Genomic DNA, 101,539 nt, shown 5'->3' with positions numbered 1-101,539 from the left:
CCCCTTGTGTCTTAAGTCAGGAATAAACTGAGGGTGAGAGCGGTGAGTAGCAAGCTGAATGCCCCGAGTGCTCAAAGCACGTGTGGGAGCCCATGCTGCTACTCACCTCTCCGCTCTGGACATGAGCCCGAACAGTTGAACGAGCCCACCTCGAACAGTTACAAGCGTGGGCCAAGCCAGAGCGCTCTCACCCTGAGTGTAAGAGGATTTGGCCATGTTTTCCTATTCAGCAGGCATTGATGTTTCCAAAGACAGCCTCGAGGCTCGGATTCATTTACTTGAGGCTGGGGTAAGTTGTTCAAATACTGAGAAAGATTTGCCGGCGCTGATTGGATGGCTGCGGCTTTACCAGGTCAGCCGCGTGTTGGTGGAAGCGACGGGCGGTTACGAGCGAAACGTTGTTAAAGCGGCGCAAGCGGCTGGCCTTCAGGTCATTTGCGTTAACCCTCGTCGCGCCAAAGCGTTTTCCAGAGCGATGGGCCAAAAAGCCAAAACCGACCCGATAGACGCAAAGTCTCTTGCACAATTTGCAGCCGTCATAGACTCGCCAAGCGCCCGAATCACAAGCCCTGAGCATGAAAGACTGCGCGCATTGGTCCAGCAGCGAGAGCATTTTGTTCAGCAAAGAGATGACGACAGGCGGCGCCTGAAAACGGCGTCCTGCGATGCGGTGAAGCCTGCATTGCAGAGCCATATCGAGTATTTGAGCGCAGCAGTGGAAGCGATAAATCAGCTGATTCGTCAAAGTGCGAACGAGCTAGATCGCGAAAAGGTGGCTCGACTGTGCTCGGTCAAGGGAATTGGGCTGATTACGGCCAGCAGCCTTATGGCTTACCTTCCCGAGTTGGGCGAAATCGGGGGACGCCCGATCGCGGCACTTGCAGGCCTCGCGCCCTACAACAACGACAGCGGAAAGCACAAAGGTGCACGCCACATTAGTGGCGGAAGATTTGCAGCCCGCCGCTCACTGTATATGGCCTGCTGGGTGATCATTCGGGACCAGCCGGAATTCCAAGCTCGATACCAGTTGTTACGTGATAAAGGTAAATGCGCCAAGGTTGCACTGATCGCCTGTATGCGCGTTTTATTGGTACGCCTGAACGCGATGCTGCGTGACGGCACTGAATGGAAAGAGCACACCGCTTAGCACGGCAGCAGCTCTTTCGTTCAGCATTGCATGGCCTAGAGCTGTGGGAGTCTTGCTGCCTATGAATATGACTTCTGAATTGAATCCATTTAGACAGTTGCTCCCACATTGGAGTTGCGGTGTTGTCAGGCCTTGAGGGTCTGGACGCCTTCGGCAGTGCCCAGCAGCAGCACGTCCGCCGGGCGCGCAGCGAACAGGCCGTTGGTGACTACGCCGACGATGGCGTTGATCTGAGTCTCAAGCTCCACCGGGTTGGTGATCTGCAGGTTGAACACGTCGAGGATGATATTGCCGTTGTCGGTCAACACACCTTCACGGTATACCGGGTCGCCGCCCAGCTTCACCAGTTCGCGAGCCACGTGGCTGCGCGCCATCGGAATCACTTCAACCGGCAGCGGGAACGCGCCGAGTACCGGCACCAGCTTGCTGGCGTCGGCGATGCAGATAAAGGTCTTGGCCACGGCCGCTACGATCTTCTCGCGGGTCAGGGCTGCGCCGCCGCCCTTGATCAGGTTCAGGTGTGCGTCGCTTTCATCGGCGCCGTCGACATAAAACTCCAGGTCGCTCACGGTGTTGAGCTCGTATACCGGAATGCCATGGCCCTTGAGGCGTGCGGCGGTGGCTTCGGAGCTGGCGACGGCGCCGTCGAACGCGCCCTTGTGCAGGGCCAGCGCGTCGATGAAGCAGTTGGCAGTGGAGCCGGTGCCGACACCGACGATGCTTTTATCGTCGAGTTTAGGAAGGATTAAATCGACGGCGGCCTGGGCCACTGCCTGTTTGAGTTGATCCTGGGTCATGCGGGCTCCGGAACGGGCGGGGAGTTATCGAGGGGCGCGAGTATAACCCAACAAAACCTCGGTATTCGTGTGGTCGCCCGGCCAAACGCTGGGTTAGACTCCTTGACCCTGCCCAATTCGCGAAGTAGATACCCGCCGATGCTTGAACACTACGTCAAAAAAATTCTCACCTCGCGCGTTTACGACGTTGCCGTAGAAACCCCCTTGCAGACCGCCCGCCAGCTCTCCGAGCGGTTGGGCAACAAGGTCTGGCTCAAGCGTGAAGACTTGCAGCCGGTGTTCTCGTTCAAGATTCGCGGCGCCTACAACAAGCTGACCCAGCTATCGGCCGAGGAACGTGCGCGTGGCGTAGTCACCGCGTCTGCCGGCAACCACGCCCAGGGCCTGGCGCTGGCGGCCAAGGTATTGGGGGTCAAGGCCACCATCGTGATGCCCAAGACCACCCCGGAGATCAAGGTCGAAGGCGTGCGCTCCCGTGGCGGCAAGGTGGTGCTGCATGGTGACTCCTTCCCGGAAGCCCTGGCTTATTCGCTCAAGCTGGTCGACGAAAAAGGCTACGTCTACATTCACCCCTATGATGATCCCCACACCATTGCCGGGCAGGGCACCGTGGCGATGGAGATCCTGCGCCAGCACCCGGGGCCGCTGGATGCGATTTTCGTCCCGGTGGGCGGCGGCGGGTTGATCGCGGGTATCGCGGCGTACGTGAAATACCTGCGCCCCGAAATCAAGATCATCGGCGTCGAGCCGGACGATTCCAACTGCCTGCAGGCGGCCATGGCCGCAGGGGAGCGTGTGGTGCTGCCAACCGTCGGCATCTTTGCCGATGGTGTGGCGGTGGCGCAGATCGGCCAGCACACCTTCGATATCTGCAAAGACTATGTGGATGAAGTGATCACCGTCAGCACCGATGAGATCTGCGCGGCGATCAAGGATATCTACGACGACACCCGCTCCATTACCGAGCCGGCGGGTGCATTGGGTGTGGCGGGTATCAAGAAATATGTGGAAACCCGAGGTGTCAGCGGGCAGACCCTGGTGGCCATCGACTCCGGCGCCAACGTCAACTTCGACCGCCTGCGCCATGTGGCCGAGCGCGCCGAACTGGGTGAAGGCCGCGAAGCCATCATCGCCGTGACCATTCCCGAGCAACCGGGCAGCTTCAAGGCGTTCTGCGAAGCCGTGGGCAAGCGCCAGATCACCGAATTCAACTACCGCTACCATTCCGGCAGCGAGGCGCACATCTTCGTCGGTGTGCAGACCCACCCGGACAACGACCCGCGCAGCGCGTTGATCGCCAGCCTCACCGAGCAGGGTTTCCCGGTGCTGGACCTGACTGAAAACGAACTCGCCAAGTTGCACATACGCCACATGGTCGGCGGGCACGCCGCCAAAGTCAGCGATGAGCTGGTGTTTCGCTTCGAGTTCCCGGAGCGTCCGGGAGCGTTGTTCAACTTTCTCAACAAGCTGGGCGGGCGCTGGAATATCTCGATGTTCCACTACCGCAACCACGGCGCGGCCGACGGCCGCGTGGTCGCCGGCCTGCAAGTGCCGGCGGATGAGCGCCACCTGGTGCCTGCGGCGTTGGCTGAGATCGGTTATCCGTACTGGGATGAAAGCGAAAACCCGGCCTACCAACTGTTCCTCGGTTGAGCGACTACGCTGACAGAGCGGCCTTTAAGGAATCGAGACCATGGAAACGCTGACCACCCTCAAGGTTATCCACATCACCGCTACCGTGTTGCTGCTGCTCAGCGGCCTCGGGTTGGCGGTATTGGCCTGGCGCAAGCGCAGCGCCGGCCCGGCGGTGACCGTGCAACGCCCGTGGGCGTTTGTCTGGCTGTTGATGGGGATTTGCCTGGTGAGCATGCCGTTCAGCGGCTGGTGGCTGGTGCACCTGATCGGCTGGCCGTTGGGGCAGACCTGGATTCTGGGCTCCAGCATCCTCTATACCGTGGCGGCGCTGGCCTGGTTCTGGCTGGTGGCACGGCTTAATCGCCTGCGCAAAGGCGAGGGCGGCAGCCTGAATTTCACCTTGGTGCTGGCGGTGATCAGCCTGGTGGGGTTTGTGGCGATTGCCGGGCTGATGGGCGCCAAACCCATTTAGGGCTTTTAGACCGAGCTGCCTGCATCGGGAGCAAGCCCCCTCCCACCCTTGATTTGTGAACACGGTCCAAATGTGGGAGGGGGCTTGCCCCCGATAGCATTCTCAGCTGCGGAGTGTGATTACTGGCCAGCCGCGCTTCTCGGCCTCGGCACGAAGATTCGGGTCCGGGTCCACCGCCACCGGATGGGTTACTTGCTCCAGCAGCGGCAAATCATTCATCGAGTCGCTGTAGAAGTAGCTGTCTTGCAGGCTATATCCGGTTTCTTCCAGCCAACGGTTCAAGCGCGTCACCTTGCCTTCACGAAAGCACGGCACGTCGGTGCTGCGCCCGGTGTAGCGGCCATTGTCCATCTCGCACTCGGTGGCGATCAGGGTTTCAACGCCCAGGCGTGCGGCAATCGGCGCGGTGACGAAACGGTTGGTGGCGGTGATGATCACCAGCTTGTCGCCGGCGGCGCGGTGTTTGGCCAGCAGTTCCTCGGCCAGCGGCAGCATCAGCGGGTCGATGCAGTCGCGCATAAAATCTTGGTGCCACTGCTCCAACTGGGCCATTTCGGTACGGCCGAGGATTTCCAGGCTGAAGTTCAGGTAGGCGGCATTGTCCAGCTTGCCGGCCAGGTAGTCCTGGTAGAACGCGTCGTTGCGGGCCTTGTAGGCCACCGGGTCGAGAATCCCACGGGCGCACAGGTAATCGCCCCACGCGTGATCGCTGTCACCGCCGAGAAGGGTGTTGTCCAAGTCGAATAAAGCCAGGCGCATTGCAGTTACTCGCTGAAAAGTCTGTAAAAAGGCGTCCAGAATACGGTCTTTTCACAAGAGTGCACATAAGGTAAGAAGCCTCGTTGCCGCTTCATCAACCTTTGTGGAACAATGCGGCGACATGCGTTTGCGAGGTTGTTGCCGTGATCGACCCCGATGGTTTCCGTCCTAATGTCGGGATTATTCTTACGAATGATGCCGGACAGGTGCTATGGGCTCGCCGAATCAACCAAGATGCCTGGCAGTTTCCTCAAGGTGGGATCAACCCCGACGAAACCCCTGAAGACGCCTTGTACCGTGAGTTGAATGAAGAAGTCGGCCTTGAGCGCGAAGATGTGCAAATTCTGGCCTGCACCCGTGGCTGGTTGCGCTATCGTTTGCCGCAACGCCTGGTGCGTACTCACAGCCAACCGCTGTGCATCGGCCAGAAACAGAAATGGTTTCTTTTGCGCCTGATCTCCAATGAGCAGCGGGTGCGGATGGATTTGACCGGTAAACCGGAGTTCGATGGCTGGCGTTGGGTCAGCTATTGGTACCCGTTGGGCCAGGTGGTGACATTCAAGCGCGAGGTTTATCGTCGCGCTCTTAAAGAGCTTGCCCCGCGCCTTTTAGCGCGCGACTGACGACGGAGTTCGACCCCGAGCCATGCTCAATACGCTGCGCAAGATCGTCCAGGAAGTTAACTCCGCCAAGGATCTCAAGGCGGCGTTGGGGATTATTGTGTTGCGCGTCAAGGAAGCCATGGGCAGCCAGGTCTGCTCGGTTTACCTGCTGGACCCAGAGACCAACCGTTTTGTGCTGATGGCCACCGAGGGCTTGAACAAGCGCTCCATTGGCAAGGTCAGCATGGCGCCCAATGAAGGTCTGGTTGGCCTGGTGGGGACGCGTGAAGAACCCCTGAACCTTGAAAACGCGGCCGATCACCCGCGTTATCGCTACTTTGCCGAAACCGGCGAAGAGCGCTACGCCTCGTTCCTCGGCGCCCCGATCATTCACCACCGCCGCGTCGTCGGCGTGTTGGTCATCCAGCAGAAAGAGCGCCGCCAGTTCGACGAGGGTGAAGAAGCCTTCCTCGTGACCATGAGCGCACAGCTTGCCGGGGTTATTGCTCACGCCGAGGCGACGGGTTCGATTCGCGGCCTGGGCCGCCAGGGCAAGGGCATCCAGGAAGCCAAGTTCGTCGGTGTTCCGGGCTCGCCGGGGGCGGCGGTGGGGACGGCGGTGGTCATGCTGCCGCCGGCCGACCTCGACGTGGTGCCGGACAAGATCGTCGATGACATCGACGCAGAAATCAAACTGTTCAAGACCGCACTGGAAGGCGTGCGCGCCGACATGCGCAACCTGTCGACCAAGCTGGCCACCCAGCTACGCCCCGAAGAACGGGCGTTGTTCGATGTGTACCAGATGATGCTTGACGACGCGTCCCTGGGCAGCGAAGTCAAGAACGTGATCAAGACCGGCCAGTGGGCCCAGGGCGCGTTGCGCCAGGTGGTCACTGATCACGTCAACCGTTTTGAACTGATGGACGACGCCTATCTGCGCGAGCGCGCCTCGGATGTGCGCGACCTGGGTCGTCGCCTGCTGGCTTACCTGCAGGAAGATCGCACTAATAACCTGGTTTATCCCGACAACACCATCCTCATCAGTGAAGAACTGACCGCCACCATGCTAGGCGAAGTGCCTGAGGGCAAACTGGTGGGCCTGGTCTCGGTACTCGGCTCGGGCAACTCCCACGTCGCAATCCTGGCCCGGGCCATGGGCATCCCGACGGTGATGGGCCTGGTGGACCTGCCGTATTCCAAGGTCGATGGCATCGACATGATCGTCGATGGTCATCGCGGCGAGGTCTACACCAACCCCAGCGAAGTGCTGCGCAAGCAGTACACCGAAGTGGTGCAGGAAGAGAAACAACTGGCGCTGGGCCTGGACTCATTGCGCGAACTGCCGTGTGTCACCCTGGATGGGCGCCGTATGCCGTTGCTGGTCAACACCGGCCTGCTGGCTGATGTAGCTCGCGCGCAACAGCGTGGCGCCGAAGGGGTCGGCCTGTACCGCACCGAAGTGCCGTTCATGATCAACCAGCGGTTCCCGAGCGAGAAGGAGCAACTGGCGATCTACCGCGAGCAACTGCAAGCCTTCCATCCGCTGCCGGTGACCATGCGCAGCCTGGATATCGGCGGCGACAAGTCACTGTCGTATTTCCCGATCAAGGAAGACAACCCATTCCTCGGCTGGCGCGGCATTCGCGTGACGCTCGACCACCCTGAGATTTTCCTCGTGCAGACCCGCGCCATGCTCAAGGCCAGCGAGGGCTTGAACAACCTGCGCATCCTGCTGCCGATGATTTCCGGCACCCATGAGCTGGAAGAGGCGCTGCACCTGATCCATCGCGCCTGGGGCGAAGTCCGCGACGAAGGTGCCGACGTGCCGATGCCGCCGATTGGCGTGATGATCGAAATTCCGGCTGCGGTGTACCAGGCCAAGGAGTTGGCGCGGCAGGTGGACTTCCTGTCGGTGGGTTCCAACGACCTCACCCAATACCTGCTGGCCGTCGACCGCAACAACCCACGGGTGGCCGATCTTTACGACTACCTGCACCCGGCCGTGCTGCAAGCCCTGCAACATGTGGTGCGTGAAGCCCATGCCGAAGGCAAGCCGGTGAGCATCTGTGGTGAAATGGCCGGCGACCCGGCGGCGGCGGTGCTGTTGATGGCGATGGGCTTTGACAGCTTGTCGATGAACGCCACCAACTTGCCGAAGGTGAAGTGGATGCTGCGCCAGGTCGAACTGAGCATGGCCAAGGACCTGCTGGCCGAGTTGATGACCATCGACAACCCGCAAGTTATCCACAGCTCGCTGCAGCTGGCGCTGAAGAACCTGGGGCTGACGCGGATGATCAACCCGGCCTCCGCCAAAACTCTCTAAAGCTTGGTACACATCAAAAATGTGGGAGGGGGCTTGCTCCCGATAGCGGAGGGTCAGTCAAGTAGATGTCGACTGACCCCCCCCCGCTATCGGGAGCAAGTCGAATCGTCGCATCGCCCCTCCCACAGTAGTTTTGTGGTGTTGCTCAGAGGCTGATTTCTACTTCCCCCAACCTGCCTCCCAGGGGGCCGAAACTGCGTTCCACCATCCGCCGCGTCCCGTCGGCATTCACGATCAGCGCCGTACTCGCCCGCGTCCCATAGCTGGGGCTGGCAATGAACACGCTCGACAATAAACTCTCTGTGGCCAATCCCACGCCGGTATCCGGCAAGTCGGCAAACGGTGCGGTTTGTGGGTCACTCAATATGTCCAGCAAGGCTTGCGGCTGCGGATCTTCCAGTACTTTGCGCAACGCCGCCTTGGCCTTGAGCAATTTGGGCCATGGCGTATCAAGCCCGGCATTGGAGAGCCCATAAACCCCAGGCTCCAGCCGTGTAGGCGCGGTGTGATTGGCGTTGTAGTGCCACAGCTCATCGGGCGTGCCCACCAGCAGGTTAAAGCCGGCATATTCAATCGATCGTCCGTTAACGTCGGCCAAATAGTCGTCAATCGCTAATGTTCCGCTGAGAAAGCGCGCCACCAGCTCTCCCCGGGACTTGCGTGCCGGCGGCTGGTGCGGGTCACGGATGTTGGTCAGGGCGGCAAAACGCCCGTCGGCGCTCACGCCCAACCAGGTGCCGCCCGCTTCTTGATCGCGACCGGCATACACCTGGGGCGCATCCGGCCACTGGGCCAGCGGCAGGCTGGGGCGGGCGTAGAACTCATCACGGTTGGCCGCGACGATCAGCGGTTGGGCGTGGCCCGGCCGCCAGGCGAAAACTATCAGGCACATCAGGCAAATCCCTTTTGTGTTTTTTGCCACTCTACTCACACCGCGGCGGGTGTTCCATCGCATCGAAGTTGGGTCGCACGCCTTCCATCCGTTAACATGCCTGGCGGTTCGGTACGTGTGAACTTCTTAATTTGAAATAGCGGCTGTAACGCAGGCTTAATCGCACACCGGCATGGTCCGGTGCGCCATGACTAATGATTTAACGAGGAGTCGCAATGCTGCCTTACCCGCAGATCAACCCGGTGGCCGTGGCCATCGGTCCGCTGCAAATCCACTGGTACGGGTTGATGTACCTGATCGGCATCGGCGGTGCCTGGCTGCTGGCTTCCCGGCGCCTGAACCGTTTCGACCCGACCTGGACCAAGGAGAAGCTCTCCGACATGGTGTTCTGGATGTCGATGGGGGTGATCGTCGGCGGGCGCCTGGGGTATGTGTTGTTCTACGATCTGCCGGCCTATATCGCCCATCCGACGCTGATCTTCGAAGTGTGGAAGGGCGGCATGGCGTTTCACGGCGGGTTTGTCGGCGTGATGATCGCCGCGTGGTGGTTCGGCCGGCGCAATGGCAAGTCGTTCTTCCAACTGATGGACTTCGTCGCACCGTTCGTGCCCATTGGCCTGGGCGCCGGGCGCATCGGTAACTTCATCAACGCCGAATTGTGGGGCAAGCCGACTGACGTGCCGTGGGCCATGGTGTTCCCGCCGTTCAGCGACCCGGCGCAATTGCCGCGCCACCCGTCGCAGCTCTACCAATTCGCCCTGGAAGGTGTGGCACTGTTCCTGATTCTGTACATCTTCTCGCGCAAGCCGCGTCCGACCATGGCGGTTTCCGGCATGTTCGCGCTGTTCTACGGGATCTTCCGTTTCATCGTCGAGTTCGTGCGGGTGCCGGATGCACAGCTGGGCTACCTGGCGTGGGGCTGGTTGACCATGGGGCAGATTCTCAGCATGCCGATGATCATCGCGGGTCTGGGCCTGTTGTGGTGGGCTTACAATCGCCCGCAAGGCATCAAGAACACAGCGCTTTAAATTCGACGCCGAGGCTTTTGCCGGCCTCGGCTTCAACGATACGGGTACTCACATGAAGCAATATCTCGAACTACTGAACGACGTCGTGACCAATGGATTGACCAAGGGCGATCGCACCGGCACCGGCACCAAAGCCGTGTTTGCCCGTCAGTATCGGCATAACTTGGCCGACGGCTTCCCGCTGCTGACCACCAAGAAGCTTCATTTCAAAAGCATCGCCAACGAATTGATCTGGATGTTGAGCGGCAACACCAACATCAAGTGGCTGAACGAAAACGGCGTACGCATCTGGGATGAATGGGCCACTGAAGACGGCGACCTGGGCCCGGTATACGGCGAGCAGTGGACCGCCTGGCCGACCAAGGATGGCGGCACGATCAACCAGATCGACTACATGGTCCACACGCTCAAGACCAACCCGAACAGCCGCCGCATCCTGTTCCACGGTTGGAACGTCGAGTACCTGCCGGACGAAACCAAGAGCCCCCAGGAAAACGCGCGCAACGGCAAGCAGGCTTTGCCGCCGTGCCACCTGTTGTACCAGGCGTTCGTGCATGACGGTCATCTGTCGATGCAGTTGTATATCCGCAGCTCCGATGTATTCCTGGGCCTGCCGTACAACACCGCCGCGCTGGCGTTGCTCACCCATATGCTGGCCCAGCAGTGCGACCTGATCCCGCACGAGATCATCGTCACCACCGGCGACACCCATGCCTACAGCAACCACATGGAACAGATCCGCACCCAGCTGGCGCGTACGCCGAAAAAGCTGCCGGAGCTGGTGATCAAGCGCAAACCTGCGTCGATCTATGACTACAAGTTCGAAGACTTCGAAATTGTCGGCTACGACGCCGATCCAAGCATCAAGGCCGATGTAGCGATCTAAAGCCTGCCCCGGTCAGCAAGCCCTAATGCCAGTCAGTTAAAGGGTGGGATGTAGAACACATCATCCGTAGTGAGCGGGCTTGCCCCGCGCTGGGTGGCGCAGCCGCCCCAACAAAGACGCCGCGGTATTTCAGAAGGACCGAGGCGCCTGGGTTTGGGGCGGCTGCGCCACCCAGCGCGGGGCAAGCCCGCTCACTACAGAGTTTGGTGGCGGCAGGTTCTTTTAACTGACTGGCATTAGGGCAAGCCCGCTTCCATATTTTGATTCGATTGCACTGCGGGGTCAGTGCCCATGGCTTCTGCCCACATGCGAAGGCTCAGCCTCGCTGGCCGCCACACTGCCGCTGACTTCCAGCCGCTGCAAAATCCCGCATTGATCCAGGCCCGCCCCACCGCCGCAGCGTTGGCGCAGGTCCAGCAGCTGTTCCTGTAGCACCAACAGCCCATCGATCCGCGCTTTCACGTGTTGGATATGCTCGTCGATCAAGGCATTCACGCTTTCGCATTGGTCCTGAGGGCTGTCGCGTAGCCCGAGCAGGCTGCGGATTTCTTCCAGAGTCATGTCCAGGCTGCGGCAATTGCGGATGAAGATCAGCCGTTCGGTATGGGCCTGGGTGTATACGCGGTAGTTGGCGTCGGTGCGCGCCGGGGGCGGCAGCAGGCCTTCTTTCTCGTAGTAACGGATAGTTTCCACCTGGCAGTCAGTCAGTTTGGCCAGTTCGCCGATCTTCATTGCTGCAATCTCCAAATGGGTGCTTGACCCTATAGTGGCTACAGGGTCTTTACTTGGCAACAGGCACCTTTACGGACGCGACAGAATGAGCGATTCCATCCACACCCCGAATAAGCATGATCACAAACATGATCATGGCCACGATCATGCACATAGCCACGACCACGGCGCCAAACTGACGCCGGTCAAGCCGCATGATCATGCCAGCCATGCGGGCTCTTGCTGTTCGAGCAAGGCTGCGCCTGCCGTGGTGACGCTCAGCCAAGCGCCGACGGCGGGCTCGCGCTTGAGCACTTTTCGCATCGAAGCCATGGACTGCCCAACCGAGCAGACGCTGATCCAGAACAAACTGGGCAAGCTCGCCGGCGTGCAGCAGCTGGAATTCAACCTGATCAACCGCATCCTCGGCGTGACCCATGACCTGCCGAGCACCGCGCCGATCATCGATGCCATCAAATCCTTGGGCATGCAGGCCGACCCGATTGAAGAGGGTGCCCCCGCCGCGCAGCCTCCCGCCAAGAAACACTGGTGGCCTTTGGCTGTGTCTGGCGTAGGAGCGTTGGGCGCCGAAGTGCTGCACTTCACTGGCGTCGCGCCGACCTGGATGATCGCCTTGGTGGCGTTGGTGTCGATCCTCAGCGGCGGGCTGACCACCTATAAGAAGGGCTGGATCGCGCTCAAGAACCTGAACCTGAACATCAATGCGCTGATGAGCATCGCTGTTACCGGTGCCGTGCTGATTGGCCAGTGGCCTGAAGCGGCGATGGTGATGTTCCTGTTCACCGTGGCCGAGTTGATCGAAGCCAAATCCCTGGATCGTGCCCGTAACGCCATAAGCGGCTTGATGCAAATGACGCCGGAACAGGCCACGGTGCGGCAGGCCGACGGTTCATGGGCGGAACAGGAGGTCAAAAGCATTGAACTGGGCGCGATCGTTCGGGTAAAACCCGGCGAGCGCATCGGCCTGGACGGTGAAGTCACTGCGGGCCAGTCCACTATCGACCAGGCGCCGATCACCGGTGAAAGCCTGCCGATTGAAAAGACCGTGGGCGATAAAGTCTTCGCCGGCACCATCAACCAGGCCGGCTCCCTGGAGTACAAGGTCACCGCCGCGGCGAACAACTCTACGCTGGCGCGCATCATTCATGCGGTGGAACAAGCCCAAGGCGCGCGGGCACCGACCCAGCGTTTTGTGGACAGCTTCTCGAAGGTCTATACCCCGGCGGTGTTCTTGTTCGCGCTGGGTGTGGCGATCATCCCGCCGTTGTTCATGGCTGGCGCCTGGTTCGACTGGATCTACCGTGCCCTGGTATTGCTGGTGGTGGCTTGCCCTTGCGCATTGGTGATCTCGACGCCCGTGACCATCGTCAGCGGCCTGGCGGCGGCGGCGCGCAAAGGCATCCTGATCAAGGGCGGCGTGTACCTGGAGGGTGGCTACAAACTCGATTACCTGGCGCTCGACAAGACCGGCACCATTACCCACGGCAAGCCGGTGCAAACCGACTACCTGGCGTTGTTCCCCAACGTCGCGGACACCTCGCCCGCCCTGGCTGCCAGCCTGGCCGGGCGCTCCGACCACCCGGTGTCGCTGGCGATTGCCAATGCTGCTGTGGATAAACAGCTGCCCCTACACGCTGTGGATAACTTCGCGGCCCTGGCCGGTCGTGGCGTGCGCGGTGATATCAACGGCGAAACCTATCACTTGGGCAACCACCGGCTGGTGGAAGACCTGGGCCTGTGCTCGCCGGCACTGGAAGAAAAGCTGTTCGCCTTGGAGAAACAAGGCAAGTCCGTGGTGTTGTTGCTCGACAAGTCCGGCCCCCTGGCGTTGTTCGCCGTCGCTGACACCGTCAAAGACAGCAGCCGTGAAGCCATCCAGCAACTGCACGACCTGGGCATCAAGACGCTGATGCTCACCGGCGACAATACTCACACCGCCCAAGTTATTGGCGCCCAGGTCGGTATCGATCAAGCCCAAGGCGACCTGCTGCCCACCGACAAGCTGCAAGCTATCGAAACCCTCTATGGCCAAGGCCACCGTGTCGGCATGGTCGGCGACGGCATCAACGACGCGCCGGCCCTGGCCCGCGCCGAGATCGGGTTTGCCATGGCCGCCGCCGGCACCGACACGGCGATCGAGACCGCCGACGTGGCCTTGATGGACGATGATTTGCGCAAGATCCCGGCATTCATTCGTTTATCGCGGCAAACGTCGAGTATCCTCAAGCAGAACATCGTCCTGGCGCTGGTGATCAAGGCGATCTTTCTTGCCGTGACTTTCCTGGGCATGGCCACCATGTGGATGGCGGTGTTCGCCGATATGGGCGTAAGCCTGCTGGTAGTGTTCAATGGCCTGCGCCTGTTGCGCAAATAGAGGATGAGAGGGTGGTGTGCTGAGTGCCGAGTTGAAGGCGTTTTTCATGGTCGCCCGCCTGGGCAGCATTACCCAGGCGGCGAAGAAGCTCGGCCTGAGCCAGCCCACCGTCACCACCCAGATCCGCAACCTGGAAAGCCAGTACGGGGTCGAGCTGTTTTACCGTGGCGGGCGCCGCCTCACCGTCAGTGACGAAGGCGCGCGCCTGCTGCCGATGGTCAAGGCGCTGTTGCAGCAGGAAGCGGACATCGAGTTCTTCCTGCGCAACAACGGTCAGGTCCAGGGCGCTCTGCGCATCGCCGCGACGGCGCCGTATTACATCCTCGACCTGGTCAAAGCCTTTCGTGAGCGCCTGCCCCAGGTGGAGGTGTCGGTAGAAATCGGCAACTCCCAACAGGTGCTTGAAGCGCTGGATGATTACCGCGTTGACGTCGCAGCATCCTCGCAATTGCTCGAAGACCCGCGGCTGATCCGCCGTGTGCTCGGCACCGACCCGTTGGTGTTGGCGGTCCATCGCAATCACCCGCTGGCAGCGCTGGAGCATGTGCCGCTGACGGCGCTGGCCGGGCATACCTTGTTGATGCGCGAAGCGGGGTCGACCACGCGGCGCCTGACGGAAGATCTGTTGCAAGGCGCGGGCGTGAGCCATGGCCCGTTGCTGGAAATCGGCAGCCGCGAATCGATCCGCGAGGCGGTGCTGCGCAACATCGGCATCAGCATCATTGCCCGCCAGGAAGTACCCCACGACCCGCAATTACGCGTGTTGACCATCGAAAATGCGCCGCAGATTGCCGAGTATCTGTACTGCCTCAAGGAGCGCAAGGGCGCACGGTTGCCGGCGGCGTTTCTGGGATTGGCGCAGGAAATGTCGCCTCTCTGAGTAAGTAGGCGGCTTTGAGGGCCTCATCGGGAGCAAGCCACCTCCCACATTCTGAATGTATTCACAGATCAAACTGTGGGAGGGGGCTTGCTCCCGATAGCGGCAGTCCAGCCACCGCACCTCCATGAGCCACACCCAAATCCACCAATACCACTATCACCGCGTTTTGCCTTCCTGCCACATGAGCGACGCATTGCCCACCTAGCATGGCCTTCATCCGTTCGATGAGGTGCCTTGCATGAACACAGCCCTGACCCACCCCGGTGCGCCCATGACGGTGCGGGGCATCCAGAAACGCTTTGGTGCGTTTACCGCGCTGGACAACGTGTCCCTGGACGTCGCCGCCGGCGAGCTGGTGTGCCTGCTGGGCCCGTCCGGTTGCGGCAAGACCACCTTGTTGCGCTGCATCGCCGGCTTGGAACGCCAGGACAGCGGTGAACTGCGCCTGGGCCATCGCGACGTTTCCCTGCTCCCGCCTCAGGCGCGGGACTACGGGATTTTGTTCCAGTCCTACGCGCTGTTTCCCAACCTGACCGTCGAAGCCAATATCGGCTACGGCCTCACCGGCAGTGGCCGCGATGAAGTGCGCAAGCGCGTCGCGCAGATGCTGGAACTGGTAGGCCTGGTGGGCAGCGAAAAAAAGTACCCCGGCCAGTTGTCCGGCGGCCAGCAGCAACGTGTCGCCCTGGCGCGAGCGCTGGCACCGGCCCCTTCGCTGCTGTTGCTGGATGAACCGATGTCGGCCCTCGACGCCCGTGTCCGCGAGCACCTGTGCACCGAGTTGCGCCAGCTGCAACGACGCCTGGGCATCACCACCTTGATGGTCACCCACAATCAGGACGAGGCCATGTTGATGGCCGACCGCATTGCCGTGATGAACAACGGCAAGGTCGAGCAATACGCGACGCCCCAGGCGATCTACGACCGTCCGGCCACGCCGTTTGTGGCGGAGTTTGTCGGCCAGGGCAACTGGTTGCCGTTCAGCCGCAACAGTGTCAGCCACGCTCAGGTTGGCGGTATGAACCTGCGCTTGGCCGATGATGCCGGCGTGGCCCAGTCCGGGCGTTTGTTCTGCCGCCCGGAAGCCATCAGCGTCAACCCGCCGGTGCATGAAGAAAACCTGTTCCCGGCCAAGGTCCGCGAGATCACCTTTCTCGGCAACCGCTGCCGCATGAGCTTTGAGCTGGCGCAATTGCCCGGTCATCCGCTGCTCGCCGAGCTGGCGCCGGAAGCCATGCCGCGCCTGGGTGCCCAGGATATCTGGGTGGCGCTGCCGCCGCGCAGCCTGCAGGTGTTTGCCTGAGATGGCTGCGGTGATGGCGCTGCCGATAGCCCGCCAGGTGTCCCGTGCCCAAATGGGCGATCGTATTTTTGTGCTCGGCGGCAAACTGCTGTGGCTGTTTTTGCTGCTTATCGCGGTGCTGCTGCCACTGCTGGCGATCTTCTGGCGAGGTTTCAGTAGCGAAGCCGGGCAGGGCGGCGGGTGGATCGCGGCGCGAGCGCTGGTGACCAGCGACAATTTTCACTGGCTGCTGGGCAATAGCTTGAAAGTGTCCGTCAGTGTGGCTGCCATTGTCGTACCGCTGGCTTACCTGTTTGCCTACGCCCTGCAACGCACATTGATTCCCGGCAAGGCCGTTTGGCGCGGCCTGTCATTGCTGCCATTAATGGCACCGTCGATGTTGCCGGGGATTGCGCTGGTGTACCTGTTCGGTAACCAGGGCCTGTTGCGCGGTTTGCTCTCGCAGAACATTTACGGCTTCTGGGGCATCGTGTTGGGTGAGGTGATCTACACCTTCCCACACGCCTTGATGATTCTGCTGTCAGCGCTGTCCCTGGCGGATGCGCGCTTGTTCGATGCCGCTTCCAGCATGGGCGCCAGCCCGGCCCGGGCGTTTCGCAGCATCACCTGGCCGGCCACGCGCCAGGCCGTATTTGCTGCGTCCTGCCTGGTGTTTACCCTGACCATCACCGACTTCGGGGTGCCCGTGGTGGTGGGAGGGGATTATCAGGTGCTGGCGCTGGAAGCCTACAAGGCGGTGGTCGGCCAGCAACAGTTTGGTCGTGGCGCATTGATCGGGATGGTGTTGCTGCTTCCGGCGCTGTTCAGTTTTGGCGTGGATACCTGGTTGCGCCGCCGGCATGGCGACGCCATGAGCGGTCGCGCGCAAGTGTTTCGACCCGCGCCATCGCGCGCAAGAGACGGCTGTTACCTGGCCATCGTGATGCTGATCTGCACGGCATTGCTGCTGGTGTTCGGCATGGCGGTGTATTCCTCGCTGGTGAAGTTCTGGCCCTACAACCTGTCGTTGTCGCTTAACCACTACCAGTTCGAAGACACGGCGGGCGGTGGCTGGCTGGCCTATCGCAACAGCTTGACCATGGCCCTGTGCACGGCGTTGCTCGGCAGCGTGCTGATCTTCACCGGTGCCTACCTGATGGAAAAAACCCAAAGCCAGAAAGGCCTGAACCTGGCCCTGCGCATGCTCAGCTTCGTACCGATGGCGGTGCCGGGCCTGGTGCTGGGCCTGGGCTACGTGTTCTTTTTCAACCTCAACGGCAACCCGCTGCATGTGTTCTACGGGAGCATGACGTTGTTGGTGGTGTGCACCATTGCCCACTATCTGACCACCGCACAAATGACCGCGACCACCGCCCTGCGCCAGTTGGATGCCGAGTTCGAAGCCGCCGCGCTGTCGCTCAAGGCGCCGCTGTACCGCCACTACCTGCGCGTCACGGTGCCGATCTGCCTGCCGGCGCTGCTGGACATCGTGCGCTACCTGTTTGTATCGGCGATGACCACCGTGTCCGCCGCGATTTTTCTCTACAGCCCCGACACTATCCTCGCCGCCGTCGCCGTGTTGAACATGGACGACGCCGGCAACGTGGGCGGTGCGGCGGCCATGTCGAGCCTGATCCTGTTCACTTCGGCCGGCGTTTCGCTGCTGCTGGCGTGGGCTTCACGTGGCGCGCTGCGTCGCTCTCAAGCCTGGCGCCAGTCCGCTCCCGGCCAATGATAACCCTGAAGGAGGTGCTCCATGTTCAAGCCCCTGGCGCTGGTCGCTGCGGTACTCACGGCATTCAGCCTGAATGCCTTCGCCAAGACCGAACTGACGGTGTACACGGCGCTCGAAGCCGAGCAGTTGAAGACCTACAAGCAGGCTTTCGAAAAGGCCAACCCTGACGTCGAGATCAAGTGGGTGCGTGACTCCACCGGCATCATCACGGCCAAGCTGCTGGCCGAGAAAGATCGCCCGCAAGCCGATGCAGTGTGGGGTCTGGCAGCTTCGAGCCTGGCGATCCTCGACCAGCAGGGCATGCTGGAGAACTACGCGCCCAAGGACCTGGGCAAGATCGGCAAAAATTACCGCGACCCCGCCAACCCACCGGCCTGGGTCGGCATGGACGTATGGGCGGCGACCCTCTGCTTCAACACCGTCGAGGCCGAGAAACAGGGCCTGACCAAGCCGGTGAGCTGGCAGGACCTGACCAAGTCTGAGTACAAGGGCAAGATCGTGATGCCCAACCCGGCGTCGTCCGGCACTGGCTTCCTCGATGTGAGCGCCTGGTTGCAGACCTTCGGTGAAAAGCAGGGTTGGCAGTACATGGACGAGCTGCATCAGAACATCGGCCAGTACGTTCACTCCGGTTCCAAGCCGTGCAAGCTGGCCGCCTCGGGGGAGTTCCCGATTGGTATTTCGTTCGAGTACCCAGCGGTGCAGCTCAAGCGCCAGGGGGCGCCATTGGACATCATCCTGCCGAAAGAGGGTCTGGGTTGGGACATTGAAGCAACGGCCGTGATGAAGGGTACTGCTCACGCCGATGCGGCGAAAAAACTTGCCGACTTCTCCGCCAGCCCTGCCGCGATGGAGCTTTACAAGGACAACTTCGCTGTCCTGGCCCAGCCGGGCATCGCCAAGCCGCAGACCGAGCTGCCGGCCGACTACGAGCAGCGCCTGATCAAGAACGACTTTGCCTGGGCCTCGAAGAACCGCGACAGCATCCTCACCGAATGGCGCAAGCGCTATGACGGCAAGTCCGAAAAACAATAACCGATGCATTCCCACGCGGAGCGTGGGAACGAGAGGAATGCATGAGTAGTGATCTGTTGATTGTTGGCGCCGGCATCCTCGGCCTGTCCCACGCCTACGCCGCCGCCAAACGCGGGCTCAAGGTAACGGTCTTCGAGCGTAGCGCCACACCGCTCGGCGCCTCGGTCCGCAACTTCGGCCAGGCGCTGGTCACCGGCCAGCCGCCAGGGCCGATGCTCGACCTGGCGCGGCAAAGCCGTGACATCTGGGGCCATTGGGCCCAAGTAGCGGGCCTGCAACTCAAGCGCAACGGCTCATACTTGTTCGCTCGCACCGAAGCCGAAGAGCATCTGCTCGAAGCCTTCTGTGCCGGTCGCGCGCGGGAACACGGCTACAACGTCGAGCTGCTGCAAGGCTCGGCGATGAAGGATCTGTACGGCGGCCAGTTCCGCCATCATCGCGCCGCGCTGCACGGCAAGGACGATCAGCAGTTGTATTCCCGCGAAGCGATTCCGGCACTGATCGCCTATCTGGCCCAAACGCTCAAGGTCGAGTTTCACTTTTCCACCTTGGTACGCGACGTCGAACCGGGCCATGTGCACACCACGGCAGGCAGCTTTCGTGGCGAGCAGGTCATCGTGTGCTCCGGCCATGACTACCAGACGCTGCTGGCCGAGGCGATGGCCGAACTCAACCCGCAGATCTGCCGCTTGCAAATGCTGCGGGCGCGACCGGCGGTCAATCTGAACCTGCAACATGCGTTGCTCACCGGCCTCAGCTGTGTGCACTACGGCGCCTTCGCCGACTTGCCGCAAGCTGCATCGGTGCGGGCGCAGATCCTGCGTGAAGCGCCTCACCTGGCGGCACAGGGTATTCACTTGCTGATCAGCCCGACGCCCCATGGCGAACTGATCATCGGCGATTCCCACGACTACGGCCGCGATGCATCGCCGTTCAACGCCGAACAGGTCGATGACTGGATGATCGAACTGGCTGAGCAGACCTTGGGGTGCAAGATCCAGGTGGTGGAGCGCTGGCAAGGTGTCTACGGCTCACGCGGTCCCGGGCCGTTCTCATTCCTGCGCGTGGCGCCGGGGGTGAGCGCAGCGCTGATGCATACCGGCGTGGGCATGAGCGTGGGGCCGGCGCTGGCCGAACGCAATATCAGTGCGTTGTGGGGCGCGGCGTCATGACCGCGGAGCAGGTGATTGCCGACGTCTTCGGTTTATACGAAAGGCATGGCGCGGCGGATTACATCGGCGAGCCGGTGTCGCAGATCGAGCACATGTCCCAGGCCGCGCAGTGGGCAATGGCTGAGGGTTTTGACGATGAAGTGGTGCTGGCGGCGTTTTTTCACGACATCGGGCATCTGTGCGGCCAGGGTGGTGAAAATATGGGCGGTTATGGTGTGGTCAGCCATGAGCGGCTGGGCGCGGATTATTTGCGCCGGGCCGGGTTCAGCGAACGCATGGCCAGGCTGGTGGAATATCACGTGCAAGCCAAGCGCTACCTGACCTTCAGCCAGCCCGACTATTACACCCGCCTGAGCGAAGCCAGCCGCCGTACCCTGGAGTACCAAGGGGGCGTGATGACGGCAGAAGAAGCGCGGGCTTTCGAGCAAGACCCGCTCTGCCAGGTCAGCCTGCGCCTGCGCTATTGGGACGAGCAGGCCAAGCAGATGCACGTGCCGGTGCTCGACCTCGAGGTGCTCAAGGGCAAGGCCCGGCAGGCATTGGCGACTTAGGTTTCGTCGAGGCGCAGAGCCAGCGCTTCAACTTGCTCCTGGCGCTCAGCCTGGCTGAGCTTGGCGTGGGGGTTGAGGGACGACCATTGCGGATGGGCGCGGGCTTTATGCAGTGCGTCCGGCAACTTGCCTTCGCGCCAGGTTTTGTCCTGCGGCGTATCGACCTTGATGCTGTGCATGGCCGCATGACCGCGCAGGTTGAGGGCTTTGAGCAACTGGCGCTGGCGCAGGGCGAGCAGGCGCAACACGCTGTCGTCCACAGTCAGTTCGCGCTGGCCTTTGATCTTGCCCAGCAGGCGGCTGCCATAACTGCGCGCGGTCTGCAGTGCGCCACCGGCAATCGCACCGGCCAGGGCGGCGGCGCCCAGGGTCAGGCCGCCGACCAGCAGGTCGACTCCGGCACCGGCCGCCGCCCCCGCGGCGATCCCGCCCCCGACGCGCACGCCCAATTGCTTGAGCGTCTCCGGGTTGAACAGGTCGTCGCCCCAGCGGCCGTCGAGCAGTGGCAGGTCACTGGCGGCGGCATCCTGCGCGCGGAAGCCGAACTGCTTGAGCAGGGCTTCCACACATTTCTGTTCGCGCTGGCGCACGGCCTTGCGCAAATCGCTGATGGCTTGCTGCTCATCTTCGGTAACCACGCTGCGACGGCAAGCGGCGCAGTCGATCAACAGCTCGGCGATCAAGCGTGCGGCACTTTGCTGGCGGGCCTGGCGTTGGGCTTGCTGGTCGAGGATCAACCGTTCCAGTTGCGGCCGGGCGTTTTCCAGCAGCAGTGCCAGGCTTTCATACAAGCGCCGCTCGCCGTCTTCCGGTGGCGCTACGCTGTCGAAGCGCACCAGTGCATGCAGGCCCAGACGGGCCAGGGCTTCGCGCCAGTCCGGCTCGCGGTGGTCGCTGCTGCTGACGAAGTTGAGCACCGGCAGCAACGGCTTGCCGCAACTGGCCAGCACTTGCAGCTCATCGCGATACTTGGCCAGCACCGGCTCGCGGGCATCGATCACATACAGGCCGGCGTCCGAGGCCAACAATTGGCGCAGCACCTTGGCCTCCTGTTCGAAACGTTGGCGCGCTTCGCTGCCGTCCAGGAAGCGCGCCAGGCGCGCCGGGCCATCGAGGCGTTCGCCGGGGCGATCCAGGCGCTCCAGGTAGTCGAGCAGGGCGATGGCATCTTCCAGGCCGGGTGTGTCGTACAGCTCCAGCAAGGCTTCGCCGTCCACCGACAACCGCGCACCTTCGACATGCCGTGTGGTGCTGGGGCGATGGGAGACTTCACCGAAGCCCACATCCCGGGTCAGCGTGCGCAGCAGCGAGGTCTTGCCGACATTGGTGTGGCCGACCACGGCGAGTTTCAGCGGTTTAGTCATGACCGGTCTCCAGCCAGTTCAGCGGTGCGCAGTCGGCGAAAGGCAGCTCCAGTTGTTGCAGTGCGGCGTGCCAGTCACCCAGGCGTTCGGCATCCAGGGCTTGGCCGGGAGGCGCTTGCAGCAGCCAGACGCGGGTGGTGGCGGCGCTGCGCGCAAGTTCTGCGATCAATGCCAGGCTGCCACGGTCGGGTGAGCGGCGTGGGTCGCAGGCGATGGCCAGGCGTGCCGGTGGGAAGCGGCTGAGTTGTTCCAGGAGCTTGTTGCGCGACTCGCGGCTGTCGAGGATCCCGGCGTTTTTGACGCCGGCCGGCAATTTGGGGGGCCAGGGGTGCTGATCGTCCAGCTCGATGGCTACCAGCAAGGCGCCGTCGCTTTCCAGTTCGCTGACGCCGCCGGTGACGGCGTGCAGTTGCTCCGGTGCGGCATCGTTGACGCCGAGGCGTTCGCTGCTCGGCATCAGGCGTTCGCGCAATTGGCTGTAGCCGGGCAGGTTGAGGTCCAGGCGCAGGGCGGCGCGCCCGCGTTTCCAGCGCCACAGGCACAGCAGGGCGAGGATCAGCCTGGGCAGTATGCCGTACACCAGCAACACCCCGACCAGCCACGCGGCCCAGGCCTGGCGGGCGCTTTCGATATTCAATGCGGAGTCGCCGCTGGCACGGATCATCTCGACCGTCGGCACATTGAAGCCCAGCCACCCGGGCAGGGCGCCCAGGGCCTGGGTCACGGCGACGAAGGTGTCGGCGCCGAGGATGGTGGTTTCCCACACGAAACCATAGCGTCGGGTAGCGAGCAGCGTCAGCAAAATCACCATGGCACTGAGCAGCGCCAACAGCCAAAGGCTGTTGACCAGCACGCCCACAGCCCAGCGATTGAGTTTCTGCCGTTGCAGCAAGAGCAACAGCGCAGGCGCCAACTGTGCGGCCTTGGCGTCGCGGGCGAGCTTTTCGCTGAGCCACAGCCATAAGCGTCCCAGGCTGGCACCGTGCTCACCGGCAAACAGCAGGCCCAAGGCCCAGCTGACCAGCAGGATCAGGTTCAAGCCGAGCAGGCTGCCCAAGGCCCAGAACACGTTGACCGGGACCAGCCCGTTGCCCAGCGCGGCAAAGGCCAGGCCGGCGCCGCTGACGATCGCGACAATCGCCAGCAACACCAGGGCTAGGCGCGCGCCTTGCAGCCAGCGGGTCAGGGCGGCAGTCAGGCCATCGCGCTCGGCCAGGTGCAGGGCACGCTGTTGAATACGCGTCGGCAGGTCGCCACCGGCCGTGCGGGCCAGGCGGTTGGCTTCCAGGTCTTCCAGGGGGCCGGCGTGTTCTTCACGCAGGCGCACGGTTTCCGTCAACCAGAGTGTGTGCAGTGGGTTCAGTGCCGTCACGCGCCATCCTGTTGTGTCAGTGAGCCTGGAGCATAACCCCTGGCTCGTGGCTCTGGTATTCTCGTCGCCATGAAAAAAACTCTCCCTTTAAGCCTGATCGCAGCCCTCGGTGAAAACCGTGTGATCGGCGTCGACAACAGCATGCCCTGGCATTTGCCGGGGGATTTCAAATATTTCAAGGCCACCACGCTTGGCAAGCCGATCATCATGGGGCGCAAGACCTGGGAATCCCTGGGCCGACCGTTGCCGGGGCGCTTGAACATCGTGGTCAGCCGTCAGACCGATCTTGAGCTTGAAGGTGCGCAAGTTTTTCCATCACTGGACGCGGCGGTCGAGCGCGCCGAGGCTTGGGCGCTGGAGCAAGGTGCGGATGAGCTGATGCTGATCGGCGGCGCGCAGCTGTATGCGCAGGGGCTGGAACAGGCGGACCGCTTGTACCTGACGCGCGTGGCGCTGAGCCCGGAAGGGGATGCGTGGTTTCCGGAGTTTGATTTGAACCGGTGGAAGCTGGTTTCGAATGTCGAGAACCCGGCCGACGGTGATAAGCCGGCGTACACCTTCGAAGTCTGGGAAAAAGCTTAAAGCATCGGGAGCAAGCCCCCTCCCACATTTGAACGCTTTGCAACATGAGAATGCGCTCAAGTGTGGGAGGGGGCTTGCTCCCGATAGCGGTCTATCAGGCCTGCGCTAACTCGGCGTGCTCATCGGCATTCAGCAGCGCTTTATCCGTCTGCCCCATGATCTGGCTGGTAATCGCACCCGCCGTCATCGACCCATTCACGTTCAACGCCGTGCGGCCCATGTCGATCAGCGGTTCCACGGAAATCAGCAGCGCCACCAGTGACACCGGCAAGCCCATGGCCGGCAGCACGATCAGCGCGGCAAAGGTTGCACCGCCGCCTACACCGGCAACGCCAGCCGAACTCAAGGTCACAATCGCCACCAGGGTTGCGATCCATAGCGGGTCCAGCGGGTTGATGCCCACGGTCGGGGCAACCATCACCGCCAGCATGGCGGGATAAAGCCCTGCGCAACCGTTCTGGCCGATGGTCGCGCCGAACGACGCCGCAAACCCGGCGATGGATTGCGGGATGCCCAACCGGCGGGTTTGCGCCTCAATGCTCAGTGGAATCGCCGCCGCGCTGGAGCGGCTGGTAAAGGCAAACGTCAGCACCGGCCACACCTTGCGGAAAAAGCGCAACGGGTTGATCCCGGCCAGCGACAGCAGCAGGCCATGCACCACGAACATCAGGCCCAGGGCCAGGTACGAGACCACCACGAAACTGCCGAGCTTGATGATGTCTTGCAGGTTGGAGCCGGCGACCACTTTGGTCATCAGCGCCAATACACCGTAAGGCGTCAGTTTCATCACCAGGCGCACCAGGCGCATCACCCAGGCTTGCAGGGTGTCGATGGCGTTGAGTACTTTCTGGCCTTTTTCCACGTCGTCCTTGAGCAGCTGCAGCGCGGCAACCCCGAGGAAGGCGGCGAAAATCACCACGCTGATGATCGACGTCGGCTTGGCTCGGGCCAGGTCGGCAAACGGGTTGGCCGGCACGAACGACAGCAGCAACTGCGGGATATTCAGGTCAGCGACCTTGCCGGCGTAATCGCTCTGGATCACTTGCAGGCGGGCCATTTCCTGGGTGCCGGCTACCAGGCCTTCGGCGGTGAGGCCGAACAGATTGGTCAGGCCGATGCCGATCAGCGCCGCAATGGCGGTGGTGAACAGCAGCGTGCCGATGGTCAGGAAACTGATCTTGCCCAGGGAAGAGGCGTTATGCAGGCGCGCCACGGCACTCAGGATCGAAGCGAATACCAGCGGGATCACGATCATTTGCAGCAGTTGCACGTAACCGTTGCCGACCAGGTCGAACCAGCCGATGGACGCCTTGAGGACTGGATTGCCGTCACCGTAGATCGTGTGCAGAACCGTACCGAACACCACGCCCAGGGCGAGGGCGAACAGGACCTTTTTGGCGAGGCTCCATTGGGTCCGACGGGTTTGTGCCAGGCCCAGCAACAGGGCCACGAACACCAGTAAGTTGAGAATCAGGGGCAGATTCATTAAAGCTCCGTTGAGAAGGCAGCCAATCGCACGAGCCTGCGATTGCGAACCGGGAAGCCTAACAGCTTGAAATATATTGATTTAATACCGATATGGAATGGTATCTGTCGTTTTTGGAATAAGCGTCTGACGCTCAGGCACATGCCTTTGGCGTGATCACGATGTAAGCGGTCGTGCTCGGGCGATAACTGTCATACAGATTTGTTAGCGTCGATGTCTTTGACCCAGGGAGAAAACGCTTATGAAGCTCGCGCCAACATTACTTGCCGCCGCCTTCTGCCTCGGCCTCGCCAGCCAGGCATCTGCCGCCACCGAGTTGAAGCATTGGCCGGCGCCTGCCGCCGAGCAACTGAACAAGATGATCGCCGCGAACGCCAACAAAGGTAATTTCGCGGTATTCGACATGGATAACACCAGCTACCGCTACGACCTCGAAGAGTCCCTGTTGCCCTACCTTGAAAACAAGGGCCTGATCACCCGCGACACCATGGACCCTTCCCTCAAGCTGATCCCGTTCAAAGATACCGCCGACCACAAGGAAAGCCTGTTCAGCTACTACTATCGCCTCTGCGAAGTCGACGACATGGTTTGCTACCCGTGGGTTGCGCAGATCTTTGCCGGCTTCACCCTCAAAGAACTCAAGGGCTACGTGGATGAGCTGATGGCCTCCGGCAAGCCCGTGCCGGTCACCTATTACGAAGGTGATGTGGTGAAGACCTCCGAGGTCCAGCCGCCGAAGGTGTTCACCGGCCAGGCCGAGCTGTACAACAAGCTGATGGAGAACGGCATCGAGGTGTACGTGATGACGGCGGCCTCGGAGGAACTGGTACGCATGGTCGCTGCCGATCCGAAGTACGGCTACAACGTCAAGCCTGAGAATGTCATCGGCGTGAGCACCCTGCTCAAGGATCGCAAGACCGGCGAGCTGACCACCGCACGCAAGCAGATCACGGCCGGCAAATATGATGAGAAGGCCAACCTCGGCCTGGAACTCACCCCCTACCTGTGGACCCCGGCGACCTGGATGGCCGGCAAACACGCCGCGATCCTCACCTACATCGACGAATGGAAAAAACCGGTGATCGTCGGGGGGGATACCCCAACCAGCGATGGCTACATGCTGTTTCACGATGTGGACGTGGCCAAGGGCGGCATCCACTTATGGGTCAACCGCAAGGACAAGTACATGACCCAGCTCAACGGCATGATGGCCAAGCACGCGGCGGCGCAGGCCAAGGAAGGGTTGCCGGTGACGGCGGACAAGAACTGGGTGATCGTCAAGCCGGACGAGATTCAGTAACAGGCCTAACTCGGACACGTGTGCAATCCCCTGTGTTTCTGGCCGGCGGCTATAGTCAGCAACTAGACGCCTGGGGGTTGCAACATGTTTACATCGCAATGCCGATCAATCGTGTTGTTTACCGTATTGAGCGGCTGCATTTCTCTTTGCGAGATTCCAGCTTCTGCATCGCAACAGCAGGAGGCCACGGCCGTTAACCTTGCGAAACTGGCCGCCAAGCTCGACGCTGCGCATAGGGCATCAGTCAATATCTTGCAGTTGGGCGATTCCCATACGGCCGCAGATTGGTTGTCCGGCGAGCTGCGTCATCTGTTTCAGATGCAATATGGTGAAGGTGGCATTGGTTTTATTGCAGCGACGCCTATTCCTGGCACTCGTTACGATCAAGTCGTGCTCTCCACTGATACTGATCAATGGCGCCTGGTTTCCAGTCGTAATCAGTTCAGCGATGAATTCCCGTTGGGTGGCTATCTGTCGCTACCCAGGGTGGTCAACGCGCAGGTAAAAATTGATGTCCGTGAGCCGCGTGAGTCGCGTTACTGTGTTTCTGCGCTGTACCGGTCCGACTTCGACAGCAATTTGATAGCCGATGACGGCGCTCATCGCTCTCAAGTGCCATTGCCGTCGACCTCCGGTCAGTGGCGCTTCAGTTCGACGCTCAAGGATCTGAACCTACCGTTGAACCTGACGATAACGGCTAATCGAGGAGTCGCACTGGGCGGCTGGAATATTGAGTCACAGCAACCTACTGGCGTGACTTACTCCGCGTTGGGGGTTAATGGCGCGACCCTGAAAATAGTCGATGCCTGGCAAGCCGGATGGCCGCAGACCTTGCAGGCATTGCATCCAGACCTGCTGGTGTTGGCGTATGGTGGCAACGAAGCTTTCGATGACAATCTGGACTTGGCACTGTATCAAGCCGACCTGAGGGAAAAGCTGACGCTGTTGCAGCGCACGCTTCCCGATACCCTGATCTTGTTGATCGGCCCGGCTGATTCGATAAAACAGCGTTCCGGTTTGACCTGTAAAGAGCGCCAGCCGAAAAACCTGTCGCAAGTCATTGAGATTCAAAAGCAGGTGGCTTTACAGTCGGGAGCTCTATTCTGGGACTGGCGAGCCTATATGGGGGGTGCTTGCTCAATAGAAGCCTGGCGGTCCGATGATTTGGCCCAAAACGATTTGATTCATCTTAATGAGCAAGGTTACCGAAAGAGTGCCGGCGAACTTTATCGTTACCTGCAAACTCGACTGGCCGATAAATAAACCAAGAATGAAAGAAGCCCCGCACGTCCGTGCAGGGCTTCATACATTGGTTAAACCTTACAGTCCATCCAACATCGCTTTGTTACGCACCGCACCTTTGTCGGCACTGGTGGCCAACAGGGCGTAAGCCTTCAGCGCGGTGGTGACTTTGCGTGGACGCTTTTCCACCGGTTTCCAGCCTTTCCTGTCCTGCTCGACCCGGCGCGCAGCCAGTTCTTCATCGCTGATCAACAGGTTGATCGAGCGGTTCGGAATGTCGATCAGGACTTTGTCGCCGTCCTGCACCAGGCCAATCGCGCCGCCGGCGGCGGCTTCCGGAGAGGCGTGGCCGATGGACAGGCCCGAGGTGCCGCCGGAGAAGCGGCCGTCGGTCAGCAGGGCACAGGCCTTGCCCAGGCCCTTGGATTTCAGGTAGGACGTCGGGTAGAGCATCTCCTGCATACCCGGGCCGCCTTTCGGGCCTTCGTAGCGGATGATCACGATATCGCCTGCTTTTACTTCGTCGGCGAGGATGCCGCGTACGGCGCTGTCCTGGCTTTCGAAGATCTTGGCGTTGCCTTCGAACACGTGGATGGACTCATCCACACCGGCAGTTTTCACCACGCAGCCGTCCAGGGCGATGTTGCCGTACAGCACGGCCAGGCCACCTTCCTTGGAGTAGGCGTGCTCGACGCTGCGGATACAGCCGTTTTCGCGGTCGTCGTCCAGCGTTTCCCAGCGGGTCGACTGGCTGAATGCGGTCTGGGTCGGAATGCCCGCCGGGCCGGCCTTGAAGAAGTGATGCACCGCTTCGTCACGGGTCTGGGTGATATCCCACTTGGCGATCGCTTCTTCCATGCTACGGCTGTGTACGGTCGGCAGGTCGGTATGCAGCAGGCCACCACGGGCCAGCGAGCCGAGAATCGAGAAGATCCCGCCGGCACGGTGCACGTCTTCCATGTGGTACTTCTGAATGTTCGGCGCGACCTTGCACAGTTGCGGCACGTTGCGGGACAACCGGTCGATGTCGCGCAGGTCGAAATCGATCTCGGCTTCCTGGGCGGCAGCCAGCAAGTGCAAGATGGTATTGGTGGACCCGCCCATGGCGATGTCCAGGGTCATGGCGTTTTCGAACGCCTTGAAGTTGGCGATGTTGCGCGGCAGCACCGACTCATCGTTCTCGGCGTAGTAGCGCTTGCACAGCTCGACGATGGTGCGGCCGGCCTGCAGGAACAGTTGCTCGCGGTCGCTGTGGGTGGCCAGCGTGGAACCGTTGCCCGGCAAGGCCAGGCCCAGGGCTTCCACCAGGCAGTTCATCGAGTTGGCGGTAAACATGCCGGAGCACGAACCGCAGGTCGGGCAAGCACTGCGCTCGTATTCCGCGACCTTCTCGTCAGAAGCGCTGGAATCGGCGGCGATGACCATGGCGTCGACCAGATCGAGGCCGTGGGAGGCGAGTTTGGTCTTGCCGGCTTCCATCGGGCCACCGGACACGAAGATCACCGGGATGTTCAGGCGCAGGGACGCCATCAGCATGCCGGGGGTGATCTTGTCGCAGTTGGAGATGCACACAATGGCGTCGGCGCAATGGGCGTTGACCATGTACTCCACGGAGTCGGCAATGATCTCGCGGCTCGGCAGGGAATACAGCATGCCGTCATGGCCCATGGCGATGCCGTCATCCACGGCGATGGTGTTGAACTCTTTGGCTACACCGCCGGCGCGTTCGATCTCGCGGGCGACCAACTGGCCCAGGTCCTTGAGATGGACGTGGCCCGGTACGAACTGGGTGAACGAGTTGGCAATCGCGATGATTGGCTTCTTGAAGTCGTCATCCTTCATCCCCGTGGCACGCCACAGTGCGCGTGCACCGGCCATGTTGCGGCCGTGGGTGGATGTTTTCGAGCGGTAATCTGGCATGGAGCACTCCGGGCGGCTAATCAGGTACTAAAGGGAAGTGAGCCTCTATTGACGTCAGGAACACCCGAAAAATGGCCGTGGTGTCCGGAAGTTGCCTCAAACGCTACGGGATCGCCGCGCGCAGTGGCCTTGAGCTCATAAACCCGCCGGGGGATGACTGGCGATGAATAGGGCCGATTCTACACCGCTGGCGGCTGGAGGGAATGGCCGTCTATGGCGAGGCAGCTTGCTCCCGCTCAGTGGCGAAGCAGGCGCCGGCCCTTTTGGGAGAGCTTCGCACCTCAACGCAAGCAAGCTTGCTCGCCACAATATGGGTTTTACTTTCCCACCCTGGCGTTCGTCAGCCAACCCCAGAGGCTGAAAACCATGAAGCTCACGCCGATGGTCATCAATAAATGTGTCCCGGTTTGCGCAAGCACGGCGCTGCTGATGGCTGCCGTCAGGAACATAATGCTGTTGCCTGCTGATGCTGCCGTACCGGCGCTGCTTGAAAACAGCAGCATGCCCGCAGAGATCGCGGCGGGGCGCACCAGTGTGACGGCCAGGGCACTGATCAGCATCGGGATCAGCAAGGTCACGGGGGTGATGGCTTGAAGGCTGATGATCAATGTCAGCAGCACGCCAGCGACGAGTAGCAGGCCGAGGCCAATGTTGATCTGCCGGGACAGCGAGATGCGTTTTTGCAGGTGCGAGGCCGCAACGCCGCCGAGAAGATAGGCTATGCCGTACACCATCAGCACCAGCGCGTATTGGTATTCGGAGAGTTTCAGCGCATCCATGAAAATCAGCGGCGTCACACTGATCAGCGCGAAGTAGCAGGCGAACACCAGCGCGGCGATCCACCAGTAACGCAGGAAGTCGCGATTGCGAGCGACGGCTTTGAGTGTACCGAGGACAGACACTGGGTCGCGGTGCTGCCTGGCGGACTTGGAGGGCAGGATGCAGAACGCATGGATCAACATCCCCAAAGCCATCAACGCAAAGCCGTAGAAGCTGCCTTGCCAATTGAAGTTGGTTTGCAGCCAGGATCCGATCAGCGGTGACAGAGCGACAAAAGAACCGCTCAGGGTCATGTAGTAGAGGCGTATGCGGGCGCGATCCTGCTCCTCGAACAGGTCTTCCACCAGTGCATGGCCCAGTACAAAGAAACCGCAACCCACTGCCTGGACACTTCGAAACAGCAGAAAAGCCAGATAGTCCGGTGCCAGTGCGCAACCTATCGCACCCAGGATCGACAGCGTAATGCAGCCGAGCAGGACTTCCTTGCGTCCCCATTTGTCCGAAAGCGGGCCAGCGACCAGTTGGGAGATGGAAAAGACCAGGGTGAACAGGCTGATGGACAGTGCGATATCTGCGCTGGGCGTATCGAACCGGGCAGACAGGGCGGGAAATGAGGGCAGCAGTATATTGATGGGAAAGAAGCTGATCAGTGAAATGCAGGTGATGAGGATAAAGCGGGAGAGGGCAGGTCCAGACATTGTTTTTGTTTTCCGGAGTGAAACCAGAAACCGATACTAGTCTGGGAAAAGTGGAACTCAATCAAAATCAGATCAGACAATTCCTTTAAGAAAGTAGCCTATTCCTGTAGGAGCAAGCTCGCTCCTACAGGGGGCCTGGTGTTACTTAGCTATTCGGCAACAACCGGCAAGTAATGCTCTTGATATACCGCGTCTCGGCAATCGCCGGGTGCACCGGGTGGTCCGGGCCCTGGCCGCCGCGTTCGAGCATCTGGATATTGCGGTCCAGATGGCGGGCGCTGGTCAGCAGGATGTTTTGCAGGTCGTCTTCCGGCAGGTGCATGGAGCACGAGGCGCTGACCAGGATGCCGTCCTTGCTGAGCAGGCGCATGGCTTGTTCGTTGAGGCGACGGTAGGCGCCTTCGCCGTTTTTCATGTCTTTTTTGCGTTTGATGAAGGCCGGTGGGTCGGCGACGATCACGTCGAAGCGTTCTTCGCTGGCTTTCAGTTCTTTCAGGGCTTCAAAGACGTCGCCTTCGATGCAGGTCATTTTCTCGGCGAAGCCGTTCAGCGCGGCGTTGCGTTCTACGCCATCAAGGGCGAAGGCGGAGGCGTCGACGCAGAACACTTCACTGGCGCCGAAGGCGGCAGCTTGCACGCCCCAGCCGCCGATGTAGCTGTATAGGTCGAGTACGCGCTTGCCTTTGGCATACGGGGCCAGGCGCGCGCGGTTCATGCGGTGGTCGTAGAACCAGCCGGTCTTCTGGCCCTGGATCACCGGGGCTTCGAATTTCACGCCGTTTTCTTCCAGCGCCACCCACTCCGGCACCAGGCCGAACACGGTTTCGACGTAGCGGTTGAGGCCCTCGGCGTCACGTGCGGCGGAGTCGTTCTTGAACAGGATGCCGCTTGGCTTGAGCACTTGGGTCAGCGCAGCGATCACGTCGTCTTTGTGGGCTTCCATGGTCGCCGAAGCAATCTGCACCACCAGGATGTCGCCGAATCGATCGACCACCAGGCCCGGCAGCAGGTCGGAGTCACCGTAGACCAGGCGGTAGAACGGCTTGTCGAACAGGCGCTCACGCAGGGACAGGGCGACGTTCAGGCGGTGTACCAGCAGCGACTTGTCCAGCGGCAACTTGATGTCGCGCGACAGCAGGCGGGCGCAGATCAGGTTGTTCGGGCTCATGGCCACGATGCCGAGGGTCTTGCCGCCGGCCGCTTCCAGGATGGCCTGGTCGCCTGCCTGGAAGCCGTGAAGTGGGGTGGCGGCCACGTCGATTTCGTTGCTGTAGACCCACAGGTGGCCGTTGCGCAAACGACGATCGGCGTTGGCTTTGAGACGCAGGCTTGGCAGGGACATGACGTCGCTCCGGAAAAAAGAGCGGGAGTATACCTGTTGCGGCGCGGTTCATGTGGCAGTGGGCTTGCCCGCGATGCAGGCGGCGCGGTGTATCTGACGTACGGCGCTGATGCAATCGGCAACCAGCCCTCTCGCGCGTTTGACCGGGTTTTTGTTCAGGTTTTTGAGGTGTCGGTCAGGTTCCTATAGAGGTTAGAATCCCCGTCTAGCCCAGAGTGTGTACTTATGTCCCAAGAGCTTTCCGCCGAACAGATCCAACAGGCCCTGCAAGGCATCAGTGTGCCGCCTCAACCGCAAATCATGGTGGATTTGCAGATGGAGCAGTACATGCCCGACCCAGACCTGGAGGTGATTGCACGGCTGATCTCCCAGGACCCGGGCCTGTCCGGCGCGTTGTTGAAAATCGTCAACTCGCCGTATTACGGCCTGAGCAACAAGATCGCCTCGATCCAGCGCGCCGTGAACCTGCTGGGCAGCCGCTCGATCATCAACCTGATCAACGCGCAGTCGATCAGGGGCGAGATGAGCGACGACACCATCGTCACCCTCAACCGCTTCTGGGACACTGCCCAGGATGTGGCCATGACCTGCCTGACCCTGGCCAAGCGCACCGGCTCGCAAGCGGTCGACGAGGCTTATGCCCTGGGCCTGTTCCACGATTGTGGCGTGCCGTTGATGCTCAAGCGTTTTCCCAATTACATGACGGTGCTCGAGGAAGCCTACGCCAACGCCAACCCCGACTGTCGTGTGGTCGACACCGAAAACAACGCGTTCAACACCAACCATGCCGTGGTCGGCTATTACACCGCCAAATCCTGGCGCCTGCCGGAACACGTGACCGACGCGATTGCCAACCATCACAACGCCCTGGCGATTTTCAGCGATGAGTCATCGCGCAATTCGCAGCTGAAAAACCTGCTGGCGATCCTGAAAATGGCCGAGCACATTTGCTCGTCGCACCGCGTGCTGGGCAACCAGGCGGTGGACCATGAGTGGGAAGCCATCGGCCATCTGGTGCTGGACTACGTGGGCCTGTCGGACTACGACTTCGAAAGCATGAAATTGTCGATCCGCGAACTGGGCGCCCACTAAACCTGTCTTCAAGAGGTACACATGCCCGAGTTACCAGAGGTCGAAACCACGAGACGCGGAATTGCCCCACACCTGGAAGGCCAGCGCGTCAGCCGTGTGGTGGTACGTGAGCGACGCCTGCGCTGGCCGATCCCGGAGGACTTGGACGTGCGCCTGTCCGGGCAACGCATCGTGCTGGTGGAGCGGCGGGCCAAATACCTGCTGATCAACGCTGAAGTGGGCACCCTGATCAGCCACCTGGGCATGTCGGGTAATTTGCGCCTGGTGGAAGCCGGCCTGCCGGCGGCCAAGCATGAGCATGTGGACATTGAACTCGAATCCGGCCTGGCGCTGCGCTACACCGACCCTCGGCGCTTCGGCGCCATGCTGTGGAGCCAGGACCCACACAATCACGAACTGCTGATCCGCCTCGGCCCGGAGCCTTTGACCGAGCTGTTCGATGGCGAGCGCCTGTTCCAACTGTCCCGTGGCCGTTCGATGGCGGTGAAGCCATTCATCATGGACAACGCGGTGGTGGTGGGCGTGGGCAACATCTACGCGACGGAAGCGCTGTTTGCGGCGGGCATCGACCCGCGTCGAGAGGCCGGCGGCATTTCACGAGCGCGGTACTTGAAGCTGGCGATCGAGATCAAGCGCGTGCTGGCGGCCGCCATCGAGCGGGGCGGTACCACGCTGCGGGACTTTATCGGTGGTGACGGACAGCCGGGGTATTTCCAGCAGGAACTGTTCGTCTACGGCCGAGGAGGCGAGGCGTGCAAGCTCTGCGGGAGCGAGTTGCGCAATGTGGTGCTGGGGCAGCGGGCGAGTGTGTTTTGCCCCAAGTGCCAGCGCTGATTGCGGTGTGAGGGCGGATATCGCCATCGGGAGCAAGCCCCCTCCCACACTCGACCGCATTCTCATGGTGGAACCTGGTCAACTGTGGGAGGGGGCTTGCTCCCGATGAGGCCCGAATGGGCGCCGATAAGCTTCAGGCCTTACCGGTAATCTTCCGGTACTTCTCCATCAACTGCTCTTCGGTCTCGGGATGCGCTTCGTCGAGTGGAATGCAGTCTACCGGGCACACTTGCTGGCATTGAGGCTCGTCATAGTGGCCGACGCATTGGGTGCACAGGTTCGGGTCGATCACGTAGATCTCTTCGCCCTGGGAAATGGCAGCGTTCGGGCACTCAGGTTCGCAGACGTCGCAATTGATGCAATCGTCGGTGATGATCAGGGACATGGAAACTCCTGCCAGGGCGGTCAGCCAAGGCATCTGAAAACTAATGCGCGCAATTGTGCCGCATTGGCGCCCGCAGTGCGAGCCTGTGGCGAGGGAGCTTGCTCCCGTTGGGGCGCAAAGCGGCCCCGGGTCTTTGCTTGACGAGGCTGGGACTGCTGCGCAGTCCAGCGGGAGCAAGCTCCCTCGCCACAGTCATTCTTACTTCTTGAAGCGTAACGTCAGCGCATCGGCGACGGCCGGGTGCACGAACTTGGTGATATCGCCGCCCAACGCCGCGATCTCACGGACCAGCGTCGAGGAAATGAACGAATAACGTTCCGACGGCGTTAGGAACAGGCTTTCCACGTCCGGCGCCAATTGGCGGTTCATGTTGGCCAGCTGGAATTCGTATTCGAAGTCCGACACCGCACGCAGCCCACGCAGGAATACATTGGCGTTCTGCTCTTTGGCGAAATGGGCCAGCAGGGTGGAGAAACCCACTACTTCCACATTGGGCAGGTGCTTGGTGACCTCACGCGCCAGCTCCACGCGCTGTTCCAGGGGAAACAGCGGGTTTTTCTTGGGGCTGGCCGCGACTGCGATGATCACATGGTCGAACAGGCGAGAGGCGCGTTCGACCAGATCGCCATGGCCTTTGGTAATCGGGTCGAAGGTACCTGGGTACAACACTCGGTTCATCGCGTCGTCCTGGCGGAGTCCGTTGGGGAACCGGATGGTATCGCAGCCATCCCGGTCGGCCAAGTCGACTTATGTAGATAGATACCGTGAATACCCGGTTTTTTCATGCTGTTTTCAGACGTTCGGCCAATGCCGTCGCCAGTTGCGCCGTCAAGCCATACACCGACAATTGCGGGTTGGCACCAATGCTGGTGGGAAATAGCGAGCCGTCGTGGATCGACAGGTTACGCAGTTGGTGATGGCGACCGAGGCTGTCGGCCACTGCGATTTTCGGGTCTTCACCCATGGCGCAACCGCCCATCACATGGGCGCTGCCCAGCGTGGTTCGATGCAATTCCAGGTTCAGGCCGTCAATCAGTTCGCGTGCTTGGGCCAGGGTGTTCACATGACGCGCATCGTGATGCAGTGGCTTGACCGACTTTGCGCCGGCGGCGAACTGGATCTCGGCCATGCTGTGAAAGGCCCGGCGCAGGCCGTCCCAGGCATAAGGTGAAACTTGATAGTCGAGCACGGGCGTACCGTCCCCGCGCAAGTCCACGGTGCCGCCTTGGCTGTCGGGGTGAAAACCGTCGCGCATCAACGCCAGCATGGCGTGGGTGTGGGGCAACTGTCCCATCTCCAGCGCGTTTTGCGTGCCGTAGCCACCGAACAAGGTACTGGCCAGGCCCGGGTGCAAGGGCGGCGCCTCGAGCTTGTAGGACATTTTGCCGGTGGTGCCGTCCTGCCATTGGAAGTGGTCGGAATAGATCGACTGTGGCGCACCGTAGAATGGATTGATCACCTCGTCGAACAGCCCGGCGGAGAAATTCACCAGATGCAGGAACGTGCGCTTGCCCAGGCGCGAGTGCGGATCCGGCGCGTCCGAGCGCATCAGCAGTGCCGGGCTGTTGATGCCGCCGCCGGACAGCACGTAATGCTTGGCCCTGACCGTGATCTTGCGGCCGGTGGGCGCCACGCAGCGCTCGTCCATGGCCACGCACTCCAGGCTGCTGATGGTGTCGCCGCTGTATTTGAGGCGTTCGGCACGGGCCAGGTAGAGCAGCTCACCGCCTTTTTCCAGAGTGGCCGGAATGGTGGTCACCAGCATTGACTGCTTGGCGTTGACCGGGCAACCCATGCCGCAATAACCCAGGTTGAAGCAGCCGCGCACGTTGCGTGGGATCACGTGCCAGCTGTAGCCGAGCTGTTCGCAGCCCTTGCGGATCACATCGTTGTTGGCGTTGGGTGGAATGGCCCAGGGTGCGATGCCCAGGCGTTGTTCCATTTTCTCGAACCACGGCGCCATCTCGGCGCTGCTGTGGCCTTTGACCGCGTATTCACTGGCCCAGTGGGTCAGCGTGGGGTCGGGTGTGCGGAAGCTAGAGGTCCAGTTGATCAGCGTGGTACCGCCCACGGCCCGCCCCTGCAGGATCGTGATCGCGCCGTCCTTGCTCATGCGGCCGATACCTTCCTGGTACAGGCTGGCGTAAGCCTCGTCCTCCAACAGCTTGAAGTCGCTGCTGGTCTTGAGCGGGCCTTCTTCGATCAGCAGCACCTTGTAGCCCGCCGCGCTGAGGATTTCAGCCGTGGTGCCGCCGCCGGCACCGCTGCCGATGATCGCCACGTCGGCTTCCAGGGTCAGGTCGTTGTCGAGGGCGGCGCCATTGTGGGTTTTCCAGCCGCGGGCCAGGCCGTCGCGGAACAGATCGGGTACGGGCATCAGGGTCGTCTCTTGTTTTTATGAGGGAAGATACGCATCAGATCTTCGGCGGGCCGGGGTAGCCGCAGTGGGCCCAGGACTCTGGCCGAAAGTACCAGGCCATGATCACCAGCTTGAGCAACGAGCCCTGGCCCATGCGCAGCAGGTTCAGGTAGCTGTTTTCCCAGCGGTGCAGGAAATTGCGGATTTGCTCCGCGCTGGCGTTTTCCCAACTGCCCCAGATCCCGGTCAGCGGGCCACGGGTGATGCCCATGGCCAATACATCGAACAGTTGCTGGGTGAGCTTGAACATTTCCGGCGACAGGTATTGCAGGCTGTAGTCGAGTTTTTTCAGGGTGTCTTCAACCCCGTCGACCACCGCCTGGACGCTGGCGGCGCCTTCGAGCAGCACCGGAATCACTGCACGCAGGAAGGGCAGGTCACTGCTGCGCAGCATGGCAAAGCCGCTGGCCGGGGTGCTGCTGGAGCAGCCACTGAGGCTGGCGCCCAACCCGGCGGTGGTCAGGAAGGCGCTGGCGCACAGGCCGATTTTCAAGACGCCGCGCCGTGACAGCGCGGGTGATTCAGTCAGGCTGGGGTTCATTGTTTTTATGGTCCCGAAGGTGGAGAGTCCCGAAGGTGTAGATATCAGCGGATAAACAGCTTCTGGATTAACTTCTGGATCGATTTGCCATAGGGCGGGTAGATCAGCTTTGCGGCGTTCAGGCGCTGTTTCACCAATACGCCTTTGGCCTTGCTGAACGTCAGGAAGCCTTCATGACCATGGTAGTGGCCCATGCCTGACGGGCCGATGCCACCAAACGGCATGTCGTCCTGAGCCACATGCAGCAGAGTGTCGTTCAGGCATACGCCACCGGAATGGGTTTCGTGAAGCACACGGTCCTGTTCGCCCTTGTTGTAGCCAAAGTAATAAAGGGCCAGTGGGCGAGGGCGTTGGTTGATGTAGGCAAAGGCTTGGTCGAGGCCGCGATAAGGCACGATAGGCAGCAAAGGCCCGAAGATTTCATCCTGCATCACGATCATGTCATCACTGACGTCAAGCAGCAGGCTGTGGGCCATGCGTCGTGCCTGGCCCTGGTCATACAGCGCAATCAGGGTGGCGCCTTTGTCGGTCGCGTCCTTGACGTAGCTATTGAGCCGGGCCAATTGCCGTTCGTTGATGACGGCGGTGTAGTCCGGGTTGTCGGCCAGGGTCGGATAAAACCCGCGAACGGCCTGGGTGTAGGCCTCGACGAAACCCTCGATGCGATCTTCCGGCACCAACACGTAGTCCGGTGCCACGCAGGTCTGCCCGGCGTTCAAGGCTTTACCGAAGGCGATACGTTCGGCGGCATCCTTGAGCGGCACATCGGCGGAAACGATGGCAGGGGATTTGCCGCCCAGTTCCAGGGTGACCGGCGTGAGGTGTTCGGCGGCAGCACGCATTACATGCTTGCCGATGCTGGTGGCGCCGGTAAACAGCAGGTGATCGAAGGGCAGCCTGGAAAACGCCATGCCCACTTCGGCCTCGCCCAACACCACGCACACCAGGTCCTCGGGGAAGATTTTCGCCAAGAGGGTTTTGAGCAGCTCGCCAGTGGCAGGGGTGGACTCGCTGAGCTTGAGCATCACCCGGTTACCCGCCGCCAAAGCCCCGACCAGCGGGCCTATAGCCAGATACAGCGGGTAATTCCAGGGCACGATCACCCCGACCACGCCCAGCGGTTGGTAGATGACTTTGGCTGAAGCCGGTTGGAAGGCGACGCCTACGGCGCGGCGGGAGGGTTTCATCCAGCCCTTGAGGTGTTTGCTGGCATAGTGAATGCCATGCAGGCTGGGCATCAATTCGGCGAAGAGGGTTTCGTCGGCGCTGCGGTTGCTGAAGTCTTGGCTGATCGCGTTGATCAACGCCTGGCGTTCGTCACTGAGCAGGTCGCGCAATGCCTTGAGCCATTGCTGGCGCTGCTCGGCCGGCGGCATCGGGTTGGCCGCGTAGGCACGCCGTTGTGCGTCGAACAGGGGCTGGAGTTGATCCGGCCCTTGGGAATCTTGCAGATAGGCAACGTTGGCAGACATGGCGCAGTTCCCGACTATTATTGGAATGCATCATTTATTAGAGTCATTACTCTAAATTGTCAAATAACATTGCAGCAACATGCGGATTTATCCTGGCAAGGATAGGCCGTAAGATGCCTCATCACGTGTACAGAAGCTGATCCCCTATGGCACCACGAGTAAAGACCAGCGAGCGCATTGTGCAAACCAGCCTGGAGCTTTTTAACCAGCAGGGCGAGCGTAGCGTCAGCACCAACCACATTGCCGCCCATATGGAAATTTCCCCGGGCAACCTGTACTACCACTTCCCCAACAAGCAGGCGATCATCGCCGTACTGTTTCGTGAATATGAAGCCCTGGTGGACAGTTTCCTGCGGCCGCCCCAAGGCCGCGCCGTCACCGTCGAAGACAAACGCTTCTATCTGCAGGCCGTGCTGGCCGGCATGTGGCGCTATCGTTTCCTGCACCGTGATCTTGAACATTTGCTGGAAAGCGATCCGGAACTGGCCACCGGCTACCGGCGTTTCTCCCAACGTTGCCTGACCCAGGGCGGTGCCATCTACCAAGGGTTCGTCGATGCCGGCATCCTCAATATGGATAAGGTGCAAACCGAAGCCCTGACCCTCAATGCCTGGATCATTCTCACCTCCTGGGTACGTTTCCTGTGCACCACCAATGAAAACTCCGCGCACTTGAGCGCTGAAGCGATCAAACGCGGGGTGTATCAGGTGCTGGTGCTGGAGGCGGGGTTTGTCACACCCCAGGCGAAGGAAGCAGTAGATGCGCTGTTCAAAGAGTTTTACGTGCCGTTGAATCAGGCACTGGAAGAAGTGAAGTAGGACCTTTCCCTAATCTGTTCACAGGAGTCCGTCATGCCGCTTGCGCAACTGATCAGCCCCCAGCAACTGGCCGAGCGCCAACAGCGTGGAGGGCTGGTGATCCTTGATTGCCGTTTTGCCTTGGAAGACCCTGACTATGGGCTTTGCAGCTATGCCGAAGGGCATATCGAAGGCGCGCAATACGCCGACCTGGAGCGTCACCTCAGCGGCCCGGTGACGAAGGGTGTGACCGGTCGTCACCCGCTGCCGGCGGCGGACACTCTGGTACAGCAACTGCGGGCGTGGGGCATCAACGCCGACACCGACATTGTGCTGTATGACGACGGGCCTGGCGCCTATGCCGCCCGCGCCTGGTGGCTGCTGGCCTGGCTGGGCAAGCGCGATGGCGTGTTTATCCTGGACGGCGGCCTCAAGGCTTGGCACGCGGCCGGTTTCCCGTTGAGCCTGGATGCACCGGTGATCGAGCCGGGAGCCTTTACCGGCACGCCGGACAATCATCTGCTGGTAGATGCCGAACAGCTGCAAAAACGTCTGGGCGAACCCGGCATGACGTTGATCGATGCCCGCGCTCAACCGCGTTTTCGCGGCGAAGTGGAGCCTATCGACCCGGTCGCCGGGCATATTCCTGGCGCGCAATGTGAGGCATTCAGTGAAAACCTGGGCAGTGACGGCCGCTTCCTGCCGGCCGAACAGCTCAAGCAGCGGTTTGCCGCGCAGTTGCAGGGCCGCTCGCCGGACAAGCTGGTTGCCTACTGCGGCTCAGGCGTGACGGCGTGCCACAACCTGTTCGCCCTGAGCCTGGCGGGTTACCCCTTGGGCACCTTGTATGCGGGGTCGTGGAGCGAGTGGATTACCGATCCTGCGCGGAAGGTCGCTACTGGCGATTGACGTAATGCCGGTGTAAATCCAATCAAAATGTGGGGGCTTGCTCCCGATAGCAGTAGGTCGGTCAGGACATCTGATACTGATACACCGCCATCGGGAGCAAGCCCCCTCCCACATGTTTAACTGCGTTTTGTCTGTAGCCATTGTGGGATTCGTCGTTCGAGGTAGTAGCCCGGGCGCTTCAGCGAACCGTCCACAAACCCCACGTGCCCACCCTTGGCCAGCAACTCGAACTCGGTGCAATCTGACAGTTCGCTGGCTTCGGGCAGGCTGTGGCTGAACACGAAGGGGTCGTCCGCGGCCTGGATGATCAGGGTGGGGGTGCGGATCCCACCCAGGTAGTAACGGCTCGATGCGCGACGGTAATAGTCTTCGGCACTCAGAAAACCGTGCAGCGGTGCGGTCACTCGTCCGTCGAAATCCCAAAACGTACGCATTTTTTCCAACGAACCGAGTGCTTCCAGGGTTTTCAGCCCTTCAGCACGACCGTCCTGCAGAAAACGGCTCTGTTTGACGCGGATGTACGTCAGCATTTCGCGCATGAAATGCTTTTGGTAAACCCGGGAGAACCCCAGCCCGATACGATCCGCGCACTGATCCAGACGAAACGGCACCGATACCGCCGCCGCGCCTTGCAAGCCCGACCTTTCACCGGTTTCACCCAGGTGCTTGAGCAGCACGTTGCCGCCCAGCGAATAACCCACTGCATACAGCGGTGCCAACGGCCGTTTGGCTCGCAGGTGTGCAATCGCCGCCGCCAGGTCTTCACTGGCGCCCGAGTGATAGCTGCGCGCCAACAGGTTTGGCTCACCCGAACAGCCGCGCCAGTTCAACGCTGCACTGGCCCAGCCCTGCTCGGCGAGGGCTTTTTGCAGGCCGGCCACGTAGGGTGAGTTGGATGAGCCGGTCAGCCCATGCAGCACCAGCACCAACGGTGCTTGCACGTCGTGGGGACCATGCCAGTCGAGGTCAAGGAAGTCGCCGTCGTCCAGCCATAAGCGTTCGCGCTGGCGCTCGAGGTGGGTGGTCGGGCGCCACAACGGCCCCCACAGCGTTTGCAGATGTGGGTTGCCGAGGCCGAAGGCCGGCGTAAAATTTCCAGACGACATCTTCATGAAGGTCTCTGTAGTGAGCGGGCTTGCCCCGCGCTGGGCGGCGCAGCCGTCCCAATCCGTCCAACGCATGCGTCCGGGTAGAGCTCAGGCGTCTGGTTTTAAGGCATGTATCCAGGCAGAAATTAGGCGCCTGGTTTAGGGCGGCTTTGCCACCCAGCGCGGGGCAAGCCCGCTCACTACAAGGTGTTGCGGTGCCACAGGGCGTAATACACGCGGCCGGACTTCTGTTCCCGGTGCAGGCGCCAGCTGCCCGGCAGGCCAAGCGTGGATGGCGCAGTCTCGCTTTCAGTGTAGATCCAGGCATCGGGCGCCAGCCATTGGCGTTCTTCGAGCAACGCACACACGGTCGGCAACAGGTTCTGGTTGAACGGTGGGTCGAGGAACACGACGTCGTATTCGCTGGCCGGCTGGGTGTCCAGGTAGCGCAAGGCGTCGGCGGTCTGGACCTGGCCGGTGGTGCAGCGCAAGGTGCCCAGGTGTTCCTTGAGGCTGGAAACCGCCACATTGCTGGCATCCAGCGCCTGGCCTTGGGCCGCCCCCCGGGACAGCGCCTCCAGGAACAGCGCGCCGCTGCCGGCAAACGGGTCCAGTACCTTGGCCCCGCCGATGTGCGGCGCGAGCCAGTTGAACAGGGTTTCACGCACGCGATCCGGCGTCGGGCGCAGGCCCACGACATCGGGGAAGCTCAGCTTGCGGCTGCCCCATTCACCACCAATGATGCGCAGTTGGCCCACACCGTTATGGACGTTGTGGACAGGTTTTTTCGGGCGAGATGAACTGGCCATTAATGCTCCGGAACCCCGAGCGGTTGCTCGGCGGGTTTGTCAGTGGGGGGCGGTAGTGGCTTTTGCGCAATCGTCGGGCCGGCGGTCACGATGACCATCTTGTCGGCGCTCAAGTGTTTGTTCAAGGCAGCCTTGACCTGCTCTGTAGTCAGGGCCTGGGATTGTTTCATGAAATCTTCCAGATAGCTCAGCGGCAGGTTGTAGAAACCCATCGCGCCCAGTTGCCCGACGATATCGGCGTTGCTTGCCGTCGACAGTGGGAAGCTGCCGGCCAACTCGCGCTTGGCGTCATCCAGTTCCTTTTGCGTCGGGCCGGTCTTGAGGTAGTCGGCCAGCACGTCCTCGACCAGGCGCAGGGTGCCGCCGCTCATTTCGGCGCGAGTCTGCAGGTTGATCATGAACGGGCCGCGTACCTGCATCGGCGAAAAGCCGGAGTACACGCCGTAGGTCAGGCCGCGTTTTTCGCGCACTTCACTCATCAAGCGAGTGCCGAAGCCGCCGCCGCCGAGGATCTGGTTGCCCAGGGAGAGGGCTGCGTAGTCCGGATCGGCGCGGTCGATACCCAGTTGGGCGAACAGCAGGTGAGTCTGCTTGGACGGAAACTCGATGTGGCTCAGGCCGGCCTTGGGTTCGGTTGGTTGAGCGATCTTGGCCAGCGCCGGACCTTTGGGCAGCGATGCGGAAACCTTGGCGGTCATCGCTTCGGCTTCGGCGCGGGTCAGGTCGCCGACCACTGCAATGACTGCATTACCCGCGGCGTAAGCTTTGGCGTGGAACGCCTGCAGCTGTGCGAGGGTGATTTTTGGAACGCTTTCGGCGGTGCCTTCGCTCGGGTGCGCGTACGGGTGGTCACCGTAGAGACGTTTGAACAGCTCCAGGCTCGCCAGTTTGCCGGGGTTCTGCTTCTGGTATTCGAAACCGGCAAGGATCTGGTTCTTGATGCGCGCCAGTGAGTCGGCCGGGAAAGTCGGCTTGCCGATCACCTCATCAAACAGGTTCAACGCGGCATCGCGTTTGTCGCTGTCGCTCAGGCTGCGCAAGGACACCAGCGCCATGTCGCGGTAAGCGCCATTGCCGAAATCGGCGCCCAGGCTTTCAAAACCGCTGGCGATCTGGCTCACATCCTTGCCCGGCACACCCTCGTTGAGCATGGCGTTGGTCATCAGGGCCAGGCCCGGGACGTCACCGTCCTGGCTGCTGCCGGCGGCGAACAGGATACGCATGTCGAACATCGGCAGTTCATGGGCTTCGACGAACAGTACCTTGGCGCCTTCAGCGGTGTTCCAGGTTTGCACGTCGAGTTTGCGGTTGGTCGGCGCCTTGCCGTCCAACTCCGCGAGCGATTGCAGGGTGTTGCTCGATTGCGCCTTGTCCAGCGCCTGGCTGGCGACGGATTCGCTTGGGCGCAGGAAGTACACGGCGCTTGCGGCGACCAGGGTGACGACGACCAGGCCGGGAAAGATCAGGCGGCTGCTTCGATTACTCATGAGCGGTCTCCTCAGGCAGAACATGGGCGACGCTCAGACGATCGCGGGTGAAATAGGTGCGCGCGGCTTTCTGGATATCTTCCGGGGTCACGCTTTGCAGCTCGGCCAGTTCAGTGTCCATCAGCTTCCAGGACAGGCCGACGGTTTCCAGCGAACCGATGGCCGTGGCCTGGCTGGTGATGGAGTCGCGCTGGTAGACCACGCCGGCAATGACCTGGGCGCGGATGCGCTCCAGTTCCTCGGCGGTCGGCGGTTTGGCTTTCAGCTCTTCCAGCAGGCGCCACAGGCCGGCTTCGGCTTGGGCAATGGTCTTTTTCTTCTGTTGGTTCGGCGTGGCCGTCAGGGTGAACAGGCTGTCGCCACGGGTGTAGGCGTCGTAGCTGGTGGAGGCGGCGGAAACCAGTTCTTCACCACGTTCCAGTTGCTCGGAAATACGTGCGCTATAGCCGCCATCCAGCAAGGCGGAGATCAGGCGCAGGGCTTGTACCGAGCGCTTGTCTTCGGCCGTTGCCAGGCTTGGGACGTTGAAGCCGAGGATCACGCTCGGCAACTGGGTCTGTACGCGCATGGTCAGCAGGCGTTCGCCAGGCGTGGCCAGCTCCAGTGGGATCTTGGCCGGTGGCACGTCGCGCTTGGGAATCGGGCCGAAATAACGTTGGGCCAGGTTTTTCACCTCGTCCGGCGTGACGTCGCCGACGACCACCAGGGTGGCATTGTTCGGCACGTACCAGGACTGGTACCAGTGACGCAGCTCCTCGACCTTCATGCGCTCAAGGTCGGCCATCCAGCCGATAGTCGGCGTGTGGTAGCCGCTGGCCGGGTAGGCCATGGCCTTGAAGCGCTCGTAGGCCTTGGACATTGGGTTGTCGTCGGTGCGCAGGCGGCGTTCTTCCTTGATCACTTCGATTTCGCGGCTGAACTCATCGGCCGGCAGGCGCAGGCTTGCCATGCGGTCGGCTTCCAGTTCGAAGGCCACGCCCAGGCGATCACGGGCCAGCACCTGGTAGTAGGCGGTGTAGTCGTCACTGGTGAAGGCGTTTTCTTCGGCGCCCAGGTCGCGCAGGATCAGCGAGGCTTCGCCGGGGCCGACCTTGGCGCTGCCTTTGAACATCATGTGTTCCAGAGCGTGGGACAAACCGGTCTGGCCCGGGGTCTCGTAGCTTGAACCCACCTTGTACCAAACCTGGGAAACTACAACTGGTGCACGATGATCTTCGCGCACGACCACTTTGAGGCCGTTATCCAGGGTGAATTCATGGGTGGGTTGTGGGTCGGCTGCGAAAGCGCAAAGGGGCAGACAAACTGTGCTGAGCAGCAGGCCTGCGGCGCGGCGGGCTAGAGCATTCATTCGTTTTTAAACCTGTTGGGCTGCCCGCTTGGTCTTAGCGTCGGCGGGCGAGGAGGTGCTAGGATACTGATCCGATTTGGACACGGCCACTGCGGCGGTCATCCTGTCCCGGGTTCAGTCGTCGGAATCTTGGAATAGAGCGTGGGTTTCCCCGACGATCTTCCACTTTTCGCCGATGTTATCGCTTCAGTCCTATATTGAATCGATTTGTCAGGGTCTTTATTTATGCCCTGAAAATGTTGCGCATGAACAAGCGAGCTTTAAAGCAGTCTGTTCTGCATTGAATTTATTTACCGAAGCGCCCTGGCGCATCGCTACTTTGAGATAGCCGTCCTCCATGTTTGGTTCCAACGACGACAAGAAGAGCCCAGCTGCGGCTGGCGAGAAAAAAGGCCTGTTCGGATGGCTGCGCAAAAAGCCGCAGGAACCCGTCGTCGAACAGCCGCAGGTTCAACCTGAGCCGATTCCAGAGCCCCCAGTAGTTGCGGCCGAACCGGTTGCCGAAACTCCGGCGCCGGTGGTGTTGCCGATGGCTGAACCGGTGTTGCAGCCGGTGGTCGAGGCCGCGCCTGAGCCGGAGCCCGAGTCCAGCCCGATACATACGCCGTGGCCACAGTTGCCGGTGGCCGAAGAGCCCGTGGCACTGGTTGAGGATGTGCAGGCCGAACATGTCACGCCGCCCATTCCTGCCGTCATTGAGCCCGTAACGGTAGTGGTCGAAGCGCCGCCGGCATTGGAGCCGGTTGCTACGGTCGTGATCGAGCCGGAGCCAGAGCCAGAGCCGGTTGTCGCCGCCGTCACCGAAGCCAGCAAAACCGGCTTCTTCGCTCGCCTCAAGCAGGGCCTGAGCAAGACCAGCGCAAGCATCGGCGAAGGTATGGCCAGCCTGTTCCTGGGCAAGAAGGTCATCGATGACGAACTGCTGGAAGACATCGAAACCCGTTTGCTGACCGCCGACGTGGGCGTCGAAGCCACTGCGGTGATCATCCAGAGCCTGACCCAGAAGGTGGCGCGCAAGCAGTTGACCGACGCCGACGCCCTCTACAAATCCCTGCAGGCCGAACTGGCCGCGATGCTCAAGCCCGTGGAAGCGCCGCTGGTGATCACGCCGAACAAACCATTCGTGATCCTGGTTGTGGGTGTCAACGGTGCGGGCAAGACCACCACCATCGGCAAACTGGCGAAAAAACTCCAGTCGGAAGGCAAGAAAGTCATGCTGGCGGCCGGTGACACCTTCCGCGCCGCTGCTGTTGAACAGCTGCAGGTGTGGGGTGAGCGCAACAGGATCCCGGTGATCGCCCAGCATACCGGTGCCGACTCTGCTTCGGTGATCTTCGACGCCGTGCAGGCCGCCAAGGCGCGCAACATCGATGTGTTGATCGCCGATACCGCCGGTCGCCTGCACACCAAAGACAATCTGATGGAAGAGTTGAAGAAAGTGCGCCGCGTGATCGGCAAGCTCGACGCCGATGCGCCACACGAAGTATTGCTGGTGCTCGACGCGGGTACTGGCCAGAACGCCATCAGCCAGGCCAAGCAATTCAACCAGACGGTGCAACTGACCGGCCTGGCATTGACTAAGCTCGACGGCACGGCCAAAGGTGGCGTGATCTTCGCCTTGGCAAAACAGTTCGGGTTGCCGATTCGCTACATCGGCGTCGGTGAAGGCATCGACGACCTGCGCACCTTTGAAGCCGAACCCTTTGTACAGGCACTGTTTGCCGAACGGGAGCGTTCATGATTCGATTCGAACAGGTCGGTAAACGCTATGCCAACGGGCATGTGGGCTTGCATGAGCTGAGCTTTCGAGTGCGTCGCGGCGAGTTTTTGTTTGTCACCGGCCATTCCGGCGCCGGCAAGAGCACCTTGTTGCGCCTGCTATTGGCCATGGAACGCCCCACCACCGGCAAATTGCTGTTGGCCGGGCAAGACCTGGCAACCATCAGCAATGCGCAGATTCCGTTCCTGCGTCGCCAGATCGGCGTGGTGTTTCAGAACCACCAATTGTTGTTCGATCGTACGGTATTCAATAACGTCGCGCTGCCGTTGCAGATCCTCGGGCTGTCCAAGGCCGAGATCATCAAGCGCGTGGACTCGGCCCTGGAGCGTGTCGCGTTGTCGGACAAGACCGATCTTTATCCTGGCGACCTGTCCACCGGCCAGCAACAACGCGTCGGCATTGCCCGCGCCATCGTCCACCGCCCGGCCTTGCTGCTGGCGGACGAACCTACCGGCAACCTTGACCCGCGCCTTGCCGCCGAGATCATGGGCGTGTTCGAAGACATCAATCGCCTGGGTACCAGCGTGCTGATTGCCAGCCACGACTTGGCACTGATCGCCCGCATGCGTCACCGCATGCTGACCCTGCAACGTGGCCGCCTGATCGGTGACGGGGAGGCGGGTGTATGAGTGCAACACGTAGCCCTAAAGTTTCCGAGCGCGTGGCGCCGAAAGCGGCTGATCCACAACCGCAGAAGAAGAAAAAGCGCGACGATGATGAGGGCCCGGACTTCGGCACCCTGCTGCACGCCTGGATCGAAAGCCATCGTGCCAGCTTGCTCGACAGTCTGCGCCGCCTGGGCAAGCAGCCGATCGGCAGTTTCTTCACCTGCCTGGTGATGGCGGTGGCATTGAGCCTGCCGATGGGGTTGTCGCTGCTGCTCAATAATGTGGAGCGCCTGGGTGGCTCCTGGCAGCGTGCGGCACAGATTTCCCTGTACCTGAACATCGACGCCAGTGCCAAAGATGGCGAGGGCCTGCGCGATGACATCAAGCAATTGCCGGGTGTCGCCGATGCTGAATACATCAGCCGTGACCAGGCCCTTGAGGAATTCCAGCAACAATCCGGGCTGGGCGAGGCGCTCAAGGAGTTGCCACAGAACCCGCTGCCGGGTGTGGTGCTGGTGACGCCCAATGAAGTCGACAAGCCGGCCCTGGAAGCCCTGCGACAAAAACTCGCAGAGATGCCCAAGGTGCAACAGGCTCAACTTGATCTAGTCTGGGTGGAGCGCCTGGCCGCGATCCTCAAGCTGGGTGACCGCTTTGTATTCGGCCTGACGGTGCTGTTGGTGTCTGCATTACTTTTGGTGATAGGTAATACCATTCGTCTTCATATTGAAAACCGTCGCACCGAGATAGAAGTGATTAAACTGGTCGGCGGCACAGACAGCTATGTGCGTCGTCCTTTTCTGTACATGGGCGCGCTTTATGGCTTTGGTGCAGGGATTTTGTCCTGGGGCGTGCTGGCGTTTGGCCTTGACTGGCTGAACGACGCGGTTGTCGGGCTTGCCGGGTTGTACGGCAGCGATTTTGCCTTGGCCGGCGTGCCGGTGGCCGATGGTCTGAGTCTCTTGCTTGGCGCTGTCTTGTTGGGGTATATCGGTGCGTGGATTGCGGTCGCTCGTCATTTACGCGAGCTGGCACCGAAGTAGTTAATGTCAGATTAATGTGGTTTCGTTTGTATTGACCGTATGGGTGGTTTAGGGAACTTGTCCTACGGTTCCCGGTCAATTTTCGCAGTGCTTAATTGCACGAGTTATGTGAGTCGGAGGTTTTTTCGTATGACCACTTCTTTGCAACCTGCTTATGCCTTGGTCCCGGGTGCGAACCTGGAGGCCTATGTGCACACGGTGAACAGCATTCCATTGCTGACGCCCGAGCAGGAGCGTGAACTGGCCGAGAGTCTCTACTATGAGCAGGATCTGGAGGCGGCTCGGCAGATGGTGCTCGCCCACCTGCGGTTTGTCGTACATATCGCCCGTAGCTACAGCGGCTACGGTCTGGCCCAGGCTGACCTGATCCAGGAAGGCAACGTTGGCCTGATGAAGGCTGTAAAGCGCTTCAACCCGGAAATGGGTGTGCGCCTGGTGTCGTTTGCCGTGCACTGGATCAAGGCGGAAATCCACGAGTTCATCCTGCGCAACTGGCGCATCGTGAAAGTCGCGACCACCAAGGCCCAGCGCAAGCTGTTCTTCAACCTGCGTAGCCAGAAGAAACGCCTGGCATGGTTGAACAATGAAGAAGTCCACCGCGTGGCCGAAAGCCTCGGCGTGGAGCCGCGTGAAGTGCGCGAGATGGAAAGCCGCCTGACCGGCCATGACATGGCCTTCGACCCTGCCGCCGAAGCGGACGACGACAGCGCCTTCCAATCGCCGGCCAACTATCTGGAAGACCACCGGTATGACCCGGCCCGTCAACTGGAAGACGCCGACTGGAGCGACAACTCCAACCACAATCTGCACGAAGCGCTGGAAGTGTTGGACGACCGCAGCCGTGACATCCTCTACCAGCGTTGGCTGGCGGAAGAAAAAGCCACGCTGCACGACCTGGCGCAGAAGTACAACGTGTCGGCCGAGCGGATTCGCCAGCTTGAGAAAAGCGCGATGAACAAGCTGAAGTTGTCCATCGCTGCTTAAAGCGCGGCCTGGTCAAAATGTGGGAGGGGGCTTGCTCCCGATAGCTGTGTTTCTGCCAGTTCATCTTTGACTGACGCACAGCAATCGGGAGCAAGCCCCCTCCCACAGTTGTTTCTGAGTGGTATCAGTCGGACCAGGGGGCTTTTCTGGAATTGTTCAGCTCAGCCAGGTAACCATCCCCACCCAGCTGGCTCATTTGCTGGCGAATCCAAGCTGCCCGTCTTGCCACATACGCCGTCGGATGACTTGCACTCCACACTCGTGGGTTGGGCAGTACTGCCGCCAGATAACTGGCCTGCTGGCGAGAAAGCGCCTTGGCACTCACTCCAAAGTGATGCTCTGCTGCCGCTTGCGCCCCAAATACCCCTTCATCCCATTCCACGCTGTTGAGGTACACCTCAAGAATCCGCTGCTTGGGCCACAGCACCTCGATCAGCCCAGTGAACCAGGCTTCCAGGCCCTTGCGCAAATAGCTGCGGCCGGCCCACAGGAACAGGTTCTTGGAGACCTGCTGGCTCAGGGTACTGGCACCGCGAATGGAGCCGCCGCGCTCGTTATGCAGAATCGCCGCCTGGATCGCGCCGAAATCAAAGCCCCAATGTTGCGGGAAGCGCTGGTCTTCACCGGCCATCACCGCCACTTTCAGTTCATCGGATATCTCATCCCACGGCACCCAGGTGCGCTGCAGGTCAATCGGCTCGCCATCAATCCAGGATTCGACCTTGCGCTCCACCATCAGCGCCGTGAACGGTGGCGGCACGACACGCAACAGCAGCACCAGCAATACACTGCCGATGGCAAACCATTTCACGACTGTAAGGAAACGCTTGAAGAGGAAACGCAGCATAGAGATGGCTTGGCCGAACCCGTTGAGCGGGCCATTATACAGACCCGGCCCTTTGAGTCTGACTGGAGTTCCTCATGCTGCGTAGCTTTCTGATGCTGGCTGCCTTTTTCGGCTTTACCGGGGTCGCCCTGGGGGCTTTCGCCGCCCACGGCCTGAAAAACCGCCTGAGCGCCGAGTACCTGGCGATCTTCCATACCGGCGTGACCTATCAGTTGGTGCATGCCCTGGCGCTGTTCGGCGTGGCGTTGCTGGCTGCGCATATCCCGGGCCGATTGGTGACTTGGGCGGGGCTCTCATTTACCGTCGGCATCCTGCTGTTCTCCGGCAGCCTGTATGTACTGACCCTGACCGGGATCAGCAAACTGGGGATCATCACGCCATTTGGCGGGCTGGCGTTTCTGCTCGGATGGTTCTTCCTTGGCTTGGCCGCGTGGCGCTTGCAACTGACCGCTTGACGCTTGGAGCTGACCTTGAGGTCTCAATCGCGCTAGAATGCTGGCCCCTAAAAACGATGACGGCCCGTGGCATGCGCATTCTGTTGAACGGCGAATCCTTTGAACTGCCCGACGGTGAAACCGTTGCGGCCCTGCTGACCCGCCTGGACCTGACCGGGCGTCGCGTCGCAGTGGAGCTCAACCTGGATATCGTCCCGCGTAGCCAGCACGCCGAGACCGCGCTCACCGAAGGTGACCAGGTCGAAGTGGTCCACGCCATCGGCGGCGGCTAGCCGTCAGGCGCTCAATCGCGCCAACCCGCATTCTGCAGAACCTCACCCCATTTCGAGGATTTCCCATGAGCATCGTTCGTAGCGACAAGCCCTTCGTTCTGGCCGGTCGTACTTACCAGTCCCGTCTGCTGGTCGGTACCGGCAAGTACCGCGACATGGAAGAAACCCGTCTGGCCATCGAAGCCTCGGGCGCCGAGATCGTCACGTTTGCCGTGCGCCGCACCAACCTGGGCCAGATCGAAGGCGAGCCGAACCTGCTCGACGTGTTGTCGCCGGATCGCTACACCTTCCTGCCGAACACCGCCGGTTGCTACGACGCCATTGAAGCCGTGCGTACTTGCCGCCTGGCCCGTGAGCTGCTCGACGGCCATAACCTGGTGAAACTGGAAGTACTGGCCGACCAGAAAACCCTGTTCCCCAACGTGATCGAAACCCTCAAGGCCGCTGAAACCCTGGTCAAGGAAGGTTTCGACGTGATGGTCTACACCAGCGATGACCCGATCATCGCGCGCCAACTGGCAGACATCGGCTGCATCGCCGTGATGCCGCTGGCCGGTCTGATCGGTTCCGGCCTGGGTATCTGCAATCCGTACAACCTGCAGATCATCCTTGAAGAAGCCAATATCCCGGTATTGGTGGATGCGGGCGTGGGGACTGCCTCCGACGCCACCATCGCCATGGAACTGGGCTGCGACGCGGTGCTGATGAACTCGGCCATCGCCCATGCCCAGCAACCGGTCATGATGGCTCAAGCCATGCAACATGCCATCGTCGCGGGTCGCCTGGCGTATCTCGCCGGCCGCATGCCGAAAAAACTCTACGCCAGCGCCTCCTCGCCGCTGGATGGTCTGATCAAGTAAGAGCTATTGATGACTGAATCAAACGAAACGCCAAACACCGTGGAAGAAGGTGACGAGTCCAAGCACCGCCGTATCAAGAGTTTTGTGATGCGCGCCGGTCGCATGACCGAAGGCCAGCAAAAGGGCCTGGAGCAGGGCACGCCGCTGTTCGTATTGCCACTGGCTGACGCGCCGGTGGATTACGACCAGGTGTTCGGCCGTTCGGCCCCGCGTTCCCTGGAAATCGGCTTCGGCATGGGTCACTCCTTGCTGGAAATGGCCGCCGCTTCGCCGGAACAGGATTTCATCGGTGTGGAAGTACACCGTCCGGGTGTCGGCGCGCTGCTTAATGGCGTGTTGACCCAGGGCCTGACCAACCTGCGAGTCTATGACTGCGACGCGATTGAAGTGCTCAACCGCTGCATCGCCGACAACAGCCTTGATCGCCTGATGTTGTTCTTCCCTGACCCGTGGCACAAGGCTCGTCACCACAAGCGTCGCATCGTCCAGGCTTCCTTCGCGGAACTGGTACGCAGCAAGCTGAAAGTGGGCGGTATCCTGCACATGGCGACCGACTGGGAGCCGTATGCCGAATACATGCTGGAAGTGATGAATGTCGCGCCCGGCTACCGCAACCTGGCCGAAGACGGCAAGTGCGTGCCGCGCCCGGCCGAGCGTCCGATCACCAAGTTCGAACGCCGCGGCGAGCGATTGGGGCATGGGGTGTGGGATTTGAAGTTCGAGAAACTGGCCTGACCCGGCTGCAGTTTTGAAATGCGGTAAAAAATGTGGGAGCTTGCTCCCACATTTGTTTTTGCAGTGTGCTTGGAATTAGCGGCGGTCTGCGACAACGCCAATCAACACCAGCACGACCACCAGCACCGGTGCCAGGCTGTAGTTATTGAACTGGCTCAACCCCCGCACAATCCACGGCGTGGCATAGATCAGCGCCGCGCCGCTGCCGATCATGCACACCAGCGCCATCAGCGGTACACGCAAAGCGCCAGCAATGCTGCCCAGGCGCGCTTCGACCCAACCCTTGATGTCGGCGCCGAACAGCACCAGCAAACAGCCCACGAGGGCCAGGGAGATTTCCGACAGGTTGCTACGGCTCCAGCGGGACACGGTGGCGAGCAGGTCGAGTACCAAATCCATGTGATTTCCTTAAGAGCGATCAGCTCAAAAACTTCTGCAACAGGTCATTGAGAAAAAGTTGCCCGCGGTCGGTCGCCGCCAGGCGTGACGGTTCGACCTGCATTAAGCCACTTTGTTCTGCCTCGCGGCGGCCTTCGTCGAGGCTTGCCAGGTCGAGGCCGGTGCGTTCGGCATAGAGTCTGGCTTCGACACCTTCGGTGAGGCGCAAGGCGTTCATCAGGAACTCGAACGGCAGTTCCTCGTTCGTCAGCTCTTTGGCTCCAGCCTGGAAGCTTTTGGCCGGGTTGAGGTAGTCCTTCGGCGCTCGCGTCTTCCAGGTGCGCACAATACGCCCGTCCGGGTGGCTGAGCTTGCCGTGGGCGCCGGCGCCGATGCCGATAAAGTCACCAAAGCTCCAGTAGTTCAGGTTATGCCGCGCCGGGCGACCCGCCTGGGCATAGGCCGACACTTCATATTGCCGGTAGCCATGTTCAGCAAGCAGCGCCTGGCCGGCTTCCTGGATGTCCCACAGCGTGTCGTCTTCCGGCAGCGCAGGTGGCTGGTTCCAGAATACGGTGTTGGGCTCCAGGGTCAGTTGGTACCAGGACAGGTGCGTAGGCTTGAGCGCAATGGCCTGGCGCAGGTCGCTCAGGGCGTCGTCCAGGGACTGATCGGGCAGGCCGTGCATCAAGTCCAGGTTGAAGTTATCAAAGCCCGCCTGACGCGCCATATCGGCAGCCCGTACGGCTTCATCGCCATTGTGGATACGCCCCAGGGCTTCGAGCTTCGCCTGCTGGAAGCTCTGGATGCCGATGGACAGCCGGTTGATCCCCAGCTTGCGGTACGCGACAAATTTTTCTTGCTCGAAAGTCCCTGGGTTGGCCTCCAGGGTGATCTCGATGTCGTCGGCAAACCGAATGCGCGCTTGCACGCCTTCGAGCAAGCGCCCCAACGCGGCGGCGCTGAACAGGCTGGGCGTGCCGCCACCAAAGAAGATCGAACTCAGCTCGCGGCCATACACCGCATGCAGGTCCTGATCGAGGTCGGCCAGCAAGGCATCCACATACTCCTCTTCCGGCAGCACGCTGCTGGCGGTGTGGGAGTTGAAGTCACAATAAGGGCATTTGCGCACGCACCACGGAATGTGGATGTACAGCGCCAGGGGCGGCAAGTGGGGCAGGGCCGCCCGTGGTGTTCGCGCGCCGCCGTGAATCAGCGGCTGCGCGGAGGTGTTTTGAGTCATTTCAGGCCCAGGCGTTGGCGCAGCAAATCCATTGCGCGGGCGCGGTGGCTGATCTGGTTCTTGTCGGCCGGGCTCAGTTCGGCGCTGGAGACATTGCGCTCCGGTACCCAGAACAGCGGGTCATAGCCAAAGCCGTGTTCACCGCTGGGCGCGTGCAGGATACGCCCGTGCCACAACCCTTCGCAGAGGATCGGCAGCGGGTCGTCGGCGTGTCGCACCAGGGCCAGTACGCACACAAACTGCGCGCCACGCATGGCGTCCGGCACATCCTTGAGCGCGTCCAGCAGCTTGGCATTATTGGCCGCGTCGCCCTTGCCATCGGCATAACGCGCCGAGTAGATGCCAGGGGCGCCGCCCAGGAAATCCACCGCCAGGCCCGAGTCATCGGCCAGCGCCGGAAGGCCGGAGAGGCGTGCGGCATTGCGCGCCTTGAGGATGGCATTTTCGACGAACGACAGGCCGGTTTCTTCCGGCTCGACCTGGCTGAATTCGCCGATCGAGCGCAGTTGCACGGAGCCACCGAGCATGGCTTGCAGTTCTTTGAGCTTGCCGGCGTTATGGCTGGCCAGTACGAGTTGGGTGAGGTTCATCATTCGGCCGGGAAGAGTTCTTGGACAAAGCTGAAACCGTGGGCCTTGCCGCCGGTTTCAACATTGATGGTGAAGGTCTTGAATTCCTGCTGCGGCACCGAGTAGGGCGCGAGGTAGTTGGTCACGCCTTTTTCGGTGATCTGCTTGAAGGTCAGTACTTCGCTCTTGCCGAGCGAGTCCTTGATGGTGCCGGTCACTTGCGCCGCCACGGGCGTCACGCCCTTGAACACCGACACGTTGATCAAGCCCTTGTTCTTGCTGCGCACTACGCCCACTGCCTGGGCGGTTTCCGGCTGCAGGAAGCTGGAGGTGAAGGTGTTGTAGCGCACGGTGATATCGCCGAATTCCTTCGTGCGATTAGGGTCGATAACGTCGGCGGCCATGGCGTTGACGCCAAGCAGTGCGGTCAATAGAACAACAGCCAAACGGCTCATGTGCGTCCCTCTGGAAAATGATTAGACGGCAATCTTGTGGTCGGTCAGGCCAGGGCTGCTGACCCGGTAAATCCCGATTTCTCCCAACAGGTTCGGCCACAGCTTACTCGCCCAACCGTGGCGGTGCTGTTGATCGACGGCAAGGCGGTTGATCACCTTGGCTTCACGCTCGCCGCACAAGGCTTCGAAGTCTTCGAAGGTGCAGAAGTGGATGTTGGGCGTGTTGTACCACGTGTACGGCAGGAAGTCCGAGACCGGCATGCGGCCCTTGGTCGCCAGGTACCAGCGGCAGCGCCAGTGGCCGAAATTGGGGAAAGTGATGATGCACTGGCGGCCGACGCGCAGCATTTCGTCGAGGATGCGGTCCGGGTAGTGCACCGCCTGCAGGGCTTGGGTCATCACCACGATATCGAAGCTGTTGCTGGCAAAGTTGCCCAGGCCCTTGTCCAGGTCCTGCTCGATCACGTTGATGCCCTTGGCCACGCACTGGGCGATGTTGTCCGGGTCGTTTTCCAGGCCATAGCCGGTGACTTGCTTGTTGTCACGCAGCCAGCTCAGCAGTTCGCCGTCGCCGCAGCCCAGGTCGAGCACGCGGCTGCCGGCGGGTATCCAGTCTTGGATGATTTCCAGGTCAGCTCTCATGGCGTTCTCATACAGTAATACGGTTCATGTAGTTGCCGAACGCCTGCAAGTAACGCGGGATCGGGATCAGGAAGGCGTCGTGGCCTTGCGGAGCGTCAATCTCCAGGTAGCAGACGTCCTTGCGTGCCGCCATCAGCGCGTCCACCAGCTCGCGGGAGCGGGCCGGCGAGAAGCGCCAGTCGGTGGTGAATGACATCACGCAGAACTTGGCCGTGGCATTTTCGAAGGTTTTCGCCAGGTCGTCGTCGTGGTTGGCCGCCGGGTCGAAGTAGTCCAGGGCCTTGGTCATCAGCAAGTAGGTGTTGGCGTCGAAACGCCCCGAGAACTCCTCGCCCTGATAACGCAGGTAGCTTTCCACCTGGAACTCGACGCTGTGGAAGTCGTAGTTGAGCTTCTCGCTCTTGAGGCCGCGACCGAATTTCTCGCCCATGGAGTCATCGGACAGGTAGGTGATATGCCCCACCATCCGCGCCAGCATCAGGCCGCGCTTGGGGATCACACCGGCTTCCTGGAATGAACCGCCGTGGAACTCGGGGTCGGTGAGGATGGCCTGGCGCGCGACTTCGTTGAAGGCGATGTTCTGTGCCGAGAGTTTTGGCGCCGAGGCAATGGCCAGGCAATGGCGCACGCGATCCGGGTAGGTGATGGTCCATTGCAGGGCCTGCATTCCGCCCAGGCTGCCGCCGATCACCGCAGCCCATTGGCCGATGCCCAGCAGGTCGGCAAGGCGAGCCTGGCTGTGTACCCAGTCTTCCACGGTCAATACCGGGAAGTCCGCCCCGAAGGGTTTTCCGGTTTCCGGGTTGATACTGCTCGGGCCGGTAGAACCGTTGCAGCCGCCGAGGTTGTTCAGGCTGACCACGTAAAACTTGTTGGTGTCGATGGGCTTGCCGGGGCCGATGCAACTGTCCCACCAGCCGGGCTTGCGATCATCGGCAGCGTGGAAGCCCGCCGCGTGGTGATGGCCGGACAGGGCGTGACAGATCAGCACGGCATTGCTCGCCGTGGCGTTCAGTTGGCCGTAGGTTTCGTAGATCAGGTCGTAGGCGGGCAGCGAGCGGCCACAGGCCAGGGCCAGCGGCTCGCTGAAGTGCGCCACTTGGGGTACGACCAGTCCAACGGAATCGGGGGGAAAGGCAGCTGGCATCGACCCTGCTCTCGTTTAAATGAGGCGTAAGTCTAAAGAGCGCTGCACCCAGCGGCAAGCAAACCCTTCCCGGCGGATCGTTCCCACGCTCTGCGTGGGAATGCCTTTTGTGATGCTCTGCGTCACGCTTCGGGACGCGGAGCGTCCAGTGCTGCGTTCCCACGCGGAGCGTGGGAACGATCGTTGCGTGTCAGATCAGGCCGAACAGTTCCTTGGGCATGAACGCGTAGTAAGCCAGGCGCGGAATTACCCAGCTTTGCAGGAGCTGGATCGCGATAAACGCGAAGATCGGCGAGATATCCAGGCCGCCCAGGTTAGGGATCAGGCGGCGGAACGGCGCCAGCACCGGCTCGGTGATCTGGTAGACCAATTCGGCGCCCGGGCTGCGGCTGCCAGGTGCGACCCACGACAGGATCACGCTGATGATCATCGACCAGAAGAGGATCTTCAAAAACAGCGAGAAAATGCCGATCAGGCCCCACGGCAACAACAACACCGTGTTGGCCTGGTAGCCGTTGAGCAGCAGGATCACGGCGAACAGCAGGATCTGCAGCAGCAGCGCCAGCACCAACGAAGACATGTCCAGGCCGAACATGCTCGGGATCACCCGGCGCAGTGGCTTGAGCAGCGGTTGGGTGGCCTTCACCACGAACTGGCACAGCGGGTTGTAGAAGTTCGCCCGCACCAGTTGCAGGATAAAACGCATCAGCACGATCAGCAGGTACAGGCTGCCCAGGGTCTGGATGATGAAAATGGCAGCGTCATTGATTCCGAGCATGTTGGTTTCCTAATGAAGGGGACGACTATTTGCCCAGCTGTTCGGCCATTTCAGCCGAACGATGCGCCGCGGCACCCAGTGCTTTTTCCACCAGGGCTTCAAAGCCCCCGGCCTGGAAGGATTCGATGGCGGCCTGCGTGGTTCCGCCTGGGGAGGTTACGCGACGGCGCAGCTCGGCGGCATCCACCTCGCTGCCGACGGCCATGTGCGCGGCCCCCAGCGCGGTTTGCTCGGCCAGTTGTTCAGCTACTTCGTGGGACAGGCCCAGCTTGACGCCGGCGGCGGTCATGGCCTCGATCAGCAGGAAGAAGTACGCCGGGCCGCTGCCGGAGACGGCGGTGACGGCATCCAACTGCTGCTCCTGTTCCAGCCACAGGGCGCTACCCACGGCGGACAGCAGCTCCTGGGCCTGGTCGCGTTGTTCGGCGCTGACGCTGGAAGTTGCATACAGGCCGCTCACGCCCTGGCGCAGCAGCGCCGGGGTGTTGGGCATGCAGCGCACAATCGGCTGGGCGCCGAGCCATTGGCTCATGCTGGCGCACGTGATGCCGGCAGCTATCGACACCACCAGTTGCTGCGGTTGCAGGCTCGGGCGCAGGCTTTCGCACACGGCCTTCATGGCTTGCGGCTTGACCGCTAGCACAATCACGTCGACGCCCTGGATGGCTTCGGCGTTGTCGGCGAACGTTTCGATACCGTGCTCGGCGCTGACGCGGGCACGGGTTTCGGCACCGGGGTCGCTGGCACGGATCTGCTGGGCTTGCAGGCCCTTGGCCCGCAGGCCGCCGATCAGGCTGGCCGCCATGTTGCCGGCGCCGATAAAGGCAATACGCGTGTTGCTCATGACAGGTCCTTATTCAGAGAGAAGTCAGCCATTTCACGGCTGGCCGTAGTCGCGGGCGCCAAACAGGGCGGTACCGATCCGCACCCAGGTGGCGCCTTGGGCGATCGCCGACTCAAGGTCATGGCTCATGCCCATCGAAAGTGTGTCGAGCGGCAGGTTCAAGCTCGCTTGCAGGTCTCTGACCGTTGCGAACGCCGCATCTTGCGCCGCGCGGTCTTCAGTCGGCTCGGGGATCGCCATCAACCCGCGCAGCTTCAGGCGCGGCAGGGCGCTGATGGCATTGGCCAGGGCCGGCAGGTCGGCGGGTGTGCAGCCGGACTTGCTGGCTTCGCCACTGACGTTGACCTGGATGCAAATGTTCAGTGGCGGCAGGTCGGCCGGGCGTTGTTCGGACAGGCGTTGTGCGATTTTCAAGCGGTCCACGGAATGCACCCAGGCGAAGTTCTCGGCGATCGAGCGAGTCTTGTTCGATTGAATGGGGCCGATGAAGTGCCAACTCAAGGGCAGGTCGGTTAATTCGGCCTGTTTGCCCAAGGCTTCCTGCAGGTAGTTTTCGCCAAAGTCGCGCATTCCGGCGGCAAAGGCTTCGCGCACGGCTTGCGCGGGTTTGGTCTTGCTCACGGCCAGCAGATGGACGCTGTGTTCATCACGTTGCACGGCATGGGCCGCGGCACGGATCCGCTCGCTAACCAAGCCAATGTTGTCTGCTATCGTCGACATTCAAGATGCACCCGTGGATATGGAGTCCGCGGCATTCTACTGGAAATGGAAAGCCCTATGGATATCACGCAATTGCTCACGGCCAGCGTGCGCCGTGGCGCCTCAGACCTGCATTTGTCCGCCGGTCTGGCGCCGATGCTGCGCATCGATGGTGAAGTCTGGCCCCTGGAGGGTTCGGTACTTTCGCCACCGCAAGTTGCGGATTTATTGAGCCCTTTGCTCAATCAACACCAACAAAAGGATTTCGAAACATCTCTTGAAACGGATTTTGCCTTTGAATTGCCTGGCGTGGCGCGCTTTCGGGCCAATGTGTTCCGACACGATCGCGGCATGGGGGCGGTGTTTCGTACCATTGCTCAGGTGCGAAGCCTGGAAAGCCTGGGCCTCGGGGAGGTGTTCCAGCGTATTGCCCAATTGCCTCGCGGGCTGGTACTGGTGACCGGGCCGACCGGGTCGGGCAAGTCCACGACACTGGCGGCGATGATTGACCACCTCAACCAGCATCGGCGCCAGCACATCCTCACCCTCGAAGACCCCATCGAATTTATCCACAAACCCAAATCGGCGTTGATCAACCAGCGGCAGGTGCACCGTGATACCCACAGCTTCTCGGCGGCCCTGCGTTCGGCGTTGCGCGAAGACCCGGATGTGATTCTGGTGGGAGAGCTGCGCGACCTGGAAACCATCCGCCTCGCGCTGACGGCGGCCGAGACCGGGCACCTGGTCCTGGGCACCCTGCACACCGCGTCCGCGGCGAAAACCGTGGACAGGCTGGTGGATGTATTCCCGGCGGGGGAAAAGGCCATGGTGCGTTCGATGCTGTCGGAGTCTTTGCAGGCCGTGGTGTCCCAGGCGCTGGTCAAGAAGATCGGCGGCGGGCGGGTAGCGGCTCACGAGATCATGCTGGGCACGCCGGCCATTCGTAACCTGATCCGCGAGGACAAGGGTGCGCAGATGGTTTCAGCGATCCAGACCGGTGGGGCATTGGGGATGAAGACGTTGGATATGAGCTTGAAGGCGCTGGTGAGCGAGGGGCTGGTCAGCCGGGAGGCTGCGCGTGAGCTGGCGAGGGTTCCCGCAGACATATAGCTTCTGGGGGCCAGTGAAAGCCAAAATGTGAGAGGGGGCTTGCTCCCGATAGCAGAGTCAGTCAACACATGTTTGACAGATCTACCGCTTTCGGGAGCAAGCCCCCTCCCACATTTACTGCATTTCAGCTTGAGATCAGCGTTGTACCACGCGCAGGTTGTTCTGCTCTTTAGGCAGGACCCGCTTGGCGATCACGTAGTTCTTGTCCCAGAACGGTTTTTTCAGCGTGTCGATGCTGACCGACTTGCCACGACGCGGTGCGTGGATGAAACGGTCGTTGCCCAGGTAGATGGCGACGTGATTGACCTGGCGGCTCTTGAGTTTGAAGAACAACAGGTCGCCCGGTTTCAGGTCCTTGCGATCTACCTTCAACCCGTGGCCGGCAGCCATGGCGTTGGAGGTGCGCGGTAAATCCACCGCTTTGACGTCATTAAATGCATATTTCACCAAACCACTGCAGTCGAACCCTTTACTTGGGCTGCTTCCGCCCCAACGATAAGGAGTACCCAGCACGTTGACGGCGCGGCTGAGCACGGTGCTGCTTTGCTTGCCGTTCGCGGCCAGTTGGGTATGAAGCGTTTTACCGTGGGCCTTGCTCACTTGAGTCGGGCGGTTGACGGTCAGCTTTACCGACTTGGCAGTGCTGGGTGTGCTGTGGACTTTAGGGGTGAAACCATTAACGTTCGGAAGTCGTTGCTCACGATTGGTGGCGTGGGCGGCCAGTGGCATTAATAGGCAAATGGTTAGCCATGTCTTGAAAAATGGTCGCATTAGGCGTGGCTCTTATGGGTTTGCGCGCAACTTTATAACAGCTTTTTGTGCCGTTCTCAGGCCGTTTGTCGACTGAACCTTGGGGTCAAATACAGGAAAACGCGACGTTTTATCGCAATTGTCCTACACAAGTCAGGCGGTACAAGGCTTTGAGGGGAGGGAAGATACCATTTGCCGTACGTCGGGCGCCCGTAAAAAAGTCACAAAGAAAGTGAAAAAATTTATCTATCGAGGCAAAAGAGGTACTTCATGAACACCTATCGACAGGATGTTTCGCAGCAAGACACCCACAGCAAGGTGATTGGTTACCTGCTCTGGATTTTCGGTTTTACCGGTGCCCATCGCTTCTATTACGGCAAACCGGTCACTGGTACGATCTGGTTTTTCACCTTCGGCCTGCTGGGTATCGGCTGGCTGATCGACTTGTTCCTGATCCCGGCCATGGACCGTGAAGCCGACCTGCGTTTTACCGCTGGGCCCATCGAATACAACGTGGCCTGGGTACTGCTGGCGTTCCTGGGGGTGTTTGGTTTGCACCGCATGTACCAGGGCAAATGGATCACCGGCCTGATCTACCTGCTGACCGGCGGTTTGTTCCTGGTGGGGGTGTTGTATGACTTCTGGACGTTGAATACCCAGATTTCCATCCGCAATGCCGAGCGCATTAGCGGCCGTTGAATCTTCCGAGCCATAGTGGGATTAAATGTGTGGGGCTTGCTCCCGATAGCGGTGGATCAGCCAGTTTTTCTGTAGCTGACCCACTGCAATCGGGAGCAAGCCCCCTCCCACACTTGAGGTGTGAACGATTAAATCGGGTAGGTGATCCGCCCATCCATCAAGGTGTAACGCACCGTCGCCGGCAGGCTATGGCCGATGAACGGGCAGTTTTCGCCCTTGGACAGCCAGTGTTCCCCGGCCACCGTGGAACTGCCCGTGTCAAACAGCACCAGATCCGCCGCAGCCCCCACCGCCAACTTGCCCACCGGCAAGCGCAGCGCCTGGGCCGGGCCTGTGCTCAGGCGTGCCAGCAATGTCGGCAAATCGAGCAAACCTTCATCGACTAACGTCATGGCCAGTGGCAGCAACAGCTCGACGCTGCTGATGCCCGGCTCTGTCGCGCCGAAGGGTGCCAGTTTGGCATCGCGCTCATGGGGTTGGTGATGGCTGGAGATCGCCGACACCACGCCGGACTTCACCGCCGCACGCAAACCTTCACGGTCGGCACGGGTGCGCAGTGGCGGCTGTACGTGATACAGGCTGGAGAAGTCGATCAAAGCCTCATCCGTCAAGATCAGTTGATACAGCGCCACATCCGCCGTCACCGGCAAGCCACGGGCCTGGGCCTGCGCGATCAGGGCGACGCCCCGGGCGCTGGTCAGTTGGCTGAAATGCGCGCGTACGCCGCTTTGTTCCACCAGCAGCAGGTCACGGGCCAGGGCGACGGTTTCGGCGGTCTCCGGGATGCCCGGCAAACCGAGGAAGCTGGCGACGGCGCCTTCATGGGCCAGGCCGCCTTCGGCCAGGTCGTGGTCCTGGGAGTGGAAGACCACCGTCAGGTCGAATGTGGCCGCGTATTCCAGGGCGCGTAACAACGTGCGGGTGCTGCGAAAGCTTTCCAGGCCATTGCCGAAGGCCACGCAACCGGCGTCGCGCAGGGCGATCAGCTCGGCGAGTTGCTCACCGTCCAGACCCTTGCTCAAGGCGCCGACAGGGAACACTTTGCAATTGCCGGCTTCGCGGGCGCGGTCGAGGATCAACTCGGTCACGGCCGAGGTATCCAGCACCGGCTTGGTATTCGGCGGGCAGCACAGGCTGGTCACGCCACCGGCGGCGGCGGCGCGGGTTTCACTGGTGATGTTGCCTTTGCGGCTGTAGCCCGGTTCACGCAGGGCGACGTTCAGGTCCACAAGGCCCGGAGCGGCCACAAGGCCCTTGGCGTCGATGGTCTCGTGGGCGCTGAAACCGCTGGGCGCGGCACCGATGGCGATGATCTTGCCGGCTTCCAGGTGAAGATCGACAACTTGATCCAGGCCACTGGCCGGATCGATGACACGGGCGCCGAGAATGCTGAGCTTCACTGGGCGTTCTCCTGCTCGAATTGACGTTGCGCGGTTTGCCCGCTCATGGCCATGGACAGTACCGCCATGCGGACCGCGATGCCGTAGGTCACCTGGTTCAAGATCACCGACTGCGCACCGTCGGCCACCGCCGACTCAATCTCCACGCCACGGTTGATCGGGCCTGGGTGCATCACTATGGCATCCGGCTTGGCGCCGGCCAGGCGCGCAGTGGTCAGGCCGAACAGGCGGTAGAACTCGCCTTCGCTGGGCAGCAGGCCACCAGCCATGCGCTCGCGTTGCAGGCGCAGCATGATCACCACATCCACATCCTTGAGCCCTTGGGTCATGTCGGTATAGACCTTCACGCCGTATTGCTCGATGCCGATGGGCAGCAGGGTTTTCGGGGCGATCACACGGATGTCCGGGCAGCCCAGGGCTTTCAGGGCGAGCATGTTCGAGCGCGCAACCCGCGAGTGCAGGATGTCGCCGACGATGGCCACCGAGAGGTTTTCAAAGCTGCCCTTGTGCCGACGAATGGTCAGCATGTCGAGCATGCCCTGTGTCGGGTGGGCATGACGGCCGTCGCCGCCATTGATGATCGCCACCTGCGGGCATACGTGCTCGGCGATGAAGTGCGCGGCGCCGGAGTCGCCGTGGCGGACCACGAACATGTCGGCGGCCATGGCTTCCAGGTTACGCAGGGTGTCGAGCAGGGTTTCGCCCTTGCTCGCCGACGAGGTGGACACGTTCAGCGTGATCACGTCGGCCGACAGCCGTTGGGCGGCCAGTTCAAAGGTGGTGCGGGTGCGGGTGGAGTTCTCGAAGAACACATTACAGATCGTCTTGCCGCGCAGCAGCGGGACCTTCTTCACCGCCCGGCCACCGACTTCGAGGAACGAGTCGGCCGTGTCGAGGATTTCGGTGAGCAGTTCGCGGGGCAAACCGTCGAGGGACAAGAAGTGTTGCAACTGACCCTGAGCATTGAGCTGCAGCGGGCGCTTGGCATCTAGAGGCGTCATCGCGGGGACTCTTTACAAGGCGGTTTAAAGGGCGAGGTCTTGCAGTTCGAGTTCGAGCGGCGTGGGACCGGACAATTTTACCCGCTGGTGGGCCTGCAGCGACAGTGTGGCACCGACCACATCCGGGCTGATCGGCAATTCGCCAGCATCCAGGTCCAGCAGGCACACCAGCGTCACGCTGGCTGGGCGACCGTAGTCGAACAATTCGTTCATGGCGGCACGGATGGTGCGTCCGCTCATCAGTACGTCGTCGATCAACACCAGGTGCTGGCCTTCAATCTCGAACGGCAGGGCCGAAGGGCGTACTTGCGGGTGCAGGCCGTTCTGGCTGAAGTCGTCGCGGTAGAAGGATACGTCCAGAGTGCCGAGCGGCGACTCGCTGCCCAGCGCTTCCAGCAAGGCTTGAGCCACCCAGACACCGCCGGTGCGGATGCCGATGAAGCGCGGTTCGCTGATGCCGCGGTGTTGCAGATGGGCCGTAAGGCGCGTCGCCATCTGGCTGATCAGGTCGGCGGGATTGGGCAGGCTCATGGGTGCTCCTTCTAGGTCTCGCGCTGGCAAGATCCGGGCTCAAACGTAAAAAGACGCGGCAAGCCGCGTCAGTCAGGATTCAAATAAAGCGGTGTTTTCGTCCAGCCAACCCTGCAGCAACAGGGCGGCGGCAATAGCGTCCACGGGGTTGTCGCGGTAGCTGCCTTTCTGGCCGCCACGGTCGCGGCGCTCGCCCTTGGCTTCAAAGGTGGTGAGGCGTTCATCATGGGTATAGAAGGGCAGGTTGTAGCGCCCATTGAGGCGGCGGGCGAACTTTTCGGCGCGCAGGCACATGTCGCTGGGGGTACCGTCCATGTTCAAGGGCAGGCCGACCACGACGGCGTCGGGTTTCCACTCCTTGATCAGGGCTTCGACCTGGTTCCAGTCCGGCACGCCGTTCTGGGCTTTCAAGGTACACAGCTCGCGGGCCTGGCCGGTAATCACCTGGCCGACCGCTACGCCGATCTGTTTGGTGCCGTAGTCAAAACCGAGGATCAGACGCAAAGCCATCAGGCGTGCCCCGCCTGGCTGGTCAGCAGGTTGAGGTTGACGCGCAGCTTGGCGGCGGCCGCTTCCAGGCGCAGTTCACTGGCAGTGTTGAACAGAATGTCGGCATCGAAGGGGCAGGTCAGCCAGGCGTTACTGGCCAGTTCCGCCTCCAGTTGCCCGGCCTCCCAGCCGGCGTAACCGAGGGTGATCACGCTTTGCTCAGGGCCAACGCCGTCGGCAATGGCGAACAGCACATCCTGGGACGTGGACAACGACACACCTTCCAGGTCGACCGTGGCCTGGAACTTCGGCCCGGTGGGGTGCAGCACAAAACCGCGATCGGTTTGCACCGGCCCGCCGATATAGATCGGTACGCCCTGGCAGCGGGCCGGTGGGTCAACCTCCGGTCGCAGTTGCTCGAGGATGTCGGCCAGGTTCAGCTCTTGCGGGCGGTTCACCACCAACCCCATGGCACCCTTGGCGGTGTGCTCGACGATATAGGTCAGGGTCTGCGCAAAGTTCGGGTCGGCCATATGGGGCATGGCGATCAGGAATTGGTGCTTGAGGTAGGTCGGGTTGACGTTTTTCATGTCCACTAGTGTGGCGTTGGAGGGGCTAACTGACAAGCTGGGGATGTGCGGCAAATGGCAATTGTCATCAATTGCTGGACAACCGATCACCCCGGGCGAACTTCCAGGTGCGGATGATTTCCAGGCGGTCCACGTCGTTCAAGTCACCGCTGAACGGCGCAAAGGGCGCTGCCAGGCGCACGATGCGCTGGGCGGCCTGGTCGAGCAGGGGCTGGCCGGACGACTCCAGCACTTGCACTTCATAGAGCGTGCCGTCGCGGTTGATCGACACCAGCAAGCGAAGATTGCCGTAGATCTGCTGGCGCCGTGCCTCATCCGGGTAATTGAGGTTGCCGATGCGTTCGACCTTTTTGCGCCACTCGTCCTTATACCAGGCACCCTTGTCGCGCATGGTCGAGGCGGCGTTCAAGCGATAGATGCGTGGGCGCTTGGCATAAAGCTGTTGTTCGTTGGCCAGCTCCGCCTCCAGGCTGGAAATCTGGTCGGAGAGCTGCGAGCTGTCAAAAGTCGGCGCCGGCTTCACCGGCTCGGGTTGCGGCTCGGTCTTGGTTTTCTCGCGCTGGGCCGGGGCTTTTTGCGGTTTGGGTGCGACGGTGGTCACGGCAGGTTTGGGCGTGGCTTGCTTGACCTCGGGCTTGGGCGTCGGCGGTGGGGTGACTTTATTGACCTTGTTGTCCTGGAATGGCGCCACTTCGGTGGTCTTGGGCACCGCTTTCTTGTCCAGGGTGCCGCTGCCTTGCTGGTTTTCCTGTGCCAGAAAGTCTGCTTTTTCGGGCTTTTTCTCGCTCTTGAACGTGGCGAGGGTGATCTCCAGGGTCTTGGTGATCTGCTTGGGTTCGGCGAAGGTGAAACCCAGGCCGAGGAGCAATGCGAGGTGGACCAGTGCCGCGAGGAACAGGGTAAATCCAAGCCGATCAGCCGGGCGCACGCCGCTGTGGGAGAGTTCGGGGGGCAGATTGGACGGGAGGGTCATGGCAAGAAAACCAACATCGCGCGTTTCACAGGTGGCGCATGATAACGCAATGTTGGTTTGTGTCCGGCTGTTCTATGTCACTTGGCTTGTAGCTTGCGCTCAATCGCCGCCATCAGCATTTCGCCGATATTCGTGCCGAAAGCATTGTCGATCTCGCGAATGCAGGTCGGGCTGGTGACGTTGATTTCGGTGAGGTTTTCGCCGATGACGTCCAACCCGACGAACAGCAGGCCCTTTTCACGCAGGGTGGGGCCGACCTGGGCTGCAATCCAGCGATCCTTGTCCGACAGAGGGCGCGCTTCACCGCGACCACCGGCCGCCAGGTTACCGCGCGTCTCGCCCGCCGCCGGGATGCGTGCCAGGCAATAGTCCACCGGTTCGCCGTCGATCATCAGGATGCGTTTGTCGCCGTCCTTGATCGCCGGCAGATAGGCCTGGCCCATGATCTGCTGGGTGCCCAGGGCGGTCAGGGTCTCCAGGATCACCGACAGGTTCGGGTCGCCGGCGCGGTGGCGGAAGATCGACGTGCCGCCCATGCCGTCTAGCGGCTTGAGGATCACGTCACCGTGCTTGGCCGCAAATTCACGCAATACATCGGCGCGACGGCTGACCACGGTCGGCGGCGTGCACTGCGGGAACAGCGTGGCAAACAGCTTTTCATTGCAGTCACGCAGGCTTTGCGGCTTGTTGACGATCAGTACCCCGGCGCGCTCGGCCTGCTCCAGCAGGTAGGTGGAGTAGACGAATTCCATGTCGAACGGCGGGTCCTTGCGCATCAGGATCACATCCAGATCGCTCAGCGGGCTGTCGATTTCGTCCGCAAGTTCGAACCACTTCTCAGGGTTGGCAAACACCTGCAGCGGGCGCATGCGTGCGCGGGCCTCGCCGTCGCCCTGGTACAGGTCGCGCTGCTCCATATAGAACAACGTCCAACCGCGGGCCTGGGCGGCCAGGAGCATGGCCAGCGAGCTGTCCTTTTTATAGGAAATGCTGGCGATAGGGTCCATGACAATGCCGACGCGAACGCTCATGGGGGATTTCCTCTAGCAAATAAGGGCGCATAAAAGTGGCGTCAGAGTGGCGCTGCGGCTGTTGTGGGTCAAGGAAAAACCACTGGGCGGGCCGCTCGATAGATTGCGCCCTGAGACTGTGCTAAAAAGACTGCCACGGCGCAGCAGCCCTCCAATTCCAAGGCTTCTGGCGTTCATCCTGTGCAACATCAGGCAGTACACACCGAAAACCGATTCGCTGTGGCGATGGTAGAGCAGATATGGAACAGCATTCCCACGCCTTGAGAGTGATGGTGATCGACGATTCGAAAACGATCCGCCGCACCGCCGAGACCCTGTTGAAGAACATGGGGTGCGAGGTCATCACGGCCATCGATGGTTTTGATGCCTTGGCGCGGATCGTGGATCATCACCCGCACATTATCTTCGTCGACATCATGATGCCGCGCCTGGATGGCTATCAGACCTGCGCACTGGTGAAGAACAACCCGGCGTTCAAGTCGATCCCGGTGATCATGCTGTCCTCCAAGGATGGCCTGTTCGACAAGGCCAAGGGGCGTATCGTGGGTGTCGATCAGTTTTTGACCAAGCCTTTCAGCAAGGAAGAGCTGCTGAGCGCGATCAAGGCCTACGTGCCTGCCTTCGCCGCAGTAGAACAAGCACACTGATACCGCCTCACAAGGGCCGGCATCCATCAAAGTAATGGGGAAAACCATGGCACGTGTTCTGATCGTCGACGATTCGCCGACCGAAATGTACAAACTGACCGGCATGCTGGAAAAGCATGGCCACCAGGTACTGAAAGCCGAAAACGGCGCGGACGGCGTGGCCCTGGCCCGCCAGGAAAAACCCGACGCCGTGCTGATGGACATCGTGATGCCGGGCCTCAATGGCTTCCAGGCCACCCGTCAGTTGTCCAAGGAGCCGGAAACCAACGGCATCCCGATCATCATCATCACCACCAAAGACCAGGAAACCGACAAGATCTGGGGCGCGCGCCAGGGCGCCAAGGATTACCTGACCAAGCCCGTGGATGAAGACACCCTGATCGCCACCCTGAACAAGGTGTTGGCCGGCTGACGGTTCACCATCATGACCGAGTCGCAAACCGCCTTCGAGTTGCTGCTGGACATCGACCGCCGCTGCCGCCTGCTGGCCGCCGACCTGCCGTCCCAGGAAACCCGCCAGCAGCGCTGGAGCGGGATCGCCTTTCGCGTGGGGCCGAACGGTTATGTGGCGCCCATGGGCGAAGTCGCCGAGGTGCTGCATGAACCGCGTTGCACCTTGATGCCCGGGGTCAAACCCTGGGTCAAGGGCGTGGCCAACCTGCGCGGGCGCCTGCTGCCGGTGATGGATCTGGGTGGGTTCCTCGGCCTTGAGCGGTCACCGGCACCCAAGCAGCGGCGGGTGCTGGTGGTGGAGTTCAACGACCTGTTCGTCGGTCTGCTGGTGGATGAGGTGGTGGGCATGCAGCATTTCGCGCAAGACGCATTGATGGCGAGCGCCAACCCCGGCGCGCCGTATATTCAAGGCCAGTTCGACGGCGACCCGCCGTGGCAGGTCTTCAGCCCCTTCGCTTTGGCCCAGGCCCCAGGTTTCATGGATGTTGCCGCATGACCACCGCTACCACGTCCAAACCCGAGGCTGGGTCGCGCAGCCGTTCGCAGATCATCGTGCTGTTTATCGCGTTGATCGTGTTCATCATGCTGCTGTTTGCCAACTTTGCGTACCTCAACACCCAGTCCACCTACGACAAGCAGTACATCGGCCACGCCGGTGAATTGCGCGTGCTGTCGCAGCGTATTGCCAAGAACGCCACCGAAGCCGCCGCCGGCAAGGCCGCGGCGTTCAAGTTGCTGGGCGATGCGCGCAATGACTTTGCCCAGCGTTGGGGTTACCTGAAAAAAGGCGACCCGCAAACCGGCCTGCCGGCGGCACCCCACGCCGTGCGTGCCGAAATGCGTGCGGTGCAGACCGACTGGGAAGCGCTGCTGAAAAATACTGACGCGATCCTTGCCAGCGAACAGACCGTGCTGTCCCTGCACCAAGTGGCTGCGACCCTGGCCGAGACGGTGCCGCAGTTGCAGATGGAGTCGGAAAAAGTCGTCGACATCCTGCTGCAACGCGGCGCCCCGGCCAGCCAGGTGGTGTTGGCCCAGCGCCAGTCGCTGTTGGCCGAACGTATCCTCGGCGCGGTGAATACCGTGCTGGCCGGCGACGACACCTCGGTACAGGCCGCCGATGCCTTTGGCCGCGATGCCAACCGTTTCGGCGAAGTGCTCAATGGCATGCTCCAGGGCAACCCGGGGTTGCGCATCAGCCAGGTCGAGGACCACGACGCCCGGGCGCGGCTGGCGGAAATTGCCGAGCTGTTCGAGTTCGTCTCCGGCTCCGTGGATGAGATCCTTGAAACCTCGCCGCAACTGTTCCAGGTACGGGCCTCGGCGAGCAATATCTTCAACCTTTCGCAAACCCTGCTCGATGAAGCCTCGCACCTGGCCACCGGCTTTGAAAACCTCGCCGGCGGGCGCAGCCTCGACACCATTGGCGGCTACGTGCTGGGCCTGCTGGCGCTGACCTCGATCATCCTGATCGGCTTGGTGATGGTGCGTGAAACCAACCGGCAGCTGCATGAAACTGCTGAAAAGAACGAGCGCAACCAGAACGCGATCATGCGTCTGCTCGATGAAATCGAAGATTTGGCCGACGGCGACCTGACCGTCACGGCCTCGGTGACTGAAGATTTCACCGGCACCATTGCCGACTCCATCAACTATTCCGTGGACCAATTGCGCGACCTGGTCGCCACCATCAACCTCACGGCCGGGCAAGTGGCCGGTGCGGTGCAGGACACCCAGGCCACCGCCATGCACCTGGCTCAGGCTTCGGAGCATCAGGCTCAGCAGATCGCCGAGGCCTCCACCGCAATCAAGCAAATGGCCCAGTCCATCGATCAGGTGTCGGCCAACGCCGCCGAATCCTCGGCGGTGGCCGAGCGCTCGGTGGAGATTGCCAACAAGGGCAACGAGGTGGTGCACAACACCATCCACGGCATGGACAACATTCGTGAACAGATCCAGGACACCGCCAAGCGCATCAAGCGCCTGGGTGAGTCGTCCCAGGAAATTGGCGATATTGTCAGCCTGATCGACGACATCGCCGACCAGACCAACATCCTCGCCCTCAACGCCGCGATCCAGGCGAGCATGGCCGGGGATGCCGGGCGCGGATTTGCGGTGGTGGCCGATGAAGTACAACGGCTGGCCGAGCGTTCGTCGGCCGCAACGCGGCAAATCGAGACCCTGGTGCGCGCGATCCAGGCCGACACCAACGAAGCCGTGATCTCCATGGAACAGACCACCACCGAAGTGGTACGTGGCGCGCGACTGGCCCAGGACGCCGGCGTCGCGCTGGAAGAGATCGAGGGCGTATCGAAAACCCTGGCGGCGCTGATCCAGAGCATCTCCAACGCGGCGCAACAGCAGACGTCGTCGGCGGGGCAGATTTCCCTGACGATGAACGTGATCCAGCAGATCACCACCCAGACGTCGTCGGGTTCCACCGCCACCGCTGAAAGCATTGGCAACCTGGCGAAAATGGCCAGCCAGTTGCGCAGGTCGGTATCCGGGTTCACCTTGCCGGCGGCCAAGCAAACCGATGATTGAAACGCGATGCAACTGTGGGAGGGGGCTTGCTCCCGATGGCGGTGCATCAGTCACCTGAGCCATTGGCTGAACCACCGTCATCGGGAGCAAGCTCCCTCCCACAGTTGGCCGCCGCAGGCCACAGGTTTCAAGAACACCAGCCACTCATGAATTCTAAGCGGAGCAGTTATGGTTGATCGGCACGACTACGTGGCCCTCGAATGGGTCAAGGGCGACATTGCCGAAACCCTGAAACAGGCTCGTTCGGCGCTGGACACATTTGTCGAAACCGGCGACAGCGAAGCCATCGACGAGTGCCTGGCCGGCATCCACCAAGTGCAGGGTGCGCTGCAAATGGTCGAATTCTATGGTGCCGCCTTGCTCGCCGAAGAACTCGAAGAGCTGGCCCTGGCGTTCCAGGCCGGGCGTGTCGGCCAGCGCGATGAAAGCATCCGCCTGCTGCAACAGGCCCTCGGCCAATTGCCGCTGTATCTGGACCGCGTCCACAGTGCCCGGCGTGACCTGCCGCTGGTGGTACTGCCGCTGCTCAACGACCTGCGCAGCGCGCGCGGTGAAAGCCTGCTGTCGGAAACCAGCCTGTTCAGTCCGCAACTGCTGACGATTGCGCCGTTGAGCGATGAGGTCCTGGCGCAACGTGCGCCGCCTGAACTGCATGAGCAACTGCGCCAGTGGCACCAACTGCTGCAACAAGCCTTGGCCGGCCTGCTGCGTGAAGATCACGGCCCCAGTAACCTGGTGGACATGGCGCGGGTCTTTGCGCGCCTCGAAGCGTTGTGCCAAGGCGCGCCGTTGTTGCCGTTGTGGCAGGTCACCTCGGCGCTGGTCGAAGGCATGCTCACCGGGGTGATCGCCAACAGCCCGGCTTTGCGCAGCCTGCTCAAGGCCAGCGACAAACAACTCAAGCGCCTGCTGGCCCAGGGGATCGGTGGGATCAACCAGCCGGCACCGGATGAATTGCTCAGGAGCCTGCTGTTCTACGTGGCCAAGGTCACTCGGCCGACGCCGCGCATGCAAAGCCTCAAGGAGCGCTACGGCCTGGACGAAGCCTTGCCCGACAGTGCCGTGGTCGATGCCGAGCGTGCGCGCCTGGCCGGGCCGGATCGCGACGGCATGGGTTCGGTACTCGGCGCTTTGTGTGAAGAGCTGGTGCGGGTCAAGGAGCGCCTGGATCTGTTCGTGCGCAGCGACCGGCAACACACCAGCGACCTTGATGCGTTGCTGGCACCGCTGCGCCAGATTGCCGATACCCTGGCGGTACTCGGGTTTGGTCAACCGCGAAAGGTGATCATCGATCAATTGGCCGTGGTCCTAAGCCTTGTCCAGGGGCAGCGTGAACCCAACGATGCGGTGCTGATGGATGTCGCCGGCGCCTTGCTGTACGTCGAGGCCACCCTGGCGGGCATGGTCGGTACCGTGGAACCGCAAAGCCGTGAAGAAAGCCGTCTGCCCACGACCGACCTGACCCAGATTCACCAACTGGTGATCCGCGAATCCTGCCAATGCCTGCGGCAAGCGCAGGAGCTGGTCATCGACTGCATCGAAGCGGACTGGGACCGCCAGCGCCTGGAGTCGCTGCCGCAGCTGTTGAGCCAGGTGCGCGGTGCGCTGGCGATGATTCCCCTGCCACGGGCGGCCAGCCTGATGCGGGGTTGCTCGGATTACGTCGACGAACAGTTGATGCTCAGCGACAGCCCTCCTGCCGAGGTGCAATTGGGGCATTTTGCCGAGGTGGTCAGCAGCCTGGAATACTACCTGGAGCGCATGCTCCAGGACCCTGACGCTTCGGGTGAGCGGGTGCTTGAGCTGGCGACCCAGGGGCTGGCCGCGCTGGGCTACCTGCCTGCCGAAAAGCCCTGGCGTCAGGCGCTGGTCGCGCCCGATGGGGCGCTGTCGGCCGAGATCATCCCCAGCCAGTCCCAGTTCGATGCGTTGGCCAGCCCGGCCTCGCGCTTGAACCCGCCGGCCCTGCACCGCCCCGGCAGCTTGCTGCCGCCACCGGCCGACGAAGAACCGATTGACGATGAGCTGCGCGAGGTCTTCCTCGAAGAAGTCGACGAAGTGCTCGAGGTGTTGCACCGCTACCTGCCGGACAGCGCCGACAAAACCGCCCAGGGCGAAATGCGCCGGGCGTTCCACACCCTCAAGGGCAGCGGTCGCATGGTGCGCGCGCTGGTCCTGGCCGAGCTGGCCTGGGCGGTGGAAAACCTGCTCAATCGGGTCCTGGAGCGCAGCGTGACCCTTGGCCTTGAAGTGCAACAGGTGCTGGATGAAGCGGTGGCCCTGTTGCCGACACTGGTCGCCGACTTCGCCAACGACGAGCAGCGCCAGCGCGATGAAGTCGATGCCCTGGCGGCCCGCGCCCATGCCTTGGCCAGCGGCGCCGAACCGCATGACCCGCTGTTGCTGGAGATCTTCCGCAACGAAGCCCAGAGCCATCTCGAGAGCCTCAACCAGTTCCTGCAACAGGCCGCCGAACACGTGCCGCTGCAAGTCAGCGATGAGCTGCAACGCGCCCTGCATACGCTCAAGGGCAGTGCCTATATGGCCGGTGTGCTACCCATCGCCGAACTGGCGCGCCCCCTTGACCACCTGACCCGTGAATACAAAGCCCACCGCCTGCCGCTGGACCTGGACGAAGTGGAGTTGCTGCTGGAGGCCGAAGGCTTGTTCCAGCGTGGGCTGCGTGATTTGGACAGCGACCCCCTGGCGCCGATAAAAGGCGCGCAAGACCTGATCAGCCGTACCCAAGGCCTGCTCGATCAACAACTGCAAGCGTTGCTCGACGCACCCAATACTGGCCTGCGTACCAAGCGCGACCCGCAATTGATCACCAACTTCCTGGCCCAGGGCATGGATATCCTGCTCGACGCCGAAAGCCTGTTACGGCGCTGGCAGCAGCACCCTGGCGAGCGCCAGGAACTGACGGCGCTGCTGGACGAATTGACCACCCTGGGCGAGGGCGCACACGACGCCGACCTGCACAGCATCGACGCACTCTGCGAAGCCTTGCTCGACCTGTATGGCGCCGTGGAAGAGAGCAGCCTGGCGGTCAGCGAACGGTTTTTCCAGGAGGCCGAACAGGCCCATGAAGCGCTGATCAACATGCTCGACCAACTGGCCGCCGGCCAGGAAATCAGCCCGGCACCGGCGCGGGTCGAAGCCTTGCGCGAGCTGCTGGATGAAGCCCTCGACCCCTCCGCCACCGGCCTGATCAAACGTGACGGCAGCCGCGCTCCGAGCATTACCGAACTGGGCGCCGCGACTGCAAGGCTCGACCACGACACGGCCGTGGACGATGAACTGGTCGAGATCTTCCTGGAAGAAGCGGTCGATATCCTCGACAGCGCCGGGCAATCGCTCAAGCGCTGGTTGCTGGAGCCCGACAGTGCCGCGCCGTTGTCGTCATTACAACGCGATCTGCACACCCTCAAGGGCGGTGCACGCATGGCCGAAATAGGGCCGATCGGCGACCTGGCCCATGAGCTGGAGGGCCTTTATGAGGGCCTGGTGGACCGCCGCTACAGTTATTCCACCGAGCTGTCCCAGGTGCTGATGGCCTGCCACGAGCGGCTGGCCTTGCAACTCGAAGAACTGCAGCACCACCAGCCCTTGAGCGACAGCGGCGAGCTGGTCGCCAGGGTGCGCACATTGCGCCAGGGCAGCACTGCGCCCGCTGCCGCCACGGCAGCGCCCACCCAGGGTGCCGACCCTGAGCTGCTGGATATCTTCCTCGAAGAAGCCGCCGATATTCTCGACAGCTCCGGCAGTGCACTGGCGCGTTGGCAGGCTGAGCCGAGTAATCGTCAGGAAGTGGAAACCCTGCTGCGTGACCTGCACACCCTCAAGGGCGGTGCACGCATGGTCGAAATCGCGCCGATTGGCGACTTGGCGCATGAACTGGAATTTCTCTGCGAAGGGTTATCCGCCGGCCAGCTGGCGCCTTCCGCCGAACTGTTCGCGTTACTGCAAGGCTGTCATGACCGCCTGGCGCAGATGATCGACGCCGTGGCACAGGGGTTGCCGGTAGGGTCGGTGGACAAGCTCATCGGGCGCATCAAAAGCCTGGTGCAGGCCGGCGACGAGCCGCCGGTACCGGTCGCCTTGCCCGGCGGCAAGACCGAGGCTGCGGTCGACCCTGCGGCGGATATGGTGAAAATCTCCGCCGACCTGCTGGACGACCTGGTTAACCTGGCCGGCGAAACTTCGATCCTGCAGGGGCGCATCGAGCAGCAAGTCAACGACGCACGCGTTGCCCTCAATGAGGTGGAGACCACGATCGAGCGCATGCGCGACCAGTTGCGTCGCCTCGAGACTGAAACCCAGGGCCGTATCCTCAGCCACCAGCAGGCCGAGGCCGAGCGCCTGGGCTATGAGGAGTTCGACCCGCTGGAAATGGACCGCCATTCGCAGCTGCAACAATTGTCGCGAGCGCTGTCGGAGTCGGCGTTCGACCTGTTGGACCTCAAGGAAACCCTCGACCGCCGCAATCAGGACGCCCACAACCTGTTGCAGCAACAAGCCCGCATCAACACCGAGTTGCAGGAAGGCTTGATGCGCACGCGCATGGTGCCGTTTGAACGGATGCTGCCGCGCCTCAAGCGTATCGTGCGGCAGGTGGCGGAGGAGTTGGGCAAGGACGTGGAGTTCGTGGTCGGCAATGCCGAGGGCGAAATGGACCGCAACGTGCTGGAACGCATGGTGGCGCCGCTGGAACACATGTTGCGCAACGCCGTCGACCATGGCCTGGAGTCGCGCGAGGTACGGCTGTTGGCCGGCAAGCCGGAGAAGGGCCGCATCACCTTGGACCTGACCCACGAAGGCGGTGATATAGTCTTCGACATGCGCGACGACGGCGCCGGCGTACCCTTGGACGCGGTGCGGCGCAAGGCGATCAAGCGCGGCCTGCTGGCTCCTCAGCAGGAGATGAGCGACCGTGATGTGTTGCAGTTCATTTTGCAGCCAGGCTTTTCCACTGCGGAAAAAATCACGCAGATTTCCGGGCGAGGCGTCGGCATGGACGTGGTGCATGAAGAAGTGCGCCAACTGGGCGGCTCGATGGTGATCGACTCGACACCGGGCATGGGCGTGCACTTCCGTATTCGCCTGCCGTTTACCGTCTCGGTCAACCGTGCGCTGATGGTGCAATGCGCCGACGATCAATACGCGATCCCGCTCAACACCATTGAGGGGTTGGTGCGCGTCCTGCCCCATGAACTGGCGGGGCACTATCAGCAAGACCCACCGAGTTATGAATACGCCGGCCAGCGCTACGAATTGTTTTACCTTGGCGATCTGTTGCATACCGGCGCTCGCCCGAAATTGCTCGGCCAGTACCAGCCGGTGCCGGTGCTGCTGGTGCAATGCAATGAACGTCACGTGGCGGTACACGTGGACGCCATGGCCGGTACGCGAGAGATCGTGGTGAAAGCCCTGGGGCCACAGTTTGCGGGCGTGCAGGGTTTGTCCGGGGCGACGATCCTGGGTGACGGACGCGTGGTGCTGATCATCGACTTGCTCGCCCATATCCGCGCCCGGCAACCGGCCTTGCCGGCCCAGGTGGTCGATGCGCCGCTGGTGCTCAACGACCCGCTGAAAAAGCGCCCGCTGCTGGTGCTGGTGGTGGACGACTCGGTCACTGTGCGCAAAGTCACCAGCCGCCTGCTGGAGCGCAACGGCATGAACGTCCTCACTGCCAAGGACGGCATCGATGCCATTGCCGTGCTTGAAGAACACACGCCGGACCTGATGCTGCTCGACATTGAAATGCCGCGCATGGACGGTTTCGAAGTGGCGATGCAGGTGCGCAACGACCCGCGCCTGATGCGCCTGCCGATCATCATGATCACCTCGCGCACCGGCCAGAAACACCGCGATCGCGCCATGGCCATTGGTGTCAACGACTACCTCGGCAAGCCGTATCAAGAGTCGGTGCTGCTGGAAAGCATCGCCTATTGGAGCAAGTCCCATGCTTGACCACCGCGCCAGCCAAGTCACCGGCCTGCTGCTACCTCTGGCTGACCGCCACCTGGTGCTGCCCAACGTCGCCGTGGCCGAACTCATCGACTTCCAACGCGGCGAACCGGCCAGCGATGCACCCCCTTGGTATTTGCGGCAAGTCACCTGGCGCGATCGGCAGTTGCCATTGATCAGTTTTGAAGCGGTGTGCGGTGAAGCCATCGTCACAAGCGAACGCTCGCGGATCGTCGTGCTGAATACGCTGGGCGGGCGGCCGACATTGAAGTTCATTGCGATGGTGATCCAGGGGATTCCCCGCTCGTACAAGCTCGACAGCCAGTTGAGCTATGTGGACGTCCCCCTGTGCCCCCTGGAGTTGGCGGCGGTGCAGGTGGGGGAGCATGTGGCGAAGGTGCCGGACTTGATGGGGCTGGAAGCACTGCTGGTCGAGTCCGGCCTGGCCTGAATTGCTCTGTTTTCAGGCCTTTTACGAATCAACGTGTGGGGGGAGGCCACGTCGCGGGCCGGTTGATCTGCTGCGTCTGGACGTTCGTGTTTGCTACTCAAGCCGTACAAACCGCTCAATCACCGGCTGCTCCCGATGTTCGGCCTGCCACAGGTCGTAGGCACTTTGCATCGACAACCATAACTGGGCAGTACTTACGCCGGCCCGTTCCAGCCGAACGGCAAGGTCCGGGCTGACCGGGGCGCGGCCATGCAGGATCCTTGAAAAGGTTTCTCGCGCGAAGCCGAGGCGCCGCGCCATTTCCGTGATAGTGATACCCAGCGAGGGAACCACATCCTCAAGCAGAATTTCACCTGGGTGAGGTGGGTTGTGCATACCCATATCGATACCTCCACTCAGTGGTAGTCAAGATAATCGACCAATTCGACCTGGTCGTCGAACATCCGAAAAATGATGCGCCAGTTACCACTTATGCTGACGGACCAGTAGTCGATCAGGTCGCCCTTCAAACGATGGAAGCGCCAGCCAGGCAGGTCCAGCGCATCAGGGTGCTCGGCTTTGTCCAGAATGAGCAGAACACGGCGCAAGCGCTTTGCATGGTTTGCGTTGATGCCTCTGGTTGAACCGGTCTCATAGAAGGCCCTAAGGCCCTTATGTTTCCAGCTGACGATCATGGCGTAATTGTGATGTGATGCATCACGCCCTGCAATGACCTTGCATCGAATTTAACAGTCGGATTCATGATGCCTGCCCGTGGCACGATTCGGATGGAAAAGGCTAGAGAGGCGAGTTCCGAGCAACAACCTGAAAAGCCTGTCGGAGCATTCTTTGCTGCCTGTAGGGGTAATGAGGGGAGGCGGTTGCTCAGGATTTTTCCTGCAAGATTTTGGGCCGTGCATGAACTTGTCGCGTGCAGTCGGCGCGCCTAGTCTTCGTCCCGTCATCGCAAAAAACGGTGACACGGACGTGCAAGTCCGGTTACATGTCGGCGCACCAGCGCCCATAGCCATTCAGTGGGCGTTTTTATGTCTGCTGTACTTGTTATGGCGGCTGTGCGTGGGAGATTCTTCGGGATCTGCCGGGGTCCGATATGCCCGGTCTTGCACACCTGCGCACGGCTGCCACCTTAATTCGCGTGCAAGCGGAAGAGGGCAGTTTCCATCCCATATCGGAGCTGCGAATCATGATCAAACCTACGCCTCACCCACCAATCTTCACCGTAAACCCTCATCAAAACACCGAAACCCTGCTGGTCAACGCCAGCGAAACCCTGTCCTCCCTCAACGTTCTCACCTGCAATCTGGCTTTTGACCTGGACACGTCCCAGCGCGCCGTTATGCTCGGGATCCAGCAAATGGTGGAGTTGGGGCAGTTGTTGGTGGATCGTGCGCTGGAGCAAGTCAGCCCGTCGCCGGAAGTGTGAAGCGGTCCCTCTGCGGGACTGCTTACTGACAAACACCACTGAGCGAGTGTGGGAGGGGGCTTGCTCCCGATAGCGGTGGGTCAGCCAAGGATGTATCGACAGGTAGCAAGCCATCGGGAGCAAGCCCCCTCCCACACACAAATATGTTCGCTTCCAGACCTAGGCATGCCATAGGTCGTAGGCATTTTGCATCGACAGCCAAAGGCGTTCGGCAACTTCAACTACGGCGTTACCGGCACGGTACTGGGATTTCCGGAAGGCGTGCTGTTGCGAGCGGCAAGGCAGCAGGGACGTCCCGGGCGGAGTTTGGAGACTGGTGGGGAGACGCGCCGTACGGCGATGATCAGATTGACCAGCACTGGATCAAGGAGGGTATCGAATATGCGAAAAGCCAAGGATATTAAATGGCCGGCTCAAGGCCTGCTCAACGGGCTGCTGGTGATGTGTCTCGGGTACTTGGCGATCAGTTGGTTGATGAGCCCCGGTACGCCGCAGTTGGATGAGGTAGTACTCAAGTATTCCCTGGGTAACGGCACCTCTATCTACGGCGCTCGGGATGGTCAGGGGGGCGCGACGGTGGTTTTTTCCTACAGGTACTACGTGCATAAGGATCTGGGTAATGATCAGGAGCTACTCAAGACATTGGTCTCGGCACACCCCTTTCTGAAAACCCAGGAGCCCACTGTGCAAGTCAGTGGGCATGAGGGCGTGCTTCGCTTGGATGTTCGGGGGCGAGTGTATGAGTACAGCAGCTACGTTCTTGAAAGCCTTGGAGGAGTCAAGGTGGTGATGGCGTTGTGATTGACCGATGCTGCGCGTTGGGCCTGCAACATTCAATGTAGTGAGCGGGCTTGCCCCGCGCTGGGTGGCGAAGCCGCCCCAACAGGGACGCCGCGTTGTTTCAGGTAGAACGAGGCGCCTGGGTTTGGGGCGGCTCCGCCACCCAGCGCGGGGCAAGCCCGCTCACTACAGGATGGGTTTTTGCTGTCCGAATGTTCAGGCGCTTTATCATGAGTGCTTCCTGCCAAACACCTCTGAGCAACCCCTCCAATTTTTGGACTGAATCTGGCTAGAGGCCGTGGTTGTTGCTGTTTCGTTACTCCAACCGTAACAGTCCGCCGCCCAGCTTGATTGATACCCCCCAGTTTCACTCCTAAGGTACAGCCCACGACAGCAACCCTCGTGGAGCGACCATGACAACAACAATCACCCCCGACTCGCGCTGGACGCGGCGGCGCGACGAGAAGCAGCGGCGCCTCGGGTTGGTCCGGCAATACGCAGACGGGGCCGTGCTGGCCAGTGACAAAATCGTCGAGGCCCTTGAAGCCCTGATCCTCCCCGGCGACCGCGTCGTGCTGGAAGGCAACAACCAGAAGCAGGCCGATTTCCTCTCGCGCTCCCTGGCCAAGGCCGACCCGGCCAAGCTCCACGATTTGCACATGATCATGCCCAGTGTCGGCCGTTCCGAGCACCTGGACCTGTTTGAAAAAGGCATCGCTCGTAAGCTGGATTTCTCTTTCGCCGGCACCCAATCCCTGCGCATCAGCCAGTTGCTGGAAGATGGCCTGCTGGAAATCGGCGCGATCCACACCTACATCGAACTCTATGCGCGACTGGTGGTGGACCTGATCCCCAACGTGGTGCTCTCCGCCGGTTTCATGGCTGACCGCGCCGGCAACATCTACACCGGCGCCAGTACCGAAGACACCCCGGCTTTGATCGAGCCCGCTGCGTTCAGCGATGGCATCGTCATCGTGCAGGTCAATCAGTTGGTGGACGACGTTACTGACTTGCCCCGCGTCGATATCCCGGCGAGCTGGGTGGATTTTGTGGTGGTGGCGGACAAGCCGTTCTACATCGAACCGCTGTTCACCCGCGACCCGCGCCACATCAAGCCGGTGCATGTGCTGATGGCGATGATGGCGATCCGTGGCATCTACGAAAAACACAATGTGCAGTCGCTCAACCACGGCATCGGTTTCAACACCGCCGCGATTGAATTGATTCTGCCCACCTATGGCGAATCCCTCGGTCTCAAAGGCAAGATCTGCCGTAACTGGACCCTCAACCCACACCCAACCCTGATCCCGGCCATCGAAAGCGGCTGGGTGCAGAGCGTGCATTGTTTCGGCACCGAGCTGGGTATGGAAAACTATATCGCCGCACGGCCCGATGTATTTTTCACCGGCCGTGATGGCTCGATGCGCTCCAACCGGATGTTCTGCCAACTCGCCGGCCAATACGCGGTGGACCTGTTTATCGGCGCCACCCTGCAAGTGGACGGCGATGGGCATTCCTCCACCGTCACCCGTGGCCGCCTCGCCGGTTTCGGTGGCGCGCCGAACATGGGCCACGACCCACGCGGCCGCCGGCATGGCACACCGGCCTGGCTGGATATGCGCCACGACGACGCGCCGGAAGCCTTGCTTGAACGAGGCAAGAAACTCGTGGTGCAAATGGTCGAGACCTTCCAGGAAGGCGGCAAACCCACCTTCGTCGACACCCTGGATGCAGTGGAAGTCGCCCGTAAAAGCGGCATGCCGCTGGCGCCGATCATGATCTACGGCGATGACGTCACCCACCTGCTCACCGAAGAAGGCATTGCCTACCTGTACAAGGCGCGCTCGCTGGAAGAGCGCCAAGCGATGATCGCCGCCGTTGCAGGCGTAACAGCCATCGGCATGCGCCATAACCCCAAGGACACCGCACGCATGCGTCGTGAAGGTTTGATCGCCTTGCCCGAAGACCTCGGCATCCGCCGTACCGACGCCACCCGCGAGCTGTTGGCCGCCAAGAGCGTGGCCGACCTGGTGGAGTGGTCCGGTGGTTTGTACAACCCGCCCGCCAAGTTCAGGAGCTGGTAAATGCGCGCCCTCAAACTGCATGAACTCAGCCTTGCCGATCGGCTGGCCGACCTGGCCGTCGATGCGCTGATCGATGAGGCCGACCTGTCGCCCAAACCCGCCTTGGTGGACCGTCGCGGCAACGGCGCCCACAGCGATCTGCACCTGGGCCTGATGCACGCCTCGGCGTTGTCGTTGTGGCCGATGTTCAAGGCCATGGCCGAGGCGGCGATCGAATTCGATGAAATCGGCCTGCCCCTGCGCGAAGCCCTTGGGCAGATTGGTCGCGAAGGTGAGCAAGCGATGCTGATCACCACTCAAGGCGTGAACACTCATCGTGGGGCGATCTGGGCGCTCGGTCTGCTCACCGCCGCCGCCGCGTTGCAACCCCGCGCTGTCACGCTGACTGCCGCCAGGCTGGCCCTGCTCAATGACCGCTATGCGCCGCAGCCCTTGAGCCACGGCGTACAAGTTGCGCAACGTTACGGCGCGCGTGGTGCTCGCGAGGAAGCCCAGCTCGGCTTCCCTTCGGTGATGCAACGCGGCTTGCCGCAACTGCGTACAAGCCGCCTGCAAAACGTCGGTGAGCAGAACGCTCGGCTGGACGCGCTGTTGGCGATCATGACCGAGCTGGCCGACACCTGCGTGCTCTACCGTGCCGGCCCTGAAGGGATCAGCGCCATGCAGCAGGGTGCCCAAGCCGTGTTGGAGGCCGGCGGCAGCGCCACCCTCGCCGGGCGCCGCCGACTGCACGAATTGGACCTGCAACTGCTGGCCCTGAATGCCTCCCCCGGCGGCGCTGCCGATCTGTTGGCCGCCTGCCTGTTTATCGACCGCCTCGACGGAGCGTTGTGATGGAAACCTTATCCTTTGAATTCCCCGCCGGGGCGCCGCCCAAAGGTCGTGCATTGGTGGGATGTGTCGGTTCGGGAGACCTGGAAGTGCTGCTGGAGCCAGGCACGGCGGGCACGCTGACGATCCAGGTGCAAACCTCGGTGAATGGCGCTGAACAACGTTGGCGTCATCTGTTTGAGCGGATTTTCCAGGAGCAGACGCCACCGGCGTTGCACATTGATATCCACGATTTCGGCGCGACGCCCGGCGTGGTGCGGCTGCGCCTGGAGCAGGGTTTCGAGGAGGTCGGGCATGACTGACTTGCTGGCTAAACACAGCTTCGTCGAATTGGGCGCTCGTCAGCGGGCCAAGGCATTGCTGGACGCCGGCTCCCTGCGCGAACTGATCGATCCGTTCCAGCGCGTGATGTCGCCCTGGCTCAGTCGCCAGGGCGTGGTACCCCAGGCCGACGATGGCGTGGTGATCGCCAAGGGCAACATGGCCGGGTTGCCGGTAGTGATCGCGGCCATCGAAGGGAGTTTCCAGGGCGGCAGCCTCGGTGAAGTCGGTGGCGCAAAAATCGCTGGCGCCTTGGAGCTGGCGGCCGAAGACAACCGCAACGGTGTGCCCACGCGTGCCGTGCTGTTGCTGGAAACCGGTGGCGTGCGCCTGCAGGAAGCCAACCTGGGCCTGGCCGCGATAGCCGATATCCACGCGGCGATTGTCGACCTGCGCCAATACCAGCCCGTGGTCGGCGTGGTGGCCGGCAGTGTCGGTTGCTTTGGCGGCATGTCCATCGCGGCCGGGCTGTGCAGCTACCTCGTTGTCACCCGTGAAGCCCGCCTGGGCCTGAACGGCCCGCAAGTGATCGAGCAGGAAGCGGGCCTGGATGAGTATGACTCCCGTGACCGGCCTTTCATCTGGAGCCTCACCGGAGGGGAGCAACGCTTTAACAGTGGCCTGGCCGACCGCTATGTCGCGGACGATGCCGTGCAGATCCAGCAGACCGTCACCGCGCTGCTGCAACAAGGCTTACCCGCTAAACAGCGCAGCCGTCAGGCCGAGTACTACTTGGCGCGCCTGGCCGAACTGGACGCCACGCCGCAGATCGATCCGACGACGGTGCGCAAGCTGTATCAAGGAGAACGCCCATGAGAGGCTTGCAGTGGTTCAACGCATTGAGCGCCGGGGCAACGCCTGTTGAGGGCTTGCCGGCTTCATTGAGGGTCGCCGACGCTGCCTTGGGCGGGCAAGCCGTGCGCTTTATCGCCGTGGTCACCGACCCACAAAACCGCTTTGCCCGTGCCCGCCATGGGGAAGTCGGCTTGCTCGAAGGCTGGGGCCTGGCCAAGGCCGTGGATGACGCCATCGCCCGTGGCGACCGGCGTCCGATCATTGCCATTGTCGATGTGCCCAGCCAAGCCTACGGGCGTCGCGAAGAAGCCCTCGGCATTCATCAAGCCCTGGCCGCCGCCGCCGACAGTTACGCCCGCGCACGGTTGGCCGGGCACCCGGTAATTGCGCTCTTGGTGGGCAAGGCCATGTCGGGTGCGTTTCTCGCCCACGGCTACCAAGCCAATCGCTTGATCGCCCTGCGCGACCCGGGTGTGATGGTGCATGCCATGGGCAAAGCTTCTGCCGCGCGGGTGACCCTGCGCAGCGTCGAAGAGTTGGAAGCCCTGGCTGCCAGCGTGCCGCCCATGGCCTATGACATCGACAGTTATGCCAGCCTCGGTCTGCTCTGGGAGACGCTGTCGGTCAGCCGGATCGAACAGCCTACGGCGGATGACCTGGCGCGGGTCAGCGACTGCCTGGTGCAGGCGATCAAGGATATCGCCAGCACCGATCTGAGCGGGCGCCTGGGCGCCGCCAATCGCGCCGCCTCCAGCCACGTACGCCAACTGCTGCGGGAGCAATGGTGAACGCGCACGATTTGCTCTGGGGCATGACCCCGGCGCAACTGCCTGCCGATGCACCGGCCTGGGCGCTGGCCGCGATCAGCGCCGGCCACCCGGTGGTGGTGCGTCGCGCCGTCGCCGAACCTGGCTCTGTGGCGGTCGGTGTGCGTGGGCGTTTGCGCGAGCAACGTTTTGCCACGGCCATGCCCCTGCACTCGGTGCAGCGCAGCGTCACGCCGCAAGCCCTGCGTGAGCGGCGTTCGTCGCGGGAGGTGCCTGCGTTGCGCGCGCTTGATCAGGTGCGCCCGTTGCTGGCGTCTTTGGACTGGGGCGTCAGCGGCAGCGCCGGCTTTGAGTTGGCCAGCGGCATCGAAGCGCTGCATGCCCAAAGCGATCTGGATTTGATTTTGTGTACGCCTGAACCGCTTGATCGGCATGCCGCGCGGGACCTGCTGGCATTGTTGGACACAGCAGTGTGTGCGGTGGACCTGCAACTGCAAACGCCCTTCGGCGCGGTCGCTTTACGCGAATGGGCTGGCCCATCACGCCGAGTGCTGTTGAAAACCGTCAGCGGTGCGCATCTCGTATTCAACCCCTGGCAGGCCGTGGCATGAGCAGCCTGCTGGTGTTTCCGGGGCAGGGCGCGCAACGGCCGGGCATGCTCCAGCCATTGCCTGCCGTTGTGCTGGATGAAGCCAGCCATGCCTTGGGTGAGGACGTTCGCCAACTCGATTGCGCGCAAGCCCTTGAGTCGACGCGCGCCGTGCAATTGTGCCTGTTGATCAGCGGCGTGGCCCACGCCCGCCAGCTGCAATACACACCCGATTACGTAGCGGGCCTGTCCATCGGTGCCTATCCGGCCGCGGTTATCGCCGGTGCCCTGGATTTTGCCGACGCGGTCAGACTGGTCAGCCTGCGCGGCGAACTGATGCAGCAGGCTTATCCACAAGGGTATGGCATGACGGCGATCATCGGTGCTCAGCTAGCCACCGTCGAAGCCTTGCTGGCCGCTATCCACAGCCCGCAAACCCCGGTGTACCTGGCCAATATCAATGCCGACAACCAGGTCGTCATTGCCGGCAGCAACGCGGCGATGGCGCTTGTCGCCGAGCGCATCAAAGGCAACGGCATTGCCAAGCGCCTGGCGGTGAGCGTGCCATCCCACTGCGCGTTGCTGGAGCAACCCGCCCAGGTGTTGGCACAAGCTTTCGTTGCACTCAAGGCGCCGCGCATCACCTACCTGAGCAGCACGCGTGCCCGACCTATCCACAACCCCGAGCAACTGCGCGATGACCTGGCGTTCAACATGTGCCGCATCGTCGACTGGCGCGGCACTGTGCAAAGCGCCTACGAGCGCGGCGTGCGCCTGCAAATCGAATTGCCGCCGGGCTCCGTGCTGACCGGCCTGTCACGCCGGGTGTTCGAGCAAGGCACGGTGATCGCCTATGAAGGCGCGCGCCTGGACACCTTGCAGGCCCTGCTGCAAGAGGAGGAACGCCGCCACCGATAAAGCCCCACCCAAGGCATTCGAAGTACAAAAACAACAATTTCGATCGAGCACTTTGAGGACAACAACAATGATTATCTACGGTGTGGCATTGCTGGCGATCTGCACGCTAGCGGGCGTGATCATGGGCGACATGCTCGGCGTGTTGCTCGGCGTCAAATCCAACGTGGGCGGAGTGGGCATTGCGATGATCCTGCTGATCTGCGCCCGCCTGTGGATGCAAAAACGCGGTGGCATGACCAAGGATTGCGAGATGGGCGTGGGCTTCTGGGGCGCGATGTACATCCCCGTAGTGGTGGCGATGGCGGCGCAACAAAACGTGGTGACGGCCCTGCACGGTGGACCGGTGGCGGTACTGGCGGCCATCGGTTCGGTACTGGTGTGCGGTTGCACGATTGCCCTGATCAGCCGCACCCACAAAGGCGAACCGCTACCCGCTGAAGAACCGCTGATCGCGTCGGCAGGAGGTCGCTGATATGTGGGACCTCATCGAGAAAGGTCTGGAACATAACGGCCTGGTTACCGCATTCGCCTTCGTGGGTGTGGTGATGTGGATTTCCGTGGTGCTGTCCAAGCGCCTGACGTTCGGGCGCATTCATGGCTCGGCGATCGCCATCGTTATCGGTCTGGTACTGGCCTGGGTCGGCGGCACACTCACCGGCGGGCAAAAGGGCTTGGCCGATGTGGCGTTGTTCTCCGGCATTGGCCTGATGGGCGGTGCGATGATACGGGATTTCGCCATCGTTGCCACCGCGTTTGAAGTGCAAGCCACTGAAGCGCGCAAGGCAGGGTTGATCGGCGTGATCGCGTTGCTGCTGGGCACGGTGCTGCCGTTTATTGTCGGCGCCAGCATGGCCTGGGCCTTTGGTTATCGCGATGCGGTCAGCATGACCACCATCGGCGCCGGTGCGGTGACGTACATTGTCGGCCCGGTGACCGGCGCGGCGATTGGCGCGACTTCGGACGTGATGGCGCTGTCGATTGCCACCGGCTTGATCAAGGCGATTCTGGTGATGGTCGGCACCCCGGTGGCGGCGCGCTGGATGGGCTTGGACAACCCGCGCTCGGCGATGGTGTTTGGCGGTTTGGCCGGCACGGTGAGCGGGGTGACGGCGGGGCTGGCGGCGACGGATCGGCGGCTGGTGCCTTATGGTGCGTTGACGGCGACGTTCCATACCGGGCTTGGGTGCTTGCTCGGGCCTTCGGTGCTGTACTTCATTGTGCGTGGGCTGGTTGGCTGACTCTGGAGTTTGTGTTGTCTGGTCTGGCGTCATCGGGGGCAAGCCCCCTCCCACACTTGATTGGGTTCACAGCTCAAATCTAGGAGGAGGCTCCCATATTTGATTGGGGCGCAGATCAAAATGTGGGAGGGGGCTTGCTCCCGATAGCGGTCTGGCGGTTGGCATACATCCGACACTCCGCCAGCAACGCGAGCAAATTCGGGTCGCGTTCCTTGGCCTTCAAGAACACCACGCCAATATGCTGCTGCAACCGATACCGAGGTTGCAGCGGTATCAGTTTCACCCGGTTCTCATACACCGCCGCAATCCTTCCCGGCAGAAGGGCATAGCCCACTCCCGAACTGACCATGCTCAGTAACGTGAAAATGTCATTCACCTGCATCGCGACTTTCGGTTCGAACCCCGCTTGCTTGAATACGCGATTGCCATCCTGGTGGGTGGCGAAGCCTTGCGTGAGGGTGATGAAGGTGGCGTCGCGAACGGCGGCGAGGTCGATCTGCTGCTCGCGATCGAACGGCGAGTCGGCCGGGGTGGCGAGGAAGATGTCGTCCGAGAACAGCGCGATCTGTTCGCAGTCAGGGTCGTTGGCGTGCTCATCGAGGGAGATCAGGATCGCGTCCACTTCCATATTCTTGAGCTTGTAGAGCAGGTCGAAGTTGGAGCCCAGGATCAGGTCGATGTTGAGTTCGCTGCGCCGGATTTTCAGGCCCATGATCAGTTGCGGCACGGTCTTGACCGTCAGCGAATACAACGCGCCGAGCTTGAAGCGTTCGGCGGAGAAACCCGCGGCTTCACGGGTCAAGCGCACGCTGTCGACCACATCGGCGACCAGTTTTTGCGCGCGCTCTTCCAGCACGTAGGCACTTTCCAGCGGGGTGAGGTTGCGCCCTTCGTGTTTGAACAGTGGGCAACGCAGGGCATTTTCCAGGGAGTGGATGGCGCGGTGCACGCTGACGTTACTGGTTTGCAGCTCGGCGGCGGCGCGGGCCAGGTTACCGGTGCGCATGAACGCCAGGAAGATTTCCAGCTTCTTGAGGGTGAACTCTTCGTCGATCAGCATGGCCGTGGCTCTTGTTCGAATGCGTTCGATTGTGCCCGCAAAACCGCGCGGCGTCCTCGGAACGTCACAAGACGCTTGCACTCTTATGCGCAAGGTCGGACGCTAGCTCGCCAATGGTTAACGGTTAGGGAGGTCGGTGACAGATGTACCACGGTGAACGATTCAACGCCTGGAGCCATTTGCTCGGGACAGTGGCGGCGTGTATTGGTGCAGTGTGGATGTTGGTGGTGGCGAGCCTGGATGGCAGCCCGTGGAAGATTGTCAGCGTGGCGATTTATGGCTTTACGTTGCTGGTGCTGTACAGCGCGTCGACCGTGTACCACAGCGTGCGCGGGCGGCGAAAAGAGATCATGCAGAAGGTCGATCATTTCTCTATCTACCTGCTGATTGCCGGCAGTTACACGCCGTTCTGCCTGGTGACCTTGCGTGGCCCGTGGGGTTGGACGCTGTTCGGCATCGTGTGGGGGCTGGCGGTGATCGGCATCCTGCAGGAGATCAAGCCGCGCTCCGAGGCGCGCATCCTGTCGATCGTGATCTACGCGGTGATGGGCTGGATCGTGCTGGTGGCCGTCAAGCCGCTGATCGCCGCGCTGGGCACGGCGGGGTTTACCTGGCTGGCGGCGGGTGGGGTGCTGTACACCGTCGGCATCATCTTCTTTGCCTTGGAGGACCGGCTGCGGCATTCCCACGGGATCTGGCATCTGTTCGTGATCGGCGGCAGCCTGCTGCACTTCGTGGCGATCATGCATTACGTCTTATAAGCGCTCCAGTAGCTCCCTGGCGCGCAGGCCGAAGATCTCCACCAGCTTGGCCAGCATATGCGGCGGCGGCTCGTCGGCGCGGGTCAAGGCATACAGGGTGATGGGCAGCGGCGGTGTGAGCGTGCGGATGCAGGTGGTGGCCGTCGAGGCACCTGATGCAGTGAAGGGATCGATCACCGTCAAGCCGGCGCCGGACTCCACCATGGCCCGGGCCAGGGAGTAGGTCTGTACGGAGAGGGTCACCCGAGGCGCCGGGTCGACGCTTTCCAGGTAATTCTCGAGTTTTGCCGCCAGCGGGTCAGCGCTGGACAAGCCAATCAGCGGTGCGCCGGCCAGATCCGATAAAGGCAAAGGTTGAGCCGACGCGGTTTCGGGCCAATAGCCTTTGGACGCCAACGCCACCAGCACACCGTTGGCCAGCACCTGGGTGGTCAGCCCCGGATGGCCGGAGAAGTTGAGCGTCAGCGCCAGGTCGATCTCGCGCATCAACAGCTTGTGGACCAGCTCGCGGCTGTGGTCGCTGGACAGCTCGCAGGCGATGTCCGGGTAATCGCGCTTCCACTCCAGCACCGCCGGTGGCAACAGTGACAATGCCAGCGCCGGAATCGCACCGATGCGCACGCTTTGCCCAGGCTCGTGGCGCAGGCTCTTGGCCAGGCGCCGCACCCCTTGCAGGCTCTGGGTGACTTTCTCCACTTCACTTTCCAGCGCCAGGGCTTCCGGGGTGGGCTGCAGTTTGCCGCGCACCCGCAGGAACAGCGGGAAGCCGAGCTGCAATTCGGCGTGTTGCAACACCTTGGTCACCGCCGGTTGCGAGACGTGCAACAACTGCGCGGCGGCGCTGACGGAGCCGGTCTGGCGGATGGCCTGGAAAATTTCGATATGCCGCAAGCGCATGGCAAGTCCATAACCTTTGTTTATAGGTGGACCATCTTTATTCATTGTCGGTGACCTGTCACCTGCCTCTACCCTTGGAACCTCTTACTTCAACCACGGGTGGCGGGGATGGCCAAGCGAGTTTGCATCATCGGCGGTGGCGTCATCGGTTTGGCCAGTGCTTACGCGTTGGTGCGGGCGGGCCATGAGGTGACACTGATCGAGGCTCGCGACAGTGTGGGCAGTGAAACCAGTTTCGCCAACGGTGGGCAGTTGTCTTATCGCTACGTCGCGCCGTTGGCCGACGCCGGTGTTCCCCTGCAAGCCATTGGCTGGTTGCTGCGCGGTGATTCGCCGCTCAGGCTGCGCCCGCGCCTGGACCTTCAGCAATGGCGCTGGATGGCCGCGTTTCTTGGCGCCTGCCGTGGCTCGGTCAACAAGAGCAATGCCGCCCACCTGCTGCGCCTGGCGTCCCTGAGCCAGGACACGTTGCAGCGCTGGCGCGAGGATGATCATCTGGACGGTTTCGACTGGCGGCGTAACGGCAAGTTGGTGACCTTCCGCCACTCGGCCACGTTTGAGCAGGCGCGCAGCAAAGTCACGGATATCCTCCAGCAGCAGGTACTGTCGGCGGTGGATTGTGCGCGCCTTGAACCTGCACTGGCAGACGGTGGTTTTGTCGGCGGCATTTACACGCCGAACGAGGAAGTGGCTGATTGTCATGCCTTCTGCCGGCGGCTCGCCGAGCGGCTTGAGGCGTCGGGCCGGTGCAGGTTTTTACTGGGGCGGCGGGTGACTGCGATTCGCCACGCCAACGGCGTGGTGCGGGCCGTCGAGTTGGGCGATGAAGTGCTGCCCGTGGAACAACTGGTACTCGCGGCCGGCCATCGCAGTGCTGAGTTGGGCCTGCCGGGGTTGGCGCTGCCACTGTATCCGCTCAAGGGCTACAGCCTGAGCGTGCCCATCGGCCCACAGCACCGGGCGCCGAGTGTGAGCATCACCGACTACGACCGCAAGATCGTCTACGCGCGCATCGGTGAGCAACTGCGGGTGGCGGCCATGGTGGACATCGTCGGTTTTGACGCCCGCCTTGAACCCAAGCGCCTGGCGCTGATGAAGCGTCAGGCGTTGGAGACTTTCCCTCTGGCCGGCGACTATGCCCACGCGGTCGAATGGGCAGGCATGCGTCCGGCCACTCCGACCGGCGTGCCGCTGATCGGCGCCAGTGTTTATAGCAACCTGTGGTTGAACCTGGGCCATGGCGCGCTCGGGTTTACGCTGGCCAGCGGTAGCGGCCAACTGCTGGCTGAGTTGATTGGCCAGCAGGTTCCTTCCATTGATATGCAGGGCCTGGCGCCCCGCGCTGCATGAGGATGTCCCATGACCATCAGCCGAATCGACAGCAACGAGCGCCTCTCTGGCGCCGTCACCTTCAAGGATCTTGTATTTCTTTCGGGGCAGGTGCCGGGCGAAGGCCAGGACGTGGCGACACAAACCCGCGAGGTCCTGGCAAAGATCGATGCGCTGCTGGCCCAGGCCGGTAGCGATAAGGACCATCTGCTCAATGCGACTATTTATCTGAAGGATATCGGCGCGGGTTTTGCGCCGATGAATGAAGTGTGGTCCGCATGGCTATCCCCGGGCATGGCGCCAACGCGCACCACGCTGCAAGCGGAGCTGGCGCGGCCCAGTGTACAGGTGGAAATCAGCGTGATCGCTGTACGTCAATAATCCGAACAACCAACGGAGCATAACAATGAAAAAAATCCTGTTGAGCGGCTGCACCCTGGGGCTTTTACTCGGGGCACAGGCTTATGCGAACGAAGCACCGCTGGAGGGCACGCTGAGCAAGATCGCCAGCAGCCGGTCCATCACCCTGGGCTACCGCGACGCATCGGTGCCGTTTTCCTACGTAGGGGATCAGAGCGGCAAGCCCATGGGGTATTCGGTGGAGTTGGCGAACAAGATCGTCGAGCGCATCCAGCAGAAAACCGGGGTGGCGGACCTCAAGGTCAAATACAACCTGGTGACCTCCCAGACCCGCATTCCCCTGGTGCAGAACGGCACCGTCGACCTGGAGTGCGGGTCCACCGGGGTGACGGCCGAGCGACAGAAGCAGGTGGCCTTCTCCTATGGCTTTATCTACGTGAAGGGCCAGTTGCTCACCGCCAAGGACAGTGGCATCCAGGGGTTCGACGACCTCAAGGGCAAGAACGTGGTGACCACTGCGGGCACCACCAACGAGCGCTTTCTCAAGAGCTATGACGCCGAGCACAAAACCAATATGTTCGTGATCAGCGCCAAGGACCATGGCGAAGCGTTCAAGATGCTGGAAACCGGCCGCGCGGCGGCGTTCTACATGGATGACGCGCTGCTGTACGGCGAGCGCGCCAAGGCCAGGGACCCGCACCACTGGGTGGTGGTCGGCAAGGAGCAATCGAGGGAAATCTACAGCTGCATGGTGCGCAAGGACGACCCGCAATTTCTGGCCGTGGTCAACGAGACGCTTGGCGACCTGTATCGCAGCGGGGAGATCAACGGGATTTACCAGCGCTGGTTTGAACAGCCGATTCCGCCCAAGGGCCTGAACCTGGAATTCCCGATGACCGCTGAGTTGAAGGCGATTATCGCCAAGCCGGTCAGTGATCCGGTGGACTGATAACCCCGCCTGGATAGAGGTGGATGTGGGAGGGGGCTTGCTCCCACATTATCGGGATTAGTTTTACCAAACAGGCTTAGAAATCGCCCCACAGTTGTTGGGCCACCGCCAGCGCCACCACCGGTGCCGTCTCGGTACGCAACACCCGTGGGCCAAGGCGGGCGGCATGGTAGCCGGCGCCTTGGGCGGTTTCGACTTCGGCGTCCGTCAGCCCACCCTCGGGGCCAATCAGGAAGGCCAGGCTCGAGGGCTTGGCATGGCTGACCAGCGGCGCCGCGACCGGATGCAGCACCAGCTTCAGGTCGGCCTCGGTCTGCTTCAACCAGTCCGCCAAAAGCAGCGGCGGATGGATTACCGGCACCGTTGAACGTCCGCATTGCTCGCAAGCGCTGATCGCCACCTGGCGCCAGTGCAGCAGGCGTTTGTCGGCGCGTTCGTCTTTGAGGCGCACCTCGCAACGCTCGCTGAAAATCGGGGTAATGGCGTTGACGCCCAATTCGGTGGCTTTCTGGATCGCCCAGTCCATGCGCTCGCCCCGGGACAGGCCCTGGCCGAGGTGGATGTGCAGCGGTGATTCGGCCTGGCCTGCGAAACGTTCCGTCAGCTGCACGGTGACGCGCTTTTTGCCGACTTCCAGCAAGCTGCCCAGGAATTCCTGGCCGGAGCCGTCGAACAATTGCACGGCGTCGCCTTCCGTCATGCGTAGCACGCGGCTGATGTAATGCGCCTGTGCTTCGGGCAATTCGTGATCGCCGAGACTCAGCGGGGTGTCGGTGAAGAAACGGGACAATCTCATTTGTGTTCTCTGGAAAAGGGTCTGCAGAGCGGACGCGCAGCGTCCGGGGATGCGTTCCCACGCAGAGCGCGGGAACGATCAGTCAGCCGGGGTCGCGGAAGTCGGGGTGGAAGTTGTTGGGCACCGCCACGCTGACGCGGCTGTTGGTCGCAATATCGATGCCTTCGCTGGCCACCTCGGCGAGGAAGTCGATCTGCTGTGGCGTAATCACATAGGGCGGCAGGAAATACACCACGCTGCCCAGTGGCCGCAACAGCGCGCCACGTTCCAGGGCATGTTCGAATACCTTCAGGCCACGGCGTTCCTGCCAGGGGTAGGCGGTCTTGGTGGCTTTGTCCTGGACCATCTCGATGGCCAGCACCATGCCGGTCTGGCGGACTTCCGCGACGTGGGGGTGGTCAACCAGATGCGCAGTCGCGCTGGCCATGTGCTGGGCCAGGGCCTGGTTGTTTTCGATGACGTTGTCTTCTTCGAAAATATCCAGGGTGGCCAGGGCCGCCGCGCACGCCAACGGGTTGCCGGTGTAGCTGTGGGAGTGCAGGAAGGCGCGCAGGGTGGGGTAGTCGTCGTAGAACGCGCTGTACACGTCTTCGGTGGTGACCACGGCGGCCAGCGGCAGGTAGCCGCCGGTGAGGGCCTTGGACAGGCACAGGAAGTCCGGGCGGATGCCGGCCTGTTCACAGGCGAACATACTGCCGGTGCGGCCGAAGCCCACGGCGATTTCGTCGTGGATCAGGTGTACGCCGTAGCGGTCGCAGGCTTCGCGCAGCAGCTTGAGGTAGACCGGGTGGTACATGCGCATGCCGCCGGCGCCCTGGATCAGCGGCTCGACGATGACGGCGGCGACCGTTTCATGGTGCTGCGCCAGGGTCTGTTCCATGGCCTGGAACATAGTGCGCGAGTGTTCTTCCCAACTCATGCCCTCAGGGCGCAGGTAGCAGTCCGGGCTGGGCACTTTAAGGGTGTCGAGCAGCAGCGCCTTATAGGTTTCGGTGAACAGCGGCACGTCGCCTACCGACATCGCGGCGATGGTCTCGCCATGGTAGCTGTTGGTCAGGGTGACGAAGCGCTTCTTGTTCGGCAGGCCCCGGTTGAGCCAATAGTGAAAGCTCATTTTCAGCGCGACTTCGATGCAGGACGATCCATTATCGGCGTAGAAGCACCGAGTCAGGCCCTCCGGCGTCATCTGCACCAGGCGCTCGGACAGCTCAATCACCGGCTGGTGGCTGAAACCGGCGAGGATCACGTGTTCAAGCTGGTCGACCTGATCCTTGATGCGCTGGTTGATGCGCGGGTTGGCATGACCAAACACATTGACCCACCAGGAACTGACGGCGTCGAGGTAGCGCTTGCCTTCGAAGTCTTCCAGCCACACGCCTTCACCGCGCTTGATGGGGATCAGCGGCAATTGCTGGTGGTCTTTCATCTGGGTGCAGGGATGCCACAGCACCGCGAGGTCGCGTTGCATCCACTGGTTGTTCAAGCCCATCGGTTTTCTCCTCGAAGCGGTCCTGCGCACCACGCAGGCGAAACAATCGCGCAAGCCTATGCAATGGGCGGCCGTGTCACAACCCATTACGTGCGAATAGGCAGTAAACACAGGACGGTCTGTCACGTTTCTTCTGGATAGTCCTTAATCCCTTGTTAATTTAATCTGCCTACTCTCAATATCGTATTTCTCGATATTTCAAAGCAAAATTTTCCGCTTTAATTCGATAGGTAAATCGCTAGGCTTGGCACAGCTCTTACGGGATTAAGTACATGCAGCTACGCAATTCAGAGGCCCGCTATGGTTGGGTCAGTATGGTCTTGCACTGGGGCGTTGCCCTGGTGGTGTTTGGTTTGTTCGCCCTGGGCTTGTGGATGGTCGGTCTCGACTATTACAGCGCCTGGCGCAAAGAAGCTCCGGATTTGCACAAGAGCATCGGCATCACTCTGTTTGCCATCATGCTGGTGCGGATCGTCTGGCGCTTGATCAGCCCGCCGCCGCCACCGCTGGCCAGCTATAGCCGCTTGACCCGTATGGGGGCCGCATTTGGCCACGCGTTTCTCTATCTCGGGCTGTTTGCCGTGATGATTGCCGGTTACCTGATTTCCACCGCCGACGGTGTCGGTATCCCGGTGTTTGGCCTGTTTGAAATTCCTGCCTTGGTTTCCGGTCTACCGGACCAGGCAGATACCGCGGGTGTGGTGCATTTGTATCTGGCCTGGGTGCTGGTGGTTTTCGCCGGTTTGCATGGCGTGGCTGCATTGAAACACCACTTTATCGATCGTGATGTGACCCTGACGCGAATGCTGGGGCGCAAAGCCTGATGTTCAACCTCGACTCACAAGGAATAGAAAGCATGTTGAAAAAGACTCTCGCCGCTCTGGCAATCGGTTCGGCCCTGCTGTCCGCAGGTTCGGCAATGGCTGCCGACTATGTGATCGACAAAGAAGGCCAGCACGCCTTCGTCGACTTCAAGATCAGCCACCTGGGCTACAGCTACATCACCGGTACCTTCAAGGACCTGGACGGCAAGTTCAGTTTTGACGCGGCCAAGCCTGAAGACGCCAAGATCGAAGTCAATGTGCGCACTGCCAGTGTGTTCACCAACCATGCTGAACGTGACAAGCACGTCAACAGCAAGGACTTCCTGGAGTCGGGCAAATTCCCGGACGCCAAGTTCGTTTCCACCAGCGTCAAGCCAACCGGCAAGAATGCTGATGGCAAGCAGACTGCTGATGTGGCGGGCGACCTGACCTTCCACGGCGTGACCAAGCCTATCGTGGTCAAGGCTACGTTCCTGGGCGAAGGCAAGGATCCATGGGGCGGCTACCGTGCCGGCTTTGAAGGGACCACCTCGATCAGCCGCAAGGAGTTCAATCCAGGTGGCATGGACGTAGGTCCACAGTCCGACGTGGTTAATCTGTACATCACCTTTGAAGGTGTGAAAGCGAAGTAATTTTCGCCTCGCATACAAAAATGCCCCGCATCTTTCGATGCGGGGCATTTTTTATGGGGCTTGAAAACTCAGCGGTTGCGGGTCAGCAGCGCTGGTTTTTCGCCACGAGGACGGCCTGGCAGTTGATCCAACTGCTCGGGTGTCGGGAAGCGGTCGGCTTTGGACTCCTTGTGGATGATCTTCGGCGCCGGGCCACCACGCGGGTTCTGCACGGCAGGTTCAGACGAGCGAGGCTGGTCGTCACGGGCCGGGCGGCGGTTACGCGAATCTTCGCGACGGGCCTGGCCGTCACGTGATGCGCCATTACGTCCGCCATTGCGCTTGGCTGGTGGGGTGCCGGCGGTGCCGCCGCTGCTGTTGCGTGGGCCGTTCTGGCGGCCGCCTTGAGGCTGGCCGCTGCGCGGAGCGCCCGCGCCCTGTGCCGGAGCACCTGGGCGGCGGCCACGGCCCTGGGCCGGTTTGGCCTGAGGCACGTAGTCGACGCGGTTACCGAAGTTGTCGATATCGTCGTCCAGGAACTCGTCCGGAGCACGGTCGGCTGCGGCGCGGGGTGGCTGGCTCGGCTGGCGCTGTTCGCGGGCCGGGGTGCCTTCGCGGGGCTTCTGCTCGCGGGCTGGGCGTTCGCCACGGCCGTTGCTCGCGGATTTTTCCTTGCCCTTGTCTTTGCCCTTGTCGCGACGCCCGCCGCCACCACCGCCGCCGTTCGGGCCATCGCCCTTAGGACCGCGTGGGTTGCGTGGGTTACGCACGTCCGGACGCTCGCGCGCTTCAGGCTTTTCAGCCTCTACGGCGCTGGCATCGAAGCCCATCAGGTCGCCGTCGGCGATCTTCTGCTTGGTCATGCGCTCAATGCTTTTCAGCAGTTTTTCTTCGTCCGGTGCAACCAGGGAAATGGCTTCACCCGAACGACCGGCGCGGCCGGTACGGCCGATACGGTGCACATAGTCTTCGTCGACGTTAGGCAGTTCGAAGTTGACCACATGCGGCAACTGGTCGATATCCAGGCCTCGGGCGGCGATGTCGGTGGCAACCAGGATGCGTACGGTGCCGGCCTTGAAGTCGGCCAGGGCCTTGGTGCGCGCGTTCTGGCTCTTGTTGCCGTGGATGGCGACGGCGGTGAGGCCGTGTTTGTCCAGGTACTCGGCCAGGCGGTTGGCGCCGTGCTTGGTACGGGTGAACACCAGCACCTGTTCCCAGGCGCCGGCGGTGATCAGGTGGGCCAGTAATGCACGCTTGTGGCTGGCGGCCAGGCGGAACACACGTTGCTCGATACGCTCGACCGTGGTGTTCGGCGGCGTGACTTCGATGCGCTCCGGGTTGTGCAGCAGCTTGCCGGCCAGGGCGGTGATGTCCTGGGAGAACGTCGCCGAGAACAACAGGTTCTGGCGCTTGGCCGGCAGGCGGGCGAGGACTTTTTTCACGTCATGGACAAAGCCCATGTCGAGCATGCGGTCGGCTTCGTCCAGCACGAGGATTTCGACGTGGGACAAGTCGACGCTGCCTTGACCGCACAGGTCGAGCAAGCGACCCGGGCACGCCACCAGCACGTCAACACCCCGGGACATGGCCTGAACCTGTGGGTTCATGCCGACGCCGCCGAAGATGCAGGCACTGACGAACTTCAAGTCGCGGGCATACAGCTTGAAGCTGTCATGTACCTGGGCTGCGAGTTCGCGGGTTGGGGTCAGGACCAGTACGCGCGGTTGGCGCGGGCCGTGACGCTGGGATTTGTCCGGATGACCGTTGGGGAACAACCGCTCCAGAATCGGGAGGGCGAAACCACCGGTTTTACCAGTACCTGTCTGTGCCGCAACCATCAGGTCGCGGCCTTGCAACACGGCGGGAATGGCCCGCTGTTGCACCGGAGTAGGCTCGGTATAGCCCGCAGCCTCGATGGCGCGGACTAAAGCCTCGGAGAGACCGAGGGAAGCAAAGGACATGAGTAATCCTGTTTTAGTTAGGGCTTGGCCCAAAGGGATAATCTTGCCGGGCGTGAATGGCGCTTAGGGGAGCGCAACCCCGTCCGGTCCTGCTGCGTCTGGCGGGCACTCCACCGGCTCGCGCGGGCTGAAAGCTGCGCAGTAGCTGGGTTAGGTGCCTTTTTCAAGACCTCAGCGGCCGGGCGTAAGCCTGGCGGAAAGGCCGGAGTATAACAGAGCAATCACTGCGCGCTGCTTTCCTGCTGCTCAACGGTTCCTGCGGGCGTGGTAATCGGGTTGGTGTGTAGGTGGGCATCGCCGTATTTTGCGCTCAATACGGCATAGGCCGGCTCTTGTTTGAAGCGCTTGAGCTCGGCGGCGAAACGTTGCACCAGCAGGTCCATGCCCGCGCCACGGCGTACGGCCAGAAATTGCTGCTGGCGACTGACCACCAGCGGTGCCTGGCTGACCTTGCCTTCCAGGCCCAGGTCCTTGATCACATGCATTCCCACGCGACGGTCCGTGATCAGCAGGTCGATGCGCCCCAGCATGAGTTTGCCGAAATTGGCTTCGTGGCTGGGAGCGGGTTCGCGGTTGAAGGCCGTGGAGTCACTGAAGGCGCTGCCATACAGGTAGCCTGGCGAGATGCCGACCGTCAGGCCGCGCAACTCGTCCAGGGTCTTGGCGGGGTGAGGGCGTTCGTTGGCGTAGAACAGCACGAACTCGACCTCCGATAACGGCTCGCTGGGGTAAAGCAGCAGGGCATCGCGGTCGTGGCTGTGGAAAATATCCAGCGCACCATCGGCGTGGCCTTGGTCGAGCATTGCCAGGCAGCGCTTCCAGGGCAGGAACTGCCATTGCACATCCACCCCCAGGCGCTGGAACACGGTCACCGTGGTTTCATAGTCGAGCCCGCGCATGGTGCCGTTGTCGTCGTAGACGTAGGGCGTCCAAGGCTCAGTGACAATGCGCAGCTTCTCGCCGTAAGCGGCCAGGCTCAGGCAAGCGAAAAGCGCAGCAGTCAACAGCTTTAAAATGACAGGCATGCCGGGAGATTACGACGCTCCAGCCCTAAAGAGAAGCTCTGGCACGCGCATTGGCGGCGCGAGCTATTTCGCCGCAGCGTCCATCAAGTGGGCATGGGCCTTGATCGGAGGTGGCGCGGATTTCGCAGTTCCGTGGCTACGTAAAACGACAAAGGCCCTCGTTTGGACGAGGGCCTTGGGACAACCGGGCAAGCGTTAGCGTGGCAGCTTGAGGTTGTTCCAGATGGCGAGGCTGGGTTCAGCCTGGTTCAGGGTATAGAAATGCAGTCCTGGCGCACCGCCTTGTAACAATTGTTCGCACATTTGCGTGATGACCTGTTCACCGAACGCCTGGATGCTCTTGACGTCATCACCATAGGCTTCCAGTTGCTTGCGCACCCAGCGTGGGATTTCAGCGCCGCAAGCGTCGGAGAAACGTGCCAGCTTGCTGTAGTTGGTAATCGGCATGATGCCCGGCACGATTGGGATGTTCACGCCCATGGCCCGTACACGCTCGACGAAGTAGAAGTAGCTGTCGGCGTTGAAGAAGTACTGGGTGATCGCGCTGTCGGCGCCGGCATTGGCCTTGCGTACGAAGTTGCGCAGATCGTCTTCGAAGTTACGTGCCTGAGGGTGCATCTCCGGGTAAGCCGCCACTTCGATATGGAAGTGATCGCCGCTTTCTTCGCGGATGAAGCTCACCAGGTCATTGGCGTGGCGCAGTTCACCGCTGGCCATCCCCATACCGGACGGCAGGTCACCACGCAGGGCGACGATACGCTTGATGCCGGCTTGCTTGTATTGGGTCAGCAGGCTGCGCAGGTCGGCCTTGCTGTCGCCCACGCACGACAAGTGCGGAGCGGCGGGAACTTTGACTTGGCTTTCCAGCTGCAGCACGGTGTTGATCGTACGGTCGCGGGTGGAGCCGCCGGCACCGTAGGTGCAGGAGAAGAAGTCAGGGTTGTAGCGGGCCAGTTGCTCAGCAGTGGCCATCAGTTTTTCATGCCCAGCATCGGTCTTGGTCGGGAAGAACTCGAAGCTGTAGCGACGGTCTTGGGACATGGTAATACCCTTTGAAACTCAGAATACCGACGGTGCTCCCCTGTAGGAGCGGGCTTATGCTTGACCGTCTCAAACGCCTTGAGAGCCAGCGCTGCATAAGCCTGGGTTGTGTGGTTGCCGAAAAATAATGGTTCCGGAAAATC

General features: G+C 61.5%; 100 protein-coding genes. 54 read left to right on the top strand and 46 right to left on the bottom strand.

Translation table 11 applies throughout. From position 1 onward, the window contains the following. The first annotated feature begins 214 nt into the window (after window positions 1-214). On the top strand, window positions 215-1,147 hold the full coding sequence (locus C9383_RS22055) for an IS110 family transposase (protein ID WP_090365966.1): 933 nt from the start codon (window positions 215-217) through the stop codon (window positions 1,145-1,147). Window positions 1,148-1,272: 125 nt separating this feature from the next. Here C9383_RS22055 and rpiA read toward each other — a convergent pair whose 3' ends face one another. Then, complete coding sequence (gene rpiA / locus C9383_RS22050; RefSeq protein ID WP_060753514.1) at window positions 1,273-1,944, bottom strand: ribose-5-phosphate isomerase RpiA; 672 nt, start codon at window positions 1,942-1,944, stop codon at window positions 1,273-1,275. Window positions 1,945-2,082: 138 nt separating this feature from the next. Here rpiA and ilvA point away from each other — a divergent pair, with 138 nt between their 5' ends. Both ilvA and C9383_RS22040 read left to right on the top strand, forming a co-directional pair. Continuing rightward, entirely contained in the window at window positions 2,083-3,597 is a 1,515-nt protein-coding gene (ilvA, locus tag C9383_RS22045) for a threonine ammonia-lyase, biosynthetic (RefSeq protein ID WP_090368147.1), read from the top strand. A gap of 40 nt (window positions 3,598-3,637) precedes the next feature. Continuing rightward, a complete protein-coding gene (locus C9383_RS22040; RefSeq protein WP_090368149.1) occupies window positions 3,638-4,051 on the top strand; it encodes a DUF2269 family protein in 414 nt (137 codons plus the stop codon). Between the two features lie 102 nt (window positions 4,052-4,153). Here C9383_RS22040 and C9383_RS22035 read toward each other — a convergent pair whose 3' ends face one another. After that, window positions 4,154-4,810, bottom strand: a complete 657-nt coding sequence (locus C9383_RS22035; protein ID WP_090368152.1) for a histidinol-phosphatase — start codon at window positions 4,808-4,810, stop codon at window positions 4,154-4,156. Window positions 4,811-4,953: 143 nt separating this feature from the next. On the opposite strand from C9383_RS22035, the gene C9383_RS22030 reads away from it, so the two are divergent. Together C9383_RS22030 and ptsP are read left to right on the top strand one after the other, a co-directional pair. After that, entirely contained in the window at window positions 4,954-5,433 is a 480-nt protein-coding gene (locus C9383_RS22030) for an RNA pyrophosphohydrolase (protein WP_003176750.1), read from the top strand. Window positions 5,434-5,455: 22 nt separating this feature from the next. Further along, a complete protein-coding gene (ptsP, locus tag C9383_RS22025; protein ID WP_090368154.1) occupies window positions 5,456-7,735 on the top strand; it encodes a phosphoenolpyruvate--protein phosphotransferase in 2,280 nt (759 codons plus the stop codon). 145 nt (window positions 7,736-7,880) lie between these two features. Here ptsP and C9383_RS22020 read toward each other — a convergent pair whose 3' ends face one another. Next, window positions 7,881-8,627: an NRDE family protein gene (locus C9383_RS22020; RefSeq protein ID WP_090368156.1), complete on the bottom strand. Its 747-nt coding sequence runs from the start codon at window positions 8,625-8,627 to the stop codon at window positions 7,881-7,883. A gap of 215 nt (window positions 8,628-8,842) precedes the next feature. On the opposite strand from C9383_RS22020, the gene lgt reads away from it, so the two are divergent. Together lgt and C9383_RS22010 are read left to right on the top strand one after the other, a co-directional pair. Beyond that, window positions 8,843-9,655, top strand: coding sequence for a prolipoprotein diacylglyceryl transferase (lgt, locus tag C9383_RS22015; protein ID WP_090368158.1), 813 nt, complete (start codon window positions 8,843-8,845; stop codon window positions 9,653-9,655). 52 nt (window positions 9,656-9,707) lie between these two features. Continuing rightward, window positions 9,708-10,541 carry a thymidylate synthase gene (locus C9383_RS22010; protein ID WP_010207295.1) on the top strand — a complete coding sequence of 278 codons (834 nt, stop codon included), beginning with the start codon at window positions 9,708-9,710 and terminating at the stop codon, window positions 10,539-10,541. A gap of 282 nt (window positions 10,542-10,823) precedes the next feature. Here the strand turns inward: C9383_RS22010 and cadR are convergent, their stop codons facing one another. After that, window positions 10,824-11,273, bottom strand: coding sequence for a Cd(II)/Pb(II)-responsive transcriptional regulator (gene cadR / locus C9383_RS22005; RefSeq protein WP_060753506.1), 450 nt, complete (start codon window positions 11,271-11,273; stop codon window positions 10,824-10,826). Window positions 11,274-11,358: 85 nt separating this feature from the next. Here cadR and C9383_RS22000 point away from each other — a divergent pair, with 85 nt between their 5' ends. From C9383_RS22000 to C9383_RS21970, 7 genes are all read left to right on the top strand, one after another. Next, window positions 11,359-13,647 carry a heavy metal translocating P-type ATPase gene (locus tag C9383_RS22000; protein WP_090368161.1) on the top strand — a complete coding sequence of 763 codons (2,289 nt, stop codon included), beginning with the start codon at window positions 11,359-11,361 and terminating at the stop codon, window positions 13,645-13,647. A 16-nt stretch (window positions 13,648-13,663) separates the two neighbouring features. After that, the gene (locus tag C9383_RS21995) at window positions 13,664-14,527 is read left to right on the top strand and encodes a LysR family transcriptional regulator (protein WP_090368163.1); all 864 of its coding nucleotides are present in this window, start codon (window positions 13,664-13,666) and stop codon (window positions 14,525-14,527) included. A 238-nt stretch (window positions 14,528-14,765) separates the two neighbouring features. Next, window positions 14,766-15,830: a putative 2-aminoethylphosphonate ABC transporter ATP-binding protein gene (locus C9383_RS21990; protein ID WP_090368165.1), complete on the top strand. Its 1,065-nt coding sequence runs from the start codon at window positions 14,766-14,768 to the stop codon at window positions 15,828-15,830. Between the two features lies 1 nt (window position 15,831). Beyond that, window positions 15,832-17,544, top strand: a complete 1,713-nt coding sequence (locus C9383_RS21985) for a putative 2-aminoethylphosphonate ABC transporter permease subunit (RefSeq protein ID WP_090368167.1) — start codon at window positions 15,832-15,834, stop codon at window positions 17,542-17,544. 21 nt (window positions 17,545-17,565) lie between these two features. Beyond that, window positions 17,566-18,579: a putative 2-aminoethylphosphonate ABC transporter substrate-binding protein gene (locus C9383_RS21980; protein WP_090368169.1), complete on the top strand. Its 1,014-nt coding sequence runs from the start codon at window positions 17,566-17,568 to the stop codon at window positions 18,577-18,579. Between the two features lie 41 nt (window positions 18,580-18,620). Beyond that, a complete protein-coding gene (locus C9383_RS21975) occupies window positions 18,621-19,751 on the top strand; it encodes a TIGR03364 family FAD-dependent oxidoreductase (protein ID WP_090368171.1) in 1,131 nt (376 codons plus the stop codon). Next, on the top strand, window positions 19,748-20,302 hold the full coding sequence (locus C9383_RS21970) for a phosphonate degradation HD-domain oxygenase (protein ID WP_090368173.1): 555 nt from the start codon (window positions 19,748-19,750) through the stop codon (window positions 20,300-20,302). The genes C9383_RS21975 and C9383_RS21970 overlap by 4 nt, the downstream gene beginning before the upstream one ends. On the opposite strand, the gene C9383_RS21965 is transcribed toward C9383_RS21970, so the two are convergent. Both C9383_RS21965 and C9383_RS21960 read right to left on the bottom strand, forming a co-directional pair. Further along, window positions 20,299-21,666: a DUF3482 domain-containing protein gene (locus tag C9383_RS21965; protein ID WP_090368175.1), complete on the bottom strand. Its 1,368-nt coding sequence runs from the start codon at window positions 21,664-21,666 to the stop codon at window positions 20,299-20,301. The genes C9383_RS21970 and C9383_RS21965 overlap by 4 nt on opposite strands. Continuing rightward, window positions 21,659-23,038 (bottom strand): DUF2868 domain-containing protein, encoded by a 1,380-nt coding sequence (locus C9383_RS21960; protein WP_090368178.1) that lies wholly within the window; start codon window positions 23,036-23,038, stop codon window positions 21,659-21,661. The genes C9383_RS21965 and C9383_RS21960 overlap by 8 nt, the downstream gene beginning before the upstream one ends. 69 nt (window positions 23,039-23,107) lie before the next feature. Here C9383_RS21960 and C9383_RS21955 point away from each other — a divergent pair, with 69 nt between their 5' ends. Beyond that, window positions 23,108-23,620: a dihydrofolate reductase gene (locus C9383_RS21955; RefSeq protein ID WP_090368180.1), complete on the top strand. Its 513-nt coding sequence runs from the start codon at window positions 23,108-23,110 to the stop codon at window positions 23,618-23,620. A 94-nt stretch (window positions 23,621-23,714) separates the two neighbouring features. Here C9383_RS21955 and C9383_RS21950 read toward each other — a convergent pair whose 3' ends face one another. After that, window positions 23,715-25,106, bottom strand: coding sequence for an L-cystine transporter (locus C9383_RS21950; RefSeq protein WP_060753495.1), 1,392 nt, complete (start codon window positions 25,104-25,106; stop codon window positions 23,715-23,717). 241 nt (window positions 25,107-25,347) lie between these two features. Here C9383_RS21950 and C9383_RS21945 point away from each other — a divergent pair, with 241 nt between their 5' ends. Both C9383_RS21945 and C9383_RS21940 read left to right on the top strand, forming a co-directional pair. Next, window positions 25,348-26,406, top strand: a complete 1,059-nt coding sequence (locus C9383_RS21945; protein ID WP_090368182.1) for an HAD family hydrolase — start codon at window positions 25,348-25,350, stop codon at window positions 26,404-26,406. 84 nt (window positions 26,407-26,490) lie between these two features. Next, window positions 26,491-27,669, top strand: a complete 1,179-nt coding sequence (locus C9383_RS21940) for an SGNH/GDSL hydrolase family protein (protein ID WP_060753493.1) — start codon at window positions 26,491-26,493, stop codon at window positions 27,667-27,669. A 57-nt stretch (window positions 27,670-27,726) separates the two neighbouring features. On the opposite strand, the gene ilvD is transcribed toward C9383_RS21940, so the two are convergent. From ilvD to C9383_RS21920, 3 genes are all read right to left on the bottom strand, one after another. Beyond that, the gene (ilvD, locus tag C9383_RS21935; RefSeq protein WP_090368184.1) at window positions 27,727-29,568 is read right to left on the bottom strand and encodes a dihydroxy-acid dehydratase; all 1,842 of its coding nucleotides are present in this window, start codon (window positions 29,566-29,568) and stop codon (window positions 27,727-27,729) included. Between the two features lie 317 nt (window positions 29,569-29,885). Beyond that, window positions 29,886-31,046 carry an MFS transporter gene (locus tag C9383_RS21925; RefSeq protein ID WP_090368186.1) on the bottom strand — a complete coding sequence of 387 codons (1,161 nt, stop codon included), beginning with the start codon at window positions 31,044-31,046 and terminating at the stop codon, window positions 29,886-29,888. Between the two features lie 145 nt (window positions 31,047-31,191). Beyond that, window positions 31,192-32,388: a class I SAM-dependent rRNA methyltransferase gene (locus C9383_RS21920; RefSeq protein ID WP_060753490.1), complete on the bottom strand. Its 1,197-nt coding sequence runs from the start codon at window positions 32,386-32,388 to the stop codon at window positions 31,192-31,194. A 279-nt stretch (window positions 32,389-32,667) separates the two neighbouring features. On the opposite strand from C9383_RS21920, the gene C9383_RS21915 reads away from it, so the two are divergent. Both C9383_RS21915 and mutM read left to right on the top strand, forming a co-directional pair. Next, the gene (locus tag C9383_RS21915) at window positions 32,668-33,480 is read left to right on the top strand and encodes an HDOD domain-containing protein (protein WP_174554053.1); all 813 of its coding nucleotides are present in this window, start codon (window positions 32,668-32,670) and stop codon (window positions 33,478-33,480) included. Between the two features lie 21 nt (window positions 33,481-33,501). Beyond that, entirely contained in the window at window positions 33,502-34,314 is an 813-nt protein-coding gene (gene mutM / locus C9383_RS21910; RefSeq protein WP_090368188.1) for a bifunctional DNA-formamidopyrimidine glycosylase/DNA-(apurinic or apyrimidinic site) lyase, read from the top strand. Window positions 34,315-34,447: 133 nt separating this feature from the next. Here the strand turns inward: mutM and C9383_RS21905 are convergent, their stop codons facing one another. From C9383_RS21905 to C9383_RS21885, 5 genes are all read right to left on the bottom strand, one after another. Further along, window positions 34,448-34,699: a YfhL family 4Fe-4S dicluster ferredoxin gene (locus C9383_RS21905; protein ID WP_003195146.1), complete on the bottom strand. Its 252-nt coding sequence runs from the start codon at window positions 34,697-34,699 to the stop codon at window positions 34,448-34,450. Between the two features lie 198 nt (window positions 34,700-34,897). Then, entirely contained in the window at window positions 34,898-35,377 is a 480-nt protein-coding gene (coaD, locus tag C9383_RS21900; protein WP_003176711.1) for a pantetheine-phosphate adenylyltransferase, read from the bottom strand. 103 nt (window positions 35,378-35,480) lie between these two features. Next, window positions 35,481-37,076, bottom strand: a complete 1,596-nt coding sequence (locus tag C9383_RS21895) for a GMC family oxidoreductase (protein ID WP_090368191.1) — start codon at window positions 37,074-37,076, stop codon at window positions 35,481-35,483. A gap of 37 nt (window positions 37,077-37,113) precedes the next feature. Next, window positions 37,114-37,659, bottom strand: coding sequence for a twin-arginine translocation pathway signal protein (locus C9383_RS21890; RefSeq protein ID WP_090368193.1), 546 nt, complete (start codon window positions 37,657-37,659; stop codon window positions 37,114-37,116). Between the two features lie 44 nt (window positions 37,660-37,703). Then, the gene (locus C9383_RS21885; RefSeq protein ID WP_090368194.1) at window positions 37,704-39,131 is read right to left on the bottom strand and encodes a coniferyl aldehyde dehydrogenase; all 1,428 of its coding nucleotides are present in this window, start codon (window positions 39,129-39,131) and stop codon (window positions 37,704-37,706) included. Window positions 39,132-39,277: 146 nt separating this feature from the next. Between C9383_RS21885 and C9383_RS21880 the strand changes: the two genes are divergently transcribed. Together C9383_RS21880 and C9383_RS21875 are read left to right on the top strand one after the other, a co-directional pair. Then, window positions 39,278-39,949 carry a TetR/AcrR family transcriptional regulator gene (locus tag C9383_RS21880; protein ID WP_060753484.1) on the top strand — a complete coding sequence of 224 codons (672 nt, stop codon included), beginning with the start codon at window positions 39,278-39,280 and terminating at the stop codon, window positions 39,947-39,949. A gap of 33 nt (window positions 39,950-39,982) precedes the next feature. Further along, window positions 39,983-40,837: a sulfurtransferase gene (locus tag C9383_RS21875; protein ID WP_090368197.1), complete on the top strand. Its 855-nt coding sequence runs from the start codon at window positions 39,983-39,985 to the stop codon at window positions 40,835-40,837. A 116-nt stretch (window positions 40,838-40,953) separates the two neighbouring features. On the opposite strand, the gene C9383_RS21870 is transcribed toward C9383_RS21875, so the two are convergent. The 4 genes from C9383_RS21870 to C9383_RS21855 form a co-directional block, all read right to left on the bottom strand. Continuing rightward, entirely contained in the window at window positions 40,954-41,949 is a 996-nt protein-coding gene (locus C9383_RS21870; RefSeq protein WP_090368199.1) for a hydrolase, read from the bottom strand. Window positions 41,950-42,125: 176 nt separating this feature from the next. Next, complete coding sequence (gene rsmD, locus C9383_RS21865) at window positions 42,126-42,734, bottom strand: 16S rRNA (guanine(966)-N(2))-methyltransferase RsmD (protein WP_090368201.1); 609 nt, start codon at window positions 42,732-42,734, stop codon at window positions 42,126-42,128. Then, window positions 42,734-44,221 carry a M16 family metallopeptidase gene (locus tag C9383_RS21860; protein ID WP_090368202.1) on the bottom strand — a complete coding sequence of 496 codons (1,488 nt, stop codon included), beginning with the start codon at window positions 44,219-44,221 and terminating at the stop codon, window positions 42,734-42,736. Before C9383_RS21860 ends, rsmD begins: the two co-directional genes overlap by 1 nt. Further along, a complete protein-coding gene (locus C9383_RS21855) occupies window positions 44,214-45,569 on the bottom strand; it encodes a M16 family metallopeptidase (RefSeq protein ID WP_090368204.1) in 1,356 nt (451 codons plus the stop codon). The genes C9383_RS21860 and C9383_RS21855 overlap by 8 nt, the downstream gene beginning before the upstream one ends. A gap of 337 nt (window positions 45,570-45,906) precedes the next feature. On the opposite strand from C9383_RS21855, the gene ftsY reads away from it, so the two are divergent. From ftsY to rpoH, 4 genes are all read left to right on the top strand, one after another. Then, entirely contained in the window at window positions 45,907-47,310 is a 1,404-nt protein-coding gene (ftsY, locus tag C9383_RS21850; protein ID WP_090368206.1) for a signal recognition particle-docking protein FtsY, read from the top strand. Then, the gene (gene ftsE / locus C9383_RS21845; RefSeq protein WP_003176700.1) at window positions 47,307-47,978 is read left to right on the top strand and encodes a cell division ATP-binding protein FtsE; all 672 of its coding nucleotides are present in this window, start codon (window positions 47,307-47,309) and stop codon (window positions 47,976-47,978) included. The genes ftsY and ftsE overlap by 4 nt, the downstream gene beginning before the upstream one ends. Continuing rightward, complete coding sequence (gene ftsX / locus C9383_RS21840; protein WP_090368208.1) at window positions 47,975-49,000, top strand: permease-like cell division protein FtsX; 1,026 nt, start codon at window positions 47,975-47,977, stop codon at window positions 48,998-49,000. Before ftsE ends, ftsX begins: the two co-directional genes overlap by 4 nt. Window positions 49,001-49,129: 129 nt before the next feature. Further along, complete coding sequence (gene rpoH / locus C9383_RS21835) at window positions 49,130-49,984, top strand: RNA polymerase sigma factor RpoH (protein ID WP_060753475.1); 855 nt, start codon at window positions 49,130-49,132, stop codon at window positions 49,982-49,984. A 124-nt stretch (window positions 49,985-50,108) separates the two neighbouring features. Here the strand turns inward: rpoH and mtgA are convergent, their stop codons facing one another. Beyond that, complete coding sequence (gene mtgA, locus C9383_RS21830) at window positions 50,109-50,831, bottom strand: monofunctional biosynthetic peptidoglycan transglycosylase (RefSeq protein ID WP_090368210.1); 723 nt, start codon at window positions 50,829-50,831, stop codon at window positions 50,109-50,111. 74 nt (window positions 50,832-50,905) lie between these two features. On the opposite strand from mtgA, the gene C9383_RS21825 reads away from it, so the two are divergent. The 4 genes from C9383_RS21825 (at window position 50,906) to trmB (ending at window position 53,153) form a co-directional block, all read left to right on the top strand. After that, window positions 50,906-51,286 carry a DUF423 domain-containing protein gene (locus C9383_RS21825; protein ID WP_090368212.1) on the top strand — a complete coding sequence of 127 codons (381 nt, stop codon included), beginning with the start codon at window positions 50,906-50,908 and terminating at the stop codon, window positions 51,284-51,286. A gap of 71 nt (window positions 51,287-51,357) precedes the next feature. Next, the gene (gene thiS / locus C9383_RS21820; RefSeq protein WP_031320180.1) at window positions 51,358-51,558 is read left to right on the top strand and encodes a sulfur carrier protein ThiS; all 201 of its coding nucleotides are present in this window, start codon (window positions 51,358-51,360) and stop codon (window positions 51,556-51,558) included. A 65-nt stretch (window positions 51,559-51,623) separates the two neighbouring features. Then, window positions 51,624-52,418 carry a thiazole synthase gene (locus C9383_RS21815; RefSeq protein ID WP_090368216.1) on the top strand — a complete coding sequence of 265 codons (795 nt, stop codon included), beginning with the start codon at window positions 51,624-51,626 and terminating at the stop codon, window positions 52,416-52,418. Window positions 52,419-52,427: 9 nt separating this feature from the next. Further along, window positions 52,428-53,153, top strand: coding sequence for a tRNA (guanosine(46)-N7)-methyltransferase TrmB (gene trmB, locus C9383_RS21810; RefSeq protein WP_060753471.1), 726 nt, complete (start codon window positions 52,428-52,430; stop codon window positions 53,151-53,153). A gap of 75 nt (window positions 53,154-53,228) precedes the next feature. Here trmB and C9383_RS21805 read toward each other — a convergent pair whose 3' ends face one another. The 9 genes from C9383_RS21805 to C9383_RS21765 form a co-directional block, all read right to left on the bottom strand. Further along, a complete protein-coding gene (locus tag C9383_RS21805; protein WP_016972961.1) occupies window positions 53,229-53,552 on the bottom strand; it encodes a DUF3392 domain-containing protein in 324 nt (107 codons plus the stop codon). Between the two features lie 19 nt (window positions 53,553-53,571). Next, window positions 53,572-54,774 carry a radical SAM family heme chaperone HemW gene (gene hemW, locus C9383_RS21800; protein ID WP_090368218.1) on the bottom strand — a complete coding sequence of 401 codons (1,203 nt, stop codon included), beginning with the start codon at window positions 54,772-54,774 and terminating at the stop codon, window positions 53,572-53,574. Further along, window positions 54,771-55,367: an RdgB/HAM1 family non-canonical purine NTP pyrophosphatase gene (rdgB, locus tag C9383_RS21795; protein WP_060753469.1), complete on the bottom strand. Its 597-nt coding sequence runs from the start codon at window positions 55,365-55,367 to the stop codon at window positions 54,771-54,773. Before rdgB ends, hemW begins: the two co-directional genes overlap by 4 nt. Further along, the gene (locus C9383_RS21790; protein ID WP_090368220.1) at window positions 55,364-55,798 is read right to left on the bottom strand and encodes a DUF4426 domain-containing protein; all 435 of its coding nucleotides are present in this window, start codon (window positions 55,796-55,798) and stop codon (window positions 55,364-55,366) included. The genes rdgB and C9383_RS21790 overlap by 4 nt, the downstream gene beginning before the upstream one ends. A gap of 21 nt (window positions 55,799-55,819) precedes the next feature. After that, entirely contained in the window at window positions 55,820-56,440 is a 621-nt protein-coding gene (gene metW / locus C9383_RS21785) for a methionine biosynthesis protein MetW (RefSeq protein WP_016972957.1), read from the bottom strand. Window positions 56,441-56,447: 7 nt separating this feature from the next. Beyond that, complete coding sequence (metX, locus tag C9383_RS21780; protein WP_090368222.1) at window positions 56,448-57,587, bottom strand: homoserine O-succinyltransferase MetX; 1,140 nt, start codon at window positions 57,585-57,587, stop codon at window positions 56,448-56,450. 190 nt (window positions 57,588-57,777) lie between these two features. Further along, window positions 57,778-58,365 (bottom strand): YggT family protein, encoded by a 588-nt coding sequence (locus C9383_RS21775; RefSeq protein WP_060753465.1) that lies wholly within the window; start codon window positions 58,363-58,365, stop codon window positions 57,778-57,780. A gap of 25 nt (window positions 58,366-58,390) precedes the next feature. Beyond that, on the bottom strand, window positions 58,391-59,209 hold the full coding sequence (gene proC / locus C9383_RS21770) for a pyrroline-5-carboxylate reductase (protein ID WP_090368224.1): 819 nt from the start codon (window positions 59,207-59,209) through the stop codon (window positions 58,391-58,393). Between the two features lie 33 nt (window positions 59,210-59,242). Then, window positions 59,243-59,929, bottom strand: coding sequence for a YggS family pyridoxal phosphate-dependent enzyme (locus C9383_RS21765; RefSeq protein WP_060753463.1), 687 nt, complete (start codon window positions 59,927-59,929; stop codon window positions 59,243-59,245). Window positions 59,930-59,986: 57 nt separating this feature from the next. Between C9383_RS21765 and C9383_RS21760 the strand changes: the two genes are divergently transcribed. After that, window positions 59,987-61,018, top strand: a complete 1,032-nt coding sequence (locus C9383_RS21760; protein WP_090368226.1) for a type IV pilus twitching motility protein PilT — start codon at window positions 59,987-59,989, stop codon at window positions 61,016-61,018. A gap of 135 nt (window positions 61,019-61,153) precedes the next feature. Here the strand turns inward: C9383_RS21760 and C9383_RS21755 are convergent, their stop codons facing one another. After that, window positions 61,154-61,789, bottom strand: coding sequence for a C40 family peptidase (locus tag C9383_RS21755; RefSeq protein WP_060753461.1), 636 nt, complete (start codon window positions 61,787-61,789; stop codon window positions 61,154-61,156). 249 nt (window positions 61,790-62,038) lie between these two features. On the opposite strand from C9383_RS21755, the gene C9383_RS21750 reads away from it, so the two are divergent. Next, complete coding sequence (locus C9383_RS21750; RefSeq protein WP_060753460.1) at window positions 62,039-62,467, top strand: NINE protein; 429 nt, start codon at window positions 62,039-62,041, stop codon at window positions 62,465-62,467. Window positions 62,468-62,595: 128 nt separating this feature from the next. On the opposite strand, the gene C9383_RS21745 is transcribed toward C9383_RS21750, so the two are convergent. From C9383_RS21745 to gshB, 7 genes are all read right to left on the bottom strand, one after another. Beyond that, a complete protein-coding gene (locus tag C9383_RS21745) occupies window positions 62,596-63,867 on the bottom strand; it encodes a dihydroorotase (RefSeq protein WP_090368228.1) in 1,272 nt (423 codons plus the stop codon). Next, entirely contained in the window at window positions 63,864-64,868 is a 1,005-nt protein-coding gene (locus C9383_RS21740) for an aspartate carbamoyltransferase catalytic subunit (protein ID WP_090368230.1), read from the bottom strand. The genes C9383_RS21745 and C9383_RS21740 overlap by 4 nt, the downstream gene beginning before the upstream one ends. Before the next feature lie 24 nt (window positions 64,869-64,892). Continuing rightward, window positions 64,893-65,399 carry a bifunctional pyr operon transcriptional regulator/uracil phosphoribosyltransferase PyrR gene (pyrR, locus tag C9383_RS21735; protein WP_060753457.1) on the bottom strand — a complete coding sequence of 169 codons (507 nt, stop codon included), beginning with the start codon at window positions 65,397-65,399 and terminating at the stop codon, window positions 64,893-64,895. A gap of 72 nt (window positions 65,400-65,471) precedes the next feature. Next, window positions 65,472-65,909, bottom strand: coding sequence for a Holliday junction resolvase RuvX (gene ruvX, locus C9383_RS21730; protein WP_003195067.1), 438 nt, complete (start codon window positions 65,907-65,909; stop codon window positions 65,472-65,474). Then, window positions 65,909-66,478, bottom strand: coding sequence for a YqgE/AlgH family protein (locus C9383_RS21725; RefSeq protein ID WP_060753456.1), 570 nt, complete (start codon window positions 66,476-66,478; stop codon window positions 65,909-65,911). Before C9383_RS21725 ends, ruvX begins: the two co-directional genes overlap by 1 nt. Window positions 66,479-66,545: 67 nt before the next feature. Next, the gene (locus C9383_RS21720; RefSeq protein WP_060753455.1) at window positions 66,546-67,451 is read right to left on the bottom strand and encodes an energy transducer TonB; all 906 of its coding nucleotides are present in this window, start codon (window positions 67,449-67,451) and stop codon (window positions 66,546-66,548) included. A 77-nt stretch (window positions 67,452-67,528) separates the two neighbouring features. Next, window positions 67,529-68,482, bottom strand: coding sequence for a glutathione synthase (gshB, locus tag C9383_RS21715; protein WP_016976046.1), 954 nt, complete (start codon window positions 68,480-68,482; stop codon window positions 67,529-67,531). A gap of 239 nt (window positions 68,483-68,721) precedes the next feature. Between gshB and pilG the strand changes: the two genes are divergently transcribed. The 6 genes from pilG to C9383_RS21685 all read left to right on the top strand — a co-directional run bounded on the left by pilG (window position 68,722) and on the right by C9383_RS21685 (window position 78,547). Further along, window positions 68,722-69,129, top strand: a complete 408-nt coding sequence (gene pilG / locus C9383_RS21710; RefSeq protein ID WP_060753454.1) for a twitching motility response regulator PilG — start codon at window positions 68,722-68,724, stop codon at window positions 69,127-69,129. A gap of 46 nt (window positions 69,130-69,175) precedes the next feature. Further along, window positions 69,176-69,541: a twitching motility response regulator PilH gene (gene pilH / locus C9383_RS21705; protein WP_003234583.1), complete on the top strand. Its 366-nt coding sequence runs from the start codon at window positions 69,176-69,178 to the stop codon at window positions 69,539-69,541. Between the two features lie 12 nt (window positions 69,542-69,553). Next, entirely contained in the window at window positions 69,554-70,078 is a 525-nt protein-coding gene (locus C9383_RS21700; RefSeq protein WP_090368232.1) for a chemotaxis protein CheW, read from the top strand. Continuing rightward, window positions 70,075-72,126, top strand: a complete 2,052-nt coding sequence (locus tag C9383_RS21695) for a methyl-accepting chemotaxis protein (RefSeq protein WP_060753452.1) — start codon at window positions 70,075-70,077, stop codon at window positions 72,124-72,126. Before C9383_RS21700 ends, C9383_RS21695 begins: the two co-directional genes overlap by 4 nt. Window positions 72,127-72,294: 168 nt before the next feature. Then, on the top strand, window positions 72,295-78,099 hold the full coding sequence (locus C9383_RS21690; protein WP_090368234.1) for an Hpt domain-containing protein: 5,805 nt from the start codon (window positions 72,295-72,297) through the stop codon (window positions 78,097-78,099). Next, window positions 78,092-78,547, top strand: a complete 456-nt coding sequence (locus C9383_RS21685; protein ID WP_060753450.1) for a chemotaxis protein CheW — start codon at window positions 78,092-78,094, stop codon at window positions 78,545-78,547. The genes C9383_RS21690 and C9383_RS21685 overlap by 8 nt, the downstream gene beginning before the upstream one ends. Window positions 78,548-78,640: 93 nt before the next feature. On the opposite strand, the gene C9383_RS21680 is transcribed toward C9383_RS21685, so the two are convergent. Then, window positions 78,641-78,928, bottom strand: coding sequence for a HigA family addiction module antitoxin (locus C9383_RS21680; protein ID WP_090368236.1), 288 nt, complete (start codon window positions 78,926-78,928; stop codon window positions 78,641-78,643). A 14-nt stretch (window positions 78,929-78,942) separates the two neighbouring features. Then, a complete protein-coding gene (locus C9383_RS21675) occupies window positions 78,943-79,221 on the bottom strand; it encodes a type II toxin-antitoxin system RelE/ParE family toxin (protein WP_065938127.1) in 279 nt (92 codons plus the stop codon). Between the two features lie 509 nt (window positions 79,222-79,730). On the opposite strand from C9383_RS21675, the gene C9383_RS21670 reads away from it, so the two are divergent. The 11 genes from C9383_RS21670 to madM all read left to right on the top strand — a co-directional run bounded on the left by C9383_RS21670 (window position 79,731) and on the right by madM (window position 88,293). Continuing rightward, a complete protein-coding gene (locus C9383_RS21670) occupies window positions 79,731-79,970 on the top strand; it encodes a DUF6124 family protein (RefSeq protein ID WP_090368238.1) in 240 nt (79 codons plus the stop codon). A 381-nt stretch (window positions 79,971-80,351) separates the two neighbouring features. Then, window positions 80,352-80,771 carry a hypothetical protein gene (locus tag C9383_RS21665; protein ID WP_090368240.1) on the top strand — a complete coding sequence of 140 codons (420 nt, stop codon included), beginning with the start codon at window positions 80,352-80,354 and terminating at the stop codon, window positions 80,769-80,771. Between the two features lie 392 nt (window positions 80,772-81,163). Next, window positions 81,164-82,834 carry a malonate decarboxylase subunit alpha gene (mdcA, locus tag C9383_RS21660; protein WP_090368242.1) on the top strand — a complete coding sequence of 557 codons (1,671 nt, stop codon included), beginning with the start codon at window positions 81,164-81,166 and terminating at the stop codon, window positions 82,832-82,834. After that, on the top strand, window positions 82,835-83,668 hold the full coding sequence (locus C9383_RS21655; RefSeq protein ID WP_090368244.1) for a triphosphoribosyl-dephospho-CoA synthase: 834 nt from the start codon (window positions 82,835-82,837) through the stop codon (window positions 83,666-83,668). It abuts the gene before it with no gap. Beyond that, window positions 83,668-83,967 (top strand): malonate decarboxylase subunit delta, encoded by a 300-nt coding sequence (locus C9383_RS21650; RefSeq protein ID WP_090368246.1) that lies wholly within the window; start codon window positions 83,668-83,670, stop codon window positions 83,965-83,967. Before C9383_RS21655 ends, C9383_RS21650 begins: the two co-directional genes overlap by 1 nt. Continuing rightward, a complete protein-coding gene (locus C9383_RS21645; protein ID WP_090368248.1) occupies window positions 83,960-84,802 on the top strand; it encodes a biotin-independent malonate decarboxylase subunit beta in 843 nt (280 codons plus the stop codon). The genes C9383_RS21650 and C9383_RS21645 overlap by 8 nt, the downstream gene beginning before the upstream one ends. Then, on the top strand, window positions 84,799-85,569 hold the full coding sequence (mdcE, locus tag C9383_RS21640; RefSeq protein ID WP_090368250.1) for a biotin-independent malonate decarboxylase subunit gamma: 771 nt from the start codon (window positions 84,799-84,801) through the stop codon (window positions 85,567-85,569). Before C9383_RS21645 ends, mdcE begins: the two co-directional genes overlap by 4 nt. Then, a complete protein-coding gene (locus tag C9383_RS21635) occupies window positions 85,563-86,159 on the top strand; it encodes a malonate decarboxylase holo-ACP synthase (RefSeq protein WP_090368252.1) in 597 nt (198 codons plus the stop codon). The genes mdcE and C9383_RS21635 overlap by 7 nt, the downstream gene beginning before the upstream one ends. After that, window positions 86,156-87,055 carry a malonate decarboxylase subunit epsilon gene (mdcH, locus tag C9383_RS21630; RefSeq protein WP_090368254.1) on the top strand — a complete coding sequence of 300 codons (900 nt, stop codon included), beginning with the start codon at window positions 86,156-86,158 and terminating at the stop codon, window positions 87,053-87,055. The genes C9383_RS21635 and mdcH overlap by 4 nt, the downstream gene beginning before the upstream one ends. 67 nt (window positions 87,056-87,122) lie before the next feature. Beyond that, complete coding sequence (madL, locus tag C9383_RS21625; protein WP_090368256.1) at window positions 87,123-87,527, top strand: malonate transporter subunit MadL; 405 nt, start codon at window positions 87,123-87,125, stop codon at window positions 87,525-87,527. Window position 87,528: 1 nt separating this feature from the next. Next, window positions 87,529-88,293 (top strand): malonate transporter subunit MadM, encoded by a 765-nt coding sequence (gene madM / locus C9383_RS21620; RefSeq protein ID WP_090368258.1) that lies wholly within the window; start codon window positions 87,529-87,531, stop codon window positions 88,291-88,293. Between the two features lie 115 nt (window positions 88,294-88,408). On the opposite strand, the gene C9383_RS21615 is transcribed toward madM, so the two are convergent. Continuing rightward, window positions 88,409-89,353 carry a LysR family transcriptional regulator gene (locus C9383_RS21615; RefSeq protein ID WP_060753434.1) on the bottom strand — a complete coding sequence of 315 codons (945 nt, stop codon included), beginning with the start codon at window positions 89,351-89,353 and terminating at the stop codon, window positions 88,409-88,411. 143 nt (window positions 89,354-89,496) lie between these two features. Between C9383_RS21615 and trhA the strand changes: the two genes are divergently transcribed. Then, window positions 89,497-90,114, top strand: a complete 618-nt coding sequence (trhA, locus tag C9383_RS21610) for a PAQR family membrane homeostasis protein TrhA (RefSeq protein WP_060753433.1) — start codon at window positions 89,497-89,499, stop codon at window positions 90,112-90,114. Here the strand turns inward: trhA and C9383_RS21605 are convergent. Then, the gene (locus C9383_RS21605) at window positions 90,109-91,011 is read right to left on the bottom strand and encodes a LysR family transcriptional regulator (RefSeq protein WP_090368260.1); all 903 of its coding nucleotides are present in this window, start codon (window positions 91,009-91,011) and stop codon (window positions 90,109-90,111) included. The two genes, trhA and C9383_RS21605, sit on opposite strands and share 6 nt — an antisense overlap. A gap of 108 nt (window positions 91,012-91,119) precedes the next feature. Between C9383_RS21605 and C9383_RS21600 the strand changes: the two genes are divergently transcribed. Genes C9383_RS21600 through C9383_RS21590 form a run of 3 tightly spaced genes read left to right on the top strand, consistent with a single transcriptional unit; the run spans window position 91,120 to window position 93,649 of the window. After that, on the top strand, window positions 91,120-92,361 hold the full coding sequence (locus C9383_RS21600; RefSeq protein ID WP_090368263.1) for a D-amino acid dehydrogenase: 1,242 nt from the start codon (window positions 91,120-91,122) through the stop codon (window positions 92,359-92,361). 9 nt (window positions 92,362-92,370) lie between these two features. Beyond that, a complete protein-coding gene (locus C9383_RS21595) occupies window positions 92,371-92,721 on the top strand; it encodes a RidA family protein (RefSeq protein WP_060753430.1) in 351 nt (116 codons plus the stop codon). 25 nt (window positions 92,722-92,746) lie between these two features. After that, window positions 92,747-93,649, top strand: a complete 903-nt coding sequence (locus C9383_RS21590) for a transporter substrate-binding domain-containing protein (protein ID WP_060753429.1) — start codon at window positions 92,747-92,749, stop codon at window positions 93,647-93,649. Window positions 93,650-93,725: 76 nt separating this feature from the next. Here C9383_RS21590 and C9383_RS21585 read toward each other — a convergent pair whose 3' ends face one another. Next, a complete protein-coding gene (locus C9383_RS21585) occupies window positions 93,726-94,445 on the bottom strand; it encodes a 16S rRNA (uracil(1498)-N(3))-methyltransferase (RefSeq protein ID WP_060753428.1) in 720 nt (239 codons plus the stop codon). An 82-nt stretch (window positions 94,446-94,527) separates the two neighbouring features. Continuing rightward, window positions 94,528-95,934 (bottom strand): adenosylmethionine--8-amino-7-oxononanoate transaminase, encoded by a 1,407-nt coding sequence (locus tag C9383_RS21580; protein ID WP_060753427.1) that lies wholly within the window; start codon window positions 95,932-95,934, stop codon window positions 94,528-94,530. Between the two features lie 272 nt (window positions 95,935-96,206). On the opposite strand from C9383_RS21580, the gene C9383_RS21575 reads away from it, so the two are divergent. Then, window positions 96,207-96,758: a cytochrome b gene (locus C9383_RS21575; RefSeq protein WP_060753426.1), complete on the top strand. Its 552-nt coding sequence runs from the start codon at window positions 96,207-96,209 to the stop codon at window positions 96,756-96,758. Window positions 96,759-96,790: 32 nt separating this feature from the next. Further along, entirely contained in the window at window positions 96,791-97,390 is a 600-nt protein-coding gene (locus C9383_RS21570; protein WP_060753425.1) for a YceI family protein, read from the top strand. Window positions 97,391-97,458: 68 nt separating this feature from the next. Here C9383_RS21570 and rhlE2 read toward each other — a convergent pair whose 3' ends face one another. The 3 genes from rhlE2 to metF form a co-directional block, all read right to left on the bottom strand. Beyond that, window positions 97,459-99,330: an RNA helicase RhlE2 gene (rhlE2, locus tag C9383_RS21565; protein ID WP_090368265.1), complete on the bottom strand. Its 1,872-nt coding sequence runs from the start codon at window positions 99,328-99,330 to the stop codon at window positions 97,459-97,461. 221 nt (window positions 99,331-99,551) lie between these two features. Further along, window positions 99,552-100,355 carry a substrate-binding periplasmic protein gene (locus tag C9383_RS21560; protein WP_090368267.1) on the bottom strand — a complete coding sequence of 268 codons (804 nt, stop codon included), beginning with the start codon at window positions 100,353-100,355 and terminating at the stop codon, window positions 99,552-99,554. 195 nt (window positions 100,356-100,550) lie between these two features. Continuing rightward, window positions 100,551-101,396 carry a methylenetetrahydrofolate reductase [NAD(P)H] gene (gene metF / locus C9383_RS21555; protein WP_060753421.1) on the bottom strand — a complete coding sequence of 282 codons (846 nt, stop codon included), beginning with the start codon at window positions 101,394-101,396 and terminating at the stop codon, window positions 100,551-100,553. Window positions 101,397-101,539 lie beyond the last annotated feature (143 nt).

The organism is Pseudomonas palleroniana, from assembly GCF_003031675.1.
Lineage (GTDB): Bacteria > Pseudomonadota > Gammaproteobacteria > Pseudomonadales > Pseudomonadaceae > Aquipseudomonas > Aquipseudomonas palleroniana.
Note: the sequence above shows the minus strand (reverse complement) of the source record. Positions and strands in the feature narration are given on the sequence as shown.

What these genes read in the sequence shown, in the direction of transcription:
- mtgA (WP_090368210.1), bottom strand. Translation starts at nt 50,831, where the DNA reads ATGCTGCGTTTCCTCTTCAAGCGTTTCCTTACAGTCGTGAAATGGTTT.
- ilvD (WP_090368184.1), bottom strand. Translation starts at nt 29,568, where the DNA reads ATGCCAGATTACCGCTCGAAAACATCCACCCACGGCCGCAACATGGCC.
- C9383_RS21750 (WP_060753460.1), top strand. Translation starts at nt 62,039, where the DNA reads ATGAACACCTATCGACAGGATGTTTCGCAGCAAGACACCCACAGCAAG.
- rhlE2 (WP_090368265.1), bottom strand. Translation starts at nt 99,330, where the DNA reads ATGTCCTTTGCTTCCCTCGGTCTCTCCGAGGCTTTAGTCCGCGCCATC.
- C9383_RS21860 (WP_090368202.1), bottom strand. Translation starts at nt 44,221, where the DNA reads ATGAGTAATCGAAGCAGCCGCCTGATCTTTCCCGGCCTGGTCGTCGTC.
- rpiA (WP_060753514.1), bottom strand. Translation starts at nt 1,944, where the DNA reads ATGACCCAGGATCAACTCAAACAGGCAGTGGCCCAGGCCGCCGTCGAT.
- gshB (WP_016976046.1), bottom strand. Translation starts at nt 68,482, where the DNA reads ATGAGCGTTCGCGTCGGCATTGTCATGGACCCTATCGCCAGCATTTCC.
- C9383_RS21685 (WP_060753450.1), top strand. Translation starts at nt 78,092, where the DNA reads ATGCTTGACCACCGCGCCAGCCAAGTCACCGGCCTGCTGCTACCTCTG.
- C9383_RS21815 (WP_090368216.1), top strand. Translation starts at nt 51,624, where the DNA reads ATGAGCATCGTTCGTAGCGACAAGCCCTTCGTTCTGGCCGGTCGTACT.
- C9383_RS21765 (WP_060753463.1), bottom strand. Translation starts at nt 59,929, where the DNA reads ATGTCGACGATAGCAGACAACATTGGCTTGGTTAGCGAGCGGATCCGT.
- mdcH (WP_090368254.1), top strand. Translation starts at nt 86,156, where the DNA reads ATGAGCAGCCTGCTGGTGTTTCCGGGGCAGGGCGCGCAACGGCCGGGC.
- C9383_RS21905 (WP_003195146.1), bottom strand. Translation starts at nt 34,699, where the DNA reads ATGTCCCTGATCATCACCGACGATTGCATCAATTGCGACGTCTGCGAA.
- C9383_RS21890 (WP_090368193.1), bottom strand. Translation starts at nt 37,659, where the DNA reads ATGAACCCCAGCCTGACTGAATCACCCGCGCTGTCACGGCGCGGCGTC.
- C9383_RS22055 (WP_090365966.1), top strand. Translation starts at nt 215, where the DNA reads ATGTTTTCCTATTCAGCAGGCATTGATGTTTCCAAAGACAGCCTCGAG.
- C9383_RS21595 (WP_060753430.1), top strand. Translation starts at nt 92,371, where the DNA reads ATGACCATCAGCCGAATCGACAGCAACGAGCGCCTCTCTGGCGCCGTC.
- coaD (WP_003176711.1), bottom strand. Translation starts at nt 35,377, where the DNA reads ATGAACCGAGTGTTGTACCCAGGTACCTTCGACCCGATTACCAAAGGC.
- C9383_RS21635 (WP_090368252.1), top strand. Translation starts at nt 85,563, where the DNA reads ATGGTGAACGCGCACGATTTGCTCTGGGGCATGACCCCGGCGCAACTG.
- metX (WP_090368222.1), bottom strand. Translation starts at nt 57,587, where the DNA reads ATGCCAGCTGCCTTTCCCCCCGATTCCGTTGGACTGGTCGTACCCCAA.
- C9383_RS21605 (WP_090368260.1), bottom strand. Translation starts at nt 91,011, where the DNA reads ATGCGCTTGCGGCATATCGAAATTTTCCAGGCCATCCGCCAGACCGGC.
- C9383_RS21755 (WP_060753461.1), bottom strand. Translation starts at nt 61,789, where the DNA reads ATGCGACCATTTTTCAAGACATGGCTAACCATTTGCCTATTAATGCCA.
- hemW (WP_090368218.1), bottom strand. Translation starts at nt 54,774, where the DNA reads ATGACTCAAAACACCTCCGCGCAGCCGCTGATTCACGGCGGCGCGCGA.
- C9383_RS21775 (WP_060753465.1), bottom strand. Translation starts at nt 58,365, where the DNA reads ATGCTCGGAATCAATGACGCTGCCATTTTCATCATCCAGACCCTGGGC.
- ftsY (WP_090368206.1), top strand. Translation starts at nt 45,907, where the DNA reads ATGTTTGGTTCCAACGACGACAAGAAGAGCCCAGCTGCGGCTGGCGAG.
- C9383_RS22040 (WP_090368149.1), top strand. Translation starts at nt 3,638, where the DNA reads ATGGAAACGCTGACCACCCTCAAGGTTATCCACATCACCGCTACCGTG.
- cadR (WP_060753506.1), bottom strand. Translation starts at nt 11,273, where the DNA reads ATGAAGATCGGCGAACTGGCCAAACTGACTGACTGCCAGGTGGAAACT.
- C9383_RS21825 (WP_090368212.1), top strand. Translation starts at nt 50,906, where the DNA reads ATGCTGCGTAGCTTTCTGATGCTGGCTGCCTTTTTCGGCTTTACCGGG.
- C9383_RS21950 (WP_060753495.1), bottom strand. Translation starts at nt 25,106, where the DNA reads ATGAATCTGCCCCTGATTCTCAACTTACTGGTGTTCGTGGCCCTGTTG.
- ilvA (WP_090368147.1), top strand. Translation starts at nt 2,083, where the DNA reads ATGCTTGAACACTACGTCAAAAAAATTCTCACCTCGCGCGTTTACGAC.
- C9383_RS21600 (WP_090368263.1), top strand. Translation starts at nt 91,120, where the DNA reads ATGGCCAAGCGAGTTTGCATCATCGGCGGTGGCGTCATCGGTTTGGCC.
- C9383_RS21720 (WP_060753455.1), bottom strand. Translation starts at nt 67,451, where the DNA reads ATGACCCTCCCGTCCAATCTGCCCCCCGAACTCTCCCACAGCGGCGTG.
- C9383_RS21945 (WP_090368182.1), top strand. Translation starts at nt 25,348, where the DNA reads ATGAAGCTCGCGCCAACATTACTTGCCGCCGCCTTCTGCCTCGGCCTC.
- C9383_RS21695 (WP_060753452.1), top strand. Translation starts at nt 70,075, where the DNA reads ATGACCACCGCTACCACGTCCAAACCCGAGGCTGGGTCGCGCAGCCGT.
- mutM (WP_090368188.1), top strand. Translation starts at nt 33,502, where the DNA reads ATGCCCGAGTTACCAGAGGTCGAAACCACGAGACGCGGAATTGCCCCA.
- C9383_RS21990 (WP_090368165.1), top strand. Translation starts at nt 14,766, where the DNA reads ATGAACACAGCCCTGACCCACCCCGGTGCGCCCATGACGGTGCGGGGC.
- C9383_RS21870 (WP_090368199.1), bottom strand. Translation starts at nt 41,949, where the DNA reads ATGAAGATGTCGTCTGGAAATTTTACGCCGGCCTTCGGCCTCGGCAAC.
- mdcE (WP_090368250.1), top strand. Translation starts at nt 84,799, where the DNA reads ATGAGAGGCTTGCAGTGGTTCAACGCATTGAGCGCCGGGGCAACGCCT.
- rdgB (WP_060753469.1), bottom strand. Translation starts at nt 55,367, where the DNA reads ATGATGAACCTCACCCAACTCGTACTGGCCAGCCATAACGCCGGCAAG.
- C9383_RS21985 (WP_090368167.1), top strand. Translation starts at nt 15,832, where the DNA reads ATGGCTGCGGTGATGGCGCTGCCGATAGCCCGCCAGGTGTCCCGTGCC.
- metF (WP_060753421.1), bottom strand. Translation starts at nt 101,396, where the DNA reads ATGTCCCAAGACCGTCGCTACAGCTTCGAGTTCTTCCCGACCAAGACC.
- ftsX (WP_090368208.1), top strand. Translation starts at nt 47,975, where the DNA reads ATGAGTGCAACACGTAGCCCTAAAGTTTCCGAGCGCGTGGCGCCGAAA.
- C9383_RS22020 (WP_090368156.1), bottom strand. Translation starts at nt 8,627, where the DNA reads ATGTGCCTGATAGTTTTCGCCTGGCGGCCGGGCCACGCCCAACCGCTG.
- ftsE (WP_003176700.1), top strand. Translation starts at nt 47,307, where the DNA reads ATGATTCGATTCGAACAGGTCGGTAAACGCTATGCCAACGGGCATGTG.
- C9383_RS21700 (WP_090368232.1), top strand. Translation starts at nt 69,554, where the DNA reads ATGACCGAGTCGCAAACCGCCTTCGAGTTGCTGCTGGACATCGACCGC.
- C9383_RS21980 (WP_090368169.1), top strand. Translation starts at nt 17,566, where the DNA reads ATGTTCAAGCCCCTGGCGCTGGTCGCTGCGGTACTCACGGCATTCAGC.
- C9383_RS21580 (WP_060753427.1), bottom strand. Translation starts at nt 95,934, where the DNA reads ATGGGCTTGAACAACCAGTGGATGCAACGCGACCTCGCGGTGCTGTGG.
- C9383_RS21725 (WP_060753456.1), bottom strand. Translation starts at nt 66,478, where the DNA reads ATGAAAAACGTCAACCCGACCTACCTCAAGCACCAATTCCTGATCGCC.
- C9383_RS21590 (WP_060753429.1), top strand. Translation starts at nt 92,747, where the DNA reads ATGAAAAAAATCCTGTTGAGCGGCTGCACCCTGGGGCTTTTACTCGGG.
- C9383_RS21965 (WP_090368175.1), bottom strand. Translation starts at nt 21,666, where the DNA reads ATGACTAAACCGCTGAAACTCGCCGTGGTCGGCCACACCAATGTCGGC.
- trmB (WP_060753471.1), top strand. Translation starts at nt 52,428, where the DNA reads ATGACTGAATCAAACGAAACGCCAAACACCGTGGAAGAAGGTGACGAG.
- C9383_RS21650 (WP_090368246.1), top strand. Translation starts at nt 83,668, where the DNA reads ATGGAAACCTTATCCTTTGAATTCCCCGCCGGGGCGCCGCCCAAAGGT.
- C9383_RS21760 (WP_090368226.1), top strand. Translation starts at nt 59,987, where the DNA reads ATGGATATCACGCAATTGCTCACGGCCAGCGTGCGCCGTGGCGCCTCA.
- C9383_RS21925 (WP_090368186.1), bottom strand. Translation starts at nt 31,046, where the DNA reads ATGTCTGGACCTGCCCTCTCCCGCTTTATCCTCATCACCTGCATTTCA.
- pilG (WP_060753454.1), top strand. Translation starts at nt 68,722, where the DNA reads ATGGAACAGCATTCCCACGCCTTGAGAGTGATGGTGATCGACGATTCG.
- C9383_RS21875 (WP_090368197.1), top strand. Translation starts at nt 39,983, where the DNA reads ATGCCGCTTGCGCAACTGATCAGCCCCCAGCAACTGGCCGAGCGCCAA.
- C9383_RS21975 (WP_090368171.1), top strand. Translation starts at nt 18,621, where the DNA reads ATGAGTAGTGATCTGTTGATTGTTGGCGCCGGCATCCTCGGCCTGTCC.
- C9383_RS22010 (WP_010207295.1), top strand. Translation starts at nt 9,708, where the DNA reads ATGAAGCAATATCTCGAACTACTGAACGACGTCGTGACCAATGGATTG.
- C9383_RS21920 (WP_060753490.1), bottom strand. Translation starts at nt 32,388, where the DNA reads ATGTCCCTGCCAAGCCTGCGTCTCAAAGCCAACGCCGATCGTCGTTTG.
- C9383_RS21665 (WP_090368240.1), top strand. Translation starts at nt 80,352, where the DNA reads ATGCGAAAAGCCAAGGATATTAAATGGCCGGCTCAAGGCCTGCTCAAC.
- rpoH (WP_060753475.1), top strand. Translation starts at nt 49,130, where the DNA reads ATGACCACTTCTTTGCAACCTGCTTATGCCTTGGTCCCGGGTGCGAAC.
- madM (WP_090368258.1), top strand. Translation starts at nt 87,529, where the DNA reads ATGTGGGACCTCATCGAGAAAGGTCTGGAACATAACGGCCTGGTTACC.
- C9383_RS21855 (WP_090368204.1), bottom strand. Translation starts at nt 45,569, where the DNA reads ATGAATGCTCTAGCCCGCCGCGCCGCAGGCCTGCTGCTCAGCACAGTT.
- C9383_RS21790 (WP_090368220.1), bottom strand. Translation starts at nt 55,798, where the DNA reads ATGAGCCGTTTGGCTGTTGTTCTATTGACCGCACTGCTTGGCGTCAAC.
- C9383_RS21805 (WP_016972961.1), bottom strand. Translation starts at nt 53,552, where the DNA reads ATGGATTTGGTACTCGACCTGCTCGCCACCGTGTCCCGCTGGAGCCGT.
- metW (WP_016972957.1), bottom strand. Translation starts at nt 56,440, where the DNA reads ATGAGAGCTGACCTGGAAATCATCCAAGACTGGATACCCGCCGGCAGC.
- thiS (WP_031320180.1), top strand. Translation starts at nt 51,358, where the DNA reads ATGCGCATTCTGTTGAACGGCGAATCCTTTGAACTGCCCGACGGTGAA.
- C9383_RS21940 (WP_060753493.1), top strand. Translation starts at nt 26,491, where the DNA reads ATGTTTACATCGCAATGCCGATCAATCGTGTTGTTTACCGTATTGAGC.
- C9383_RS21955 (WP_090368180.1), top strand. Translation starts at nt 23,108, where the DNA reads ATGAAAAAAACTCTCCCTTTAAGCCTGATCGCAGCCCTCGGTGAAAAC.
- C9383_RS21740 (WP_090368230.1), bottom strand. Translation starts at nt 64,868, where the DNA reads ATGACGCCTCTAGATGCCAAGCGCCCGCTGCAGCTCAATGCTCAGGGT.
- ruvX (WP_003195067.1), bottom strand. Translation starts at nt 65,909, where the DNA reads ATGGCTTTGCGTCTGATCCTCGGTTTTGACTACGGCACCAAACAGATC.
- C9383_RS21885 (WP_090368194.1), bottom strand. Translation starts at nt 39,131, where the DNA reads ATGTCTGCCAACGTTGCCTATCTGCAAGATTCCCAAGGGCCGGATCAA.
- pyrR (WP_060753457.1), bottom strand. Translation starts at nt 65,399, where the DNA reads ATGAGCCTGCCCAATCCCGCCGACCTGATCAGCCAGATGGCGACGCGC.
- madL (WP_090368256.1), top strand. Translation starts at nt 87,123, where the DNA reads ATGATTATCTACGGTGTGGCATTGCTGGCGATCTGCACGCTAGCGGGC.
- trhA (WP_060753433.1), top strand. Translation starts at nt 89,497, where the DNA reads ATGTACCACGGTGAACGATTCAACGCCTGGAGCCATTTGCTCGGGACA.
- C9383_RS22000 (WP_090368161.1), top strand. Translation starts at nt 11,359, where the DNA reads ATGAGCGATTCCATCCACACCCCGAATAAGCATGATCACAAACATGAT.
- C9383_RS21560 (WP_090368267.1), bottom strand. Translation starts at nt 100,355, where the DNA reads ATGCCTGTCATTTTAAAGCTGTTGACTGCTGCGCTTTTCGCTTGCCTG.
- rsmD (WP_090368201.1), bottom strand. Translation starts at nt 42,734, where the DNA reads ATGGCCAGTTCATCTCGCCCGAAAAAACCTGTCCACAACGTCCATAAC.
- C9383_RS21615 (WP_060753434.1), bottom strand. Translation starts at nt 89,353, where the DNA reads ATGCTGATCGACGAAGAGTTCACCCTCAAGAAGCTGGAAATCTTCCTG.
- C9383_RS21970 (WP_090368173.1), top strand. Translation starts at nt 19,748, where the DNA reads ATGACCGCGGAGCAGGTGATTGCCGACGTCTTCGGTTTATACGAAAGG.
- C9383_RS22035 (WP_090368152.1), bottom strand. Translation starts at nt 4,810, where the DNA reads ATGCGCCTGGCTTTATTCGACTTGGACAACACCCTTCTCGGCGGTGAC.
- C9383_RS21895 (WP_090368191.1), bottom strand. Translation starts at nt 37,076, where the DNA reads ATGCCCGTACCCGATCTGTTCCGCGACGGCCTGGCCCGCGGCTGGAAA.
- mdcA (WP_090368242.1), top strand. Translation starts at nt 81,164, where the DNA reads ATGACAACAACAATCACCCCCGACTCGCGCTGGACGCGGCGGCGCGAC.
- C9383_RS21575 (WP_060753426.1), top strand. Translation starts at nt 96,207, where the DNA reads ATGCAGCTACGCAATTCAGAGGCCCGCTATGGTTGGGTCAGTATGGTC.
- ptsP (WP_090368154.1), top strand. Translation starts at nt 5,456, where the DNA reads ATGCTCAATACGCTGCGCAAGATCGTCCAGGAAGTTAACTCCGCCAAG.
- lgt (WP_090368158.1), top strand. Translation starts at nt 8,843, where the DNA reads ATGCTGCCTTACCCGCAGATCAACCCGGTGGCCGTGGCCATCGGTCCG.
- proC (WP_090368224.1), bottom strand. Translation starts at nt 59,209, where the DNA reads ATGAGCAACACGCGTATTGCCTTTATCGGCGCCGGCAACATGGCGGCC.
- C9383_RS21690 (WP_090368234.1), top strand. Translation starts at nt 72,295, where the DNA reads ATGGTTGATCGGCACGACTACGTGGCCCTCGAATGGGTCAAGGGCGAC.
- pilH (WP_003234583.1), top strand. Translation starts at nt 69,176, where the DNA reads ATGGCACGTGTTCTGATCGTCGACGATTCGCCGACCGAAATGTACAAA.
- C9383_RS21585 (WP_060753428.1), bottom strand. Translation starts at nt 94,445, where the DNA reads ATGAGATTGTCCCGTTTCTTCACCGACACCCCGCTGAGTCTCGGCGAT.
- C9383_RS21880 (WP_060753484.1), top strand. Translation starts at nt 39,278, where the DNA reads ATGGCACCACGAGTAAAGACCAGCGAGCGCATTGTGCAAACCAGCCTG.
- C9383_RS21680 (WP_090368236.1), bottom strand. Translation starts at nt 78,928, where the DNA reads ATGGGTATGCACAACCCACCTCACCCAGGTGAAATTCTGCTTGAGGAT.
- C9383_RS21670 (WP_090368238.1), top strand. Translation starts at nt 79,731, where the DNA reads ATGATCAAACCTACGCCTCACCCACCAATCTTCACCGTAAACCCTCAT.
- C9383_RS21570 (WP_060753425.1), top strand. Translation starts at nt 96,791, where the DNA reads ATGTTGAAAAAGACTCTCGCCGCTCTGGCAATCGGTTCGGCCCTGCTG.
- C9383_RS21655 (WP_090368244.1), top strand. Translation starts at nt 82,835, where the DNA reads ATGCGCGCCCTCAAACTGCATGAACTCAGCCTTGCCGATCGGCTGGCC.
- C9383_RS21645 (WP_090368248.1), top strand. Translation starts at nt 83,960, where the DNA reads ATGACTGACTTGCTGGCTAAACACAGCTTCGTCGAATTGGGCGCTCGT.
- C9383_RS21675 (WP_065938127.1), bottom strand. Translation starts at nt 79,221, where the DNA reads ATGATCGTCAGCTGGAAACATAAGGGCCTTAGGGCCTTCTATGAGACC.